At 38.0% G+C, this 115,343-nt stretch carries 119 protein-coding genes, 1 other RNA gene and 2 riboswitches (1 of these 122 running past the window's edge); of the genes, 32 read left to right on the top strand and 88 right to left on the bottom strand.

Annotated features, from left to right (window positions below; translation table 11 throughout):
• The 5 genes from ACMX9J_RS21990 to ACMX9J_RS21970 all read right to left on the bottom strand — a co-directional run.
• On the bottom strand, positions 1-218 hold the start of the coding sequence (locus ACMX9J_RS21990) for a PaaI family thioesterase (RefSeq protein ID WP_416226169.1). Its footprint begins 268 nt before the window's first position; 218 of the gene's 486 nt are visible here — the first part of the coding sequence; its start codon is at positions 216-218; the stop codon falls past the left edge of the window.
• 139 nt (positions 219-357) lie between these two features.
• Positions 358-1,200, bottom strand: coding sequence for an aldo/keto reductase (locus ACMX9J_RS21985; RefSeq protein ID WP_034266604.1), 843 nt, complete (start codon positions 1,198-1,200; stop codon positions 358-360).
• A 118-nt stretch (positions 1,201-1,318) separates the two neighbouring features.
• On the bottom strand, positions 1,319-2,563 hold the full coding sequence (locus ACMX9J_RS21980; RefSeq protein WP_416226168.1) for a Bcr/CflA family efflux MFS transporter: 1,245 nt from the start codon (positions 2,561-2,563) through the stop codon (positions 1,319-1,321).
• A gap of 199 nt (positions 2,564-2,762) precedes the next feature.
• Complete coding sequence (gene megL / locus ACMX9J_RS21975) at positions 2,763-3,950, bottom strand: methionine gamma-lyase (protein WP_416226167.1); 1,188 nt, start codon at positions 3,948-3,950, stop codon at positions 2,763-2,765.
• 154 nt (positions 3,951-4,104) lie between these two features.
• Positions 4,105-5,154, bottom strand: a complete 1,050-nt coding sequence (locus ACMX9J_RS21970; protein ID WP_028413977.1) for an NAD(P)/FAD-dependent oxidoreductase — start codon at positions 5,152-5,154, stop codon at positions 4,105-4,107.
• Positions 5,155-5,343: 189 nt separating this feature from the next.
• Between ACMX9J_RS21970 and ACMX9J_RS21965 the strand changes: the two genes are divergently transcribed.
• From ACMX9J_RS21965 to ACMX9J_RS21950, 4 genes are all read left to right on the top strand, one after another.
• The gene (locus tag ACMX9J_RS21965; protein WP_028413978.1) at positions 5,344-6,138 is read left to right on the top strand and encodes an ABC transporter ATP-binding protein; all 795 of its coding nucleotides are present in this window, start codon (positions 5,344-5,346) and stop codon (positions 6,136-6,138) included.
• Positions 6,139-7,059, top strand: a complete 921-nt coding sequence (locus ACMX9J_RS21960; protein ID WP_028413979.1) for an iron-hydroxamate ABC transporter substrate-binding protein — start codon at positions 6,139-6,141, stop codon at positions 7,057-7,059.
• An 81-nt stretch (positions 7,060-7,140) separates the two neighbouring features.
• Positions 7,141-8,151 (top strand): FecCD family ABC transporter permease, encoded by a 1,011-nt coding sequence (locus ACMX9J_RS21955; protein ID WP_416226166.1) that lies wholly within the window; start codon positions 7,141-7,143, stop codon positions 8,149-8,151.
• Positions 8,148-9,155 carry a FecCD family ABC transporter permease gene (locus tag ACMX9J_RS21950; protein ID WP_416226165.1) on the top strand — a complete coding sequence of 336 codons (1,008 nt, stop codon included), beginning with the start codon at positions 8,148-8,150 and terminating at the stop codon, positions 9,153-9,155. The genes ACMX9J_RS21955 and ACMX9J_RS21950 overlap by 4 nt, the downstream gene beginning before the upstream one ends.
• A 37-nt stretch (positions 9,156-9,192) precedes the next feature.
• Here the strand turns inward: ACMX9J_RS21950 and ACMX9J_RS21945 are convergent, their stop codons facing one another.
• Positions 9,193-9,354, bottom strand: coding sequence for a YfhD family protein (locus ACMX9J_RS21945; protein ID WP_074894520.1), 162 nt, complete (start codon positions 9,352-9,354; stop codon positions 9,193-9,195).
• 128 nt (positions 9,355-9,482) lie between these two features.
• On the opposite strand from ACMX9J_RS21945, the gene ytzI reads away from it, so the two are divergent.
• A complete protein-coding gene (gene ytzI, locus ACMX9J_RS21940) occupies positions 9,483-9,617 on the top strand; it encodes a YtzI protein (RefSeq protein WP_080754395.1) in 135 nt (44 codons plus the stop codon).
• Between the two features lie 29 nt (positions 9,618-9,646).
• Here the strand turns inward: ytzI and ACMX9J_RS21935 are convergent, their stop codons facing one another.
• The 4 genes from ACMX9J_RS21935 to ACMX9J_RS21920 all read right to left on the bottom strand — a co-directional run bounded on the left by ACMX9J_RS21935 (position 9,647) and on the right by ACMX9J_RS21920 (position 12,676).
• Positions 9,647-9,844: a helix-turn-helix domain-containing protein gene (locus tag ACMX9J_RS21935; protein WP_028413982.1), complete on the bottom strand. Its 198-nt coding sequence runs from the start codon at positions 9,842-9,844 to the stop codon at positions 9,647-9,649.
• Between the two features lie 44 nt (positions 9,845-9,888).
• On the bottom strand, positions 9,889-10,317 hold the full coding sequence (locus tag ACMX9J_RS21930) for a MarR family transcriptional regulator (protein ID WP_328171145.1): 429 nt from the start codon (positions 10,315-10,317) through the stop codon (positions 9,889-9,891).
• Between the two features lie 61 nt (positions 10,318-10,378).
• Positions 10,379-12,001: a DHA2 family efflux MFS transporter permease subunit gene (locus tag ACMX9J_RS21925; protein WP_028413984.1), complete on the bottom strand. Its 1,623-nt coding sequence runs from the start codon at positions 11,999-12,001 to the stop codon at positions 10,379-10,381.
• 36 nt (positions 12,002-12,037) lie between these two features.
• Positions 12,038-12,676: an HlyD family efflux transporter periplasmic adaptor subunit gene (locus ACMX9J_RS21920; RefSeq protein ID WP_028413985.1), complete on the bottom strand. Its 639-nt coding sequence runs from the start codon at positions 12,674-12,676 to the stop codon at positions 12,038-12,040.
• A 280-nt stretch (positions 12,677-12,956) separates the two neighbouring features.
• Here ACMX9J_RS21920 and ACMX9J_RS21915 point away from each other — a divergent pair, with 280 nt between their 5' ends.
• On the top strand, positions 12,957-13,418 hold the full coding sequence (locus ACMX9J_RS21915; protein ID WP_033578476.1) for a MarR family winged helix-turn-helix transcriptional regulator: 462 nt from the start codon (positions 12,957-12,959) through the stop codon (positions 13,416-13,418).
• A 50-nt stretch (positions 13,419-13,468) separates the two neighbouring features.
• Here the strand turns inward: ACMX9J_RS21915 and ACMX9J_RS21910 are convergent, their stop codons facing one another.
• The 6 genes from ACMX9J_RS21910 to ACMX9J_RS21885 form a co-directional block, all read right to left on the bottom strand.
• Entirely contained in the window at positions 13,469-14,272 is an 804-nt protein-coding gene (locus ACMX9J_RS21910) for an endonuclease I family protein (RefSeq protein WP_028413987.1), read from the bottom strand.
• Positions 14,269-15,228: a S8 family peptidase gene (locus ACMX9J_RS21905; protein WP_033578474.1), complete on the bottom strand. Its 960-nt coding sequence runs from the start codon at positions 15,226-15,228 to the stop codon at positions 14,269-14,271. Before ACMX9J_RS21905 ends, ACMX9J_RS21910 begins: the two co-directional genes overlap by 4 nt.
• A gap of 201 nt (positions 15,229-15,429) precedes the next feature.
• Positions 15,430-16,170, bottom strand: a complete 741-nt coding sequence (locus ACMX9J_RS21900) for a DsbA family oxidoreductase (RefSeq protein ID WP_028413989.1) — start codon at positions 16,168-16,170, stop codon at positions 15,430-15,432.
• 201 nt (positions 16,171-16,371) lie between these two features.
• On the bottom strand, positions 16,372-17,352 hold the full coding sequence (locus tag ACMX9J_RS21895) for a DUF3231 family protein (protein WP_098113442.1): 981 nt from the start codon (positions 17,350-17,352) through the stop codon (positions 16,372-16,374).
• A gap of 180 nt (positions 17,353-17,532) precedes the next feature.
• Positions 17,533-18,453 (bottom strand): oxidoreductase, encoded by a 921-nt coding sequence (locus ACMX9J_RS21890; RefSeq protein ID WP_034266589.1) that lies wholly within the window; start codon positions 18,451-18,453, stop codon positions 17,533-17,535.
• Positions 18,454-18,600: 147 nt separating this feature from the next.
• Positions 18,601-18,972, bottom strand: a complete 372-nt coding sequence (locus ACMX9J_RS21885; RefSeq protein ID WP_028413991.1) for a thiol-disulfide oxidoreductase DCC family protein — start codon at positions 18,970-18,972, stop codon at positions 18,601-18,603.
• A 419-nt stretch (positions 18,973-19,391) separates the two neighbouring features.
• Between ACMX9J_RS21885 and ACMX9J_RS21880 the strand changes: the two genes are divergently transcribed.
• Positions 19,392-20,615, top strand: a complete 1,224-nt coding sequence (locus ACMX9J_RS21880) for an MFS transporter (protein WP_028413992.1) — start codon at positions 19,392-19,394, stop codon at positions 20,613-20,615.
• A gap of 246 nt (positions 20,616-20,861) precedes the next feature.
• Here ACMX9J_RS21880 and ACMX9J_RS21875 read toward each other — a convergent pair whose 3' ends face one another.
• The 9 genes from ACMX9J_RS21875 to ACMX9J_RS21835 form a co-directional block, all read right to left on the bottom strand.
• Positions 20,862-22,073 carry an MFS transporter gene (locus ACMX9J_RS21875; protein WP_033578470.1) on the bottom strand — a complete coding sequence of 404 codons (1,212 nt, stop codon included), beginning with the start codon at positions 22,071-22,073 and terminating at the stop codon, positions 20,862-20,864.
• Positions 22,074-22,176: 103 nt separating this feature from the next.
• A complete protein-coding gene (gene galU, locus ACMX9J_RS21870; RefSeq protein WP_416226164.1) occupies positions 22,177-23,085 on the bottom strand; it encodes a UTP--glucose-1-phosphate uridylyltransferase GalU in 909 nt (302 codons plus the stop codon).
• A gap of 44 nt (positions 23,086-23,129) precedes the next feature.
• Complete coding sequence (locus ACMX9J_RS21865) at positions 23,130-24,332, bottom strand: macrolide family glycosyltransferase (RefSeq protein WP_416226163.1); 1,203 nt, start codon at positions 24,330-24,332, stop codon at positions 23,130-23,132.
• Positions 24,333-24,619: 287 nt separating this feature from the next.
• On the bottom strand, positions 24,620-26,125 hold the full coding sequence (locus ACMX9J_RS21860; RefSeq protein ID WP_230683538.1) for a LysM peptidoglycan-binding domain-containing protein: 1,506 nt from the start codon (positions 26,123-26,125) through the stop codon (positions 24,620-24,622).
• A 157-nt stretch (positions 26,126-26,282) separates the two neighbouring features.
• Entirely contained in the window at positions 26,283-26,504 is a 222-nt protein-coding gene (locus tag ACMX9J_RS21855) for a spore germination protein (protein ID WP_028413997.1), read from the bottom strand.
• 84 nt (positions 26,505-26,588) lie between these two features.
• Positions 26,589-27,443 (bottom strand): DUF1206 domain-containing protein, encoded by an 855-nt coding sequence (locus ACMX9J_RS21850; protein ID WP_033578468.1) that lies wholly within the window; start codon positions 27,441-27,443, stop codon positions 26,589-26,591.
• 35 nt (positions 27,444-27,478) lie between these two features.
• The gene (gene cls / locus ACMX9J_RS21845) at positions 27,479-28,981 is read right to left on the bottom strand and encodes a cardiolipin synthase (RefSeq protein ID WP_033578467.1); all 1,503 of its coding nucleotides are present in this window, start codon (positions 28,979-28,981) and stop codon (positions 27,479-27,481) included.
• Between the two features lie 260 nt (positions 28,982-29,241).
• Positions 29,242-29,796 (bottom strand): hypothetical protein, encoded by a 555-nt coding sequence (locus ACMX9J_RS21840; protein ID WP_251439043.1) that lies wholly within the window; start codon positions 29,794-29,796, stop codon positions 29,242-29,244.
• Between the two features lie 157 nt (positions 29,797-29,953).
• Positions 29,954-30,349, bottom strand: a complete 396-nt coding sequence (locus tag ACMX9J_RS21835) for a DUF2809 domain-containing protein (protein WP_251439045.1) — start codon at positions 30,347-30,349, stop codon at positions 29,954-29,956.
• A gap of 222 nt (positions 30,350-30,571) precedes the next feature.
• Between ACMX9J_RS21835 and ACMX9J_RS21830 the strand changes: the two genes are divergently transcribed.
• The 3 genes from ACMX9J_RS21830 to ACMX9J_RS21820 all read left to right on the top strand — a co-directional run bounded on the left by ACMX9J_RS21830 (position 30,572) and on the right by ACMX9J_RS21820 (position 33,469).
• Positions 30,572-31,615: a fatty acid desaturase gene (locus ACMX9J_RS21830; RefSeq protein ID WP_251439047.1), complete on the top strand. Its 1,044-nt coding sequence runs from the start codon at positions 30,572-30,574 to the stop codon at positions 31,613-31,615.
• Positions 31,616-31,727: 112 nt separating this feature from the next.
• Complete coding sequence (locus ACMX9J_RS21825) at positions 31,728-32,870, top strand: sensor histidine kinase (protein ID WP_028414003.1); 1,143 nt, start codon at positions 31,728-31,730, stop codon at positions 32,868-32,870.
• A complete protein-coding gene (locus ACMX9J_RS21820; RefSeq protein ID WP_013056197.1) occupies positions 32,867-33,469 on the top strand; it encodes a response regulator transcription factor in 603 nt (200 codons plus the stop codon). The genes ACMX9J_RS21825 and ACMX9J_RS21820 overlap by 4 nt, the downstream gene beginning before the upstream one ends.
• 33 nt (positions 33,470-33,502) lie before the next feature.
• On the opposite strand, the gene ACMX9J_RS21815 is transcribed toward ACMX9J_RS21820, so the two are convergent.
• The 3 genes from ACMX9J_RS21815 to ACMX9J_RS21805 form a co-directional block, all read right to left on the bottom strand.
• Positions 33,503-34,027 carry a cupin domain-containing protein gene (locus tag ACMX9J_RS21815; protein WP_028414004.1) on the bottom strand — a complete coding sequence of 175 codons (525 nt, stop codon included), beginning with the start codon at positions 34,025-34,027 and terminating at the stop codon, positions 33,503-33,505.
• A 127-nt stretch (positions 34,028-34,154) separates the two neighbouring features.
• Positions 34,155-34,337, bottom strand: coding sequence for a hypothetical protein (locus tag ACMX9J_RS21810; RefSeq protein ID WP_047751346.1), 183 nt, complete (start codon positions 34,335-34,337; stop codon positions 34,155-34,157).
• A gap of 29 nt (positions 34,338-34,366) precedes the next feature.
• On the bottom strand, positions 34,367-34,684 hold the full coding sequence (locus tag ACMX9J_RS21805) for a hypothetical protein (RefSeq protein ID WP_221779519.1): 318 nt from the start codon (positions 34,682-34,684) through the stop codon (positions 34,367-34,369).
• Between the two features lie 493 nt (positions 34,685-35,177).
• Here ACMX9J_RS21805 and ACMX9J_RS21800 point away from each other — a divergent pair, with 493 nt between their 5' ends.
• Positions 35,178-35,729: a TVP38/TMEM64 family protein gene (locus ACMX9J_RS21800; RefSeq protein ID WP_099000087.1), complete on the top strand. Its 552-nt coding sequence runs from the start codon at positions 35,178-35,180 to the stop codon at positions 35,727-35,729.
• An 88-nt stretch (positions 35,730-35,817) separates the two neighbouring features.
• A complete protein-coding gene (locus ACMX9J_RS21795) occupies positions 35,818-36,117 on the top strand; it encodes a hypothetical protein (protein WP_028414008.1) in 300 nt (99 codons plus the stop codon).
• 29 nt (positions 36,118-36,146) lie between these two features.
• On the opposite strand, the gene ACMX9J_RS21790 is transcribed toward ACMX9J_RS21795, so the two are convergent.
• The 4 genes from ACMX9J_RS21790 to ACMX9J_RS21775 form a co-directional block, all read right to left on the bottom strand.
• Positions 36,147-36,932, bottom strand: coding sequence for an ABC transporter ATP-binding protein (locus ACMX9J_RS21790; RefSeq protein ID WP_028414009.1), 786 nt, complete (start codon positions 36,930-36,932; stop codon positions 36,147-36,149).
• 18 nt (positions 36,933-36,950) lie between these two features.
• A complete protein-coding gene (locus ACMX9J_RS21785; RefSeq protein WP_028414010.1) occupies positions 36,951-37,931 on the bottom strand; it encodes a FecCD family ABC transporter permease in 981 nt (326 codons plus the stop codon).
• Positions 37,928-38,935: a FecCD family ABC transporter permease gene (locus ACMX9J_RS21780; protein WP_047751347.1), complete on the bottom strand. Its 1,008-nt coding sequence runs from the start codon at positions 38,933-38,935 to the stop codon at positions 37,928-37,930. The genes ACMX9J_RS21785 and ACMX9J_RS21780 overlap by 4 nt, the downstream gene beginning before the upstream one ends.
• A gap of 90 nt (positions 38,936-39,025) precedes the next feature.
• The gene (locus ACMX9J_RS21775; RefSeq protein ID WP_028414012.1) at positions 39,026-39,976 is read right to left on the bottom strand and encodes an ABC transporter substrate-binding protein; all 951 of its coding nucleotides are present in this window, start codon (positions 39,974-39,976) and stop codon (positions 39,026-39,028) included.
• 259 nt (positions 39,977-40,235) lie between these two features.
• Here ACMX9J_RS21775 and ACMX9J_RS21770 point away from each other — a divergent pair, with 259 nt between their 5' ends.
• Positions 40,236-41,105: a permease gene (locus ACMX9J_RS21770; RefSeq protein WP_047751348.1), complete on the top strand. Its 870-nt coding sequence runs from the start codon at positions 40,236-40,238 to the stop codon at positions 41,103-41,105.
• 16 nt (positions 41,106-41,121) lie between these two features.
• Entirely contained in the window at positions 41,122-41,949 is an 828-nt protein-coding gene (locus tag ACMX9J_RS21765; protein ID WP_416226162.1) for a TIGR03943 family putative permease subunit, read from the top strand.
• A gap of 38 nt (positions 41,950-41,987) precedes the next feature.
• On the opposite strand, the gene ACMX9J_RS21760 is transcribed toward ACMX9J_RS21765, so the two are convergent.
• The 12 genes from ACMX9J_RS21760 to ACMX9J_RS21705 form a co-directional block, all read right to left on the bottom strand.
• Positions 41,988-44,756, bottom strand: a complete 2,769-nt coding sequence (locus ACMX9J_RS21760) for an EAL domain-containing protein (protein ID WP_416226161.1) — start codon at positions 44,754-44,756, stop codon at positions 41,988-41,990.
• 86 nt (positions 44,757-44,842) lie between these two features.
• Positions 44,843-45,370 carry a GNAT family N-acetyltransferase gene (locus tag ACMX9J_RS21755; protein ID WP_028414016.1) on the bottom strand — a complete coding sequence of 176 codons (528 nt, stop codon included), beginning with the start codon at positions 45,368-45,370 and terminating at the stop codon, positions 44,843-44,845.
• A gap of 109 nt (positions 45,371-45,479) precedes the next feature.
• Entirely contained in the window at positions 45,480-46,031 is a 552-nt protein-coding gene (locus ACMX9J_RS21750) for a hypothetical protein (RefSeq protein ID WP_013056190.1), read from the bottom strand.
• A gap of 338 nt (positions 46,032-46,369) precedes the next feature.
• Positions 46,370-47,149, bottom strand: a complete 780-nt coding sequence (locus ACMX9J_RS21745; protein ID WP_098113449.1) for a serine hydrolase — start codon at positions 47,147-47,149, stop codon at positions 46,370-46,372.
• Entirely contained in the window at positions 47,146-48,153 is a 1,008-nt protein-coding gene (locus tag ACMX9J_RS21740) for an ABC transporter ATP-binding protein (protein ID WP_034266569.1), read from the bottom strand. The genes ACMX9J_RS21745 and ACMX9J_RS21740 overlap by 4 nt, the downstream gene beginning before the upstream one ends.
• Positions 48,154-48,165: 12 nt before the next feature.
• On the bottom strand, positions 48,166-49,074 hold the full coding sequence (locus tag ACMX9J_RS21735; RefSeq protein WP_416226160.1) for an NlpC/P60 family protein: 909 nt from the start codon (positions 49,072-49,074) through the stop codon (positions 48,166-48,168).
• A 31-nt stretch (positions 49,075-49,105) separates the two neighbouring features.
• Positions 49,106-50,050, bottom strand: a complete 945-nt coding sequence (locus ACMX9J_RS21730; protein WP_028414020.1) for a S66 peptidase family protein — start codon at positions 50,048-50,050, stop codon at positions 49,106-49,108.
• A gap of 88 nt (positions 50,051-50,138) precedes the next feature.
• Positions 50,139-51,782, bottom strand: a complete 1,644-nt coding sequence (locus ACMX9J_RS21725) for a peptide ABC transporter substrate-binding protein (protein ID WP_033578457.1) — start codon at positions 51,780-51,782, stop codon at positions 50,139-50,141.
• A gap of 23 nt (positions 51,783-51,805) precedes the next feature.
• Positions 51,806-52,804, bottom strand: coding sequence for an ABC transporter ATP-binding protein (locus ACMX9J_RS21720; protein WP_028414022.1), 999 nt, complete (start codon positions 52,802-52,804; stop codon positions 51,806-51,808).
• Between the two features lie 4 nt (positions 52,805-52,808).
• On the bottom strand, positions 52,809-53,765 hold the full coding sequence (locus tag ACMX9J_RS21715; protein ID WP_176344786.1) for an ABC transporter permease: 957 nt from the start codon (positions 53,763-53,765) through the stop codon (positions 52,809-52,811).
• Positions 53,749-54,678 carry an ABC transporter permease gene (locus ACMX9J_RS21710; RefSeq protein ID WP_028414024.1) on the bottom strand — a complete coding sequence of 310 codons (930 nt, stop codon included), beginning with the start codon at positions 54,676-54,678 and terminating at the stop codon, positions 53,749-53,751. The genes ACMX9J_RS21715 and ACMX9J_RS21710 overlap by 17 nt, the downstream gene beginning before the upstream one ends.
• Positions 54,679-54,692: 14 nt before the next feature.
• A complete protein-coding gene (locus ACMX9J_RS21705; RefSeq protein WP_048018508.1) occupies positions 54,693-55,517 on the bottom strand; it encodes a M55 family metallopeptidase in 825 nt (274 codons plus the stop codon).
• Positions 55,518-55,769: 252 nt separating this feature from the next.
• On the opposite strand from ACMX9J_RS21705, the gene ACMX9J_RS21700 reads away from it, so the two are divergent.
• On the top strand, positions 55,770-57,065 hold the full coding sequence (locus ACMX9J_RS21700) for a purine/pyrimidine permease (protein WP_335706786.1): 1,296 nt from the start codon (positions 55,770-55,772) through the stop codon (positions 57,063-57,065).
• Between the two features lie 30 nt (positions 57,066-57,095).
• Here ACMX9J_RS21700 and ACMX9J_RS21695 read toward each other — a convergent pair whose 3' ends face one another.
• The 3 genes from ACMX9J_RS21695 to ACMX9J_RS21685 form a co-directional block, all read right to left on the bottom strand.
• Positions 57,096-61,301 (bottom strand): tetratricopeptide repeat protein, encoded by a 4,206-nt coding sequence (locus tag ACMX9J_RS21695; protein ID WP_416226159.1) that lies wholly within the window; start codon positions 61,299-61,301, stop codon positions 57,096-57,098.
• 167 nt (positions 61,302-61,468) lie between these two features.
• A complete protein-coding gene (locus ACMX9J_RS21690) occupies positions 61,469-62,710 on the bottom strand; it encodes an MFS transporter (RefSeq protein WP_028414028.1) in 1,242 nt (413 codons plus the stop codon).
• Between the two features lie 302 nt (positions 62,711-63,012).
• Positions 63,013-63,300, bottom strand: coding sequence for a hypothetical protein (locus ACMX9J_RS21685; RefSeq protein ID WP_028414029.1), 288 nt, complete (start codon positions 63,298-63,300; stop codon positions 63,013-63,015).
• 275 nt (positions 63,301-63,575) lie between these two features.
• On the opposite strand from ACMX9J_RS21685, the gene cspD reads away from it, so the two are divergent.
• Positions 63,576-63,779 carry a cold-shock protein CspD gene (gene cspD, locus ACMX9J_RS21680; RefSeq protein WP_013056175.1) on the top strand — a complete coding sequence of 68 codons (204 nt, stop codon included), beginning with the start codon at positions 63,576-63,578 and terminating at the stop codon, positions 63,777-63,779.
• A gap of 59 nt (positions 63,780-63,838) precedes the next feature.
• Here the strand turns inward: cspD and ACMX9J_RS21675 are convergent, their stop codons facing one another.
• Genes ACMX9J_RS21675 through ACMX9J_RS21665 form a run of 3 tightly spaced genes read right to left on the bottom strand, consistent with a single transcriptional unit; the run spans position 63,839 to position 65,033 of the window.
• Positions 63,839-64,111: a DUF2564 family protein gene (locus ACMX9J_RS21675; RefSeq protein ID WP_028414030.1), complete on the bottom strand. Its 273-nt coding sequence runs from the start codon at positions 64,109-64,111 to the stop codon at positions 63,839-63,841.
• A gap of 56 nt (positions 64,112-64,167) precedes the next feature.
• Complete coding sequence (locus ACMX9J_RS21670; RefSeq protein ID WP_013056173.1) at positions 64,168-64,350, bottom strand: zinc-finger domain-containing protein; 183 nt, start codon at positions 64,348-64,350, stop codon at positions 64,168-64,170.
• Positions 64,351-64,379: 29 nt separating this feature from the next.
• Complete coding sequence (locus ACMX9J_RS21665) at positions 64,380-65,033, bottom strand: ribonuclease H family protein (RefSeq protein WP_034266558.1); 654 nt, start codon at positions 65,031-65,033, stop codon at positions 64,380-64,382.
• A 219-nt stretch (positions 65,034-65,252) separates the two neighbouring features.
• Here ACMX9J_RS21665 and ACMX9J_RS21660 point away from each other — a divergent pair, with 219 nt between their 5' ends.
• A complete protein-coding gene (locus ACMX9J_RS21660; protein WP_033578453.1) occupies positions 65,253-65,651 on the top strand; it encodes a reverse transcriptase-like protein in 399 nt (132 codons plus the stop codon).
• A 6-nt stretch (positions 65,652-65,657) separates the two neighbouring features.
• Here ACMX9J_RS21660 and ACMX9J_RS21655 read toward each other — a convergent pair whose 3' ends face one another.
• The 11 genes from ACMX9J_RS21655 to ACMX9J_RS21605 all read right to left on the bottom strand — a co-directional run bounded on the left by ACMX9J_RS21655 (position 65,658) and on the right by ACMX9J_RS21605 (position 76,324).
• Positions 65,658-65,933: a DUF6123 family protein gene (locus tag ACMX9J_RS21655; protein WP_013082383.1), complete on the bottom strand. Its 276-nt coding sequence runs from the start codon at positions 65,931-65,933 to the stop codon at positions 65,658-65,660.
• 61 nt (positions 65,934-65,994) lie between these two features.
• Entirely contained in the window at positions 65,995-66,456 is a 462-nt protein-coding gene (locus tag ACMX9J_RS21650) for a divergent PAP2 family protein (RefSeq protein WP_013056169.1), read from the bottom strand.
• A gap of 130 nt (positions 66,457-66,586) precedes the next feature.
• Positions 66,587-66,901: a hypothetical protein gene (locus ACMX9J_RS21645; protein ID WP_013056168.1), complete on the bottom strand. Its 315-nt coding sequence runs from the start codon at positions 66,899-66,901 to the stop codon at positions 66,587-66,589.
• Between the two features lie 105 nt (positions 66,902-67,006).
• The gene (locus ACMX9J_RS21640) at positions 67,007-67,264 is read right to left on the bottom strand and encodes a DUF2533 family protein (RefSeq protein ID WP_013082381.1); all 258 of its coding nucleotides are present in this window, start codon (positions 67,262-67,264) and stop codon (positions 67,007-67,009) included.
• Positions 67,261-68,034: a DNA polymerase beta superfamily protein gene (locus ACMX9J_RS21635; protein ID WP_033578452.1), complete on the bottom strand. Its 774-nt coding sequence runs from the start codon at positions 68,032-68,034 to the stop codon at positions 67,261-67,263. The genes ACMX9J_RS21640 and ACMX9J_RS21635 overlap by 4 nt, the downstream gene beginning before the upstream one ends.
• Positions 68,035-68,039: 5 nt before the next feature.
• The gene (locus ACMX9J_RS21630) at positions 68,040-71,657 is read right to left on the bottom strand and encodes a dynamin family protein (RefSeq protein ID WP_416226158.1); all 3,618 of its coding nucleotides are present in this window, start codon (positions 71,655-71,657) and stop codon (positions 68,040-68,042) included.
• A gap of 199 nt (positions 71,658-71,856) precedes the next feature.
• Positions 71,857-72,006 (bottom strand): hypothetical protein, encoded by a 150-nt coding sequence (locus tag ACMX9J_RS21625; RefSeq protein ID WP_156830705.1) that lies wholly within the window; start codon positions 72,004-72,006, stop codon positions 71,857-71,859.
• A gap of 27 nt (positions 72,007-72,033) precedes the next feature.
• A complete protein-coding gene (locus ACMX9J_RS21620) occupies positions 72,034-72,597 on the bottom strand; it encodes an isoprenylcysteine carboxyl methyltransferase family protein (protein ID WP_028414036.1) in 564 nt (187 codons plus the stop codon).
• A 5-nt stretch (positions 72,598-72,602) separates the two neighbouring features.
• A complete protein-coding gene (locus ACMX9J_RS21615; protein ID WP_028414037.1) occupies positions 72,603-73,688 on the bottom strand; it encodes a type III polyketide synthase in 1,086 nt (361 codons plus the stop codon).
• 224 nt (positions 73,689-73,912) lie between these two features.
• A complete protein-coding gene (locus ACMX9J_RS21610) occupies positions 73,913-74,455 on the bottom strand; it encodes a GNAT family N-acetyltransferase (RefSeq protein WP_028414038.1) in 543 nt (180 codons plus the stop codon).
• A 444-nt stretch (positions 74,456-74,899) separates the two neighbouring features.
• Positions 74,900-76,324 carry an NAD-dependent succinate-semialdehyde dehydrogenase gene (locus ACMX9J_RS21605; protein ID WP_416226189.1) on the bottom strand — a complete coding sequence of 475 codons (1,425 nt, stop codon included), beginning with the start codon at positions 76,322-76,324 and terminating at the stop codon, positions 74,900-74,902.
• Between the two features lie 130 nt (positions 76,325-76,454).
• Here ACMX9J_RS21605 and ACMX9J_RS21600 point away from each other — a divergent pair, with 130 nt between their 5' ends.
• On the top strand, positions 76,455-77,315 hold the full coding sequence (locus ACMX9J_RS21600) for a LysR family transcriptional regulator (RefSeq protein ID WP_034266540.1): 861 nt from the start codon (positions 76,455-76,457) through the stop codon (positions 77,313-77,315).
• A gap of 108 nt (positions 77,316-77,423) precedes the next feature.
• Here ACMX9J_RS21600 and ACMX9J_RS21595 read toward each other — a convergent pair whose 3' ends face one another.
• From ACMX9J_RS21595 to ACMX9J_RS21575, 5 genes are all read right to left on the bottom strand, one after another.
• A complete protein-coding gene (locus ACMX9J_RS21595) occupies positions 77,424-78,734 on the bottom strand; it encodes a nucleobase:cation symporter-2 family protein (protein WP_416226157.1) in 1,311 nt (436 codons plus the stop codon).
• A gap of 1 nt (position 78,735) precedes the next feature.
• Positions 78,736-79,329: a xanthine phosphoribosyltransferase gene (locus ACMX9J_RS21590; protein ID WP_028414042.1), complete on the bottom strand. Its 594-nt coding sequence runs from the start codon at positions 79,327-79,329 to the stop codon at positions 78,736-78,738.
• Between the two features lie 103 nt (positions 79,330-79,432).
• Positions 79,433-79,534, bottom strand: a riboswitch (purine riboswitch).
• Positions 79,535-79,631: 97 nt separating this feature from the next.
• On the bottom strand, positions 79,632-81,149 hold the full coding sequence (locus ACMX9J_RS21585; protein ID WP_028414043.1) for a carboxypeptidase M32: 1,518 nt from the start codon (positions 81,147-81,149) through the stop codon (positions 79,632-79,634).
• Between the two features lie 125 nt (positions 81,150-81,274).
• On the bottom strand, positions 81,275-83,212 hold the full coding sequence (locus ACMX9J_RS21580) for an ATP-dependent DNA helicase (protein ID WP_013056155.1): 1,938 nt from the start codon (positions 83,210-83,212) through the stop codon (positions 81,275-81,277).
• Between the two features lie 224 nt (positions 83,213-83,436).
• Positions 83,437-83,616 carry a hypothetical protein gene (locus tag ACMX9J_RS21575; protein ID WP_013056154.1) on the bottom strand — a complete coding sequence of 60 codons (180 nt, stop codon included), beginning with the start codon at positions 83,614-83,616 and terminating at the stop codon, positions 83,437-83,439.
• A 332-nt stretch (positions 83,617-83,948) separates the two neighbouring features.
• Between ACMX9J_RS21575 and ACMX9J_RS21570 the strand changes: the two genes are divergently transcribed.
• From ACMX9J_RS21570 to ACMX9J_RS21555, 4 genes are read left to right on the top strand one after another with little or no spacing between them, the layout of a single operon-like run.
• Positions 83,949-85,040, top strand: coding sequence for an ABC transporter ATP-binding protein (locus ACMX9J_RS21570; protein ID WP_033578445.1), 1,092 nt, complete (start codon positions 83,949-83,951; stop codon positions 85,038-85,040).
• A gap of 36 nt (positions 85,041-85,076) precedes the next feature.
• A complete protein-coding gene (locus ACMX9J_RS21565; protein ID WP_416226156.1) occupies positions 85,077-86,324 on the top strand; it encodes an ABC transporter substrate-binding protein in 1,248 nt (415 codons plus the stop codon).
• Entirely contained in the window at positions 86,308-87,261 is a 954-nt protein-coding gene (locus ACMX9J_RS21560; RefSeq protein WP_028414047.1) for a carbohydrate ABC transporter permease, read from the top strand. The genes ACMX9J_RS21565 and ACMX9J_RS21560 overlap by 17 nt, the downstream gene beginning before the upstream one ends.
• A gap of 14 nt (positions 87,262-87,275) precedes the next feature.
• On the top strand, positions 87,276-88,088 hold the full coding sequence (locus ACMX9J_RS21555; RefSeq protein ID WP_033578442.1) for a carbohydrate ABC transporter permease: 813 nt from the start codon (positions 87,276-87,278) through the stop codon (positions 88,086-88,088).
• Between the two features lie 34 nt (positions 88,089-88,122).
• Here the strand turns inward: ACMX9J_RS21555 and ACMX9J_RS21550 are convergent, their stop codons facing one another.
• Positions 88,123-88,617 (bottom strand): hypothetical protein, encoded by a 495-nt coding sequence (locus tag ACMX9J_RS21550; RefSeq protein ID WP_028414049.1) that lies wholly within the window; start codon positions 88,615-88,617, stop codon positions 88,123-88,125.
• A 159-nt stretch (positions 88,618-88,776) separates the two neighbouring features.
• Between ACMX9J_RS21550 and ACMX9J_RS21545 the strand changes: the two genes are divergently transcribed.
• Entirely contained in the window at positions 88,777-88,905 is a 129-nt protein-coding gene (locus ACMX9J_RS21545) for a hypothetical protein (protein WP_013056148.1), read from the top strand.
• Between the two features lie 44 nt (positions 88,906-88,949).
• On the opposite strand, the gene ACMX9J_RS21540 is transcribed toward ACMX9J_RS21545, so the two are convergent.
• From ACMX9J_RS21540 to ACMX9J_RS21480, 13 genes are all read right to left on the bottom strand, one after another.
• The gene (locus ACMX9J_RS21540; RefSeq protein WP_028414050.1) at positions 88,950-90,095 is read right to left on the bottom strand and encodes a THUMP domain-containing class I SAM-dependent RNA methyltransferase; all 1,146 of its coding nucleotides are present in this window, start codon (positions 90,093-90,095) and stop codon (positions 88,950-88,952) included.
• A 209-nt stretch (positions 90,096-90,304) separates the two neighbouring features.
• Complete coding sequence (locus ACMX9J_RS21535) at positions 90,305-91,972, bottom strand: glycoside hydrolase family 13 protein (RefSeq protein WP_028414051.1); 1,668 nt, start codon at positions 91,970-91,972, stop codon at positions 90,305-90,307.
• Positions 91,973-92,104: 132 nt separating this feature from the next.
• On the bottom strand, positions 92,105-92,731 hold the full coding sequence (locus ACMX9J_RS21530; protein ID WP_028414052.1) for a response regulator: 627 nt from the start codon (positions 92,729-92,731) through the stop codon (positions 92,105-92,107).
• Positions 92,724-93,770, bottom strand: coding sequence for a sensor histidine kinase (locus ACMX9J_RS21525; RefSeq protein WP_165635696.1), 1,047 nt, complete (start codon positions 93,768-93,770; stop codon positions 92,724-92,726). The genes ACMX9J_RS21530 and ACMX9J_RS21525 overlap by 8 nt, the downstream gene beginning before the upstream one ends.
• A complete protein-coding gene (gene liaF, locus ACMX9J_RS21520) occupies positions 93,767-94,495 on the bottom strand; it encodes a cell wall-active antibiotics response protein LiaF (RefSeq protein ID WP_028414054.1) in 729 nt (242 codons plus the stop codon). Before liaF ends, ACMX9J_RS21525 begins: the two co-directional genes overlap by 4 nt.
• A 135-nt stretch (positions 94,496-94,630) precedes the next feature.
• On the bottom strand, positions 94,631-95,257 hold the full coding sequence (locus ACMX9J_RS21515) for a PspA/IM30 family protein (RefSeq protein ID WP_048018491.1): 627 nt from the start codon (positions 95,255-95,257) through the stop codon (positions 94,631-94,633).
• Between the two features lie 36 nt (positions 95,258-95,293).
• On the bottom strand, positions 95,294-95,638 hold the full coding sequence (locus ACMX9J_RS21510) for a hypothetical protein (RefSeq protein ID WP_028414056.1): 345 nt from the start codon (positions 95,636-95,638) through the stop codon (positions 95,294-95,296).
• Between the two features lie 247 nt (positions 95,639-95,885).
• Positions 95,886-96,274: RNase P RNA component class B (gene rnpB, locus ACMX9J_RS21505), an RNA gene on the bottom strand.
• Between the two features lie 63 nt (positions 96,275-96,337).
• Complete coding sequence (gpsB, locus tag ACMX9J_RS21500) at positions 96,338-96,670, bottom strand: cell division regulator GpsB (RefSeq protein ID WP_013056140.1); 333 nt, start codon at positions 96,668-96,670, stop codon at positions 96,338-96,340.
• Positions 96,671-96,774: 104 nt separating this feature from the next.
• Positions 96,775-97,326: a DUF1273 domain-containing protein gene (locus tag ACMX9J_RS21495; RefSeq protein ID WP_028414057.1), complete on the bottom strand. Its 552-nt coding sequence runs from the start codon at positions 97,324-97,326 to the stop codon at positions 96,775-96,777.
• Between the two features lie 63 nt (positions 97,327-97,389).
• A complete protein-coding gene (locus ACMX9J_RS21490; protein ID WP_034266527.1) occupies positions 97,390-97,899 on the bottom strand; it encodes a spore coat protein in 510 nt (169 codons plus the stop codon).
• 346 nt (positions 97,900-98,245) lie between these two features.
• Positions 98,246-99,496, bottom strand: coding sequence for a ribonuclease H-like domain-containing protein (locus tag ACMX9J_RS21485; RefSeq protein ID WP_047751361.1), 1,251 nt, complete (start codon positions 99,494-99,496; stop codon positions 98,246-98,248).
• Between the two features lie 4 nt (positions 99,497-99,500).
• The gene (locus tag ACMX9J_RS21480) at positions 99,501-101,771 is read right to left on the bottom strand and encodes a DEAD/DEAH box helicase (protein WP_416226155.1); all 2,271 of its coding nucleotides are present in this window, start codon (positions 101,769-101,771) and stop codon (positions 99,501-99,503) included.
• 121 nt (positions 101,772-101,892) lie between these two features.
• On the opposite strand from ACMX9J_RS21480, the gene ACMX9J_RS21475 reads away from it, so the two are divergent.
• From ACMX9J_RS21475 to ACMX9J_RS21460, 4 genes are all read left to right on the top strand, one after another.
• Positions 101,893-102,144 carry a hypothetical protein gene (locus ACMX9J_RS21475; protein ID WP_013056134.1) on the top strand — a complete coding sequence of 84 codons (252 nt, stop codon included), beginning with the start codon at positions 101,893-101,895 and terminating at the stop codon, positions 102,142-102,144.
• Positions 102,145-102,295: 151 nt separating this feature from the next.
• Positions 102,296-103,807, top strand: coding sequence for a diguanylate cyclase domain-containing protein (locus ACMX9J_RS21470; RefSeq protein WP_311265140.1), 1,512 nt, complete (start codon positions 102,296-102,298; stop codon positions 103,805-103,807).
• A gap of 160 nt (positions 103,808-103,967) precedes the next feature.
• Positions 103,968-104,279 carry a DUF6509 family protein gene (locus ACMX9J_RS21465; protein ID WP_028414061.1) on the top strand — a complete coding sequence of 104 codons (312 nt, stop codon included), beginning with the start codon at positions 103,968-103,970 and terminating at the stop codon, positions 104,277-104,279.
• A gap of 138 nt (positions 104,280-104,417) precedes the next feature.
• On the top strand, positions 104,418-104,543 hold the full coding sequence (locus ACMX9J_RS21460; protein WP_255219829.1) for a hypothetical protein: 126 nt from the start codon (positions 104,418-104,420) through the stop codon (positions 104,541-104,543).
• A 15-nt stretch (positions 104,544-104,558) separates the two neighbouring features.
• Here the strand turns inward: ACMX9J_RS21460 and ACMX9J_RS21455 are convergent, their stop codons facing one another.
• From ACMX9J_RS21455 to ACMX9J_RS21445, 3 genes are all read right to left on the bottom strand, one after another.
• The gene (locus ACMX9J_RS21455; RefSeq protein ID WP_416226154.1) at positions 104,559-104,747 is read right to left on the bottom strand and encodes a hypothetical protein; all 189 of its coding nucleotides are present in this window, start codon (positions 104,745-104,747) and stop codon (positions 104,559-104,561) included.
• Positions 104,748-104,851: 104 nt separating this feature from the next.
• Positions 104,852-105,055, bottom strand: coding sequence for a cold-shock protein (locus ACMX9J_RS21450; RefSeq protein WP_013056130.1), 204 nt, complete (start codon positions 105,053-105,055; stop codon positions 104,852-104,854).
• Between the two features lie 279 nt (positions 105,056-105,334).
• Positions 105,335-105,502, bottom strand: coding sequence for a hypothetical protein (locus ACMX9J_RS21445; protein WP_165573336.1), 168 nt, complete (start codon positions 105,500-105,502; stop codon positions 105,335-105,337).
• 111 nt (positions 105,503-105,613) lie between these two features.
• Between ACMX9J_RS21445 and ACMX9J_RS21440 the strand changes: the two genes are divergently transcribed.
• The 4 genes from ACMX9J_RS21440 (at position 105,614) to ACMX9J_RS21425 (ending at position 109,019) form a co-directional block, all read left to right on the top strand.
• Positions 105,614-106,159 (top strand): YhcN/YlaJ family sporulation lipoprotein, encoded by a 546-nt coding sequence (locus tag ACMX9J_RS21440; protein ID WP_033578433.1) that lies wholly within the window; start codon positions 105,614-105,616, stop codon positions 106,157-106,159.
• A gap of 292 nt (positions 106,160-106,451) precedes the next feature.
• Positions 106,452-107,930 carry a sodium/proline symporter PutP gene (gene putP, locus ACMX9J_RS21435; RefSeq protein WP_028414064.1) on the top strand — a complete coding sequence of 493 codons (1,479 nt, stop codon included), beginning with the start codon at positions 106,452-106,454 and terminating at the stop codon, positions 107,928-107,930.
• A gap of 100 nt (positions 107,931-108,030) precedes the next feature.
• Entirely contained in the window at positions 108,031-108,690 is a 660-nt protein-coding gene (locus ACMX9J_RS21430) for an SIMPL domain-containing protein (RefSeq protein ID WP_416226153.1), read from the top strand.
• 62 nt (positions 108,691-108,752) lie between these two features.
• A complete protein-coding gene (locus tag ACMX9J_RS21425) occupies positions 108,753-109,019 on the top strand; it encodes a hypothetical protein (protein WP_028414066.1) in 267 nt (88 codons plus the stop codon).
• Positions 109,020-109,053: 34 nt separating this feature from the next.
• Here ACMX9J_RS21425 and ACMX9J_RS21420 read toward each other — a convergent pair whose 3' ends face one another.
• The 5 genes from ACMX9J_RS21420 to ACMX9J_RS21400 all read right to left on the bottom strand — a co-directional run bounded on the left by ACMX9J_RS21420 (position 109,054) and on the right by ACMX9J_RS21400 (position 114,846).
• Complete coding sequence (locus ACMX9J_RS21420) at positions 109,054-110,235, bottom strand: trans-sulfuration enzyme family protein (protein ID WP_028414067.1); 1,182 nt, start codon at positions 110,233-110,235, stop codon at positions 109,054-109,056.
• The gene (locus tag ACMX9J_RS21415; RefSeq protein WP_416226152.1) at positions 110,219-111,364 is read right to left on the bottom strand and encodes a trans-sulfuration enzyme family protein; all 1,146 of its coding nucleotides are present in this window, start codon (positions 111,362-111,364) and stop codon (positions 110,219-110,221) included. The genes ACMX9J_RS21420 and ACMX9J_RS21415 overlap by 17 nt, the downstream gene beginning before the upstream one ends.
• Positions 111,365-111,435: 71 nt before the next feature.
• A riboswitch (SAM riboswitch) is annotated at positions 111,436-111,553 on the bottom strand.
• 166 nt (positions 111,554-111,719) lie between these two features.
• Positions 111,720-112,382, bottom strand: coding sequence for a hypothetical protein (locus ACMX9J_RS21410; RefSeq protein WP_034266519.1), 663 nt, complete (start codon positions 112,380-112,382; stop codon positions 111,720-111,722).
• A gap of 69 nt (positions 112,383-112,451) precedes the next feature.
• Entirely contained in the window at positions 112,452-113,618 is a 1,167-nt protein-coding gene (locus ACMX9J_RS21405; protein WP_047751368.1) for a hypothetical protein, read from the bottom strand.
• Positions 113,619-113,760: 142 nt separating this feature from the next.
• The gene (locus ACMX9J_RS21400; protein ID WP_047751369.1) at positions 113,761-114,846 is read right to left on the bottom strand and encodes a CotH kinase family protein; all 1,086 of its coding nucleotides are present in this window, start codon (positions 114,844-114,846) and stop codon (positions 113,761-113,763) included.
• 171 nt (positions 114,847-115,017) lie between these two features.
• Here ACMX9J_RS21400 and ACMX9J_RS21395 point away from each other — a divergent pair.
• Positions 115,018-115,343: CotG/ExsB N-terminal domain-containing protein (locus tag ACMX9J_RS21395; RefSeq protein WP_416226151.1), on the top strand; the 326-nt coding region annotated here is incomplete at its 3' end.

Here is a 115,343-nt window from a genome sequence, read left to right as displayed (position 1 = left end):
CCTGTTCCATGACAATCAATCAGTGATGCAAGAAGTCCGCCATATACAAATCCTGGTATAGCTGTATGTTCAGGCTTAGGTGTATAAAGGGTAATTGTTTTTTCTCCTAGCCATCCTGTCCGAAAATGATAGCCGTCTTGATTTAATCGGCCGCAGCCGTAACACCATGCAAAATCATCCGGATATTCGTCTTGAATCGCTTTTACTACTTTTTCCATGGCTCACCACTCCTTTTTTCGGAATATTTTAACACATTTTCTCTTACAATCGTTAGAACTAAACGGACTATTTTCAAGCTTACATAACTAAAAATCTTAGAAGAAAAGCCTCACTTAAAAAATAAGTGAGGCCTTATCGTTAAAATTCTTCATAGGCAGCGGGGTCTTGATTATTAAGTCTTCCATCTTCGCGGTTCAATTCTGAAAGAATATTCATCTCCGTTTCATCTAAAGAAAATGAAAAAATCGATATGTTTTCAAGCTGCCGCTTGCGAGATGACGATTTTGGGATTGAAATGGCGCCTAGCTGATAATGCCATCGCAAAATCACTTGTGAAACTGTCTTATTATGACGGTCTGCAATTTGTTTAATTGTTTCATTTTCTAAAACAGCACTCGCTCGTCCTAGTGGACTCCAAGATTCAATTTGAATGTTTTTCTCTTGATACCAATTTCGATATTGATGTTGATTAAAAAAAGGATGCAGTTCTATTTGATTGATGCTTGGTAAAATGCCGGTCTCTTTTTCCAAGCGCTCAATATGCTCGGGAAGAAAATTACAAACACCAATTGAACGAATCAAGCCCCAGCGCTTCGCATCAATCAGTGCTTGCCAAGCTTCTACATAATGATCTTGTTTAGGATTAGGCCAATGAATAAGATACAAATCGTAATAGTCTAAATTCGCCCGATATAAAGATTCTTGAATGGTAGGAATTGCTTTGTCATACGTATGGTATCGCCCTGGGAGTTTAGAGGTAACAAATAGTTCTTGTCTAGAAACCGGTGTTTTTCGGAGAGCTTGCCCCACAGTGCCTTCATTTTCGTAATTATAAGCAGTATCGATTAAACGATACCCTACATCAATCGCACTCGTTATAGCGTTGACTCCTTCATTTCCGTTAAGCTTGTATGTACCAAAACCTATAGCAGGCAAGGTTACCCCGTCATTAAGGGTTATTTCAGGAATTACTTTACTCATTATTATCCACTCCTTTCGATCATGCCCTAAGGTTAGCATATATTATCCAATACTTGAATAAATTTGCATCACTCCTTTTCACAAAGGAGTGATGCTTTTAAAACAATCCAAAAAGCGATTACGGAGAAACCTCCGTTTTAAACTCGTTAACTTCGCACTTTTCTGCTTCTTTCTTGTTTTTAGTTAACGTAAAGAAAGCTACAAAACCTAAAAGCGCCGTACTAAATAAGATAGCAGCCATCGGAATCGCTGTTGTTTCGTTAATCCCTACTAAAGGAGAAACAATTGATCCTAAAGTTAATGGAAGCATACCTAACACGGCACTCGCACTCCCTGCTCTATGTCCTTGATTTTTCATTGCCAATGTCACCGAGCCTGTGATCGTCATTCCTATAGAGATCATGTAAATAAAAATGGGAATAACAATCGTAGCAAGCGGTCCTTTAAGCATACTCATGATAAGAAGTACGCTAGTAGCACTTACAGCCGTAATCACGGCAATGCGAAGCAGGCTTCTTTCATGGATAATTCCGCTAAAGCGCCCAATAATAAAGCTTCCAGTCACAATAGCCAAGCCGTTAATACCAAACAAAATGCTAAAAACTTGCGGAGAAACATGGTATATCCCTTGATAGACAAATGGAGTGCCTGATACATAAGCAAAGCTTCCTCCATGGACCAGTCCGATAATTAGGGCATATCCAATAAAAGAACGGTCTTGTAATAAACTGCCCATTGTGCGAACAGAATGACCAATTGAACTTGGTGTTCTATTTTCAATGGGCAAAGTTTCTTTTAAACGCATTGAGATTGTTAAAACAATTAAAAGACCTATTAAACTTAAAAACAAGAAAATAGTATGCCAGCTTGCAAAAGGAAGAAGTAAAATAGCACCTCCGGCCATTGGTGCTATCATTGGTGCAAAGGCATTGATAACCATTAACAGAGCAAAAAACTTCGTAAGTTCTCTTCCGCTAAAAACGTCTCTGACAATGGCGCGAGAAAGAACAACTCCTGCCGAAGCCGTAAACCCCTGCAAAAAGCGTGCGATAACTAAAGCCGTGATAGTAGGAGCCAGTGCACAGAGCAATGACGATAACATAAATAAAGAGATGGAGATGAGTAAAGGTCCTTTTCGTCCCTTTGCATCACTGATTGGACCAATCACGATTTGACCAACGGCAAGTCCTAGTAGACACGATGTTAAGCTAAGCTGTACAAGTGAAGCTCGCGCATCTAAATGATCAGCAATAGCAGGAAAACTTGGCAAATACATATCGATATTAAGCGGACCTAATATCGCAAGCGTGCTGAGAAGAAACGCTAATCCTAGACGTTTTTTTCCAGTTGGATTATGAAGCATAATAGCAGAGCACCTTCCTTACCTAAATATTGTATTTTCACAGATAACCTCTAGTCTATTGAAAGGCACCCCTTCTGTCTAGGACATTTGTCTAGAGATGCAGATAAAGTTCCACTGGCAAAGAAGGAGGTATGAGTAACTACAACTACATACGGTTAACATAAAAAACAGCGCTTGAAATTCCTCCAAGCGCTGTTTTTTATATACTATCTAATGCCTGCTGTAAATCTCTCATAATATCTTCCCAAGCTTCCAGCCCAACTGATAAACGAAGAAGTTCATTTGAGATGCCCATTTCTTTTCGAGCTTCTTGCGGCACAACTGCATGCGTCATCGAGGCAGGATGCTGAATAAGTGTTTCAGCATCGCCAAGACTCACCGCGATGGAAATGAGCTTAAGCTGATTCACCACTTTTACGGTTTCTTTATAACCGCCTTCCACTTCAAAAGAGAGAAGCCCCCCTCCTTTTTTCATTTGCTTTTTCATGAGAGAATAAGCAGTGCTGTTTTTATCCCCTGGATAATAAACGGCTTTTACCTTGGGATGGAGACTTAATTGTTTTGCGATATGTTCAGCATTCTCACAGTGGCGATCCATTCGAACGGCCAGCGTTTTTAAGCCTCGGAGTAACAGCCACGCATCAAATGGTGAAAGAATACCTCCAATATCTTTTTGCGTTGTTTTGCGCAGTACGGAAATAACCTCTTTGTCCCCTACTACAATTCCTGCCACAACATCTCCGTGTCCACCAATAAATTTAGTTGCGCTATGAATAACTAAGTCGCATCCAAGCTTCAGCGGCTGCTGCAAATAAGGAGTTGAAAAGGTATTGTCTACTACCACGGGAATTCCTTTTTGTTTGGCGATACAAGTAACTAACTCTAAATCTACTAAAGTCATAGTCGGGTTAATCGGTGTTTCAATATAAATACATGCTGTATCTTCTTTGATAGCAGCAAGAATTTCTTCCTCAGTTTCCAAGTTGGAAAAAGAATGATGGATTTGATATTTTTCCTCAAGCATTTCCAGTAAACCAAACGTGCATCCATACACTCCTTTAGAACATAAAATATGATCGCCTGCTTTTGTAAGTCCAATCAATACAGCCGATACTGCAGCCATTCCTGATCCAAATGCCAAAGCGGCTTCGCCTTCTTCAAGCTGTGCCATACGCTCTTCTAAAATGGTGACCGTTGGATTAGATAAACGAGAATATACATAACCATTTTCTTCTCCGCTAAATCGGTTTGCACCTTGTTCTAGAGATGAAAATGTAAATGTAGACGTTTGATAAATAGGTGGAGCTAAACTATCAAAATGATGTTTTGATTCGTACCCTGCGTGAATGGCTTTTGTTTCAAACTGATATTTCTTTTTTTCGTTCATACAGCTTCCCCCTTATGCAAACAAGCGCTGTGTCATTTTTAAAAATGTAAGCGTTTTCTTTTATTATATTTCTCTTTTCTTTTTTCGTTCCCTGCCTATCTATGTAGATAATTCCACCGTAGAGAAGGAAGCGACATGCACACTGCACCTCGCTTTACTTCATCATTTGTTTAATTAGTATTGAATTACGCTTTTTAAATACTTCATTATGAGAAGAAACCATAGCTGTCTTAGCAGCAGAGGGCTGAACGAATTGTTTTGCTTTGTTTACGGCATTAGCAGCATCTTGAAAAGCGCCGGTAATCAAATGGACTTTTCCTTCGTGCATGAGAATATCTCCAGCTGCATATACACCTTCTACAGACGTTTCGCTTGCTGCATTACCTGCAACGTAATAGTCATCAATGGTTTTGATATGTAGTTCGCTGTTTTTTAACAGCTCTGTATCTCTTTTATAACCGTGATTAATGATAACTTCGTCAATCGATAAATAAGAAACCTCACCGGTTTGATGATTAGTCAGCTCAACTTTTTCAATAAATTCATGCGTCGCATCAGCCACTAATTTTGTAATAGATGTGTTAAGCAGACACCGAGCCGAACTGTTTATTAATTGTCTTACTTGTGCTTCATGACCGTTTAGTTCACTGTTTCGGTACGTAATATATACCTTTTTAGCAACGGGCTCTAGCTCATTTGCCCAATCAATGGCTGAATTGCCTCCCCCGGAAACAATCACCGTTTTATTTTTAAAATGCTGCAGAGATTTAACCGTATAGTTTAAGTTTGATATTTCAAATCGTTCTGCTCCTTCAATTTTGAGCTTTTGCGGATTTAAAATACCTCCTCCAACAGCAAGGATAATGGTTTTAGAGTAATGATGTTCACCTGAAGAACCCGTCAGCTGGAAAATACCATCTTTCAAGCGAGAAATGGATTCAATCTTCTCATCTAAAACAACAGTCGGATCAAACGTCAGTCCTTGTTCCACAAGCTGTTCAATAAGCTTCGCACCGGAAATAGGCGTTTGGCCCCCTACATCCCAAATCATTTTTTCAGGATAAACGTGAAGTTTTCCGCCTAGTTTTGGCTGATATTCAATCAGCTTTGTTTTCATTTCCCTTAGCCCGCTATAAAAGGCAGAATAAAGGCCAGCCGGTCCCCCGCCTATAATTGTCACATCAAAAAGTTCATTGTGTATCATGCACGTTCACTCCTCGTAATCAATTGTCATTGATTATCATTCTCATTTAAATATACATCTTCTTCAACGTTTTGACAATAAAAATAACTATTGACATCCGGAAACGTTCGAATTATAGTATGTAAAGTAAACGATACTGATAATCATTATCAAGTATTTGTTGTATTAAATGTAAACGGAGGGTCAGATATGGTTCGCCTATATACAGAGAAATTACATATTAGTTATGGTGAACGTCTAATAGTAAAGAATTTAAGCGTTAACATTCCAGACAAAAAGATTACTACAATTATTGGTTCAAACGGATGCGGCAAATCAACGCTTTTGAAAGCCATTACCCGCATTATTTCTCATCAATCCGGTTCCGTTATTTTAGACGGCGAAAACATTTCAACAGAACATACAAAAGCACTCGCTAAAAAAATGGCTATTCTCCCTCAAACCCCTGAAAGTGCTAAAGGCTTAACGGTGGGAGAACTTGTATCTTATGGGCGATTTCCCTATCAAAAGGGGTTTGGGCGTCTATCAAAAGAAGATTATCAAACGATTGACTGGGCGCTTGAAGTAACCGGAACAAAAGATTACAAGTTTCGTCCTGTAGATTCTCTTTCAGGCGGTCAGCGCCAGCGAGTGTGGATTGCGATGGCTTTAGCTCAAGAAACCGATATTATATTTCTTGATGAGCCGACTACCTACTTGGATATGGCTCATCAGTTAGAAGTGCTTGAGCTGCTTCAAAAATTAAACAAAGAGCAAGGGCGTACAGTTGTAATGGTGCTTCATGATCTAAATCAAGCCGCTCGCTTTGCGGATTATATTATCGCTTTAAAAAATGGTGAAATTGTCAAAGCCGGAAAATGTGAAGAAGTCATTACGCAGGACGTTCTAAAAAAAGTGTTTCATATCGACGCTGAAATTGGACGAGATCCGAGAACAAATAAACCAATGTGCATCACGTATAACTTATTAAGAGGAGATAACTAAATGAAAAAATTATTGCTTCCATTCATGCTTATATTCGTACTACTTATTAGTGCCTGCAGCAGCGGTTCAACTGAAAGCAAAAATGATTCTAGCAAAAACAGCGAATCCAAGACGATCACATATCAATCTGAAGACGGCCCTGTAAAAGTTCCGGCTAATCCGAAACGTGTTGTTGTGTTAGGTTCCTATGCAGGTAACGTACTTTCTTTAGGTGTTAACATTGTCGGAGTAGACTCATGGTCTAAAATGAATCCCCGCTTTGAAAAGAAATTAAAAGGCGTGGAAGAAGTATCAGACGAAAATTTAGAAAAGATCATTGAATTAAAGCCTGACTTAATTATTGGCTTATCTACTACAAAAAATATTGATAAATTGAAAAAAATTGCCCCTACTGTCACGTATACATACGATAAAGTAGATTACCTTACTCAGCATGTAGAAATTGGAAAGCTATTAAATAAAGAAAAAGAAGCACAATCATGGGTAGACGACTTTAAAAAGCGTGCGGCAAAAGCTGGTTCTGATATCAAAGCTAAAATTGGCGAAGATAGCACGGTTTCAGTTATTGAGAACTTTGACAAGCAGCTTTATGTGTTTGGGGATAACTGGGGACGCGGAACGGAGATTCTTTATCAAGAAATGAAATTAAAAATGCCGGAGAAAGTAAAGAAAATGGCTTTGAAAGATGGATACTATGCGATTTCGCCAGAAGTTCTTCCTGAATATGCCGGAGATTATTTAATCTTTAGCAAAAACCAAGATGGAGATACATCATTTGAGAAAACAGATACGTACAAAAATATTCCTGCTGTAAAGAATAATCACGTATTTGAAGCAAATGCAAAAGAATTTTATTTTAATGATCCAATCACATTAGATTATCAACTAGATTTCTTTACTCAAAAATTTCTTGGCAAGTAATTCATTCAAGAGGAATTCTTTTTAGAATTCCTCTTACTTTGTTTTATTAAATTTATTCTTACATGAAAAGATGGGTGTGTTATGAAAAAAGACAATCAGCGTTTCATTCCTTTTTTATACAAATTAATAGGTATGCTGCTCGTATTCATCATAATGTTTGTTTCTTCAATGGTTTTTGGCTCTGCTGACATATCGATAAAAGATGTATGGCTAGCACTTTCATCAAGCAGTGTAAACGAACAGATTTCGATCATCAGAGATATTCGTTTACCTCGTGAAATCGCCGCTGTTTTTGTGGGGGCTGCTTTATCAGTATCAGGGGCTATTATGCAAGGTATGACAAGAAACCCTCTTGCAGATCCAGGGCTTTTAGGCTTAACTTCTGGCGCAAATGCAGCTTTAGCTGTAACAATTGCCTTTATCCCTTCTGTAAATTATTTAGGTATTACGATTGCTTGCTTTATCGGAGCTGCGGTTGGCGCAATTTTGGTGTTTGGAATTGCTGCTATAAAAAGAGGCGGTTTCTCTCCGCTTCGAATTGTACTCGCCGGAGCTGCCGTTTCAGCATTTCTTTATGCGATTGGAGAAGGAGTCGGTATTTATTTTAAAATTTCAAAAGATGTATCGATGTGGACTGCTGGCGGAATGGTAGGCACTTCTTGGGAACAGCTTCAAATCATTGTTCCTTTTATCCTCGGCGGTATATTCATTGCCCTTTTGCTTTCTCGGCAGCTTACTATTCTGAGTTTAAATGAAGAAGTGGCTGTAGGATTGGGCCAGCAAACGACAAAAGTCAAAACCATTTTATTTGTTGTCATGGTTCTTCTTGCAGGTGCTTCTGTTGCGCTAGTGGGAAACATGGTGTTTATCGGCTTGATGATTCCTCATATTGTACGAGGAATTGTAGGAACCGACTATCGTTATATTATCCCTATGTCCGCTGTCACTGGCGCAGCGTTTATGCTTCTCGCTGATACGTTGGGCCGAACCGTAAGTGCGCCTTATGAAACACCGATAGCAGCAGTTGTATCGATGATTGGTTTACCTTTCTTTTTAGTCGTTGTTCGTAAAGGAGGAAAAGCATTCTCATGATTCACCCAGCGCTTATTAGAAAACAACGAATAATTATGATGCTGCTCACTGTTTTGATTCTTGGAACGGTTGTGATAGGAATGGGGCTCGGTGATGCACCCCTTCTTTATAATAAAGTGTTTCCTACTCTTTTTGGCAAAGGGAATTTTACAGATGAGTTCGTTCTTTTTTCAATTCGACTTCCGCGAATTATCATTACGCTTCTAGCAGGAATGGCTCTAGCTTTATCAGGAGCTATCTTACAAGGTGTTACGCGCAATGATTTAGCGGAACCTGGGATTATAGGAATTAATTCAGGAGCAGGAGCCGCAATTGCTGTGTTCTTTTTATTTTTCCCAATTGAAGCGGGCTCTTTCGTTTATGCCCTTCCGTTAGTAGGGTTCATCGGCGCCTTGTTGACAGCTGGTCTTATCTATCTTTGTGCATATAGTAAAAGCCAAGGACTGCAGCCTGTAAAGTTGATTTTAACAGGCGTAGGTTTTTCAATGGCTCTTTCTGGAATGATGGTGGTGATTATGTCATCAGCTGATCGTGCTAAAGTTGATTTTATTGCTAAATGGATCGCAGGGAGCATCTGGGGGACAGACTGGCCTTTTATATGGGCTCTTCTACCTTGGCTTCTTGTCTTGATTCCTTTTATATTGTACAAAGCAAACTCATTAAACATTTTTAATTTAAATGAAGCTGCAGCTATTGGAGTCGGAATTTCTCTGGAGAAAGAACGTGTAACATTGCTTTTAGCCGCGGTGGCATTAGCGGCAGCCGCGGTTTCAGTGACGGGCGGCGTGGCTTTTATTGGACTTCTTGCTCCTCATATTGCTAAAGGCTTAGTAGGACCGAGAAGTCAGCTTTTTATTCCCGTTGCTATTCTACTTGGCGGCTGGCTTTTGCTGATTGCAGATACGATAGGACATAACATTGCAAATCCTAACGGCGTGCCAGCAGGAATTATCGCGGCCGTAATAGGTGCTCCTTATTTTGTTTATTTGCTTTTGAAAAAATAATAAGCAGACGCGCTTTTTCAGAAAGCGCGTCTAGTTATTATTTTTTTTGTCTTTCATCTGCAGCGTTCGCTCTAGCCTGTGCTTCTAAATCGTCTTGGTCTGCTAATTCACGCGAAAACTCTTCGTCCACTCCATCTGCTTTAGATGCAGGATAATCTGCTACCTTTTTTAATTGTTTCTTCAACTCTTTTTCATTCATAATGAACACTCCTTTATTCTAGACTGTTATTAGTATGCGTTTGTCGTTTCTGCACTATGTGGAGAAAGAAGGAATTTTACCAATAAGACCGAAAGCATACGTAATAAGAAAAAGAAAGGACGTTTTATATGATCATCATTATTACGCTCTCTATTATCATTGTATTTGTTATTTTACTGCTGTGCGTAGTTACCACCTCAAAAGCTTATGATTATAAACATACCGTAGATCCGCTTACAAAAAAACAACACGAAAAAAAGTAGGTGCGCTCGTTTCACACCTACTTTTTTTATTAGCCCTGCAGTGATTTTAAATCATGATCGTTCAATTGAAATGCTTGCTTAATTTTGTCTTCTAAGTTTTTTGTTACTCTTCTCTTCCCAACTTCAACCAGGGCGATTAAAGAAAAACTGCAGTTCACTGCTTGAGCGAAGTTTCGCTGATTCATATTGTAGTTTTTTCGAATGTTTTTTACCATCTCTTTATCCATTTACACTCACTCCGCATAACTCAATATACTTTTTTTATTCCTCTTCAAGTCACATGTTCATCTAGCTGCCGACAGAGCGTAAGAAATTGCTGCTGCTCTTCTTCTTTATAGCATGCAAACAGTTTTTCAACCCTTTGCTGCATGTCTTTCTCAGCCGCTTGAATCACTTGTTTTCCCTTGTTTGTAAGCTCAACCATAACTTTACGCCGATCTTCTTTTGAATGGTAGCGCTCCACAAGATTCAGTTCATACAAACGTGTAATTGATGCTGTGATAACGCTTGGGCTCGCCTTCATTTCGTCTGCCACTTTGGTCACAGGCATTGTATGTGCACGTTCAACAATCAGTAAAATATGATATTGAAAAGGGGTAATTCTGTAATGCTGTAAAAGGCTTTTTACATTTGTCATTACTTTTTTGTTTAAAGATATTGAAATTCTTTGAATTTCTTCACCAAATATCAATGGATCCATCCACCTCACCGCCCCTTTCTCTCCAACATGTTTTATGATGAACTTTTGATTCTATAGCACTTTATGAATTTATACTTTTTGGAGCTGGAAGCATACGAATATCTTCCTCTTGAGCTTTTGATTTCTTTTCTTCGACTACTTTATCTTTACGTACGTCACGAAGGAAGAAACTTAAAATTAAACCGATAACAGAAATCGCTGTTGCCCAATAAAAAGCATCGTTAATACCTTGAATCGTACCTTGCTGCGTCATTTTTCCAGATAAAATCGTCAGCGCTTGCTGCTGAGCTTGATCTTGTGATAAATGCAAGGTAGCAGCTACTTTTTGTACAAATAAATGAAAGCTATTCATAAAGAATGGATCAGACGTATTCATGGAACTGCTGATTTCATTTACATGATACGTTGTACGGTTTGTAAAAATGGTCGTCATTAAACTAATACCAATTGAACCACTTACTTGACGAAGCGTATTAGACATTGACGTTCCGTGACTGCTTAGTCTCTGCGGAAGCTGATTCAAACCGGCTGTCATAATTGGCATCATTAAAAGTGACATACCAAACGAGCGGATAATATAAATCGCTAAAATATGATTAAACGGTGTATCCATCGTCAGCTTCGTAAATTCAAACGTTGAAATAGATGTAATGAACATACCAACGATTGCTAGCGGACGAGGTCCCACTTTATCAAACAATGTACCTGAAATCGGCGACATAACCAGCATAACAAGTGCGCCAGGAAGCAACAGCAGTCCTGAATCAAAAGCAGAATATCCGCGGATATTTTGCAAGTAAATTGGAAGCAAGAACATACCTGCGTACATACTGATTGTAATCGCAATACTAATAATATTTGATAGTGAAAAAATATTATATTTAAACACGCGCATATCCAATAGCGGCTTTTCAGATTTAATTTGTTGAAGAACAAATATAATTAAAAGAACTGCCCCGCCAATGATTGTAGAAAGAACAACTGAATCCGTCCAGCCGTCATTTCCAGCTTCACTAAATCCGTAAAGCAATAATCCCATACCTGCAAGTGATGTCACAACCGAAGGCATGTGAACTTTTACATCCTTTGGAGGCTGAATGTCTTTTAATTGAAAGAAAGCAATAATTAATACAATCGCACCTAATGGCACCATGCCGTTAAAAAGGATGTGCCAATCATAGTTTTGAATAACCCATCCAGATAATGTTGGGCCAATAGCCGGTGCGAACATCATGGCTAATCCAAAAATACCCATCCCTTTTCCTCGCATGTGAGGAGGGAAAATAAACACAATAATGGTCATAACAAGAGGCGATAAGACACCTCCGCCAATAGCTTGAATTAAACGGCCGGTAAGCATAATCGAAAATGTAGGTGCAATTCCGCAAATCAATGACCCTACTGTAAAACAAACCATTGCAAATAAGAACAAGCGACGCACACCAAATCGTTCAATTAAAAAAGCTGAAAGCGGAATTAACGCCCCGTTCACAAGCATATATCCAGTTAACAACCACTGAGCTGTATTTGCGGTTACGCCAAACTCAGTAATTAAATGCGGGATGGCTACGTTTAGTAACGTTTGATTTAATATTGCAAGAAACAAACCAAGCATTAAAACAATCAATAGCGGAATATGCTTTTTGATGGATCCATCACTTGTGTTTTCTATACTGGCTGTCATTATATTTCCTCCCTTCTTGAACTGTTGTAGTAAGAATTAGTCTTTTGAAATTTTTACTTCAGCGTTCATTCCTGGTAGCACATGCTCTGAATAATTAGAAATAGAGATTTTTACAGGAACCGTTTGAGATACTTTTGTGTAGTTTCCATCTGAGCTTGAGTTCGATGTTAAAGATGAAAGTGAATTAGTTGCATATCCCACTTCTTCAACTTTACCGTCAATTTTTGTACTACTGTCTCCATCTACTGTTACATCTACATCGTCGCCCTCTTTAATATCCTTAAGCTGATCCTCTTTGATATTCGCTACGATAAATAGATCTTTCATATCTACTTCGGTTGCAATTTGCTGTCCAGCTTGAACCATTTGATTTTCTTTTACATTTGTTTGAATAATTTTTCCATCTGCTGGTACTGTAGCAGCTACAGAGCCTTTTTCAGCTTGAATCTTAGCAATTTCAGCATCTTTTGATACATCATTTCCTTCTTCCACTGTCCAGCTTGCTACCTTACCTGCTGCAGGTGCAACTACGTTGTATACATCTCCAGATACTTTAGCGTTATCCGTTGTAATATAGTTGGATTTTTGAACGTAATAATATCCTCCTCCAATTAATAAAGCTAAAATAACGATGATTCCAATAAAATTTGTTACCATTAAGCGACTTCTAGACATTCATTACTCCTCCTTAATACTTCACTAATGAAACTACTTTTCTATATAGCTTTTTCATAAAGATATTATCTCCATCTATTAGGAGATATGTTTCTTTATAATCATCCATTTGGTTAACTACCTAAATAACTTTATCATAAAGATATTTTTTCGTAAAGATATTAATTTAAAAATAATAATGGGGGGTTAAAGATAATCGTTTCCATCCTTTACAATTGTTTCATTTTATTTTAGAGTTAGTTTATATATGTCCGTAGTGTACAAGGAGATGGAAGCTAGCATGGATAACAATGTAGAATCAAAAATTGAACACCTTTATCAAATTAACACATCTTTTTTTCAATATATGCGACATTTAGTCGAAGAAACATTAAAAACGCAGCCTTATCACTTAACACCCACTAAATTTTATATCTTAAACTACATTGCCAGCGGTACAAAGTATATGGTGGCAGATATTTCAAATAAACTTCACTTAACCTCGGGCGCTACAACTAGCTTATTAAATCAATTGGAAGAAGAATCTCTCATTCAGCGCGTGCGAGACGAAAAAGACCGGAGAGTCGTGTGGGTTTCATTGACCGATGAATCCAAACAGCTTGTTTCAATGATTACAGAGAAGCGAAATGTATTTTTAAAAGATATGCTAGCAGCTCTAACTGTAGAAGAACAAGAAGAATATTTTCGCTTGTTAAATAAAATGGATGCCCTTTTGAGCGATAAATATGGATTTTCTTATTAGGATACCTAAAGGAGCTCCGTTTCGAATAGAAACGGAGCTCCTTTTTTATTTTAGAAAGCCGAATTCATTAATGTAGCTGCTTTGTCAGGAAAATCGATAAAAGGATTTCGGTTGCCTTGCAATTCAAAAATTGCTGCATTGCGATGTTTTTCATAAAGTGAAACGGTAAATTCTTCATGCCATTTTAGTAAAAGAGGAAGATCTACTCGTGAAGAGTCAATTTTATTATGATAGCGAATTAAAAAATAAAGCGTAGCTCGAGCGACAATTCCTTTTCCATATTCGGGTTCAAACTTACCTTTTTCTGATTTGCCGCACCCTTCTTTCACATCTGATTGCTTAACTTCCGGTGTATAATCCGGGAAGTCAATATAAGAGGAATTACCTCTTCGGCTGTTACAAGAAGGTTCACACGCAAACAAATGATGCAAATCGCCTCTCATAGGCTCTTGTTTTCCAAACCAAGATTGCGGGACAACGTGCTCACAGTTTAGCAGTATATCATTGCTTGAAACAGATGAGTGACTAAGCGACTGAAGTGCATCAATATCTTGCTGTATCGCTTCTAACGGATCCATACCTTTCCCTGAATACAGACTCTTCAGCTCTCCATTCTCCTGTAGATCCACCCATGGATATACATATTTATGCGGCGAATAACTCAGCAAATGCTGATGCGTTTCCGTTAACAAAGCTTGCATGGCTTCTCTTTCAAAGAGAGTACCTCGATAATAAAGATTTTTACTCTCTTCATCCGTCTTTTCATCATAATAGCTTCGTTTGTTTACGTATTCGTGATAAAGGGCTTTTGCCTGCTGTTTTTCCACCATTAATATATCTAAACTGCTTTTCATCCCATCACCTCTGAAGTCATTTGACGTTGAATTTCACGCAATAGCTTTTCAACAATGGTCAAGTGCACAAACCCGTTTCCTACTTCTCTTGGTGATTCATTTAATGGAAGTGTTCTTCTGATTAACTGTGCGTAAAGCTCTGGTTCTGTAAGTTCTCTTCCAAACGTTTCATTTGAAAGAACTTTTATCAATGCCAAAGCTCCCGCCACGTGAGGCGTGGCCATAGAAGTTCCGCTCAGTGCGGCATACTTTCCATTCAAGTAGGTTGATATGATCTTCTCCCCCGGAGCCACTACGTCCACTTCATTGTTTGAGTTGGAAAATATCGAAGAACGTTTCTTTAGATCAACCGCTCCTACGCTAATCACTTCATTATATGAGCCTGGGTATGCAAACTCATCTGTGGAGCTTTCTCCATCTCCTTCATTTCCCGCTGCGCAGACAACTAAAATATTCTGATCAACAGCATCCTGAATCGCTTCATGCAGTTCAGGTACATCGGCCGGACCTCCAAGTGACATTGAAATGATATCTACTTTTTGCTGGATGGCGTAGGTAATACCTTGAATAATCCATTCATATTGACCTGAACCATTCCCATCAAGTACTTTCAGAATAAGTAAATTCACCTCAGGAGCCACTCCTACAACGCCCGCTCCATTATGAGCTGCTGCAATTGTGCCTGCTACGTGAGTACCGTGACCATTATAGTCTTGATAAACATCAGGATTTTGCTGATCATCGTGCGTAAAATTTCTTCCTCCAATAATTCGCTCCTGCAAATCTGGGTGTGTAACCTCACAGCCAGTATCCAAAACCGCTACGGTTATTCCCTGTCCTTTTGTTTGCTTCCATACTTCCTCTGCTCCAATTAGAGCCACTCCTTGTGGGACTTCATTAAATTGACTTAATTGTTCAACTACTTGAAATGGGATAATGCGCACTTTGTTCTTCATTTAGATTCCCCCTGCAGGATTAAATGGAAGCTAGTTCATGGTGGGATCACTTTTAATCGCTTATTTTTGGAGTTCACTCATCGAGGTTTGTTGCTTCTAAACTTATTATAACACAAAAACAGAACACACGTTTGTGTTTTTGTGATTTTTTTTAAAAAAATAAACAAAAAGCAGAAGCGAAATTTCCGCCTCTGCTTTCTTTTATTGTTGGTCTTTAGAAGAATCAGGCACGGCACATTGACCATCTGCACAAAAGGCATCATCTGCGCCTTCTGGAGACAAACTCTTCAAAGCGGGAGTCGGATTTTCTTCTTCCCATACTTGTTGGAGAGCTCCTACAAATGTTTCGACTGGCTGTGCACCTGAAATCGCATATTTTTGATTAATAACAAAATACGGAACGCCGCTAATGCCATATTGCTGAGCCGTTGCTTCATCACTGCGCACTTCATTTGCATATGCGTTTTTATCTGCAAGAATTTGACGTGCTTCTTCTCGATCAAGACCTGCATCTTCAGCAAGAGCAATCAGCGTCGCTTCTTCACCTAGATGTTTTGATTCAGTAAAATATGCATATAAGAGTTTTTCTGTAATAGCTGCTTCTTTTCCTTGAGCTTTTGCAAATTTTGCTAAACGATGAGCGTCAAACGTATTAGTTGGCTTCATATCGTCAAAATTAAAGGATAATCCCACACCAGCTGCCTGCTGTCCGATCCCTTCATTTGCTTGCTTCGCTTGTTCAATGGTCATTCCATATTTAGCAGCAAGAGCTTCATTAATCGTTTTACCAGTATTAACTGAAGCATTTGGATCTAGCTCAAAGCTTTTAAATTCAACCTGCACGTCATCTTTGTGTGCAAACTGCTGAAGCGCTTGCTCTAATCGACGCTTTCCAATATAACAAAAAGGACAGACAAAATCTGACCAAACTTCTATTTTCATCGTGACACCTCTTCAATTCAAGATAATTCTTATCGTAGCATACCTTTGAATAATTTCCATCATAACTTGCTCAAACAAAGCAAAAAACACGGTGTTGATTTACATACTAAGTGTATTGAATCAGCACCGTGTTTTTATCTCACTTATTTTAAATTCATTGCTTTTAAAAGATCATCATGTAAATACGTATTTTCATATTAGCTAATCAATACTTGGTGGAACTTCAAGCCAGCCTTTTTTAATCATAATTTCCGTCGCTTCGCTTGCATATTGAAACGCATCTTCTCCTATCAGCATCATTTTAGCCACAATATCTCTTCGAAAACTAAATGCTGCTCCAAATGCCTGACTTCCAATACTAAAATTACTTAGTAAAATATCGCATGTCAGCATCAAACGATCAGAAAAAGCAGGCGTTTCAGAAGTCGTGATGCTTCCTGTTGAGGCAACAGAAGGTGAAATATCGTCTTGTATAATTATTTCTTCTAGACGCGTAATAATCTTTTTACTGAGCTCTTTTCCTTTCAAAAAATGCTTTTTGACTTCGGTATCTTTAGCCGTTTGAGAAAAAGCCTTCATTAACTTCATCCCCACAATGTTTGTTTCGACCCCGTGATAAAGCTGAGCTAGCTCTATCGTATTTAATACTCTTTTATCCGCAAATACATTTAAGCCGCTCAAATATTTTCTGTCAGAAACAAACTCAACGGTGGTTGGCATCGGAATATAGGGTGGACGTGATAAAATCCCTTTTTTCAGTAAATACTGCGTACAGGAATCATAACAATGTTGCGTAATCTTTGTTAAATCTTGATAAAATTTCACCACATCTTCTCTGTAGGCCTTACCTAAACTTAATGTATACATCCCCATACTAATTTCTTTAATAACACGAAGAAACATAATATCAAATCCATTAGTAAATAGTTTTGGAGCCTGTATGTTTACGTCTTGAGATGAAAGCCCGGTTGGCACTACGGCTCCTTCTTTTTCAAATATTGTTTTTATCTTTCGTATGTATATAATAAGCTGCTCACGCAAATCTGTCATAATTGTTTTAGCATCTTCATCGTCTGCATGTTCAATCATATAATCCAACAAGCAAATGATTAACGTTTTCTGCTGATATGTCATCCACAGCGTTCCAATTTCACTTGAGGTAATACTAGGTTTGTCAGGCACTGTTACTTTCCTCCGCTTCTTGAGCTTTGTTGAGTGCTTTTATCGCTCAAAAGAGAACATACTCATTGTACGTTTACTTACCATTATGCTATCCAACATTCTTTTTTTTATTTAACCCGCTGATCTATAGTTTTTGAGCAACAAAAAAACAGCTCCGCACTTACAGAACTGTTTTTTATCTTAAGCACGAAACGAGTACTCAACACCTGTTAAGTCCTCAGATACGCTCCATAGTTTTTCCGCTACGTCCGGTTTAAATAAAACATCTCCCATCATATCTTTTACAGGATATCCTTTTTTAGCATCTTTTCCGTCTGGCCCAATATATGTACCGCCTTCTATTGATTCAGTGGCTGCATAAAGAGTAGGCAGCGCGCCCATTTCTGCAGATTGACTAAATAGCTTGACTAAAAATTTCAACAAGCCGTTTGGTTCTTTTCCTGAACCGCGTGATAATAGGTTTGTATTTGAAATACCCGGATGTACAGCGGCACTAATTGTCGTTGATCCGGCTGCTTCTAAGCGAATTTGCAATTCTTTGGCAAACAATAGGTTGGCGAGTTTGCTTTGTCTATAGAACTTCATTGGACTGTAGCCTTTTTCTCCGTCGAGATTATCAAAATAGATTTCTCCAGAATTAGCGGCTATACTGCTTACCGTTACGACACGTGAATGTGGAGTGGCCGTTAGTAAAGGAAGCAGCAAGCCCGTAAGTGCAAAATGTCCTAAATGATTACAGCCAAACTGCAGTTCAAATCCGTCTTTCGTTTTGCTGTGAGGCGGCACCATCACGCCTGCATTATTAATGAGAAGATCCAAAGACGAGTATTGTTGAAGAAATTGATTGGCAAAATGCCGAATAGAGCTCAAGTCACTAAGATCTAATGACATAATAGTCACTTTAGCATTTCCGTTATCCGCTTTAATTCTTTTCTTAGCTTCTTTCCCTTTTGCTTCATTACGCACAGCAAGAATGATTTCTGCTCCGCGAGCTGCTAGAGCCTTTGCAGCTTCAAACCCAATACCGCTGTTTCCTCCCGTTATAAGGGCAGTTTTCCCCGTTAGATCAGGCATTCGTTCAGCTGTCCATTTTGTTTTCATATAAAGTTCTCCCTTTCAGCTATAGCTGCTTTTCTAGAATTTACGCGTCTCGGTCACATACGTTTTTAGAAATTAAAGTATGTATAAATTATAATGTTTTCAAAACAAAAGGGACAAGCTTTTTAAAAGCTTGTCCTTTTTATATGTTTATGTGGTTCGCGGCGAATCGTAGCGCCCAAACCAGTCGTACCTGTTTGTGGATATCCATTTGTATAGCGGACTAAACGCTTTTTTCATTAATGGTAAATGCAGAAGCACGCCGATTGGACATGTAAGAGGCAAAACAGCTAAAAGCCGTCTGACCGTTTCAAATCCTGCTAATACTTCCCCTTTTTTGGTGACCATATGAATTTGATCATATAAGTCTCTTCCTTCTTCTTTTAAGTAGCTATACTCCGTTCGCTCAATGTATTGAACTGGAATCCACTGGATTTGGTTCGTCCAGTCCAGCGCTTTAATTATTTTTTTTACGTTGTAACATAAAGGACATTCCGCATCAAAAAATACTTTGTGCTTCATTGTTTCCACCTTTCTTCCCTTATTTCTTTTTCCTTAGTTTATAAATACCCTTTTCTCATTTTTAATAACCATCATTAAGAGGTACTTCTTGTGCAGCCTGGCTTTAAAGCGAACATTTTTTGTGGAGTTTCTTTTGTGAAGCCGCGAAAGAAGATAGGATTTTTTTATAAAATATCACTTTTTTGGTTTAAAGCGCTAAAAACATGTTAGAATAGATTTCATATTGATTTGAAGCACTAGATGCACGCATTTAGTCGCATACTAAAAAGAACTGAATAAATCCAATGATAAAAGGTAAAGGTAATGTCTTCATAAACTTATCATGGAAGTAGGTTTATAAATAACGATGAAAAAAGGAGGGCTGGGTGATTGCTTTTATCCATTTCATATAAGCTTTTTTACGTAAGGATGTGTAAACGATGAAAAATAAGTACATGCTGTCAGCTTCAGGTATGTATATTAACTATTTTCTACTTGGCATGGTCAATATCATGCTTGCATCAAATATGTCATTTTTGACAAAACAATTAAATACCGACGGTGCTGGAATCAGCTATATCATTTCTGCTATCGGAATTGGAAAATTGCTTTCATATTCTCTATCAGGCATCTTGTCTGATAAAGTCGGACGAAAACCTTTGATTATTGTTTCGTCTCTGACGATGGCTATTTTCTTAATTGGCATTCCATTATCGCCAAATTATCAAACAGCCTTTATCTTTGCCATTATTGCTGGTATTGCAAACTCTGCTATGGACGCTGGAACATACCCTGCTTTGATTGAAGTTTTTCCTAAATCTTCAGGTTCAGCCAGTGTTCTTGTAAAAGCATTTATATCAGCTGGAGCAGCGCTTCTGCCGTTTATGATTGCCTTTTTTGCGGATCGTGATTTGTTTTATGGGTATGCTTTTTTCCTTCCCGCTCTTATTTATTTACTAAATATGATCTTTATGTTCAAACTGCCTTTTCCCAATCATAAACGCGAACAGAATACAGTTCAACAGCAAAGTACAGAAGAGAATAAATTTATCTCTCCTCCTAACATGAAACAAGAAGGAATCGCTCTTATTGTGATTGGATTTACTTCTACAGCTCTGTTTACAGTGGCTCAAATTTGGCTTCCTACTTATGGTCAACAAGTATTAGGTATGGCTGAAAGCAGCTCGGTTCGCCTTTTAAGCTACTACAGCATCGGAGCTTTAATCTCTGTTTTAGTATTAGCCGTATTATTAAGCAAAGTGCTTCGTCCTGTAACGGTTATTCTCGTTTACCCGATGATTACCCTTATCGCTGTACTTACGCTTCTATTTGTTAAAGTACCTGCTATTGCAATTGCAGCTGCTTTTTTCATGGGATTTTCTACGGCTGGGGTCTTTCAATTAGCGATTACCGTTATGACCGAGCTTTTCTGGAACAAAAAAGGAACGGTTACAGGAATTGTAGCGACCGCTGCTGGATTAGCTGCAATTTTATTGCCTTTAGCAACAGGGCTCATGTCTAAAACGGGACATATTTCAATTATCTTTATCTTTGATGCGATGCTTTCAGTAGTAGGTATGGCGGCGGCGGCTTTTGTTAATTACCGCTACCGCAAAATTTTAAATAAAAAGCCCCGCGAACAAATTCAAGAAACAGCCTCATAAAAAAGAGGCTGGGGCAAAAGTATTTTAGAGAAAGTAAAAAAAACGAACCATTAATGAATGGTTCGTTTTTTGTTATGGTGAACGTATGTGTCATTTCTTTAGGTCCTTCTAGCAGTTGATTGGAGGGCAAGGCGAAGACTTGCACGGAAATCAACTGCTGTGTCACAAGCAGTGCAGCTCATGCATACTATTTGTTTGTCTTTAGATTAGATTAATTTGGTAATATCTCAACCTCTTCTTAACTTTTCAGCTCACTTCCTCAGCTGATTTTTGCTTCATCAATAGAAACATTACACCTGAAATAACCGCAAAAACAGCTAAAATGTAAAAAGTAGAAGGCAACGGAATCACACTAACTAGTGACCCCATAGCTAAGCTGCTGACAACTGCTGAAGTTTGTATAGCTGTCATATATGCCGTCGTGGCTAGTCCAATTTGACGCGGGGCCAGTGACTGAGCATACACCATGCCAACTCCCATTGTAGCGGATAGAATGAAAGCATAAAATACTTGAAGCGCAATCAATCCACTCAGCGGTAAATGAAGGCTTGTTAAAACAAAATAAAGCACTTGGCAAGCTATGCCGATAACAAAGAAGCGTTTGACTCCGATTTTATCAGAAAAATAGCCTCCTAACGGCATAAATATTAGTTCAAAAACAGACGTAACGGTAAAAAGAATTCCTACAATCGAAACGGATTGCTTTAACGTATCCGTTATATACAGCGGCAAATACATAGAACGTCCGGAATCACCCGCAAAAATGAAAAGAGCCGCTACGAATACAGCTATTAATACAGAAGGTATACCAGCTGGCGCTTTTGAAGATGCATGTGCTGAAGGTTGAGGCATACTGTCTTCTTTAAGCGCAAAAAGAACCCACACTAAAGTTGCCAGCGATAACAACCCTGATAGTAAAAATAAAAGAGTATACCCTCCGTGGTCAATGATTAAAGCTCCGAGCATCGGTCCAAAAATATAGCCTTGTGAAAATGCCATTCGCACAGTACCGGTAATCGTACCTGCCTGCGATTTACTTTCTTCCTTTTTAACAATAAAATCATTCAGCAGAGCAAAGAAAAAAGAAAACGCATTAAACCCTCCTATAGCAAGTAAAATGAGTGCTATTGTATAAGAATGCGTAAACGCTAAGGGAACTCTTGAAATGGTTCCAATCAGTAAGGCCCAAATAATAAATGGCTTTCGTTTTCCCCATTTGTCTGATAAAGAAGCCAAATAAAACGAGACGATTAAACCAAGAATGCTCATTGGGACAAATAAAAATCCTGCTTGAAACGAAGTGGCGTGCAATGTATTTGTTGCCCAAACCGTTAAATAAGGCATAAAGCCGCCAACAGACAACCCAATAATAAATAATGAAATAAAAATCGTTCGAAAATCCCGGTCTGTAAATACAATCTTTATGCCTGATACAAACGAATTTTCTGCTTTCGACATAAACTCATTTCAACCCTTTCTATCCAGCTGTCAAACGTTCCATTTTCGCAAAAAAACGCACCTTTCTTCAAGAAACAGTAGAAGAAAGGTGTGTAAATGAAGGTTATTTTCCAATTTGTACAGCAATTTTTTCTTTTTGTTCTTCCTTGTTGATCAGCTCTTTGAATTTAGTTAAAAGAGGTGCTTTTAATTCTTCATCTTTTAACGCAAAAGCAAGGGTCGTAAAAATAAAATCTAATTTTTCCCCTGCATCATAACGTTCGCCTTCGAATTCGTAAGCATAAATAGAACGGTCTATATTCATACGCTGAATAGCATCCGTTAGCTGAATCTCCCCACCTTTTCCAGCTTCCTGCGTTTCAAGATAATCAAAAATGTCAGGTGTAAATACATAGCGTCCAATAATTCCTAAATTAGACGGAGCTTCTTCGACTGATGGTTTTTCTACAAAACCATTCACTTCGTATAATCGGTTTTTATTTGCTTTTGGATTTATAATCCCGTAACGATGAACGGCTTCTTCCTCTACGCGCTGCACGCCGATAACCGACGATCCCGTTTGGGTATACTGGTCAATCAGCTGTTTTAAACAAGGCTGATCTGGGTCTGTTAAGTCATCTCCAAGTAAAACTGCAAACGGTTCGTTTCCAATAAATTGTCGAGCACAGCCAATCGCATGGCCAAGGCCCTTCATTTCTTTTTGACGAACGTAATGAATATTCGCTAGTTCAGAGATATGCTCCATTTCCTCTAATAGTTCGGTCTTTCCTTTTTGATGAAGCAAGTGTTCTAATTGAATATTATGGTCAAAATGATTTTCAATCGCTTGTTTTCCGTTTCCTGTAACAATTAAAATATCTTCGATGCCTGATTTTAAGGCTTCTTCCACAATAAATTGAATGACGGGCTTATTTACAATTGGAAGCATTTCTTTTGGGATAGATTTTGTAACGGGTAAAAAACGAGTACCTAACCCTGCTGCTGGTATAACTGCTTTTTTTATAGTCTGCATATGATTTACTCCTCTCTGTTAGTTATCTAGCTGTCTTACATCTATTACGCTTTAACAGGCACCATCTTGAAAATTTCTTTCACACCTTGCTTGTATCCTCCCGCTGAGCGAAGTGATTCTCCGATTTGTTGTGCATGCTGTTTATATGTGTGAGTAGTTAAAACGTCGTTAACTGTACTTTTGATGAGCTCAGCAGATACATTATTTTTATCTAATTTCACGCCTGCTCCTAACTCCTGCACGCGATCGCCCACCATAAATTGATCCACTGCCATTGGAATAACGACAAGCGGTGTATCGTAGTATAATCCTTCACTGCTGCTGTTCATTCCGCCGTGAGTAATAAATAAATCCGCACGTTTTAAAATTTCTAGCTGCGGTACGTATTGTTTTACAACGAAGTTTTCTGGAATGTGTGCTAATTCTTCAGGTTTTGTATTTTTACCAATAGATAAAATAACTTTACCCTCAAAATCTTTTAATGCTTCTATACATAAGTTATAGATTTCTAGCTGCTGATTAAAAATAGTTCCCATAGAAACAAAAATAATTTTTTCATTTTCATTTTGTAAGTAAGAAGGATCTTCAATATCTAGTCGTTTAACAATTGAAGGACCAATAAACTTGTACTCACTCGTAAATTCAGATACGTGCGGCTGAAAGAATTCTGACGTAAATACTAACGTAATATCCCCTGGATTTGACATAATGTCCATGGAGTCTTTTAACTCCGTATTATATTGGCTGTTGAACTTATTTAATGATTTTTCGAATTGAGGATAAAAGGAAGATTGGTCAGGTTCTGTTTGACCACTTGGCATCATACAAGTTGCTAACTCCTTATTTAACGCAAACGTCGTACAAAGAGAAACCTTTGGAAGCTGAAGAAGGTCGGCCACAGCGGAACCTGCTAAAAGGTGATAATCATAAAGTACATAATCATATGTTTCATGTTTCGTTTCACTCATAATTTTAGTAATAATATTTTCAGATTCATTTAAAAACAAATTCATTATTTCATAGCGGTCATAAGACTCTTCTTTGGTCATACGGTTGCTCATATCAAGACTTGGACGAAAATCTTCGTATTCACGAAATTCCGCTCCTGCTTTTCGGATTTTTTCAGCATAGTCTTCAATGCCGTAATAGACGACCTTCTCCCCTTGAGCCATTAATTCTTTTACAATTCCTAAAGAAGGGTTCACATGTCCTTCACCTGGAAAGCCTATTACTAATACATTTCCCATAACATCCATTCCTTTCACTTAGTTAATAATTAAATAACTTAATTATTCATTTGGTAAATTTATTGTATAGAAACTGAATTTACTATAAATTATCTTTATCGTAAAGTCATTAAGCGTTTTCAACTAAAAAAAGGTTAAATAGGCTCATTTTGGAATATAGTTATAAATTAACTCAAGAAAAACAAATATTGTAAAATTTATCTTGTTTGTAAATAGATGTATGCGCTTCAATATGATGAAAATAAAAAACACACCTAGCTACATTAAGCATAAGGTGTGTTTTTTATTTAGAAGTTATATAACTCCCATATATCTGATGTTTCTGAACCAATATACCAAGCTGCCGCCCCGCCTAAATGATAGTCATTAATTAATTTAACCCGGCGCTGCATAGATGCTTTGTCTTCGAGCCATATTTGATGCTTCGTACCATTTTCGGTGTATTCTACATAGTACTGAGAGGCTTGGCTGTCCCATTTTTTAGTTAACTTTTTAGAAGAGATAATTGCTTCGGCTTCTTTCATCGTTAAGTCTTTTGTGACAACTTTTTTGGTCGATAGATCCGTTTTCCATTCTCGCGTATAAAAAGGAACTCCCAGCAGGATTTTGTGTGCAGGTACATCTTTCATAAGAAGTTCTGTTCCTTCTTTCACCCAAGGCAGCGAAGCCACAGACCCTGGAACCTGACTTCCTCCCCAGTGTTCTTCATAACCCATCATAATGACGTAATCTGCCACTTGACCAATCTGTTTTCGATCAAAGCTTCCTGACCAAAACGGATCATTATTCTCTCGTGTTACGTCTACTGAAACGGTCATACCATGAGGCTTTAACGCTGCTTTTAATTCTTTAATAAATAAAACAAAATCTTGTTTGTTTTTGATATTAATATTTTCAAAGTCAACGTTAATACCGTCACTGTTTGTTTTCACAAGCGAACTTTCGACTGACGATACAAGCTTTTGCCTCTTTGCTTTATTGCCTAGGACGTCACTTGTCAGCACATCATCGAAATTGTTACCGATGAGCGGCCAGACTTTTTTGCCGTTTTTGTGAGCCGTTTGAACATACGATGGATTTATAGAAGATGAAACAACTTTGTCACTCCGCGTTAGCGTAAACCAGCGTGGTGAAACAACGTCTAAGTTCTTTTGTTTCATCGATTCTGCATAGCCTGCTGTTTTTTCATTAAAGCTCCAGCCCATAACTACTGGCTGATGCTTCTTTTGTGCTAAATCAGATTTTTTGATCCAGCCCTTTTTCCCTTCCAAAAGCTGTACTTGTACATAGTAATCAGGAATAATAAGCATTTGTCCAGGCTTAATATTTGTTGATGATAGCTGATTTAACTTTGTTAATTCAGTCGCTTTTACACCGTACTTTACAGAGATTTTCCAAAGCGTATCTCCTGATACTACTTTATGTAACAAGCCTTTTGGTGGTATTTTCAGCGTTTGCCCCGGAGTTAGCTCCGTCGTTTTTAGCTGATTTTGTTTTATTAGCTCGCTGACTGTTACACCATATTGTTTAGCTAGTAGCCATAGTGTATTTCCTGGCACTACTTTATGGGTGATAACTTGAGCTGCATCTCCCGCTTCAGATGAAATAGCAGGAAATTCTTCTCCTTTTTTCACTGTCTGAACAACCGAAGAATGCAAAGATGGAGAACGATACACATTTACATTATCACCTTTGACAGTGCCTACTGAAGAAGCAGCGTCTCCTTTACTTATTGGGGCAAATCCTCCACTGAAAAGACAGAGAATAAGTAGGCTCATACATATTTTCTTCATTTGATAATCTCGCCTCCCCACTTTTTGACATCACCTGTCTAGTTTACTACTCCTATAAGATAGAATCCTAGAGGTACATTGTGGTAAAGAAACGTTTGGGTATACGTCAAACTCAAATAAAAAAGCTTACCGTCCGATGACGATAAGCTTTCGTTTCTTATGCATTTCCCACTACATTTTGATCGTTAATATCCATATCAATTGTATTGGCGGTACTGGCACTGCTTGTAATATTCATAAAGTTTCCTGTGTTCCCGCTACCAGAACCGACTGTTGTAAAAGCTGTACTCTTTGGCTTAATAGCCAGACAATCACCAAACTCCACTGAAGATGAAACCAATACATTCGAGATATTTACGGCTCCTACTACCGATGGCATCTGCCTCTCCTCCTGTTCACTATCTATCTGCTATATGATATGAGCAGAAGGCTAAAAAGTAGCTTTTTCATCTTTTAAATTTTATTAAGGATCAATTCGTTTATACCTTGATTCTGCAAACATATATACTCCGTATGCCATAAGCCCGATTGATACGATAGCCAGCAGTACAGACCCAAAAGGACGCTGCGCTACTTCAGCAAGGGCTCCATCTAACCCTTTCGTTTCATCTGGATCCGCTTGAAGAGCCGTGCGAATAAGAAAGAAGCCAATAATCCCAAAGACGATACTTCGAGCAATAATACCCGCTTTTCCAATATGCCCGCTCCATCGCCACTCTTCTTTTGACATTTCGTTTTTCTTTAGTTTTTTTAGGAAGCGTCCTGAAAGAGCCCAATATACTTGTCCAATCCCAAAGATAATAACGCCGATACCTGTAAGCGCAATGATGGTTTGCCCAAAGGGATAAGATAACAGCTTGGCTGATACCGTTTGATAATGCTTACCTGACGTATGAACGTGAGCATGAAGCAAAATTTTTATCGAACTCACACAAAGACTAATATAAAACGTGGCTACAACTAAATAGCCTAAACGAGTAAAAGCGCCTTTTACACCATGCCCAACGTGGTGAGGGTCAAAAATAGCAGAAATGATTTGCCAAAACGCATATCCACTTAAACCTACTGCCAAAACGATTAAAATTAAAAATCCAAACGGCTGCTTTGCAATTGTGTGTAGGGCTCCTTGAGAAGTAACTAAATCGCCTTTTAATCCGAAAGCTGTCTGAATCGCTAATATACCGATGACAAAATAGACCACACCTTGAGCTACATGACCAAACCGTGAAAAACGCACGACAAACGGCTTAGTGCGTTCTTTTAAGCGATGTAACTTTCGACCAAACGTATCTTTTTTAACAAATGGAGATTCACCCATACGTTTCCTCCTGCTTTTTGAAAACAAACTTTATTTTATAAAACACCTGAAAATAAGCGAGCAAATGACTCTTTCGAACGTTCTACTAAGCTTCGCTTGTAAAATGCTACTGGTTTGATCAAATGACTGTCTTCCATATCTTCTTCGTAATTTTTAATGAGCGTTTGAATCGTCTCTCCCTCAATTAAAAATGCATTCACTTCAAAGTTCAGATGAAAACTTCTCATATCCATATTTGCGGTACCGACCGAAGCCATATCTCCGTCGATAATCACAATTTTTTGATGCAAAAATCCTTTTCTATACGAATATACTTCAATTCCACATCGAAGAAGTTCGGCAAAATATGATCTTGTTCCATATTGAGTCAGAAAGCCATCATTAATTTCCGGCACCATAATTCGTACTTCTACACCTTTTCTAGCCGCAATACGAAGAGCAGTTCTTATAGCTTCGTTTGGAACAAAATAGGGGGTAGAAATCCAAATTGACTTCGTCGCGCTTGTAATCATTGTATAATAATAGTCGCTCATATTTTCCTGCGTATCTGGCCCCGTCGCCACTACCTGAACGAACCCTTCTCCTTCAACACGATGAGGTTTTGTATACGCTTCATTATGAATTAAGCATTCTCCAGAAACGTATTCCCAGTCAAACATAAAAATTGAGTGCAGCGTTTGAACAGATTCACCTCTTAACATCAGGTGGGTATCTCGCCAAAAACCGATTTTTTTATTTTTCCCTAAGTACTCATCTCCTACATTTAGTCCTCCTACAAAACCTACTTCCCCATCAATTACAACTATTTTACGGTGGTTTCGAAAGTTAAATTTTTGATTAAAAAATCCATACTTAATAGGTAAGAAAGGATGCACTTTAACATTCGCTTTCTTCATTCGCTTAATATCTGAACCCGATAATGTAAAGCTTCCCATTGTATCAAACGTAAAGCGCACTTCTACACCTTCGCTTGCTTTTTTAATTAAAATATCAATGATTTCTTTTCCTAACGAATCTGAGTGAAACATGTAGTATTCCATATGAATAAAATGTTTGGCTGACTGCAAATGCTTTTTGATTTCGTTAAACGTTTCTTGCCCGTTCTTAAGGACGTAGGTTTTTGTATGAACATTCATCTTTGTCAAAGATACACATTGAAGATACTGAGCAAAGTAACGCTGATGAGATTGAAGCGTTGATAAATCAGGCGTCGTTTCTTTATCTGCCATCTTTCTAAGCATCTCTCGGTTATGCATACGCTTTTTTTTGAACATATGCCCCTTTAAATAGAGCTGTCCTGAATACAAATAAAAGAAAAAGCCTGCAACAGGGAAGAAAAAGAGGACATACATCCAAACCAACGTACTTTCAGGCGTTCGATTTTCAAGCATAAGTGAATACATACAAATGAAAATGATGACACCATATAATCCAACTAAGGCATACTTCCAATGAATATCAATAGAGGTAAAAAAGAAAGCATAAATTGAAAGTAAAATAATAAATAAAAAAATAAAGTCCAACCGGCGTTTTTTCATAAAAGCTCTCCTAAAAACAAACTGTATTGTATCACTTGCCTACCTTTCATATGAGGTAGTATATGGAATACACAGAATTCTTATCATGCATGCTACATAAAATGTACATATATTTGCACAAAAAGCAGTTTAGCCGCTTAAGCAACTAAACTGAACTACCTCAGACAAGCATCATTCATATACCTATACCCTGGATGGTAAAACAAAAAACCTCCTTACAGGGAGGTTTTTTCACTGGCTTTTCAAGCATCGATGCCTTTTTATGAGTTAGTATAACCAGACTCTTTTTCTTTTTTAGGCCAAACGAAATTAGAAAGAGATAATAAGAAATCAATTCCTACAATAACTGTCCAAACTTCCACTACATTTTGCAGCACGTTAGTTTTTCCATTTGGTACTATATACATCATCGCCGCTAAAAGAGCTGCCCCAATAGCGTAAGCAAGAAGATGCTGTATCCATGATTTAAAATAATGCTTTGCATATTCTTTTCCATAGCGCTTACGAGGTTTTTCTCCGCTTTTCATCACATAATATTGAAAGCGTTCATCTGCCCATTGAATCATACTTTTTCCAAAAGCGATCGAAATTCCAATATACACGGCTGCAATAGCGTGAGCATAAGTCGCTGTAGCACCTCCGTAAAGGTCTACGCCCGTCACAATCAGAAGAAAAAAATCAACAACAGGTGTTAAAGCTAAAATAAAAAAACTGAGCTTTTGTTTTTTAAACATATACCTTGTTGCTAATCCTAAAATGATGACTATCCAAAAAGCGATTTCACATGCAATAATCATCCAGGCTATTAAATTCAAATAATCCCCTCTCTTCCTCTCGTTCAACGAATAGATAATAGGTTTTAAATAAAAAATTTTATGCATAAGCTTATTTTTATGTATATACATCCTGCTTCATAACCCTACGGCTTATTCCATCCTCAGCTGAGTTCTAAGATTCATTGAAACGTATTTGCTAGGCGGGTCTTTTAAATCGATATCTATAATACTCCCAGCTCATTCCTACCGCGACTCCAATCGAATAGGCTAGTATATCGCTCCATAAGAAGCCATACCCCAAAATGAGCCCTCCTAGCGCAGTCTTTCTTATGTCATCAATCCACGGAGCGTGATACAGCTGTGTAAATTCAATGAAGTAACAAAACACTATAGCAAACATACCAATCATTTTTGTCTTCCATGTAGGAAACAAAAAACCCGCACTGACAAAAATCATTAAGGCCCATAACGAATCTCCCGCATATATATTTACGATGTGAGGAAGATACGCAGTAAGTTTTCTTGATAAAAGACCTGCTCCCATGATAACAATAGCTAGAAGCAGGTATACCCATCTATTTCTTTTATTCATTTCAAACTCCTTTTTCTTCTTAAATGCTCCGTAACAATAAGCCTTCACTGTATAATTTTATCAGAACCGCAAACTGTTAAATACCGCTTTTTTTCATTTTTTACAGCTTCCCCCTACGTATATATGACAAGTGTCATAGTTTCTATATGACACGTATGTCTTAAATAGTCAGAAAAATCCCTTTATACTGAGGATAATATACGGTGATGAAAGGAATTTCATATGACTATACAAAAACAAAAGAATTTACGAAAACAAGTTGCACCCTTTGAAAAAGCAGTAATGAAAGACAGCATAAGACAATTGATTAATACTTTTTTACCTTTTTTCACACTATGGTTTCTCGCTTATGAGAGCCTTTCAATTTCTTATTTTTTAGCATTTCCGCTAACTGTTATCGCAGCAGGGTTTTTAGTAAGAATATTCATTATTTTTCATGACTGTTGTCACTACTCTTTCTTTAAGAGTAGACAACACAATAAAATTCTCGGAACAATTACCGGTGTGTTAACGATGTTTCCTTACAGTCAATGGGGACATAGCCATGCCATTCACCATGCAACAAGCAGCAACTTAGATAAAAGAGGTACGGGTGACATTTGGGTGTTAACCGTAACGGAATATAAAGAAGCTTCTATTTGGAAAAAAATCGCTTACCGTATCTATCGCAACCCGTTCGTTATGTTCGGCGTGGGACCTATATATGTATTTTTGATTACAAACCGATTCAATCGAAAAAATGCGAAGAAAAAAGAGAGAATGAACACGTATCTTACAAATGTATTGATTGTTGCATTAGCAGCAGCGACCTGCTGGTTGGTAGGTTGGCAGGCGTTTGTATTAATTCAAGGACCGATTTTCTTCATTTCAGGTTCAATTGGAATTTGGCTGTTTTATGTACAGCATCAGTTTGAAGATTCTTATTTTGAAGAAGATGAGCACTGGGATTATGTAAAAGCAGCCGTTGAAGGAAGTTCATTTTACAAGCTTCCAAAACTTTTGCAATGGCTAACAGGCAATATCGGGTTTCACCACGTACATCATTTAAGCCCAAGAGTGCCCAACTATAAGCTTGAAGCTGTTCATCAACACACACAGCCTCTTCAAAATGTACCAACCATTACACTCGCAACAAGCCTTCGCTCTCTTCGATTCCGTTTATGGGATGAAGAAAACAAAATGTTTGTGAGCTTTAAAGAAATAAAAAAACGCTCAGCTGCACTAAAAGCAAGCAGAATTTCTTCTCAAACAAAAGCAGAACTTTAATAAAACAGTCAAGCTTTCAAAAGCTTGACTGTTTTATCTATTCGCCTAAACTTATTTCATTCTACTTTGTGGTAAACTAATAGTGTATTTTAACAAACAAATGAGGTTCTTTATGAAAAAATATACGTTTTTCCAAAAAATCACTGGGCTATCTCCTTACATATGGACGGTATTTGCCATTTTACCATTTTATTTTATCTTACAGTCTTCATCCATGAATCACATTATTCTTGGCTCTTTACTAACCATCTTATTTTTTATTTTCTATCGTTTTGCATTTGTTTCAACAGACAAGTCCGTTTACGTATGGACGGCTTTATTAATCGTCATTTCCTTAGCACTAACAACGATTTTTAATTATATTTACTTTGCCTTTTACTTCGCTTTTTTTATCGCTTATTTTATTGGAAATATCCAAAAACGGCTCGCTTTCTTCACTTTGTATGCTGTTCATTTGATCAGCACCGTTATTTCGGTAAACTTTAACGTTGTTATGCAAGAAGAGATCTTTTTAAAACAGCTGCCTTTCATTTTTGTAATTTCCATTAGTGTAATTGTACTGCCATTTAGCATTTATAACCGGAAGAAGCGAGACCGGCTGGAAGAACAGCTGGAAGATGCCAATAAACGTATTTCTGAGCTTGTAAAACAGGAAGAGCGCCAGCGTATAGCTCGCGACCTGCACGATACGTTAGGACAAAAGCTGTCTCTTATCGGTCTAAAAAGTGATTTAGCAAGAAAACTTATTGCAAAAGATCCTGAAAAAGCAAAATCTGAATTAAAAGATGTCCAGCAAACAGCGCGCACGGCTCTTAATGAAGTGAGAAAAATGGTTTCTCAAATGCGTGGAATTCGCCTTAGCGAAGAACTAAAACGCGTTCAAGAGCTTTTAGAAGCTGCCGAAATTACGTTTGTAGGAGAAAAGGATATTTCATTAGAGAATGTGTCTTTGCTAATTGAAAATATTCTGAGCATGTGCTTAAAAGAAGCCGTAACCAATGTGGTCAAACATAGTCAAGCCACCGTTTGCACGATTACTTTACATCAGTCTGCAAAAGAAGTAGGCATAACGGTAGAAGACAATGGAGTGGGTATTAATACGAAAAAAACCTGCTGGGAAGGAAACGGGCTTTTAGGAATGAAAGAGCGGTTGGAGTTTGTAAACGGCCATCTTGATATCTCCAGTCAAGGGGGGACGATTATTCATATTACAGTTCCAAACATCGTCAAACATATTAAGGAGGAACAATTATGATTCGAATTGTCATTGCCGAAGATCAGCAAATGATGTTAGGAGCTTTAGGCTCTTTGTTAAATTTAGAAGATGACATGGAAGTTGTCGGAAAAGCTTCAAATGGGGAACAAGCGGTATCACTTGCTAAGCAGCACCAGCCAGACATATGCGTAATGGACATCGAGATGCCACTTAAAACTGGGCTTGAAGCTGCAGAGGAACTGAAAGATTTAAACTGCAAAGTCATCATTTTAACAACGTTCGCTCGCTCCGGCTATTTTCAAAGAGCTTTGAAAGCAGGCGTAAGTGGCTACTTGCTAAAAGATAGTCCAAGTGAAGAACTCGCAAATTCAATTCGAAGCGTGATGGCAGGCAGACGCCTCTATGCTCCAGAATTAGTGGATGACTTATATAGTGAATCTACCAGTCCTCTTACTGCTAGAGAGAAAGAAGTATTAGCTCTAGTAGCTGATGGAAAAAACACAAAAGAAATTGCTGACGAACTATCTATTAAGACCGGAACAGTGCGCAACTATATTTCTACCATTCTGGACAAACTCGAAGTAAAGAATCGCATTGAAGCCATTACTCGCTTTAAGGAAAAAGGATGGTTCAAATGAAAAAAGCATGCATCAAACCGAGATGCATGCTTTTTAATCATTTGGGAGTTTATCGTACCCTAATTTGTCGATGATCACGACATGCTCGGGGAATTCATCAAGCAGCTGCTGTTTTGTGAATAATTCAAAGTCACGGAAATCAAAGCCTGGTGCGACCATACACCCTACCAGGGAAAACGTATTCTCATTTGCGACAGAGGAACCGAAAATGGTATCTCTTGGAACTAAAAATTGAGGAACTTCTCCATTTTCTAAGTTTGTACCTAGTTTTACTTCTTGATAGGTTCCGTCGCGGTAGATAATATGAATGGTTAAAGAACTTCCCCCATGATAATACCATAATTCATCTGATTGCAGCCGGTGGAAATGCGATACATCGTGAGACCTTAATAAAAAGTAAATACTCGTATATAGAAATCGTTTGTCATCAAACTGAGATGACACTTCTTTATCAGAAATTTCATCATTAGAACGATAGGTTTGTTTATAAAACCCTCCTTCTGGATGAGGCTGCAGCTCAAGCTTTGAAATCCAATATTCCCAATTATGTAAATCCATTACGTTCCTTCCCTTCCTTTTTTCTTTTATCATTAACTACATCATAGTAAATCATTCTTTCTAACACAACAAACGGCTTCATTATTCCATTAGGAAAATGAAGCCGCTTACCACCGATATCTTATCATTACATCCTACCCTTTCTGTTAGCACGGCTATATCTATACCTGCTAGAATGACAGCGATGAAATAAATACGTCATATACAAATCTAACTGAAATCGATCTCCCTCAATGAAACATTGAAACGGCTGTTCTTTATCTTGATAAATTTCCGCAGATGAACGCTGCTTAAACGGGACAATATTCATCTCTTTTCCCCCTCAGACAGATGTGCTTTTTAGTGTAAATGCTGATGACAAACGTAATATTTTTTGATAAAAGTGAGGGCTGCCTGTGCATCTTGAATGCCAAGCTTTTTACAAACGCCCGCTAACATGAGCAGTTTGTACATAACCAGCTTTTGATTATTGGTTGCCAGTACGTAATAAACAATCGTATTAGCAACTGCCCGCGGTAATCTTATTTTTTTCAACTCATATAACGCAACAGACGAAGACATGCCTGCTTCGTTTAAAATTTGCTCGGTTGTGTACGTCTCCAAATAGCGAGCAAGCTTTCTTTCTTTATTGTTAAATATACCTTTAGAATCGTTCATTTTCTCTCCCTCTGTTATTTTAATAATCCATTAAACGCTGCATTAATTAGCCATAATGCGATAGCTCCCCCTGATAAATAAGTGCTGAGATAGAATATTAGCTCCATATACCTCCCTCCCATTTCTATCTTACCCCTTCATTTCTCTAGCTGCAGTGATATTCATCACAGTAAAAAGTGTATTGTAGAGCTGCCGAATAGCTCCGCAAAAGAGCTCGTGAGAAAGGTCTCACGAGCTGCTTAGTTAGCATTTTTATTTTCGGATAATGCGTTTAAAAATCATAATAATTAATAATACAACCACAATAACAAGCAAAAATTTCAACATGAGTTGTCCATCCCTTCAAATCAGTAAATCGTCTTTCATTAGTAAGTAGTTACCCTGTTTCGTTTTTTATAAACTGCTGACTGCTTATTTCATGCCAAAAATTATATAATAGTAGAAAATGAGCTTAAATTAGCCCTACATATAAAACATAAACGGGAGTATAACCATGACTGACTATCTTCAAACATTTCTGCTTGAACATTTAGAAGCAGCAGAGCTTATTAGTGTTCTCTTGAACATCCTTATTAGCATTACGGGCGTATTTCCAAGCGCGCCCCTTACGTTCGTAAACGTAAAATTATTTGGTTTTTGGAATGGATTTTTACTTTCTTTTATTGGAGAAGTTTTAGGTGTAGCTCTCTCTTTTTGGCTGTACCGAAAAGGTTTCCGTACACTTGTTCATACCAAAACACCTTCTCACTCCAAGTGGCTAAAGCTGCTGCGCGTACAAGGGAAAGAGAGTTTTATATTCATTCTTTCTTTGCGATTACTTCCCTTTGTTCCATCAGGCCTCATTACATTCTTCAGTGCTGTAGGAAAAGGCTCCTTTGCGGTATTCATTTCTGCTAGCGCACTTGGAAAAATTCCAGCGCTTTTTATTGAAGTTTATTCGGTTTATCATATTTCACGAGGATCTATGCAAGGAAAAATCATCTTGGTGGTTTTATCCATTATTTTACTTTTTTATATAAGTAAAAAATGGAAGAAAAAAGCTTAACAGATTATAAAAAGGGAAGACTATCTAAAAATAAGTAAAAACATTATCCTATGTAACTGTAATAAGATAACGTATTGGAGATGGTCCATTGATTTTCCTGTTGGTTTCTGCAAGTATTATTGTTCCTATTATCATGCTTTTTTTCTCACTAAAGTGGAAAGGAGCAGAACTAGTTTTTAATACGCTAGCCCTTCTTTCAGCGCTAGTATTTGGAAATATAGCCGCTGCTTCTATCTATCGTATCTTAAAAAATCATACTGTTTTTATGACGAGCATTCATGCAATCTTTTTAAATTCAGCTTTTTTATTAACCGGTGCATACCTTGGAATCTATGTATTGTATAAACTGTTAGCTCTGACCTTAAATGTAAAACAGCGTACTATGTGAAAATAGTACGCTGTTTTTTTAAGTGCAGTTTATTTTATGATTCCAGTTGGTATACATAGAGGTGAACCATCAACCGGATTTTGAATGATAGTTGATGATAAATTAAACACATCCCTTATCATTTCTTCTGTAAATACTTGAGCAGGAGAACCTTCTTTGTAAATCTGACCGTTTGAAATACTGATTAAATGATCTGCATAGCGAGCTGCTTGGTTTAAATCGTGCAAGACCATCACAATTGTACAATTTCTCTTTTGGTTTAAGAAACGAAGAAGTTCAAGCACTTCAATCTGATGAGCTAAATCTAAATATGTGGTAGGCTCGTCCAAAAGCAGAAGCTCCGTACCCTGTGCTAATGCCATTGCAATCCAGGCCCTTTGACGCTGTCCTCCAGAGAGCGCATCCAGTGTGCGATGACTTAAATTAGACAGTTTAGTTGCCTGTAAAGCCTCCTCTACAATTTGATGATCTTCAGCAGAATAGCGAGCAAATAAGCCTTTATGAGGGTGACGACCATAATAGCATAGCTCTTTTACTGTTAAATCTTCAGGAGCTTCAGGAGCTTGAGGCAAAATAGCCAGTTTTTTTGCTACTTCTTTTGATGAATGTTGATGAATATCTTTTCCGTTTAAATAAATATTTCCTTCTGTCGGCTTTAATAAACGCGCCAATGAACGAAGGATTGTTGATTTTCCGCAGCCATTTGATCCAATGATTATGCTTATCTTTCCTTCTGGAATGTGAAGGTCAATATCGCGAATAACTGAAGTTGAATCATATGATAGCGAAAGTTTTTCCGCAGTTAACTTTGTCATTACTCTTCCTCCTTTCTCCTATTTTTTCTGTTCACGCCGCAGTAAATATAGAAAATAAGGGGCACCAATAACGGATGTTACGATTCCAGCGGGAATCTCAATGGGCGGCACAACCCCTCTTCCGAGACTGTCAGCAATTATCAGGAATAAAGCACCTACTGCTGCTGAAACTGGTAACAAGAACTTCGACCGACTCCCTACTAACCTCCTACTAATATGAGGAGCAATTAAACCAATAAATCCAATTGACCCAACTACAGCTACAGATAAACCGGTTAATATCACAGCCATACTCAATAGTGTATAACGAACGTACTTTGTTCGCTCTCCTAGGCCAACTGCAATCTCATCTCCTAAGTTTAAAATATCGAGCTTAGATGCAAATATAATAATAAAAGGAACAAGTACGACGCAAGGAATTAACATCAAAAGCTCACTCCAGCCTCTTCCCCATAAACTTCCTGTAAGCCAAAGAAGAGTTGTATTCACGTCATCTGGAAACTTAATCATAAAATACTGAATTCCAGCCTGGCAAATAGCTCCTAAAGCTACACCCACTAAAGCCAGCGTATGAGTTTTAGCTCCTTGAGAATAAGAAAACACCATGAGTATAACGGCGATGACCGATGCTCCTAAAAAAGCTGAAAGCGGCAGCAGAAGCATAGAAGCAGCTGGAAATACAATTAAGATAAAAACGGCGAACAGCCCTGCTCCTTTTGTTACACCGATAACATCAGGAGAAGCAAGCGGGTTTTTTAATATCCCTTGCAAAATAGCTCCTGCTACCGCTAAAGCCGCACCGACCACAATAGCAATGAGGGTACGTGGAATGCGATAATTTGTTAAAATAAAGGAACTACCTTGGGAACTACCTACTATTTGCTGAAAGATTTCTGCAGGGGAAATATAAACGGCTCCTACTCCTAAGCTAATTACAACCGTGATGATTAAACATAGCAATAAGATACTTAATATTTGATAAGGGTGTTTTCTTTTCATTGCTTAATATTCCTCCCTTTTCTAGCAAGATATAAAAAGAAAGGAGCTCCGATAAGAGCTGTTACAATCCCTACTGGCGACTCAAAAGGATAGGCAATGAAACGAGAAAGTACATCGGCATAGACAAGCAAAATGGCTCCTAATAGAGCTGAAAATGGCAGGATTCGCTGGTAGTCTCCTCCTACTAATTTTCTAGCTATGTGAGGTACAATGAGACCTACGAACCCAATTGGCCCCGCAACGGCAACAGATGCACCTGCAAGCATAATGACTAGTATACCTGCAAAAAAGCGAATCCATTTTACCTTTTCGCCTAAACCTGTTGCCATATTCTCTCCTAACACTAGAATCGATATAGAACGAGATGATACAAAAGCTAGAAGAAGACCTAGAGATGACCAAGGTAACAAAATTTTTACATGAGTCCAGTCTTTCCCGTTAATAGAACCTACAAGCCAATACAAAACGTCCGTAGCTTGTTCATTTAACACAATCACTCCTTGAGTAAGCGACGATAAAAATAAATGCACGGCCATTCCGGCAAGTGCTAGTTTCACATGAGTTGTCTTTCCGCCCGATGCGAACAAATAAACCGTTATTCCTCCTAAAGCTGCTCCCAAAAAGGCAATATAAACAGTTGATTGAGAGGTAAAATCAGGAAATAGAATAAAAGCTATTACAATCGCTAATGAAGCACCTGCATTTACCCCAAACACTTGGGGTGAAGCAAGCGAATTTCGTGTAATAGCTTGCATCAATGCTCCAGCAGCTGCCAAGCTGGCTCCAATAAGAGCTGCCAGCACGGCTCTTGGCAACCTGAGCGTCTGTACGATCGTTGTCTGCTTAGAGTCATCAGGAGCAAAAATTGCTTTAATTACTTCTGTAAAACTAACTGCAGAGGATCCCACAGCGACATGTAAAATCATTCCGATGATTAACAAGCAAACACTAGCTACCAACACAATGTATTTATTTATTTTTTGCTTTTGGACAAGATTTGTCATTTCCAACACACTTTCTACAGTTTTCTTTTCTAAACAAATAGAAGCAAGAATAGAATAACTATTCTCGCCTCTTTGTCAGATTCCGTTATATTACTGCTGCTTATTGTTTAGTAACTTAACCGTATCTTTTCCAATTGCCTCAGCTGAAATTACCCCTCGGAATCTTGTCCATAAATCACGGTCTACTACAAACACTTTATCATTTTTAACAGCTTTTAAATTTTCCCAAAGAGGATTTGTTTTCCATTCATCCGTTACAAGTTTGCCTTCATTATTTGCTAGGATTAAAATATCTGGATTAATGTCTGACAACTGTTCTAAATTCATTTCAGCATATGCTTCTTTGTTCTGCACAGCGTTCTTCAACCCTAGCTTTTCAAGAAACTCTCCGTCATAAGAAGAAGACGTATGCGCTTGGAAAGAAGTATCTCTCACAACTGCTGGTAAGACTGTCTGACCACTTTCTTCTTTTAACTCATTTTTTAATTTTGAAATCGTTTCTTCATGCTCATTTAATCGCTGCTCTGCTTTTTTTTCTTTTCCTACTGCTTTTGCAATTGTTTTAAATGAGTCTATATTTTCTTCATATGTAGATTCACGACTTTTTAATTCGATTGTAGGTGCAATTTTGTTTAATTCTTTATAAATTGCTTTATGACGCTGCACATCGGCGATGATTAAGTCCGGCTGCAGGGAACTAATTACTTCTAAATTCGGCTGTTGACGTGTTCCTACTGAAGTATAGTCAATCTTTCCACCTACAAGTTTTTTAATCATATCTTTTTTGTTGTCGTCTGCAATCCCTATTGGCTTCATTCCTAAACCTTGCAGAGCATCCACAAAGGATAGTTCAAGAACAACTACTTTTTTAGGATTTTTAGGAACTTTCGTTTTTCCAAGCTCATGCTGAACAGACACCTTTTGGTTATTATCTGAATTTTCTTTTGAAGAATTTTGATTTGACCCGCATCCTGCTAGAACAAATAAAATAGCAACAATAGTAGCTATACTGAGAAGTCTAATCTTTTTAACTTGCTTCATTTTAATGCTTCCTCCTATGTATATACTCTTGATGACGCTGATAATCATTATCATCAATGTTATCTGTTAATTCAAGATGAGTCAATAGTTTTCTCATAATACGGGACATATTTTGAATAAATAACAAAAAAATCCTTTCACTTCTTTTTGAAAAAGCTTTATTCCCTTCCCTTTTTACGATACACTATGTATAAGTTGACCAAATACAACTTTATTGCACTAATACATTTTAGATAAACTTAATTTTGGAGTGAAAATAATGAATTCGTCTCTATTACAAATGAATACTATATTTATTAGTATTCTTATTGAAGCTCTTCCTTTTGTATTATTAGGCGTGATCATTTCAGGAATTATTCAAATTTTTGTAACGGATGAAATGATGGCTCGAGTTATTCCTCAAAATAAGATAGGTGCTGTCATATTAGCTAGTGTGATTGGAGCTCTTTTTCCAGCCTGTGAATGTGGAATTGTTCCTATTACTAGGCGCTTAATGGCAAAAGGGGTTCCCCTTTATGCTGCCATTCCTTTTATGTTAACAGGCCCTATTATTAATCCTGTTGTTTTATTTTCTACCTTTGTAGCTTTCGGAAATGATTGGAAAATAGTATTTTATCGGGCAGGAGTAGCTTTTATTGTTTCCTTACTTGTAGGTCTTATTTTAAGTGTTCAATTCAAAGCACCTCAGACAAAACGTGAGGTTCATTTGCATACTGCCCCCAAGAAAATGAGTGAGAAAGTTTCACAATCGATTCGTCATACTATTGATGAGTTTTTTTCTGTTGGGAAATTTTTAATTATTGGCGGATTAATTGCAGCCGGCATGCAAACGTTCGTGAAGACCTCTACTTTACTTTCATTGGGACAAGGAAATGTTTCATCAAATGCGGTAATGATGGGACTTGCCTATGTATTATCGCTTTGTTCCTCTGCAGATGCGTTTATCGCTTCCTCGTTTCGCAGTACGTTTACAGATAGTGCTATTGTTTCATTCTTGGTATTCGGTCCAATGTTTGATATCAAGAATACGCTGATGATGCTAAGCCAGTTTAAGACTAAATTTGTCTTTACGCTTTTGGCGTATGTCTTCATTTTAGTACTTATTGTTTCGATTTTAATTGTTCATTAGTAAGGAGGGATTTGGCATGATTCGTATTTTAATTTTAATAGGGTTTACATTTATCTTCATGCACCTTCATGCAACTGGGGATATCTCAAAATATATCAATATGAAATATTCCTGGATTTCATTTTGCACCATCTTTGTCCTTTGGTTCTTGACCATTGCAGAATTAATCTTTTACATGATAGGCCCTAAAAAACATGATGATGATTGTAGCGTCCATAATCATCAAGATGGCAAATGGAAACGAAGAGTATGGTACCCAATTTATATTTTACCTGTACTCACGGTCTTATTTTTACCTGTCGCAACCCTTGATTCTAATATTGTTGAAGCTAAAGGGTTTCATTTTCCTATTTATGACAAAAAGGATCCTTATTCTTCTCATCAATTTTTACAGCCTGACACAAGTTCTTTTTACGGAGAAGAAGCCTATGACAAAATGATTCATCGTGATCTTAAAAAGTTTTCTAAAGGAGAAAATATCAACTTAGAAGACGAGGAATTTTTAAATGCAATGGAGACTATTTACCGATATCCTGGTGAATTCACTGACAAAACCATTTCTTTTAAAGGATTTATGTATCAAACGAAAGAATTAAAAAAGAATCAATATTTTCTCTTTCGCTTTGGTATCATTCATTGTATTGCAGATTCAGGGGTGTTTGGAATGCTTATTGAGTTTCCAGATGATGTTACTTTTAAAAATGATGACTGGGCAACGGTTACAGGAAAAATTAGTACAATGTATTACCAGCCGTTCAAAAAAACCATCCCTGTTGTGAAAGTAACAAAAGTAAAGCGTGAGCAGTCTCCAAAAGACCCTTATGTATATCGAAATAACCAATAATAAAAAGCCGTTCTTATTTAGAAGAACGGCTTTTTACATTAATGAACAAATTCCATTTTTTCTTCGATTTTATGAAATTTCTCATAAAATTCCTGCGCTGAAATCGGTTTGGAGAAATAGTATCCCTGCACTTCATCACATTTTTCTTTATGAAGAAGTTCTACTTGTTCAACTTCTTCTACACCTTCTGCTACGACGGATAGCTGCAAACTTTTGGCTAGTGTAATAATGGCTCTGACAATCGATACTTCCGTTGTATTAGGATCTAAATCTTTAATAAAAGACCGGTCAATTTTCAGCGTATGAATAGGCAGCTTCTGAATATAGCTGAATGAGGAATATCCTGAGCCAAAATCATCAATCGAAATAAATACTCCTGCATCTTTTAAAATTTGTAGCTTTTCGATTGTTTGCTCAACATGCTTCATCGTTACACTTTCCGTAATTTCAAGTTCTAAATATCGTGATTCTAACTCTACTTCACGCAAGACATCTAACACGTAATCAACAAAATCAGTTGTACCAAAATCCACGCTTGATATGTTCACACTCATTTTTAAGGGAGGAAGTCCTTTCAGCTGCCAATACTTATTTTGATGGCACGCTTTTTTTAATACCCATTTCGTCAATGTAACAATAACGCCTGTTTCTTCAGCAATCGGAATAAATTCTGCGGGAGAAATAACGCCCATCTCGGCGTGAGTCCACCGGATCAAAGCCTCCACTCCAACAATATGGCCACTTTGAATATTGACTTTCGGCTGATAGTGAAGCTCCATTTCGCCCAGCTCAAAAGCCTTTCGTAAACCATCTTCAATTCTCATTCGTCGCGTAGTATGAACCTGCATTTCTTTTTGATAAAACAGATAATGATTACGCCCTTGTTTTTTGACTTCGTACATCGCTAAATCAGCATGGCGAACTAGCACCTCAAGCGCCTTTCCATCTTTAGGAAATAAACTAACTCCGATGCTTACCCCTAAATAAACATCTCTCGACAGCACTACAAAAGGAGTGGATAAGCAGTCATTTAATGATTGACAGATTTTTCTTACTTCTTCATCCGTCCTATCATGCAGTAAAACTAAAAACTCATCTCCTCCAAAACGTGAAAGAACATCTTGGTTTCTTAGGCAACTCTTCATTCGATCGACCACCTGAAGCATAAGCTGATCTCCAGCATGATGACCAAGCGTGTCATTTACCTGTTTGAAACGATCGAGGTCTAAAAATAAGAAATGAAGCTTTTTTCCTGAAGCAGCTGCTGAATCAATGGATTTCTCTACAATGTTTGAAAACATACTTCGATTTGGTAAATCTGTTAGCATATCGTGAAAAGCCATATATTGAAGCGATTCTTGAGCTTTTTTCTGCTCCGTTACATCTCTAGTTACTGTCTGAAAAAGGGTCTCTCCATTAATTTGAATGAGCGTAGATTTTACTTCTAAAAAGAGTTCCTTACCTAACGCATTAAACATTTTCAACTGAGCTAATGGAGGTCTTGGCTCATCTTTTCTATCTCTTACTGCCTTCAATCCTTTTTTAATATCAGGAACTTGTTCAGATGAAAAGAAATCATATAACGATTTCCCAACGAGCTGGTCTTCGGTTACTCCTAAAAGCTGAATCATAGCATCATTCACGGACACGACCTCTTCTTCTCGATGGACCATAATTGCCAATGGAGAAGAGTAAAACAAGTTTTCATAACGATTTTTTGCTTCAATCAACGTTTTTTCCGCTTCACGCTCTTGCGTCATATTGCGTATATACAGCATATACTCAACCGTCTCTTCAATCGCTACCGCCATCACCGTTATCTCAACCGTAACTTCTCTATTACTTATCAAAAGGGAGTGCTCAGTCCGTCCGTCTTGTAGAGAAGAAAATTTATAGAAGGGCAGCAGCTTAACAACATCACTCCCGATTACATCTGATGCTTTAAGAGAGAAAAGCGTTTCTGCTGCATAATTGAGCGATAAAACATGTCTTTTTTCATCAATCACCAAAATAGCATCCAGGGCAGATTCAAAAAAAGCCCATTTTAAAACTTCTTGTTTTTGTACGCGTCGATCCATAAAAATGGTTAAAAACACAGCCGTAAATAGGCAGACAACAAAAAAAATAATAACGGCGGATAAATATAGTGGATTTAAAGCAAAACCGTTTGATTGTTCAGGCATTCGCATTCCTGAAAAAGAAGCTGCCTGCATACCCGTATAGTGCATACCAGCAATAGCAATGCCCATAATAGTAGAACAAATAAGCTTAGCAAAAACGGTAAGCTTCCCTTCATTTAGCTTTGAGTAAAAACCAAGCCACAAAGCTGTATTAGAAGCAGCAACAGCAATAAGAATAGAGAGAAAAACGACAAATGGATCATATGAAATCATAATGGGCTCCATTGCCATCATGCCGGAATAATGCATAAAAACAATTCCAGCTCCCATAAAGCTCCCCGCAATGGTGAGTGCCTTCATGCTTTTCTTTTGTTTGTGAATGAGGTAAAGGCCTATATAACATCCTGTTATCGCTCCCAAGATTGAGAGAAGAACAAACCATAAATTGTATGAAACATCTACGGGCAAGTGAAAAGCAAGCATGGCAATAAAATGCATGGACCAAATGCCTACTCCCAATGTAAATGCCCCGCTGATTAACCAAAACTGAATAAATTTTGCCCGGGAAATTTTCACACGATTAGCTAACCCAAAAGAAGCGTACGCCGCAGTAATAGCGATAAGGAAAGAAAGTGTAACGAGTAACTCATTGTACGTCCCTTCTAGTAAATGTGTATGATGATTCATTCATGACCTTCCTTCAATTCGTTCTTTTCTTTGTTATCGGTTAAGGCCTAAAAATATTTACTATTTCAAAAGAACTTCTGTTGGATTTACTTCTTACTTTTTGAGCGTCCTGACAATATCGCGCTCACTTTTTCTTTATTGACGGTGTATAAACACGTACAATCATCTGACTTATACGCCTCTTTTAATTGAAACGAGAATTTTTTTAAAAGCGTAATTGAATCTTTATTATTAGGATCGACCTTTGCTTCAATCTCCCGTATATGAAACTCTTCAAAAGCTTTTTCTAGCAAAAGGCAGAGCGCTTCTGTCATGAGGCCTTTTTTCCAAAAAGGTCTGCCTAAATCATACCCAATCTCTGCTTGCTTTTTACCATAATCAATACGGTTTAGACCGCAGGTTCCAATGATCTCATCGGAAGTCTTTAATCGAATAGCATAGCGTATTGCTTTTCCTTCTTTCGTCAAACTTTGAAGAAGTGCAATCATGCTTTCCGCTTGATAAAGCGTCGTAAAGGGCTCAATATTCATATATCTCGTAACCTCTTCATCCGACCAATATGCAAAAACTTTAGAAGCATCTTTTTCTTGAAGAGGAGATAAATATACCCTCATCTATGTTCTCCCTCCTTTTGATGAATGATGGAGCAAGACATTTTCATCTGCGCCTCTTTCACATCTTAAAAAATCTCACATGGTGCACGGAACATGTGAGATTTGACATTTAACTATTTTTTGATTGTGCATCGCGCAGCTGCGTATATAAACGATTAATTGCTACAGTCATTGACTGTTCATAGGAATGATGATCATAATAAACCGCTATATTTTTTAACATTTCATATGTTTGATGATCAAGCTGCACCTCAAGCGTAATTTTTTCGTCAATTGTTGCTGTTTGCAAATGATGAGGCAAGTCCTCTTTTGTAGACACTTGCTCTGCAATATGAATTGCTTCTTCTACTGTTTCAATTCGGCCGTACTGATGCACCCATCTTCTGCCCATTTCAATCGTATCTTTTACAAACTGACGATTGGTAATGGTATCTTTAATATTAAATTGATGATCCGCCACATATACAGATTGATACAAGATTACACTGATCACTTCGTCTTTTAAATTTAATTTTCTCAGCTCATCAATTAAATCCGCTATATATTTAGGTAAAGGACTAAATGTCCCTCGCACTTCCTTAATTAAATCCATGGCAATGGATTCAGTTGAATTGCGTTTAAATGCTTTTATAATATCTATCATTACATGTTCGTTTGCCATACATACACCACCATTTATGAATCGAATAATTTCATGCTCCTTGCTAATTGGCATAGACATTCACTATTCGTTTAAAATATATACTATTATTCTATTATATAAAAAATATGAATAAGTTGGTATAGGATGAATGATTTATCATTATTTTTTCATAAAATTTTATGAAAAAGAACATGTTTATCTATTACTAGCACAAATCCAGCACTGCAAACAACGGTCTCGCCAAAATCTGAGAAGACAAGCATTTATTATTATTACATGTGAGTTTTTCTTTGATGGAAGACATTAAATAAAAAGAGACCAAACTACCCCCGCTTATTGAAATGGTCAAAAGATTTTTAGATGTTAGATGACAGAAGGTATCCAATATCAGTAATCAATCTCCTTCCCTGTTCATTGTCACTTAGTCCATCTATCAAAACAACGGCATAATACGTTTCGTTACCTCGCATGAGAATAGCACTATCATGTTCCGCTCCCTGTAGTTCTCCAGTCTTATTCGCAGCTTGAAACGCTGATCCTATACGTGCTGGAAGCTTATGCCGAAACTGCTGCATTTCTAGCATTCTCATTATTTTTTCGCAACTAGATTTTCGCAAAAAGTTTCCTTCACATATTTCCTTTAGGCACTTTACTACGTCAGAGGCACACGTATAATTATCAATCCCTTGTTTAACAGCTGTTTCGTCCATCATATAGCGGTTTAAAACGGTTTTCTTTAATCCTAGATTTTTAGCACATTCGTTAATTTTTTCAAATCCTACTAAAGAAATGAGCTCATTTGTAGCTGTGTTGTCAGAAACCATTATCATAAGGGCAAGCAGCTCTTCCACTTTAATATGTGTTAACCGCGGAAGAGCTCTAAGTACACCTGCTCCGCCAACCGTGTTTTTTTCCATTCTTTGAATGACAGATGTTAAAGCCAAGATGCCCTCATCAATTTGACGAAACGCTTCTATTGCAAGCAGCAGCTTGATTGTACTTGCTGCTCGTTGTTGGATAAAAGAATTAATCTGTATGGATTCTTTCCCTTCAATATGAATCCGTATAAGTCCATTATTACTCCGTTTCCATTTCGTAACTGCATCTTCTATTTTCACTCTTGCTTTTTCCATCATTTTGTCGCAGCTGTTTCAATATAGTTGGTACTCATTATCTTTTGATTGTATAAGTGGCAGGCCACAAAATGATTTTCTTCAACTTCCTGCCACTCTGGTTTTTGAGTCTTACAGGCTGCTACTGCAAGAGGACAGCGCGTATTAAACACGCAGCCAGAGGGAGGGTTAATGGGGCTTGGCAATTCTCCTTTAAGAACAATCCGCTTCCGATTATCCTCAACGTCAGGATCAGGAATAGGAATAGCTGACAGTAGAGCTTGAGTGTATGGGTGAAGCGGTTTTTGATATAGCTCCGAACTTGTTGTTAATTCTACTAAATGCCCTAAATACATAACTCCAATACGACTGCTTATATGCTTTACCATCGACAAGTCATGTGCAATAAATAAATAAGTTAACCCTTTTTCTTTTTGGAGTTTTTTTAATAAATTAACTACTTGAGCCTGTACAGATACATCTAAAGCAGAAATAGGTTCGTCTGCAATAATGCATTCTGGATTTAACGCTAAAGCTCTCGCAATCCCTATGCGCTGGCGCTGCCCGCCGCTGAACTCATGAGGATAGCGGTTGGCATGATCACGATTTAGCCCCACATCTTCTAGCAGCTCATACACCCGGTTCAGCATTTCTTTTTTATTGGAATAAAGTCCGTGAACCTCCATTGGTTCTGAGATAATCTCCTTTACGGTAGAACGAGGATTCAGTGAAGCATATGGATCTTGAAAAATCATTTGCATATTACGATGAAAAGCAAATTTCTCTTTCTCTGATAGCTCATGCACGTTTTTCCCTTTATAAAGCACCTCTCCTGATGTACGGTTATACAATCCAATGATTGTTCGCCCGGCAGTGGATTTTCCGCAGCCGGATTCACCAACAAGTCCAAAGGTTTCTCCTTTTGAAATATAAAAAGACACGCCGTCTACTGCTTTCAAAACCTGCTTGTTCGTAATTGAAAAATATTTGCTCAGCTGCTTTACTTCTAACAAATGCTTCGCTGTCATAACTGCCACCTCCTAATAATAGCGCCGGGCTGCGCACAGCTCTTCTTCATAAAACGTTCCTTTTAATTCAATCAGTTCGACGGTTTTACCCGTTTTAGGTGAATGAAGCATTTTTCCTCTGCCATAACAAATACCAACATGGTGGATAGACCCCTTCCCTTTTTCATAAGCGAAAAACAATAAATCTCCGGGTTGAATAGAGTCTAATCCTACTTCTTTGCCTTTCCTTGCTTGATCGGTGGCATCTCTTGGAATAAGATAGCCGTTTGCTTTATGAGTAGCATAGGCAAACCCGGAACAATCATATCCCCAAGCACTCATACCCCCCCATAAATATGGAAGATTCAAAAACTGTTCTCCTGCTGCAATAATCATATCTCCAGTTCCTTTTGTTGTTTTACGGTTTCTATCCTCTATTACAACAGCATCTTGACGTTTTATTCTCCCAGTGCCAACCGGTGTTTGAACCTCTAGCCATTCTTTATCTTCTTTTAAAAGAGGCAGCTGCGTTTGATAACTAATTTGCAAGGTTTCTTCCGCTAGCTGCAGTGTCGCAATCGCTGCTGATACCACTGCCGTTGGTTTATTCAATGGAGAATATTCAGCTTGGGAAATCAGTTGGTGGAAAGGAACCCACCCGGGATATCCTCTTTCATCTTTAGAAGAAAACTGAGAAGGAATAACGATTTTTGCCCATTTACCTTTCAGTTCCGTTACATATACTTCTTCTCCTAGTAACAGCTGCGTTTGAACTAAATTTTTCTCACAAAGCTCCAACCGACGTGTATACGTTAATTGCTCCAGCCATTTATCTAGTTTTACTGGGACACTTGTTGCATTGTCATCTATTTCTCTGCAAGAGTCACAGGAAGTCCACACAGTCGCCACAGCCACACAAACGTAATACGCTTTTTTATCCATCACTTATTTCTCCTCCCTGCAGGTTTAACCTTCAGCGTTCGACTTTATCTTTTGGTAATGTAATACCGGATTCAAATTCCACCATTTGTTCATAAGTCGACATCGTGGCATAACTTCCAATTCCCACAGCTGTTTGAGGCGAGCAATGCCCGATGCGAAACCCTCTCATAACAGGCTTTTTTAAAGAAGTCAGGTAACTTGTTAATGCCTCTTCTAGTGAAAGCGACTCTGTACGTTTTTTAGGATAGCAGTTATGGAAATCTCCGATAAGAATTCCCGCTGCATCCTGCAGTTTATTGGCCATATACAGCTGTGTCATCATGCGGTCAATTTCATACGGCTCTTCGTCAATATCTTCAATAAATAAAATTTTATTTTTCGTATCTAGTTCAAATGGAGTGCCAAGCGTGCTCACGAGCAAAGTCAGATTTCCTCCTATCAGCTGACCAGTTGCTTCTCCTTCACAAATAGTGTCGAGCGGGCTAATTTGATCCGTATAGTAAAAAGAACGGTGAGAAAATAATTGATAAAAAGCTTGCTTCGTCTCTATATGAACATCTTCTTTTCCGATATCCGACGAAAGCATTGGCCCGTGAAAGGTAACCAAACCTGTGCGCTGATGAATAGCGGTATGTAAAAACGTAATATCGCTATATCCCCAAAAAATCTTTGGGTTTTGCTTAATTAAATTGTAGTTTAATTGCGAGGCAAGCCTAGCAGTCCCGTACCCTCCGCATGCACAGATAATTGCCTTTACTTCCTTATTGGCAAACATCGCATGTATATCGGCTGCTCGCTGTTCATCAGTCCCTGCCAAGTACCCGTTTTTTTTATATAAATGCGCACCCGTTACTACGTTTAATCCTATTTCCTTCAAATATTCTAGTCCTTTTTTTAGATTGTGCTGATTAGGCGGACTAGCAGGTGCAATAACAGCTACTGTATCACCTTTTTTTAATCGTTTTGGTTTGATCATTTGCTACACTCCTTTTGTGTAAAGAAATGAAGAAAGTGAAACTTGGGTCAGAAGGGAATTGAAATCCCCTCTGACGAAAAGTTCCACTTTACTGTTTATCTGCCCACTTCAAATCTAAATAGCCAACAGGATGACGAACAATTCCAGATACGTTATCTTTTATTAAAAACACATAGTTGTAGAAATGAATAGGAATGATCGGCATCTCATCAAATAAAATACCTTCTGCTTTATACATAAGCTCAAAACGTTTTTTATTATCAGTTTCATTCATAGCTTGTTTAATTAACTTATCATATTCTTTATTGCTCCAAGCTGTACGGTTCATTGAATGACCCGTCTGGAAGCTCTCTAAAAAGTTGATTGGATCTGCATAATCAGCTAAAAACGAACTTCGTGACAGCTGAAACTTTAACGCTTTTTGTTCTTCTTGGAAAACATTCCATTCCATATTGGCAAGCTTCACATCTACACCTAGATTTTCTTTGAACATTTGCTGAAGTGCTTCTGCTATTTTTTTATGTGTATCGTCTGTACTGTATGTTAGCGTAATAGCTGGCAGCTTTTTATATCCTTCTTCTTTCATTCCTTTTTTCAGAAGTGCTTTTGCTTCTTTGCCATCTGTTTTTAGTAAGTCGCCGCCTGTTTTACGGAAATCCTTTCCATCTGCATCTTTAAATCCGTATGATACAAACCCGCGAGCTGGTTTTTCTTTATTTTTTGTAACAAAATTAACAATTTGATCTTGATCTACAGCCATTGCGAATGCTTTACGGATATTTTTGTTTTGAAAGGGCTCTTTATCTAAGTTAAAGCGATAGAAGTAAGTTCCCGCTTGGTCTTCGATATGAACATCTCCATCTTTCAACAGCTTTTCACTTAAATCCGATGGAATTTCAGAAACATCTAGTTCTCCATTTTGATACATTTGGTATTCTGTGTTTGTATTTTCAACAATTGCCCATTTTACCTTATCGAGCTTTACATTTTTAGCATCCCAGTACTGATCGTTTCTTTCCATTACTAGATTACTGTTATGCTTCCATTGAGTTAATTTGAAAGGACCATTAGCAACAAACGAATCTGCTTCTGCAAACCATTTCGGATTTTTTGTTGCTACTTTTTCATTAATTGGAAAAAACGCTGGATTGGAAACTACGCTTAAGAAATAGGCTTGCGGACTTTTAAGCGTAACTTCAAAAGTTTTGTCATCTAGCGCTTTGACTCCTACTTGATCAGCACTGCCTTTACCCGTATTAAATTCTTCTCCACCTTGAATGAAATAGCCTAAAAACGCCGCTGGAGAACCAGTCTTAGGATCTAACAGCCTCTTCCATGCAAACACAAAATCACTTGCTTTTACGTCATCTCCATTTGACCATTTAGCATCTTTTCGCAAATGAAATGTATAGACTTTTTTATCGTCAGAAATATCCCATTTCTCGGCCATTGCTCCTTCAGGCTCATCGCTTTTTCCTAAACGAGTCAGCCCCTCCATTAAGTTATTAAGCATATTCCATGAATATGAATCAAACCCAATAGGCGGATCAAAAGACGTAGGTTCTGCGCCATTATTCATATAAAGGACCTTACCGTCTTCTTTTGCTGTACTGCTTTTCTTTTCTGGCTCCGCGCCTGAATCTTTTGTGGCCGTACAGGCAGCAAGTGCAAATATAAGTACACACATCATTAGTAAAGACCCTATTTTTTTCATCATTTTCCCCTCTTTCATAAGTTCGCTATTCATCTATAAATCTAGCTTATAGTTGTTACAAATTTTTGGGCTCTCTCATCTTGAAGCCAGCAGTGCACTTGGTGACTTTCTTTCAGCTTTGTCGACGTAGGATACATGCGATCACACACTTCCATTACGTAAGGACAGCGAGGTGCGAACGAACATCCAGATGGAGGTGCAAATAAATCGGGAGGTGAGCCTGCAATAGGCACAAGCTCACTTTCGTATAGATCTAACCGAGGAACTGAACGCAGCAATCCTTTTGTATACGGATGCTGCGGCGTATAAAAGATGTCTCTTCTTGTTCCAATTTCTACAATCTTTCCTGCATACATTACGGCAACACGGTCAGCTACCTGAGCAACTACACCTAAATCATGGGTAATTAAAACAATGGAGACATCCGTTTTCTGCTGAATATCCTTAAATAATTCTAAAATCTGCGCCTGTATCGTGACGTCAAGGGCTGTGGTAGGTTCATCAGCAATTAGCACTTCGGGGTTGCATACAAGGGCCATTGCAATGACAATACGCTGTCTCATTCCCCCGCTAAATTCATGAGGATATTGCTTTAGGCGTTCTTTAGGATTTGGAATTCCGACTAGCTCCAGCATTTCAAATGCTTTTTCTTTGGCTTTTTCTTTTGAAATGTTTTCATGTTGCATAATATTTTCTGCAATTTGCTCACCTACGCGAAGAGTTGGATTAAGCGCAGTCATAGGATCCTGAAAAATCATCGAAATATCAGCGCCTCGAATGTCTCGCATTTTCTTTTCTGATAGTTTTGTTAAATCCTGGTCTTTAAATAAAATAGAGCCGCTTGTGATCCTGCCCGGAGGTGTTGGAATTAACCTCATGATACTTTGAGATGTTACGCTTTTTCCGCAACCTGACTCTCCTACAATCGCTAGGGTTTCTCCTTTATGTAAATCAAAACTAACGCCTCTTACAGCTTGAACTTGCCCTCCGTAAGTTGAAAACTGTACGTGTAAGTTTTTGATTCGGATTATTTTTTCCATTTGCTTACCTCCTTAATTTCGGATCAAGTGCATCTTGCAGTCCGTCTCCAAGGACATTAAAAGCAAACATGGTAAGAGAAATAAAAAACGCGGGAAAAAACAAACGCCACCAATAGCCTGATAGAATCGTTGATAAACCATCGTTTGCCATTACTCCCCAGCTCGCATAAGGAGCCTGTACACCCAGCCCTAAAAAGCTTAAGAAAGCTTCAGCAAAAATGGCAGTTGGTACGGTTAGTGTCATTTGAACGATAATCGGTCCCATCGTATTTGGAAGCAGGTTTCGCTTAATGATACGGCTTGTTTTTGTTCCAAACGTTTTGGATGCAAGCACGTATTCATAGTTTTTTATTTGCAATACTTGCCCCCGTACAATTCTCGCCATCCCGATCCAACCTGTAACGGAAAGTGCCACAATAATCGTAGAAAGCCCGGGTCCCATGACTACCATTAGTAAAATTACCACTAATAAATAAGGAAGACCGTATAAAATTTCAATTACGCGCATCATGACATTATCTGTTTTTCCTCCTTTATAGCCTGAGAAGCCCCCGTAAATGACACCGATGATAAAATCAATAAGCGCTGCCATCAGCCCTACAAATAAAGAGATTCTAGCCCCGTACCATGTCCGAGTGTACATATCTCTGCCTAAGTCATCCGTTCCAAACCAATGACTAGCTGAAGGAGGAAGGTTTTGCTCTGTAAAAGAGGCTTTCGTTACGCTGTAGGGTGAAAACATAGGACCGAATATAGCCATCACAACGAGGATGACTAAAAAAAAGAGACCCAGCATGGCCAACTTGTTTTTTACAAGCCTGCGCCATGCATCATGCCAATAAGAAAGACTCGGCCTTACAACTGCTTCGGCTTCAGATTTCTTTTTTTTCTTTGGCGTAAACCACTCATCAGGAATTTGCTTATACTCCTGTTTTTCCAGCACGTTATCCCTCCTTCTTATACAGTTTGATTCGTGGATCAAGTATTCCGTAAGCAATGTCTACTAAAAAAAGCATAATGATGAGAATCGAACTGTAAAAGACCGTAGTGCCCATAATTACGGGGTAGTCTCTCGTATTAATACTGTCCACAAAATATTTCCCCATGCCAGGAATAGCAAAGACTTGTTCAATAACAAATGTGCCAGTTAATACGCTGGCTGCAATCGTTCCAAGAACTGTTATAACAGGCATTAAAGCATTTCTAAGCGCGTGTTTAAATACAATTTTCATTGGCGAAAGCCCTTTTGCACGCGCTGTTCGAATATAATCTTGAGTCAGTACTTCTATCATGCTTGAGCGAGTCAAACGTGCAATAATAGCCATAGGACCTGTGGCAAGAGCTAGAGTCGGAAGAATCATATGTAAAGGGCTCGTCCACGTAGCAGCGGGTAAAATTTTTAAATTGACAGAAAGCTGTTGAATTAACAAGGTGGCCATAACAAAATTTGGAACCGACAATCCGATAACTGCTATGCTCATCGCAATGTAATCAATTATTCCGTTTCTTCTAAGAGCAGCGATAATGCCTAGTGTAATACCGGAAATCACCGCAAGAATTAACGTCACCATTCCAAGTTCAAATGACACGGGAAACCCTCTTCCTAAAAGGTCGTTAACCGTTTGAGACGGCTGTTTAATAGAAGGACCAAAGTCAAAGGTAACAATGGATTTCAAATAAAGAACATATTGCACAGCTAGCGGCTCATCTAAGTGATAAAATGATTCCAGGTTTTTTTGAACTGCATCGCTTGTCGCTCGTTCTTCATTAAATGGAGATCCAGGAATCGAATGCATTAAAAAGAAGGTTAAGGTCACAATTACCCACAGCGTAACAAGCATGGATAAAAATCGCTTTAAAATATAACTTTTCACCTTTATCCCACCTTCTAACAGAATGTTGTGCGCGTAGCTAATTCAGTCATAACAAGCATGGCCTGATAAGCTTCTAAAATATCTTTTGCTTGAAACCGAACGGTCGTCGTTCCAGGTTCAATTTCTGTGCCCGGCATTAAATGCGCCCACTCTGCTTGACCATAATTTGCAAATTCTATTCGTAAGGTTGGGTGTTTAGGTGGAATTAAAGGTTTAACAAGGTGTTTGTGCTGAATAGCTGCGGCTGTTTTTTCTTGAAGTAATTGTTCTGCTTTCTTAGGGGTTAATGTTTTGGCTGCAGAACGTGAAATGGCCTGTTTGACGATAGCAGTCGTCACGTTTGGAATAAGCTGCTGTGCTTCCAGCGCCGTTTGGTCATCACCAGCTACCATTAAAACTGGCACGCCGTAATAGCCTGCGACGTATGCGTTGAAGCCTAACTCTCCAATATTCATATCGTCTATGTACATATTGCGAGCACCAAATATCATTGAATGAGACATGACACCAGGCATGGATGCTTTAGCATGATACCCTAGAAATATAGCACCATCAAAAGTCTGATCTAATCCCTGTACCATTGAATATGGTTTTACGCTTCCTGAAATAAGCTGAGTTTCTGGATGAAGCCGTTCAACAAGGAGATTATTCATACTCGAATGACTGTCATTTACCACAACTTCTGAGCACTTTTCTCTAAACCCTGCATAAATGACTGCATTCGCTTCATCCGTCATTATTTGGCGGCTTCTTTCATAATTCTCTTTCTCTCGCAGAACATTTGTGTGATCGACGAGTCCCGTAATTCCTTCCATATCAACCGACAGGTATAGTTTCATTTGTCTTATCCCTCCTCCTTCCTTGACTGTTAGTCAGTTCATTATAAATTATTCTTATGTTTATAATTTATAATTGTAAGAAAATTATAAATTATCTTTCTTCTTTTTACAACAATATATTGAATCTTTTGACATTTTACTCGTCATCCTTTTAACAAGATATCGCTTACAAATTGGAAATCCCATGGTAAAATAATAGAGCAACCTGTTGGTTCATTCAGCCGCTCGTCGGCATTAATTGAGGTGTTAAGAATGTTTCGAGTTTCCATTGCTTCGCTACAATGGTTTTTATTTATGATTTCTAATAGTATGATTGTTCCTATTGTAATTGCTTCTCAGTTTCATTTAAACGCAGCAGATTCTATTCAATTTTTACAGCGAACGTTATTTATTTTGGCTTTATCCGGGCTCTTGCAGGTATTTATAGGGCATAAATACCCAATCATGGAAGGGCCAGCTGGCGTTTGGTGGGGCGTCTTTTCTCTGTATGCGAGTCTTGGAACCGTTCTGTTTGGTTCTCACTCCGAAACGCTTCGCGTGCTGCAGTTCACCCTTCTTATAAGCGGGATAATTGCTATTTTAATGAGCCTGTTTGGTCTCATTGATAAACTAGCAAAATACTTTACTCCAACGGTTACCGGTACATATTTAATTTTATTAGTGACGCAGCTCAGCGGTTCCTTTTTAAAAGGAATGTTTGGCATTACAGAAACGAATTCAGCTATTAAACTTCCAATTGCGCTGACTTCAGCTGCGATTTTGCTGCTGACTTTTTATTTATTATCACACCGGACGTTAAATAAACTCAGCATTATTATTAGTATTGGTGTAGGCTGGGGAGTATTTGCAATGTTAGGGTTAGCTAAACCTATCGAATTTCAGGCGCAGTTATTTTACATACCTAAAGTGTTTGTATTCGGAGCTCCTCGCGTTGAATGGAATATGGTTGTTACTGCTTTTTTTGTAACACTCATTTTAATTACAAACATGCTCGCTTCTATTCGTGTTGTTGAGTCTGTTTATAAACACAAAGGAGAAAAAATTGAAAAAGACAATATTAAACGTTCCGGGATGGTTTCGGGTATAAGCCAGCTGCTTGGAGGATTGTTTTCAGGTGTCGGTGCCGTTCCTATTTCAGGTTCCGGTGGATTTATTTCAGCTACAAATATTTATAGCCGAGTTCCTTTTATTGTAGCATCGTGTCTTTTGCTTTTTCTGAGTATCTTTACCCCTTTAACATCCATTATGTCCGCTCTTCCTCCTGCCGTCGGATACGCGGCAATCTTTCCTGTTTTTACAGGTATGATGGCTCTTGGAATTGGAGAATTCAAGCATGCCAAACAGCCCGAAAAAGCAATGAAAAAAGCAGGTATTGCGCTGCTGTCGGGGATAGGGGTTATGTTTTTGCCTTCTCAAGCTTTTTCAACACTTCCTCCTTTAGTTACTACGTTTTTAAGCAATGGATTAGTTCTTGGTACCATTATCATTCTTGCACTGGAAATTTCCGAATCACTTTCGTTGAAAAGACAAGATGCAAAAGAGGGATAAAAAAAAGAAGCTGAAACTCAGCTTCTTTTTTTACCTTTTTACCGTTAATCCTTTTAGTTCATCGTCTTCCATAGCCATTTCATAAAATTCTCCCGTTTCATCGTGCGCTAAAACATAATCCAACTCTTCCTGAGCAGAGGCAGTTTTTCCAAGAACAGCTAGGTAGCATGCCAAGTTATAGCGAATAAAAAGATCTTCGTCTCCGCTTTCTACTCTGGTTATCATAAGCGAAGCTGCTGCTTCTGTTTCACCTTCTAAATGATACGCGATACCTAAATCGGTATACATTCCTTCATACTCTTGACGCTGTTCAATTGCTTTTTGAAGAAGCTGAACAGTTTCATGATAACGTTCCGTTTTATTATACAGTTTTGCTAGTCCTGCATATATATCAGGCTGATAAATCTCCTGCTGAAGTAATTCTTGAAAAGCAGCCTCTGATTTTTCTACCTCTTCAAGGTTACTCAAAATAAATGCTCGGTATATCTGCAGATCTATATGATTTGGCTGCTGTTTGAGAAGTTTTTGAACTAAGTTTAGCGCTTCATGTGCAGCCTGTTCATTTTCTTGGATATTAACGAGTATATTGGCTAAATGATAGGCAACATCAAAATCCCAGCTTTGATGCAGCGATTTTTTCAGCACGGTGATGCTATCTTCAATCAACCCTTTCTCTTCGTAAAAAGCCGCAAATGCATGCACAGCCTCTTTATTATTTCGATCCGTTTTTATGGCAAGTTCATACAATTCAATCGTTAAGCCAAGCAGCGTAACCGTTTTTGCTTTTGCTTTGAATTTTGCTAAGCTTCGTTTGAAGATAGATCCTTGCTGCTCTTCTACGACCGAATCGGCATACTCATTTAAAGCCTCGGCTGCGTTTTTAAATAACAAACTTTTGCTTTGTTTTTCCATTTTTATCTTTTTTAAATCTGCCGTAAGCCCGGACAGTTTTTTTCCATTTGGAAAGCTAGACATGAACGTTTGAAATAGAGCGTAATCTTCCGGATCCTCACTTAGCAACTCTGTAAGAACTTTTCTAGCTTCTTCATATCTCTGTTCCATGATGAGCCATTTTGCCTGATGATGGCGAATAGCAGGATTCTGTGGATCTAGTTCAAGAGCCTTCTCTAGATACGCTTCAGCCTGTGAAATGTCTCCTTTTAGACGATACACATGAGCCTGGCTGTCAGCGAGCCATTGAGGTAGCACAATTTCCTCTACGCTCTTTAATACCTCTAACAGCTCTTCATACTCTTTCTCTGTTTCACAAAGTGAAACTACGTGCTCAACGTTTACTTCCATAGGATTCAGCTGTATCCATTGAAGCAGCCAATTTCTTTCAGCCGTTCGATTTTGTTCTTCACAAGCCATTTCGGCAAGCTTCATACAAGCGGCTTCAAATGTTTTATCAAGAGTTAAGCACTTTTGGAAGGCCTCTTTTGCTTCAGTGATGCGATTCATTGATTGATATATTTCACCTAACCGATAATATGGCAAAGCATCTTGCTTGATACGAAGCGCTTGATGATAAAGCTTCTCACTTTTTGTTAGCTGCTTGACCTGTTCGTATAATATGCCTAAATAGCACATGTACAAAATCTCATTAGGGTGCTCTTGATGTTCTGCAGTTAAAAACTTAATTCCACGAGTCAATAACGTCGTGTCTTCTAAATAACCCGTATATGCTTCTAACACTTCATCTAACGCTGTTTGAGCAAAATGAATTCCTTCTTCATAAAGAGCAAATCCAAACTCTAACGTTTGATTGTCTAGCTCCTTTTGTTTTGCTGCATCTAAAAGCATGCTGCCTGCATCCAACATGACGTCGCTGTTCGATGAAAACTTCTGCGCAATAAGCGTGAGCGTATCAACGGCCGTTAAATGTTCACCTGTTTCTAAATACGCATAAGATAACCCCAAATACATAAGGGCATCTTCCTCTATTTTTAAGCCTTCTTTATACAGAGCAATAGCTTCTTCGTACCTTTGATTCGCGACGTATAAATCGCCTAGTCTTCCTCGAATTGTCATGTCGCCCGGTAGATGCTTCATGCCTTCTTTGAGATAGCTTTCAGCTTCGTCCGTTTTTTCTAGTTGATATTGTAGCAAATCAGCTATCGAAAGATATGGATAAGGAACAGTCGGCAAAAGCTGTTTAGCTACTTGAAACCCCCGGTAAGCTTTACGAAACTTTTTTAAATGTTCATCACAACGGGCTCTTTCAAACCAGCTGTGCGCATCTTTTGGGTTTTCCTTTAATAACGCGTCGAAAAGATTTCTGGCTTCTGCGTATCTTTCTTTCTCCATTAAAATAAGTCCGTGATTGATTTGTGTATAAGATTCATCACTATACATATTTAAGGAAATAGTCGAGCATTCAAAAGCCTTTTCGAGGTTTCCCTGGTACATGTATGCAAGTGCTAGATAGCTCCAGTTCAAATGCTGCTCTACGTCTAATTGCAGCGAGCTGCGCAGTGCTTCAACAGCCTCATCATATTTCTCTTCATCCAGCGCAATTCTTCCTTTAAGATAGTGATAAAAAGAGCTATGCTTTTTGTTATCTATGTGGTGTAACAAGGAAGATGCTCCCTTACTGTCGTCAAGTTTAAAAAAGGCATATGCGGCGTGAAGCTTAAGATAATCATGATTGCTATATTTCTCTAACACATGATTAATACACGTACGAATATAGGCTTCATGCTCTTTTCTGTACAAATGCTTCATACTGTAAATAGCGGAAAATGGAACATGCTCATTTGCTTTTAATAAAGAAACGAGATCGTTAATGTGGGCCTCTTCATCCGCTTCAACTAGTTCGATTAAGTCATACAGCTGACGGATAAACTCATCTTGCTCTTTAGAAAGTGAAGCGAGATCCGCTGCCGCTTTAGAAGCAACAATTGATAAAAACCCCGAATTAGCGTAATGCTGATCAAAATTTTTATATTCTACATATGTTGGACTTAGAAAATTAGCATCTTGTACATGGAAAAGTTCAAGTTCATCATCGTAGCCAAATACAACTTGAACGTGGGAAGCTTGTTCAAATTCTAGACTGGCCAAAATAGGCAGCCCTTTGTCTAATAGTTCTTTAAACTGTTCAACTGTGCCTGTGAAAAACATCGCTGCAAAGCCAAGAGATTCAAAGTAGCTCACCGCAGTTGATAATTTGGATCCTAAGCCGCCGTAAATACGCGTTCCAATCTCATCCTGTGTTTTTTCGGTATGTAAAAGCCTTAACATCATACTCATACTGGCTGGCACGCAATAATTATCTTTTTGAACGATGGGTACAATCGGAAGCTTGATTGTACTGAATTTATCGTCTGTATGCTTTCCGATTAATTTTTGATAAGGTGAATCTTTTAAACATCGCTTGGTCGAGAGCAGATGCATAAGCTGAGATTGCTGCTGCTGTTCAAAATAAATGTCGGCGCGCAGCAGCGTAAAAAAATCTTGATAATCGTGATAGGGTAACTTTGAGTCGATAAATTCAATCGTTTCAAGCAAGAGAGAATACTCTTTTAAATCTTTTAATCGCTTGACTTTATCCATATATAAAGACGGAAGCTGTGGATAGCGAACAATAGCCTCGTTAATTGTTTCAAGCGCTTGTTCATGCTTCCCTTCGTACGCATATAAGTCCGCTAGCATTGCATAGCAAAAATCTCCATTCTCCTTATATGCCGTTCCTTCTTTTAAGCAGGCTTCAGCTTTCATTCTGTCGTTGAGCTGCAAATAAAAATAGCCCCATCTGTCAGCCATACCCTTTTGGTTATGTGACGTTACTTGTTTCATCCACTTAGAAGCTTCATCCACTTGTTTCATTTCTAAAAGAATTCTTACCTTTAAAAAATAGATTTTCTCAAGCTGTTCCTTTTTAACTGATTCCGTATCCAGCTGAGAAATTAATAAAGAAAGTCTATCATCAGCGTCAAGTATCTTGCCTTCGCGCAGGAGATCATCGCAATAAAGAGTCACCATTCGAATCGAGCCAAATCGACGATAGCCATATGTCGTTAACATTCGGCTTAAACGATTTAATAAAGCCTCATCACAAAAGCGGATAAGCTCGTACAGCTCTTCTTCCGTTTGTAAGTGTGTCAACCATTCTTTCACAATCCCCGCAAGGCTCTTTGGTTGAAGGCTTTGTACTTCTTCTGTTATATACGCTACAAGATCAAATATTTGATAATGATCCACCATGCTTTTTAATTTCTGATAATTTATACTCAATTCAAAACCACCTTATTCAATAAAATAAGAACTATTACATCTGCTGTCTATAAATTGAAGTATAAGAAATTTCAAGGATTTTTTCTAGACACAATATAAATTTAAGCATATTGACGGGTCTTTAAATAGCAAAGAGCTGTCTTTTATCATAAGACAGCTCCGTAAAATCACACTTCAGCTTTCTTCAGTTTTACGCCGCCTTCAGGTTTTGGTTTGATAGCTTTTAAAACTAAAATGGCACCTACTGCACTAACCCCTAGAGACGTTTGGAACACAGCCATGTCCGACCACTTCATAAGCAATGTATAAAGAGGAGGCCCAGCTGCTACTCCGACAAAGCGCATCGAACTGTAAAGAGACGTAATGGTTCCTCTCTCTTCCTTTTCAATTCCTTCTGTAATAAGTGCATCAAGACTGGGAAGAGCTGCTCCAATTCCAATTCCACCAAGCACTAAAGTGAGTAAAATACTAAAAAGAGACGTATTAAAAAATAAAATGATGAAAGAACATGTTAACAATAAAAAGCCAAAAAAAGCAGACCACTTCATAACGATTTTATTGTTGCCAACTTTTTTCCCCGCCACAAAAGAAGAAATAGATAAAGCGAGCAAAGGAATAGCCATTACCAAGCCTTTTTTCGTATTCACAATATGATAACGCTCCTCTAGTATGGTCGATAGGTAAAATAAAACCCCGAATAATACAAGCATAATAATGGCGCCTAAAATAAAAATAGCCATAAGCCATCCAATATTTTCTTTGAGCGTCTTCTTCAAATCCTTCAAAAACTGCGTGATACTTTTCTTTTTTTGTTCAGATTCAGAAGAACTATCATTTTTCGGAACTTTTACTAAAAAGATAACTAAAAGAATCGAAATAAGGCAAAGAATAGGAATGAACCAAAAAGGAAGAAACCAAATCATAGCCGCTAAAAAAGCTCCCAGTATTGGGCTTAGTACTTTCCCAAACGTATTGGCTGTTTCAATTAAACCTAGTCCTTTTGTAATTTCTTGCTCGTCTTTGAACATATCTCCTACACAAGGCATCACAACAGGCATAGCCCCTGCTGAACCTATTCCTTGAATCGCGCGGCCAATTAAAATAACCCAGAATGGATTGGCCATTTGCCATGAAGCCCAGCCTGTTAAAGCCCCTCCTACTGCAGCAAGCAGCAAACTAGGAATAATAATTTTCTTGCGGCCAAATCGATCTGATAAATAACCAGCAATCGGGATTAAAAAAATAGCGAAAATTGAGTAGACCGTGATAATCATGGATACCTGCAGCGAGCTTATCTGTAGACGTTTTTCAATCACCGGCAACACCGGAATTAACATTGAATTTCCGAGGGTCATGATAAGTGGCACAGAAGCAAGAGCAAGTAAATCCAATTTTTTTCTACTTTCCATAGCGTCCTCCAAACCTTACTTCTAATTAACGTCACAATCACACGTTTTTCAATTTAAGCTTTATAAAACTTCTCGTGTTCATTGATTTCAAAGCTTAACTATCTCATTACATAAGATGATGTGTATCTATATTTTTTAGCTAAAAAGGTAATTGCTATTCATGGTTTCACTGTTCTTCTTTAATTTATTGAACTTTGTTATTTATTCTTGTTAATACTTGTAAAAACACATGTTTTTAATCCCATATATGAAGAAGCGTACGAGTATCTCCGTACGCTTCTTCATATATAGGCGTCATCTTATTACACTACTTCACCTCGATGACCATCTCCATCATACATAAACTGTTTATCAATAATATGTTCGATATATATGGTTGTCAAATCGCTTTTTTTTACTTGAGCTACAATTAATCCTAACGGATCACCAATGGTGAAGCTTGTTCCATTTTGAAACATTAACAGCTGCTCATTTAAATGCAATACGCGCTTATAAATTTGTTCTTTCTCTAGGCTGCTGCGGCTCTTTGCTGCTTCGAGCGTTGAAAATAACAAAATGATTTCTTTTCCATTTATTTGTGTACGATACATACACGACCCACTCCTTATCACCGCGTTAAAATTATGCTGACTATACTTTTATTATAAACTAAATTTTCAGTTATTTTTCATCTCACGAGAAATTTTTTTATTAAAAATAGACTATGTCCACGTTAAATAAAATTTAATTTTCAGAAAAGTTAAATTTTAATATTGAAATTTTATTTCTTCTTATTATATAATATAAACAATCATTTACCTCTATTGGAAATGATAATTCGAGTTTCAGCAGCATGATGCTGCACAGTACTAGGGGGATTCAAGTTATGCAAAATGGTAAAGTAAAATGGTTCAACAATGAAAAAGGCTATGGCTTTATTGAAGTTGAAGGCGGAAGCGACGTATTTGTACATTTTTCTGCCATCCAAAGCGAAGGTTATAAATCCTTGGAAGAAGGACAAGAGGTATCTTTTGAAATTGTAGAAGGCAATAGAGGCCCACAAGCCGCTAATGTCACTAAGCTATCATAAATAGATCTTTTTATTTTATAGTAAAAGAGACTCTTTTCTGAGTCTCTTTTTTGTTATACCTAGCGTTTGGCCTCAGTAAGCTGCTGGTCACATGTTTGAATAGACTGCATGCACTGCTGAAGAAATTGCTCGTCTACTCCTGTGCCATGAGCTTTGGCAGATTGAAGCTGTGCTTTTGCATCATTAAGCGCATTCGTTGCCTCTTCAAGCTGCTGAGGACTCATACTCATCGTAGCTGTCCCAATCATCTTTTGAGCAGATTGAATGGACACTTCTACTTGCTTTAAATCATTATATCCTGTTGTTACTTCTTCATTTGAAAACTTATCCATTGAAAGAACACCTCCATATGGATAGAATGAAGCTGCTGCCGACAAATTATACACGCTTACTTTTTAGTCAGCAAATCTCCATACTGCTTAATCTTTTCTCCTACGGTACACTCTTTAATACAAAACGTCTGAGCGTATGTTTTGCCCTTTTCTTTGTTAAACGTTTTTTTTACAAAACAATCACTACAGTAGTAATCCAATAACTCCGTTACTTCTTCTAATAATTGTTTACGTTCCACTCTCGTTCATCTCCATTTCGTTCTGTGTGTTACACTTGCTTCCTGCTAGCAATTGGTATCCCTTGAAGAGCTTGAGTCGCAAGCTGGTCGGCCTCTTCATTTTCCTTCCTTGAAATAGGCTCATATACCGGTCGGATACCAAGTTCCTGCATTTTATCTTCTATTCGATCTAAGTACCGATTAAACTCTTCTTCGAAACAGGGCCACTCCCCTGCAAGCTGATTTAATACAACCTGAGAGTCACCTCTAAACGTTACCGGTATATGATGAACACCAAGTTCCTCAAGCTCTTGTATTAAATAATAAAAAGCAGCATACTCTGCCTCATTATTTGATTCTATCTCTTGCAGTCTTGAGTTTCGTCGTATTCGGTAAGACTGGTTGTTCTGTTTAAAATAAATCACAGCCCCAAGCCCCGCTAAAAGCGTATCATGCTCATAGCCTCCGTCAAAATATGCCACAATATCGTGAGGCTCTGTCTGTACTTCCTGTAAGAGCTTTTTCGCTTCTTTTACAGTCCATTTTTGCTGCTGCTCATCAAGTAGAAAAATTTCCTTCGTTCGACCTGTTTTTTCTAAATCACCCACAATCATTAGCGCCTCATTCGCATCTGTGAAATCGGATGTGAAAATTAACTGTTTATGTTTCGAGGATTTATAATGCCATTCAATTTGGAAATTCATAACGAGCATTCCTTTCATCAGCAATTTTGAATTCAACACTTTTTCTGCTTTTTTGTATTTTATCTTCTATTATGTCTTTTCATGACAGTTTTCTTACCTAATAAGCGGATTTTAGCGTTTATACGTGCTAATATAAAATAGCTGAAGTACTTATGATACAATACTATTGATGAAAAAACATGGTTTAAGCTTATATTGTTTTAACAAGGAGGCTGTATGATGATTGAAGTTTATATAGACGGAGCCACTGCTGGCAATCCTGGTCCTTCTGGAGCTGGTATTTTAATTAAAGGAAATGGTGAACATCATCGTTACGCTATTGCTCTTGGGACAATGACGAATCATGAAGCAGAGTACCATGCACTTCTTCATGCATTAAAAATTTGTTTAGAAAAAAAGTATACGAGCGTATCTTTTCGAACAGACTCTCAGCTAGTAGACCGCGCAATGAACCAAGAATACGTTAAAAATAAAGCGTTTGCTCCTTTACTGGAAGAAGCCCTCAAATTGTCCAGTCAATTTGATTTATTTTTTATAAAGTGGATCCCTAGCTCTCAAAATGCAGGTGCTGATCAGCTGGCCAGACAAGCCATTAATCAAAAAGAAGCAGGAATGTAATCCTGCTTAAATCATACCTGATGACTTTAAATATTGAATGGCTTGTTTTTGATTGCTAATACGATTTGATGTCAAATTCTCGAGGAGCGATACAAAAAAACTGCCGTCAAATTCTTTTTGTACTTTTAGTGTCCATTCAATTGTAAATATGACCATCTCGTCAGCTGCACGCGTATACTGCTGACCAAATGAAATAAATCCACGTGCATCTTCTGCTAAATGAAAGCCTTTTTCTTCAAGATAAAGAAGATACTCTTCAACGGTTTGAGCTGTTTTTGTCACTTTTTCGTCCCATCCTTTTGCAAAGGTTCTTCTTTATCTTAGCTTACTTTTGGCTATTTGACTATGATTTCCCTTCTAAAAAATAGCCAATTGCTCCAAGTGCTACTCCTAAAATGGCTCCGCCAATCACTTCTTCTGGCTGATGACCAAGCATTTCTTTCAAGCGCTGTTCCGTCAAATCGTGAAAGCCTCCGTCTGGAAGACCCGCAAGCTTTTCAATTTCTTCATCTAACGTATTCACTTTAATAGTAATTTCGCCAGTCTGCCTTCGAATTCCTTGTGCATCGTACATCACAATAATTCCAAAAACAGATGCTAACGCAAAGTCAATCGTAGAAACACCTCTTTTTAATGCTACATAGGTAGCCAAAGAAGATACGCCGGCTGAATGAGAGCTTGGCATTCCACCCGACGCAGCAATCATCCGCATATCCCATTTTCCTGTTTGATACTTTTTAATTGGGATTTTTAAAGCTTGTGCTAAACCGATTGATGAAAGAGCAATGACAATTCCTTTATTCATATTGCTTCACCTCATCTATAGTTTGCGATGGATTGACATCTTGTACCCAAGCAAATATTGCCCAACAAAAAACGCCGGGCTAATCTGCTGACAGAGCAGACTAATCCCGGCGTTTTTGGAAACAGTTCTGTTATTTTTTACGCTTTTTTTGTGCAGCATTATTCATTTTGGCAGATTCAACTTCAGCATAAGAGCCGAATTCTTGTCCATATTGATTATTTGCACTTTTATTAGCTTCTAACTTCTTGTTAACAGAATTATTTTGGTTTTGTTGCACGTTGAACTCAGAAGCAAACTCCCCAGCATAAGTGTCATTTGCACTTTTTGCACGCTTTGCTTTTTGAGCCTGATTTGCTTTAAACTCAGAAGAGAACTCTTGGTTATAATTATGCTTTGCATTGTTATTCGCTTGCGCATTTTTATTACCTAATTTTTGACGACCCATCGCTATCTCCTCCTATTTGTACCTCGTTGGTACACTATTAGTATGGATCAAGCGGCACGTCATATCCTGTTCAAATTAAGGTAAAAACACCAGAGCTTAGCACGTTTATATTCTTGCTACGTACTCTTTAACCATTTCTTCCGTCACTACTTTACGGCCTGGAATGATGGTATATTTTTGAGACAGCTCATTAATTTCTGCTGTTACAGCGTTAATACCGTCTACAGAAAAGGGCTTCCCTTCTTTGCAGAGAAGCACAGCTGCTTCAATAGCTTGCTCACGTCGAGCTTCTAAGCTGGCAAAAGCACGTACTAATTCGTGCTGTTTTTTAGAATGGGCTGAAATTTCTTTATGTACACTCATGTTCGTTCCTCCATTATATTATGCTGAGTTAGTAAAAATAAGTTAATGTCCTCATAACTGATTTGCTTTTCCGGTAATTCTTTTAAGTTTTTTTCTATCGCTGCAGATTCTTTCTTAATGCTATCCAAAAAGTTTTTCATCTTTTCATTAAAAGCGACTTTCCCGCTTATCTTGCATTGTACAAATTGCTCAATGATGGATTGCTGCCTATCGTCGAGATTTGCCTGCTTACATAAATCGGCAAATAAAATGACAGGGAAACTGCGCTGCTTTACTACTACTTTCAGTGATAAAAATGCACGAATCAGTTGGAGCATCACTTTTATATCCTCTATTGTAACAGAAGATGTCAGATTTCTTTTACTATTTATCGTTAAAATTTTAAAATAATGATATCCCAATGCTTTTAAGGAATATGATTGAGCCATCATTTGCCGGAGTGGCTCAGCAAACGATGACTTTTGATAATAAACAAAAGGCGACCATAGCCACTCATAAAGCGAAGGGTTTGATTTTGTAAACAAATAAATGGTTTTGTACAAATCCCACCCTTGCATATCATAATTGCCTTCTGCTACATTAATGACCTCTTGAGGTCTATTGAGATGAAGATAGCGTGATGCTTTATATTTATATATAAAGCGGACGTCAAAATCACTCGCTAACGTGTCGAGTCCGTAAGCACGGCTCCCTGATTCACATGCAAACAAAATTTCTACATTATATTCTTTTTCAATTTCCTGTAAACGTTTATTTATGTGTGTAGACATAAAAATTAATGACCCTTTCTTTCCTCCAATACATGTTCTAGCACCGTCATTGTACTTACCAATTCTTGAATTGGAAATTCTTCAGACACGGCCGCTTGCAGCTGTTTGTAATAATCATACCATTCTTCAGATACAGACTGTTTATGCGCTAAAACGTACTGATTCACTAAATAGGTATAGTGTGAATGAAGAGCAGCTTCTTCTTTCGCAATGTAGTGATTAACATCCGGCTTAATACGTTCTAATAAAGCAGCGTGGAGCTTTGCTTTCTCATTTTTTTCAAAAAAGCTTTTATTGTTTTTATACAGTGAAAGCTCTTTTTGATACGATTCATTCTTATCGAATTGATGACTTGTCACAACTTCGCTACCATTTGGAGGCTCTAACGAGTTCAACGTTGGAGTAAACGTCGGTTCATAGCGCTGTAGCTTTGTGATGATCATTCGATGCCAGTCTTCGATTAATTTTACGATGTATTTTTCGATTCGCAAAGTGGTCGCACGCACTTCTTGCGTTGCGTCGAAGGAAATAGACGTTAACAACTCCTGCAAACACAGGCGCAGCTGCTTTTGCTTTTCACCTCGATCATCTCTTAAGTTTGCCGGACTGAATGCTTCTTTAAAGAAGTCATCGTACCTCACAAACAGACGTTTTTTCACATAAAATAAAAGCTCTTCTAATTCTCGGTCAAACTGCTGTTGTTCATATTCAAAATGAATTTCATGCAGTTTTGCTGCTACCTGCTCATTTTTTATGTGAAGAGATTGAATGTATCGCTTTTTATCGACTTCTGATTTTGTCTGCACCTGTTTCATTTCATTGGCAACTGCTAAAATTTGTTCGAAATCTGCATAGACACTTTGGATAGCAAGCTCTGGTAATTCATAATTTATGAAGCGGTAAAACGCATTTTTGAATGGCAGAAACATTTTATCCTCGTGGTTTTGCAAAGCCTGCAAGCTTGATACCGGGTATAAGCGAGGAAAGCGTATACCATACTGTTCAAGCTGCTCTTTTACGTACGTCTGAACTAACTGCAGCTCTGTATCTGAGCTGGCTAAGTCCGCTGCATTTACTAAGAAAAACATTTTATCAAGCGCAAATACATCTTTTACACGGCCAAGCTGAATAAGAAATTCTCGGTCAGCTTTTGAAAATGCATGATTATAATACGTTACAAATAAAATGGCATCTGCATTTTTGATATACTCAAACGCTACTCCCGTGTGTCTCGCATTGATTGAATCAGCTCCAGGTGTATCAACAAGCGTAATGCCTAAGCGAGTAAATTCACAGTCATAATACAGGTTAATAAATTGAACAAAACACGCTTTTTCTTCCTTGGCTACATAATCATGAAATCCTTCTGTATCCACTACTACTTCTGAACCGATATGATGCTTGACTTCGCCGTAGCCTTTTTCTACTGCCTGTAAAAACGACAAATGCAGGTGCAGCTCTTCTGTTGCCTGCAGGGTCGGAATAATCGCTAGCGCTTCGTCAATTGTTTCTACTTCATGATGAAACAGCTTAAGTGCACCATTTAAATCTTGGATCATCTGCTCGTTTGTTTTCATTTGCACAACAGCTGTTTTATGCGGCCGTTTTTCTGTTGGAGGCATAATTTTATTGATGGTTGCTGTTGTTGGATTCGGAGATACAGGAAGTAATCTTTCTCCAATCAACGCATTAGCAAAAGATGACTTACCGGCACTGAATGCTCCGAATAAAGCTACGGTAAACGTTTGATTTGATAGCTTTTTACGTTTTTCTTGAAGCCTATTAATAAAGCGGTCTAATTTTCCAAATGAACGGAGCTGTTCGAGAACAGCTGATACATCTTGAAGAACCTTTTCTGTTCCTGTTTCATGCACAGCTTCCTCAGGCTGTGAAACTAACTGCTGCTCACTCGCAGCTTCATGCTTTTCTTCAGCTTTCATGATGCCCGTTTCATATTCTTCTTGTAACATATATGACAACTCGTTTGTATCTTCTAGCGTTAGGTCGTCATCAGTTTGCTGTAAAGATTGAAGCAACGCTTTTGTACGTGCCAGTTTTGCTTTCATTTCCTGAAGAGATGTATACGCTTCTTCAAATGCCTCACATTCCTGCAAGTGTTGAGAAATATTCTCACGCTTTACTTCATCTTGCTCCATTTTGCTCTGTTCGATTTGCGCATAGAGCTCGTATAACAATCGCGTGGCTTTTTTCTTAATGTGATCAGCTACATCTTTTGCGTACGTTAAAACATAATCACCATTAATCGTAGCTCCTGCTTTTACCGTTTCAATTAAGTCATGAGGTTCTAACGGAATTTCAAACTGCTGAACCTGGCGTATAAGATCCGGGTCAGTAAGATTTTGATTTTTCACCAGATCTTGCACATATTGCTGCAAGTGCCACTGCAGCTGAGAGGCTGTTCTTTCTTTCATATCGTCAAAAAATAACGTCAGCCGCTCTTTTTTTACTTCCTCGGTCTTTTTCTTAGCAAATAAAAGACCCACTTTGAAATCAGGCTTTGTCGTTTCTAAAAACAGCCTAGCTTTTTCTCTCATTTCATATGGTGTTAAATTGGCGTTGCTTAGTATCTTGCCTGTTTCTTGTTGGTACGTTTCTGCTAACTGCTTTTCAGCACGCTTTATTTCCGCTTCTTTTTCGAGAAGCTGCTCTTTTTGCTGCTTATTTATTTCATGGTTCTCAAGCGTCAGCTTATGGCGCAGCTCGTCATGAATCGTTAACTTTTCTTCTTCTTGGTCTTCAATAAAGGCAAGGTGATCGTCAATTAACATTTGCATCGCATGTTGAATATGCTGATGTCGGTTTTCTTTTTCCGTCATCATAGCAAGTAATAGAGATTTTACGTACGAAAGGTCATTATGACGGTTGGCTGGCTCTTTTAACGACGTATAGAAGATTCCTTCTGGTCTAACATTCCACTTTAAAAATGACGTTTCTACAGATTCTTTAAATGCTTGAAATGTTAGCTGATCTTCTTGATGTTTATCGATTTGATTTACAATTAAATAAAGCGTTTTATTAGCTTCTTGCAGCTGTTTTGCAAATTGAAGATTTAATTCTGCCTGCACATGATTATAATCCATCACGTAGAAAATAACGTCCGCTAAGTGAAGAGCTGACTCGGTCGATACACGATGCGCATCATCTGTTGAATCAATCCCCGGTGTGTCCATCACCACAACATTTTTAGGAATAGCGTTTGTCTCGATTGATAAATGAATGGACTCTACTTCATCTCCGTCGACAGCAAACTGTTTAATTTGTTCATACTGATAAGGCGCTTCATAACGCACCGGCGGCTGTTTGCGGTAATAAACGGTTGCATGCTCATCCCCCGCCTTTACTGATACTAAGTTTGCGCTTGTCGGAATAGGACTTGCAGGCAAAATTGCTTGCCCCATTAATTCGTTAATCATACTCGATTTCCCCGCCGAAAAATGTCCGCAAAATGCTACAACAAATTCACCGTTCACCCACTTTTTTAACAGCTGTATTGCTTTTGCTGCCTGCTGTTCATCTCCAGCTGCTTGAAATTGCTTATGTAAATGAAAAAGAGATGCTTCCAATTGGAGATTTTCTTGATGTTTCACACTCACTTTACCCATTATTACTCTACCCCTTTTGCCTCATTCAAGACTGTATTTAAATGTTCTCTATCCATCTTTGTTTCTGCTTATTCTTTCTCTATTTTACTTGATTCACCTACGTTTTCCCATAAAAAACTGAATTTTTAGTTACAAAAACAATAAAAAAAGCTGTCAATAATTTGACAGCTTTGCATTGTATTTATTTACCGTGTATATATTACGCCTTTTGGGCTTTTTCAATATTTTTCATTACATACGTTGTGACGCCAACATATGTAGCAAGTGCTCCGATCACAAAAAGACTAACCATTACGTCCACCACCGTTTCTACTTGATGAAATTGATAATCTTTATCATTTGATTTCATCTTATCATGAAAGATAATCATTTTCAATTAGTTTTGAGATTTTTTTGCAGGAAAGAAACGTCCCGTATTTTGCATGACCTCGCCATAATTTGTTTCATTCGTTAGCGCTTGCTCTTCTAAAGGAATTCTAACGGCTAATATACACAAATTGAAAACAGAAAAAATAGCTAACGTCCAGTATGCCTGAAACATAAGCGGAACTAACACCAATTCTGCCGCTACAACTGTATAATTTGGGTGCTTCATAAACCGATAAGGACCTCTTAGCACAACCTTCGCGTTAGGCAAGACGATAATTTTTGTATTCCAATACTTTCCTAATGAAGAAATAGCCCATACTCTTGCAAGTTGCACAAGCACAAAAAAGCTAAACAACAAAAAAGAAAAGTGATACATTCCACCGTTTAACACATACACTTCCGTAAAAAGAGCAGCAAAAAAAGCGGCGTGCATGCTTACCATCCATTTGTAGTGACTTTGACCAGCTTCGTATGCTCCCTGCTTCTTCATCCAAGCTTCATTTCTTTTGGCAATCACCAATTCACATAGACGCTGTAAGATAATAAATACAAAAAAACTATAAAAAAACAATCGCTTTACCTCCACTCTAATAGAAGCATTTCAGAACTAAATCCAGGACCAAGAGCTGTTAATAAACCGTATTCTTTACTCGGAATTTCTTTCTTCATAAAGCGGTCTAGCACATATAAAACGGTTGCCGAAGACATGTTTCCATGGTTTTTAAGTACATCTAGTGAATCAGCAATCATATTTTCGTTTAGCGATAGCGTTGATACATATGCTTCAAGCACTTTTTTCCCTCCAGGATGAGCAACAAAATGTTTTAAATCCCGACTGGTCAAATTCTGAGTTTGTAAAAAAGACTCCACTTCTCCGCCTAACCACGAATCGATAATAGTGGGAATATCTTTTGAAAAGACAACAAATAACCCATCATTTTTAATCTCCCATCCCATTACGTCTTCGGAATTTGGCATAAGCGTCGATTGTGTATGTAAAATGTAAGGAAAGCTTTTTGAACGGGAAAAAGTGATATCTGCTTCGTCACCTGCGACTAAAGCAGCTGCTACTCCATCAGCAAATAAAGATGTACCGATTAAGTTGCTTTTTGAACGATCATTCCGCTGAAAAGTCAAACTGCACAGCTCAACGGATAATACAAGAACTTTAGCGCGCGGAAAGGCTTTGCAATATTCGTAAGCCCTTGAAAGTCCAGATGCTCCTCCGGCACACCCTAATCCCCATATAGGGATTCTTTTTGTATGGTCTGAAAACGCAAGCTTATTCATAATTCGAGCTTCAATGCTAGGCGTAGCTACACCGCTTGTTGAAACGTAAAAAATAGCATCAATTTCTCCACACGGCAAAGGGGTACTTACATAGTCTTTATTTGTTAAGCATTCTTCAATGGCTTTTGTACCTAATTCAACAGCACATTCTATAAAAGCATCATTTTTTTCTTCGAATGTATGATCTTCTTGAAACCAAGATAAGTCTTTGGCAAAATTACGTTTTTCAATTTGACCATTTTGAAAAACGGTCAGCAGACGATTAATATCTTTAAACGACTCGGAAAAAAGTTCTTTTGCAAATAGCAGCGTGTCTTGCTGAGTTAATTCATAGGGGGGAACTCCAAATCCAACTGAGATAATTTTTGGCATACACTTCACCTCTTTGATTGCGTTACATTTAACATTTGTAATAGCTGGGGATTTATTCAATTCTTTTTTAGTGGAATGGAGGTGAAACATAAAAAAACTTTCCTGTAACTCAGGAAAGTCTACGTTTTGAAGAAGTGTATGTTTGTTGTGCACTTTTATTATAGCGCAAATAATCTGAATGTACAGATACAATTTATGGATTGACGAAAATAAGTGCTTATTTTTTATGAAAAGAAAATGGACATATAGATTTCATCTACATATTCATTGTTAAAATAAGCTTGTTCTTTCATAACACCTTCTTGTTCAAATCCTACCTTTTTATACAATTCGTATGCCACTTTATTAGAAGCAAACACAGTTAAAGAAAGTTTATGAAGATTATTTTCTTTGCACCAGTTTAGCGTATAATTCATAAATTGTTTTCCTATTCCCATTCCCTGTGCTTTTGAAATAAGCCATGTACGGAAGAGCCCCGTGTGGCGCTTCATTTTAATTTCGCCTCTCAGAACACGTGCGATTCCAAGCACTTCACCTTCGACTTCAGCTACAACGTACATGTGATTGTTCTTTTCTACTGATGCAATAAAATCTTGCTCTTCTTGGACTGTGCGCGGCTCATCTTTTTGAATAAATTCCCCGGCTTCAATAATTTCTCTTACCGCTGTTGTAATATGCTCTGCATCACTTGCCTTTGCAGGGCGTATAGTGACTTCACGTCCGTCTTTTGCTTTAAATTTCACTATGTTTTTCTCTGCTGTAATCATCTATATCAACTCCTATATTTTTCACCATTCAGTACTACTATTTTGGTTCTAGCTTGCGTAATTTATCAGTGGTAAAGTTCTGCTTTTCATTTCATCTAACAAGCAATCATGTGCATTTGTTGTATTACCCACGCTTTAAACAAAGCTAAACTATTTTTGAAATATTTATTCTTGCACAGACATCCTAGAAATGCAATTAATTGCGTTAAAGAACTATTATTTCAAATTTTCTTTACAAAAGTGCATAAAAAAGAGGCTGGGACACAACGAAATCACTCCGACCTAAAGACGAACAAATGGGGTTAATCCGCTAGAAGCAACGAAACGCATGAAAGCTACGTCCATCTTAACAATAAAAAAATACGAACTAACAACCAATAATTTTGATTATTAGTTGCTAGTTTGTATTTCACTTCGACTAAACTATTTTTGTCCTTCTTTTTATTAAAGTCCCATTGAGATATATTTTACTTCTAAATAATCTTCAATGCCGTAATGACTTCCTTCACGTCCAAGACCACTTTCTTTAAAGCCGCCGAATGGAGCTTGAGCTGCAGATGGAGAGCCATCATTTACTCCTACAATGCCGTATTCTAATTCTTCAGATACAAACGTTGCTTCTTTAATGTTTTCTGTAAATACGTAAGCTGCTAAACCATAAGGGCTATTGTTTGCTCGTTCTACGGCTTCTTCTACTGTTTTGAATGTTGCTACAGGTGCCAATGGTCCAAACGTTTCTTCAAACATGCAATTCATGTCATCAGTTACATTTGTGATAATTGTCGGCTCCATAAAGAAACCGTTTTTAGTTGTTATAGCTTGTCCGCCAACTACAACTTTAGCTCCTTTACTTTTTGCATCCGCAATTTGTGCTTTTACTTTCTCAACCGCTTTGTCGTTAATTAACGGTCCAACTTGTGTACCTTCTTCTAATCCGTTTCCTACTGTTAATTCCGCCGCTTTTGCTGCAAATTTTTCAACGAAAGCATCTGCAATGGATTCTTGTACGTATACGCGGTTTGTGCAGATGCACGTTTGACCTGCGTTGACAAACTTAGAAGCAATTACGCCGTTTACAGCAGCGTCTAAATCTGCATTTTCTGTTACGATAAACGGTGCATGACCGCCTAATTCCAGCGATAATTTTTTCACAGTATCAGCAGCACCGCGCATTAGATGCTTACCAACCGCTGTTGAACCAGTAAATGTTAATTTTCGGATGCGTCCGTCTTTTTGCCACGTGTCGCCAATAGCTGCTGCATCTCCAGTAACAACATTGATCACACCTTTTGGAACGCCCGCTTCTTCTGCGAGTTCTACTAAACGAAATGCTGTAAATGGTGTTTCTTCAGATGGTTTTAAAACAATTGTACATCCTGCTGCAAGAGCTGGGGCCACTTTACGCGTAATCATGGCTGCAGGGAAGTTCCATGGCGTAATAGCTGCTACAACGCCAACAGGCTGTTTTTTAACCGTAATACGCTTATGCGTATGATGAGCTGGAATCGTTTCACCATATACACGCTTTCCTTCTTCAGCAAACCAAGCAATATAATCATTGCCATACTGCACTTCACCTTTTGCTTCTGCAAATGGTTTGCCTTGTTCCGTTGTCATAATTTCTGCTAGTTCATCTTTATGATTTTCAATAAGTTGATGCCATCTCATTAAAATAGCACTGCGCTCTTGAGCGGTTTTTTTCGACCATGTTTTAAAAGCTGTCGCTGCTGCATCAGCGGCAAGTGCTGCTTCCTTTGCGCCTCCCTTGGGAATTTGTCCTATAACTTCTTTTGTTGCTGGATTAATCACATCAATTTTCTCTTTTGTTGTTGTCCATTCACCGTTAATATATAGTTTGTTTGGATACATCATTCATCCTCCTAGTTGTGTGAATTTCTTTGCGCTGTGTTAACTACACTATATACACTAGCATCTTCGTTGATTTATGAGAACTTCCCTTCTATACTATGGGTATAACAAAAGGTTATAGGTGATAAATATGAAAACAGAATGGCTTGAGTCTTTTATTGAAACAGCCAAAACAAAAAGCTTAAGCAAAGCAAGCGAACAGCTGCATATGACGCAGCCCGCGCTCAGTAAGCAAATGAGAAAACTAGAAGAAGATTTAGGAGTAACATTATTTATTCGCTCCGCTACAGGAGTAGAATTAACCTCAGCAGGTGAAATTCTTTTACAAGAAGGTGAATCCATACTATCAAGCGTTCATGCTCTTCAAAAAAAATTAGTGTCTACGCAAGAAGCTTGTGATTTAACTATCGGAACGTGGCAAAGTATGGCTGCTTTTTACTTACCTTATCAACTGGCTTCTGCTAAAGACCACAATCGCCATATTGATATAAAAACCTCGCATCACTATTATGATTTGTTAGAGCAGTTAGAAAGCAATCAAATTGATGGAGCTTTATTTGATGATCGAGAGATTCAACATACTTACTGGTCAAAATTATTATTCAAAGAAGACTTTTATTTATTTGTGAATGATCAGCACCCGTTAGCCGAAAAAGAAAGCGTATCATTTGAAGATTTCAAAGAAGAACCTATTGTAGTTCTCCCTCCAGGGTGCGATGTTCGGACACTAGTAGAAAAAGCGTACAATCGTCATAACTTAAAAATTTCCATTGCCAATGAAATTGAATTTGCTCAAAGTATTATGGGATTTATTTCAGCTAATTTAGGTATTTCAATTCTCCCTGAAATTTTTATGCGCCATTTACAAAGCTCAAACATTAAAGCATTGCCTATTACAGACTTCAAATTCAAAAGAGAAATTTCATTAGTGGCAAAAAATCCTGACGTGGGGAAAATGCTTTATACACTGTTTTTCAAAACACGGTCTTAATAGGAAAGACGACCAAATTAGGCCTAAGTTCCCCATAACAATGAAAAGATCCGAACGATTAATCGTTCGGATCTTCTTCAACTAACATACTTTTGTGCCAGCCTCTTTTTATTTCGATATTGCTTCATTTGTTAACTTTGTTTCCGCAACTTGCGCACGTGGTGATTTCATCATATTAAAGACAATATTTAAAAAGATTGCTGTAAAACTCCCCATCACAATACCGCTTCCAGTGAGAACTTGAAGACTTTCTGGTAAGTTTTTGAAGAGTTCAGGTACAACCGTCACCCCTAGACCCATACCAACCGAACATGCAATTACAAGAAGGTTTTCTTGTTTTGCTAAATCAACTTGACTAAGGATTTTTATACCTGAAGAGATGACCATCCCAAACATGGCTACCATAGCTCCTCCAAGTACAGAGCTCGGGATAACTGTCGTCACGGCTGCGATTTTAGGTAGAAAGCCCAAAATGATTAAAATTCCACTCGCTGCAAATACAACATTTCTTGTGCGAACACCTGACAACTGTAAAAGTCCTACATTTTGAGAATACGCTGTATAAGGAAATGCGTTAAAAAATCCGCCTAATAAAATCGCCAATCCTTCTGCACGATAGCCTTTAGATAAATCTTTTTCATCCACTTCTTTTTTACAAATATCACTAACGGCAAAATAAACGCCTGTGGACTCGACAATGCCAACAAGTAAAACAAGGAACATTGTCAGGATGGCCATAATATTAAACGTTGGCATCCCAAAGTAAAACACGTGCGGCATATGAATCCACGCTTCTTCTTTTACGCCGGAAAAATCGACTTTCCCCATAAAAGACGCTGCAATTGTTCCAACAACCAATCCTAATAACACAGAGACGGAGCGCATAAATCCTTTTGTAAATCGATACAGAACAATAATTAATAGCAAAACGCCAAAACCTAAACCTAAATTGCTCAAGCTGCCAAAATCTTTACTTCCTTCTCCTCCAGCTAAATCTTTAATCGCTACAGGAATTAACGTAATTCCAATAATCGTTACAACCGAACCCGTAACTAAAGGAGGGAAAAACTTAACCAATTTACCTAGAAAAGCAGAAAGAAGGACAATGAGTAAACCGGCGACGATAATAGAACCATATATGGAGGAAACGCCGTAAGAACCTCCAATTGAAATCATAGGCCCTACGGCAGTAAACGTACACCCTAATACAACTGGAAGACCAATACCGAAAAAACGATTTTTCCATACTTGCAGTAACGTTGCCACACCGCACATAAATAAGTCAATCGCCACTAAATACGTAAGCTGCTGCTGAGTCAAGCCAATGGCTCCTCCAACAATAAGCGGGACAACAATCGCACCTCCGTACATAGCTAAAACATGCTGTAAACCAAGTGAAAAGACTTTTCCTTTATTCATATTAAACCTCCACTGTCGGTTTATCTTCAGCAAATGTAACTTTACCATTTGATAAAGACTGAATGCGCGCTAATGATTCTACTTTAACGCCTGATTTACGAATTTGTTTTCCTCCATCTTGGAACGCTTTTTCAATAACAATACCAATGCCGCCTACTTTAGCACCTGCTTTTTGCACGATATCCATCAAGCCGAATGCAGCTTGGCCGTTTGCTAAAAAGTCATCAATAATTAAAATCACGTCATCTTCTCGAATAAATTTATCAGCAACTGAAATTTCATTTTCTTCTTTTTTTGTAAATGAATATACTTTTGATGTAATGAGTCCGTCTTGAAGTGTTAAAGATTTTCTTTTTCTGGCAAACACCATCTCAACGTTTAGCTTCAATGCGGTCATAATCGCTGGAGCAATTCCTGATGATTCAATCGTTAAAATCTTCGTAATTCCTGCATTTTCAAAGCGCGAAGCAAATTCTTCTCCAATTTCTTTCATCAGTACAGGATCCATTTGGTGGTTTAAAAATGTGTCTACTTTTAAAACCGTGTCCGATAATACGATTCCATCTGTTAAAATTTTGTTTTGCAAAGCTTTCATAGTTCGTTCCTCCAACGTTTGTATTAAAAAAGCTCAAAAACATAGCTGCACTCGTATATGAGTAGAGCAATGTTTTTGAGCTTTTACGCACAAAAGTGAAAAACAAACTTCATCGCTCACCCATAGTCAAACTATTTACGGTAGTTTGGTAGATACTTACGAGCCTTATTCTCGTCATTATATGAGTGCGTTATTGAGTTACTTGTATTATATCAGCAAATCTTTTATTTGAAAATATCTAAAAAAGATATTTTCGAACATTTACTTGCAATACAAAACATAATATTCGGTTATAGCACTTTTTATACGTGATAAATTTGTCCGTATTTCTCTTCTAGATATTGAATTAAATAATCTACATTTAGCCCTTCACCCGTCACATCGTTTAAAATTTCAAGAGGTTTTTTCATTTTTCCGTACTGGTGAATATGTTCTGTTAACCAATTTGTAATCGGCGAAATTTCTCCTTTTTCCAAGAGTTCATCGTAATTAGGCAAGTCTTTTAACATGGTATGCTTAAACTGCGCTGCGTACATATAGCCCAGAGCATAGGAAGGGAAGTACCCAAAGCTTCCTCCGGCCCAGTGTACGTCCTGAAGCACGCCTTCTCCATCGTGACTTGGACGAACCCCTAAATATTCTTCGTATTTCTCATTCCAAATTTCCGGTAAATCCTCAACTTTATACTCCCCGTTTATTAATCCTTTTTCAATTTCGTAACGAATCATAATATGAAGAGGATACGTTAACTCATCTGCTTCAATACGAATAAGAGACGGTTTTGCTTCATTTACTCCTCGGTAAAAATCTTCTAAACCTACATCGTCAAATTGTTCCGGCGCATGCTTTTTTAGTACGTCGTAATGATGCTGCCAAAATGCTTTATTTTTCCCGACAAACTGCTCAAAAAACAGCGACTGTGATTCATGAATTCCCATTGAAGTACCTTCACATAGAACCGTGCCAACAAGATCCTTTGAAATATTCTGCTCATATAAAGCATGGCCACATTCGTGAATCGTGCCAAAAATAGCCGTTCGGAAATCGTTCTCGGCATATTTAGTGGTGATGCGCACATCTCCCGGGTTTAAGCCAGTAGCAAAAGGATGGACGGTTTCATCAAGTCTCCCCGCTTCAAAATCATAGCCGAGTGTTTTTAACACGTCTAGACTAAATTGCTTTTGCGCTTCTTTTGGGAAAGTACGGAATAAAAATTCCGTATTGGGCTTTGTATTTGACCCGGCGATTCGCTGAACAAGAGGCACAATATGCTCCCGCAGCTTTCCAAATACCTCGTCTAAAATTTCAACCGTCATTCCCGGTTCAAAAAGGTCTAATAAACGGTTATATTTGTTTCCTTCATACCCCCAATACTCCACAAACTTCTGATTAAACGCTACAATTTTTTCAAGGTACGGTTGAAATAAAGCAAAATCTGCTTTTTCTTTTGCTTCTTCCCAAATTGACTCCGCTTTTGAAGTTAACGTAACGTATTCTTTATATTCGTGCGGAGGAATCTTTTTATTTAAGTCATATTCTTTTTTACATTCTTCCACTGCTTTTTTCGTAATATCGTTTATGTAAGGCTGTGACTCAGGGTTCGTTAATTTCTCAATAAAACCTGCCATTTCATTAGAAACGGAAAGATTGAACGCTTCTGATGACATCATGCCAATCACTTCAGAACGCTGATCCGCCCCTTTTTTTGGAGCACCCGTTCTCAAATCCCAGTACATCACTCCGATTGCCTCGTGATAACTTTTGATTTTATTCATGTATTCATAAAACTGTTTCTCAATTTTCTGTATGTCTTCTCTCATTGTTTTTTCCTCCTTACTTTCCTTATTTCACCATAAATTATTTTATCATAATAGTAACGGTGTGTATATAACTGAAAATTCAATCTATTGCGCATATAAAAAAGCGCGGCTGCCACCGCGCTTTTTTATACGTTTTCTATTTTGGTTGGAACATTTTGTTCAATGATTGAACGCACTTTTGAATCTGTGCTTTTTGGCATAAAGATCGTGATTAGACCCTTATCATTATGAGAGCGAATCAGCCTTCCAACTCCTTGCTTTAAGCGAAGAAGCATATACGGCATATCTGCATCCCAAAATGGATCGACTACTTGATTGCGCTTTGCTTCAAAGACCGGATCATTTGGCGGATACGGCAGAGACCAAATAATTACATTCGATAACGAAGGTCCAGGAATATCCAACCCTTCCCACAAATGAACAGCGCATAAAATCGTTTCTTCTTCTCTTTGGAACTGAGACACTAATTTACTGATTTCTTGATCGCCTTCAAATAAAAATGTGTACTGATTTAACTCTTTGGAAACTTCTTTGAACATCTCTAGTTCTTCTTTACTGTTAAACAATAAAAGTGCTCGTCCGTTCGTTTTTTCGAGCTGAGCAACAGCAAAGGCAAATTTTTCAGCAAACGCTTCTTCTTGATCATCCGAAACATTTTTCACCGCAATTTTCATTTGCTCATCATAATCAAATGGCGATTCAACTGAAAAAGAAAGCGGCTTTGCAATTCCTAAGCTATATGCTAAATAATCGAACGATTGGTTATCTGAAAGAGTGGCAGAAGTGAAAATGTATGGTATTTTCTTCGCAAATACTCGTTCTTTTAAGACGTCTTTTACTGCTTGCGGCATAATAACCAACGTCAGCTGCCAGTTGTTTTCTTCCACCCAGTAGATGGCATTTTCGTTGTCCATAAATAAGCGCAGCGAATAATCAATTTGATCTAGGTACTCATCTACAATTCGCAGCGTATATTCGTCTACTGTATAGGTCTCACTCTCAAACACAAGCTCGTTTCCGATATGTTCAAGCAGCGATAAAAGTTCTTTTCCTACACTTTGTAATCCGTTTGTTCGGGCTACTTCTTTACGGCTAGAACCAACGATTTCTGTGCTTGCTTCACTTAAACGGTCAAAGAACATTGCATACACATCGATAGCGTGCTCGATCTTCACAGCAAATTCTTCTCGCACGTCATTTTCTAATAGACGCGTTAACAAGTTTTCTAACGTATCTTCTTGAATGCGATACGTTAAAGCCTTTTGTGCAGCAAATTCCAGCAGGTGACCTTCATCAAATACAACACAGCTGCTTTCAGGAAGAAGCGGAAGCTGTCCTTCACGCTTGCGGGCTTCATATGTCCAAATGTGTTCCATGTAAAAATCGTGAGAGCAAATAATTAAGTCATGTGCTTTTCTATAGTGCTCGCGTGAAAGCGTTAAGCCACATCTATGACGCTGCTCACAGGAAGAGCAATCTTGAAACGTATCCCAGTTAATTTGATTCCATTCCTCATCCGTTAAATGAGGATATTCTTTACGGTCTCCGTAGTGATAGAACGACTGCATACCACTATGATCATGAACAAAATCAGGAAGCGTATCGTAAATTTCTTCAATGTTTTCATTATCTGTTCGTGCTGTCACAGCATCTAATTTCTTTAAACACAGATACTGATCTTGAGATTTTGCTAGGCGAACATCCATGTTAATATCTAAAATACCAGAGAGCTTGGCAATGTCTCCTTCGGCTTTTACTAACTGTTCAATTAATGTTTCATCCGCACAGGCAATAATAGCCGGCTTGCCAATATACCTTGCATAACAAATAGCGTACAGTAAATACACAATGGTTTTCCCTGTTCCTACACCTGCTTCTGCAAAGATTACATTTTTTTCTTTAAAAGCTCGTTCGATTTGAAAAGCCATAAAAATTTGTTCATCCCGAAGTTCTAATCCTGCGTCTGGAAGATGATCATAAAAAACATCACCTATCCATTCATTTAATTTGTCAAAAAAGTTTTCATCCCGCTCAATTGTAAAAGGCAACCGCTCTCTCATCATCGATACTGACTCCTTTATTTATGTAAATATCTATCAATAAAAATTAGCTTCACTTCTTTTTATCTAGTAAATTTCTCATGTAAGCAAAACTTAATTATTGACTACTTTATCTAAAATGTCAATAAAAAGAGCTGAACATAAAAAAGTTCTGCCTGTAAGGACAGAACCTTTTTGTATAAAAGCTGGGTGTATAGAACGCAAACGGAATAAGTGCTATTAAAAAATTAATTACAGCGGAATTTGGAATCCGTGGACTGAGACAATAAAAAGGCCGCTTCATACTCGGCTTTTGCTTGTTCCAGCTGAGTAAGCGTCTCTCCGCTAACTTCTATTCCCTGCTGCATTAAATGATAGCTGTTTTCCAACGCTTGCCGAATCATAGTGAACTGCGTGTTTCTATCCATTTATAAACATCCTCTCTCTGTAGTGCTTACTATAAAAGTGAATACTATCATTCTATACATCAGCTGTTTATTTTATTCTCAAAACCAGTATCTCTGGCTTAATAAATGGATTCTTTCATTTAAGAAAATAATCGAACTTATTAAAATACTTTAATTCTCACTTGACATATAGGAATAATATATTTTAAAATTACTTACAGATTTAATCACTCAAAACTACATACTACAGGCTTACCGGTCAACCGATAGCCTCTAATTGCCAGATACACGTACAATCCGTCTGTGCAATTAGAGGCTTTTATTTTTTAAAAGCCTGCTGAGAGGAGAAAAAAATGGCAGAACTGCAGTTGCAGCATGTGTATAAAAAATACGGAAAAGATAGTCTTGCAGTTGATAATTTTAATCTTCATATTCAAGACAAAGAATTTATTGTATTTGTAGGACCTTCAGGGTGCGGCAAATCCACTACCCTTCGAATGATCGCCGGCCTTGAATCGATAACAGAAGGAGAATTGCTTATTAATGGAGATCGTGCAAACGATTTACCTTCTAAGGACCGGGATATTGCAATGGTGTTTCAAAACTACGCGCTTTACCCTCATTTAACGGTTTACGACAACATGGCATTTGGCTTGCAGCTCCGCAAAGTCCCAAAACAAGAAATTGATGAGCGCGTTCGTGAAGCGGCTCGTATTTTGGACTTAGAACCCTATTTAAAACGCAAGCCAAAAGCATTATCAGGAGGTCAGCGTCAGCGAGTGGCTTTAGGAAGAGCCATTGTACGGAATGCCCAAATTTTTTTAATGGATGAGCCTTTGTCTAACCTTGATGCGAAGCTTCGCGTACAAATGCGTGCTGAAATCAGTAAGCTTCATCAGAGGCTGCAGACGACCATTATTTATGTAACCCACGATCAAACAGAAGCCATGACGATGGCAAGCAGAATCGTAGTTATGAAAGACGGAAAAATTCAGCAAATAGGTTCACCTATGCAAGTGTATAATGCTCCAGAGAATACGTTTGTAGCCAGTTTTATAGGCTCACCGGGAATGAACTTTTTCACAGGAAAAGTAGTGAACAGCAAACTGTACATCAGTGAACATGAGTTTCAACTGACAGAAAATCAAATGCATTCGTTACATGAAAAAGGCTACAATAATCAATTCATTACTGTAGGAATTCGACCCGAGCATATTACGCGTGCCTTTTCTGATGCTCCTCATATTTCATTACCGGTAGATGTGTCTGAGTTATTAGGAGCAGAGTACATACTATACAGCAGTTTAGGAGAGCAGCTCTTTGTGGCTAAAATCCCTGGGGATGAACATATTCAAGTTCATCAGCACTTTCCGTTTCATTTTCAAATGAATCATGCTCATTTCTTTGACCAAGCATCTACCAATCGTATCAAAATTGACCAATAACTATCTAAAAAGAATTCTATAAATGGGGGAACTAAAATGAAAAAATTATTAATTCTGTTAGCAATGCTCACCGTGATCATCGCCGGCTGCGGCAAAAACAGTTCAACAAGCGGCGACAGCAGCGATTCTTCAAAAAAAGTAACCATTAACTTTACGCATTGGCGAGGAGAAGATACGAAAGCCTTTGATTCTATCATTGAGCAATTTGAAAAGAAAAACCCAAATATTCATGTAGAGATGACCGTCTTTCCTTCGGATTCATATCAATCACAAATTCAAGGATCTCTACTATCTGGAGAAGGCATCGATGTATTTGCTAGTTTTCCAGGAAGTCAATTTGAAACGATTCGCAAAGCAAACGGTTTTGCAAAGCTGGACGACCAAAACTTACTCAGCAAATTTGACGAAAAGCTAATCCAAGCGGGTAAAGCGGATAATACGCAATATGCTCTTCCTTATCAGCTAGTCTATAACATCCCTGTCTATAACAAAGGCATTTTTGAAAAACTAAATTTAGATGTTCCTAAAGACTGGAATAGCTTTTTAAAAACAGCTGAAACATTAAAGAAAAATGGTTACACGCCGATTTTATTTTCAGGAGACGTAAGTCCTTCTCAATTTATTAACCCAATGATTATGAATAACGAACCTACAAATAACGCCCTTCACGAAGTAGAAACGGGCAAGCGCAAGCTAACTGATGAATGGTTTATCAAAACCCTATCTCAAATTAAAGAATTAAATGATAAAGGTTACTTCCAAAAAGATGCTCTTGGTACGAAAAAAGAAAGTGCTGCAGCACTTTTCGCTCAGGAAAAAGGCGCAATGCTTGCTCAAGGTTCTTATATGATGGCTACAGTCAAACAGCAAAATCCAAAGATTGATCAAGGTTTGCTTGCACCGATTACAGTGGATCAAGATAAAGCCGAATACGAAGGTGTTCATACCACAACATTCTTATTAGGTGTTGCTGAAAAATCAAAACACAAAGAAGCTGCTAAGAAATTTTTAACTTTCCTTGCAGATCCAAAGATTTCTTCTGAGTATGCAAATGCTACTGGCCAGTTATTAACGGTCAAAGACGTGAAATATGATTCACCTGAACTCAAAGAAAGCGCAAAGTGGAAAGACAAAAAAACGGTCTTCCAACCTCGATTTACCATTTTAAATGAGCGCGTATCAAAAGCTGTTGAAACATCTGTACAGGACGTACTATCCGGTATGTCAGCGAAAAAAGCTGCTGAAAAAGCACAAGGAGAGGTAGAACGTGTCGCTAAAAACTAATACGTCTATTCAAGAGGAAGAAAAGAGAACCCCTTCGTTCTCTTTTCCTCTCTTTTCATTTAAAAATATCTCTAAAAGCAGGCATCTATGGTTGTTTTTGCTTCCTGGTTTTGTCATATATACGGTTTTCTTTGCATTGCCAACGCTTTCTGCTTTATTTTTAAGTACAACTGATTGGAATGGATTGTCTTCTCAGTTCTCATTTGTAGGGTTTCAAAACTTCAAAGAAATTTTAACAAACGATGCTATTTTCACACAGTCGCTTACAAACAACTTAAAGTTCACAATTGGCGTGCTGATCTTTCAAACGTTATTGAGCTTAGGCTTTGCACTCTTACTTTATAGAAATTCTGCATGGAATACATTTTATCGCTCACTCTTTTTTGTACCGACGATTATTTCGTCCGTGTCGATTGCGTTCACGTGGAACTTTATGTATGACCCCAACATTGGAGGAGTTAACCTATTTTTAAGTAAAATAGGCCTTGAGCATTGGACACAGTCTTGGATTGGAAATGGACATATCGCCATTTACAGCTTGGCTTTTGTACAATTTTGGGCACATACTGGTCAAATGCTTATTATTTTTGTAGCTGGAATTCAAGCTATTCCCAGTGAGTTATATGAAGCTGCTAGTATTGATGGAGCAACACGATGGCAAAAATTCAAGCGCATTACGTGGCCTCTTTTAGCTCCAGCTACGACAATGGTTGTGGCTTATACGACCATACAAAGCTTTAAAGCATTTGATTTAATCATTGCAATGACAAATGGAGGTCCCTCCAACTCAACTGAAATTCTTTCGACACTTCTTTATCACGAAGCTTTTATTAATTTTCGTTTTGGCTATGCCTCTGCCATTTCCGTTGTATTTATGATTGTGATTGCTCTTTTAACGTTTCTTCAATTTCGCGTACTTCGCCTGACCAAAATGTAAAAGGAGATTCTTTTATGAAACAAAATCCATTCAGACATCTGATTTTAGGGATATACGGTTTAATCATTCTGTTGCCCTTAAGCTTGGTTTTATTAACAACCTTTAAAACAACGCCTGAACTTTACAGCAACCCAATTGGATTACCAGCAGGCTGGAATATTGAAAATTATAAACAGCTGCTCGTCAATGAACCCATCTTTGGCTATATTAAAAACAGCGTGATTGTTACCGTCTTTAGCACGTTTTTTATTCTATGGTTTTCAAGCATGATTGCTTACGCTATTATTCAGCTACCTCAAAAGCTTGGATGGATTGTATACGGCTTTTTTGTTTGCGGAATGATTGTCCCTACTCAAGTCAATATGATTCCTGTCTTTTTGCTGATGAATAAGCTTGGACTGGTCAATACGCTAACAGGGGTCATTATCGTCTCCATAAGTTTTTTGCTTCCTATCGGTGTGTTTATTATAACGGGGTTTATGAAAACTTTGCCAAAGGAACTATTCGAAGCCGCTCGCATGGACGGGGCGTCAGAGTGGAAAATATATTCAAAAATCGCTCTTCGACTCTCCATACCTTCAATGGCTACAGTAGGAATTTTTTCGTTTGTGATCGTGTGGAATGATCTGTTATTCCCTTTGCTATTATTAAAATCTAAAGAAGTAAAAACGCTGCCTATTGCATTATTGGACTTTCAAGGGGAATTTCTAACCAATTACCCTATGCTGTTTTCAGCAGTCGTTCTTTCTTCTATTCCATTATTGATTGCGTACGTGTTTTTGCAAAAGCATTTCATTTCAGGAATGACCTCTGGGGCATTAAAATAGCAGGCAAGAAAATCACGCTTCCCTGCCTGCCCCTTTATTCTATAGGATTATTTTTTAAAGCACGCTGAGGTTTCGGTTTCTCTACTATTAGGTGTTGGTAAACGTACATTAAAGCAGCTTTTAACAGAAAGATACCTAGCAAATGGTACTCTTTAAATGTGCCTACCCTAAAAAGCTTTGCACGGCTCATAGCTCGTTGAAAAGGATAAACAAAAAATGTATCTACGATTGCATTTAATAACATATACCTTCCAAAATGGCCATATGTGAACTTTTTAATCCATAAAGAACCTGCTAAAAATGGACCTAAAAGTAAAGCAGCTTCACCTGTTAAATATGGATGAGGAGGATTAGGGAATATCCACCACTTCTTTTTTTCAGCAATATAGCTTTCAACCATAATTAAAAAGGAAATAAACATAGTAGATGATAAATAGCGCTTAATATGCTGTCGTCCTATAAAAGGGATGGTTAACCATGAAAGAAGCATCATCCCGCCAAAAACCCGTGCTGATCGATTTTTTCTCATTTTATCACCTCTTAGTTTTTAGTATGAGATTTCCCTTTCGTAAATATGTTAGAAATAAGCTAATCATTTCTCGTTTTAAGCCTGCTATTGAAAAGAAATGAATACATATATTGCCCTGCTACTCGCCCATACTATAAAAAAACATAATGGGGTGAGTACATGCATGATTATTATGACGGACTATATAAATACCTGCTTAATGCTACGTTTTGGTTTATTTTATTAATTGTCGTGCTCGGGATAGGCATGTTTGGAATGCTAGCTTATCGCGGTTTAAAAAAGAAATAACGTAAAAAAGCCAAGCTGTTTTTACACCGCTTGGCTTTTTGTATTTATTGATCGTTGCGTGGAGGACGAGGTCCCCAGTACTGATAGTAGTCTGTTTTAATAAATCCGTTAAACAATTTGCGTTTTTTCGTCGCTTTTTTACCGTAGTACTGTTCAAACTGTTCATGAGATGTAAGCATATAAATCGACCACGTATCAAGCTTAGAAAACGCTTCGCCCATTTCAGCGTACATTTTTTCAACAGAAGGACGATCGCTTAAACGTTCGCCGTACGGAGGGTTACCAATAATGATTCCATATTCTTTCGGCGTCGTAAAATCGCGCACTTGCATTTGCTTAAATTGAATTAAATCTCCAAGTCCAGCTTCAAATGCATTTTGCTCCGCTACTTTTACCATACGATGGTCAATATCATGACCAGCAATATCTAGCACTTGGTCATAGTTCGCTAAGTCTTCTGCTTCTTCGCGCGCTTTGTCCCAAATGCTTGCTGACATCCACGGCCACTCTTCTGATAAGAAGTCACGATTAAATCCTGGTGCAATATTTTGACCGATAAGCGCTGCTTCGATAGCAATTGTACCAGAACCGCAGAAAACATCGACAAACGGACGATTCGCATTCCACGGCGTTAGCATAATTAAAGCAGCTGCCAGCGTTTCTTTTAAAGGAGCTTCCCCTTGTCCTACGCGGTAACCGCGCTTATGAAGTCCTGCACCGCTTGCGTCAATTGTTAATGTAGCAACATCTTTTAATAACGCTACTTCAATTTTAAACGTTGACCCCGTTTCTTCGAGCCAGCCTGTTGTTTTGTTATAATGTTTTTTCATGCTGTCAACAATTGCTTTTTTTACAATGCTTTGACAATCTGATACGCTGAACAATTTAGATTTAACTGATTTTCCCGATACAGGAAACTGTGCATCTACGGGCAAATAATCTCCCCAATTTAATGCTTTTGTTTGTTCAAAAAGCTCATCAAACGTACGAGCTTTGAACTGTCCAACCTGTACTTTAATTCGATCTGCTGTACGAAGCCATAAATTGCATCGAGCAATTGCAAGCTCGTCTCCTTCAAAGATAACCTTGCCATTATCTACTTCACATTCATATCCTAAAGCACGCACTTCTTTAGCGACTAGTGCTTCAATTCCCATTGCTGCTGTTGCAATAATTTTATATTTCGCCATTTTTCAACCTCATTTTGTTTCTAATTATCTACACTAAGTGTAAAAGTACCATATACATGCGCCGTAGTCAAAGCTTTCTCCGTCTTTTTATCAAAATGCAGAAACTGCTCGCTCTTGGTAGAGCCAGCAGTTTCTTTACATATGTCGCATATAGATTTGTTTTTAAAAGCTTTCCATTTTAAAATTGCGCAATCGGTTGCTCAACTTGTTTATGAAAGTAAGTATACACGTGTTTCATATGGGTGCAGCGTACATTGTTCAAGCGTTTCGTTTTTATCCAACGGATAATTATGAATCAGCACTTCTATGTTTGTAAATGAGCTCTCTGAAGGAAACTCGAACGTTTGATTATTCGGTGACATATTACAAATAACAACAGCGGTTTTACCTTCTAATGTTCGCGTATACGCGTAAATAGCGGAATCTTCTTCTGCCAACAGCTTATAAGTTCCATACACCAGCACATCATGCTGTTTTCTAATTTTAATGAGCTGTTTGTAAAAATTCAGTACCGAATTCTTATCACTTTTCTGCTCTTCTACGTTAATGTCTACGTAATTTGGGTTCACTTTCATCCAAGGGTTTCCGGTAGAAAACCCTGCATTTTTTTCTGTATTCCACTGCATTGGCGTCCTTGAGTTATCGCGGCCTGTTTCCCAAATAACTTTCATAATCTCGTCATGTGAATCGCCTTTTTCACGCTGAATACGGTAGTAGTTAATCATCCCAACATCATCATAATCATCAATAGAATCAAATTTAACATTGGTCATTCCAAGTTCTTGTCCTTGATAAATAAACGGTGTTCCTTTCATTAAAAAGTATAGTGCAGCTAAGCACTTTGCACTTTCCACTCGGTAAGCTGTGCTGCCGAATTTATTTACAGAACGAATTTGGTCATGATTTTCTAAATATAAAGCGTTCCAGCCGTTAATTTTTTCTAAACCATTTTGCCAATTAGTTAAGATTGTTTTTAACTCGATTAAATCAAGCGGTTTTTCTTCTCCTTTATCCCACAGTCCCATATGCTCGAACTGAAAAATCATATTGAAGTTTCCGCCATCTTCAGCTACCCACTCATCTGCGCTGTCCGATGTTACACCATTTGCCTCTCCAACCGTCATAATATCGTATTTGGCAAACGTTTTTTCTTTTAGCTCTTTTAAATGTTCTTGAATTCCCGGTCGATTCATATGCCCTTCAAACGATGGCACATAATCTAGCTTTTCAGGGTTCGGCAGATCTGGGAAGCCGGCCACTTTCTTAATATGCGAAATAGCATCTACACGAAAGCCGTCAATTCCTTTATCTAACCACCAGTTAACCATTTCATAAAGCTCATGACGTACTTTTTCGTTTTCCCAGTTTAAATCGGGCTGTTTTTTAGAAAATACGTGCATGTAATATTCTTTTGTCTTTTCGTCGAACTCCCAAGCTGATCCGCTAAAAATAGATTCCCAGTTGTTTGGCTCTTTTCCATCTTTACCTTCGTGCCAGATATAATAATCACGATATGGATTCTCTTTAGCAGACCTAGATTCTAAAAACCAAGGATGTTCATCTGAAGTATGGTTAATAACTAAATCCATAATCAGCTTCATTCCGCGATGGTGAACTTCATCTAACAGCTCATCAAAGTCTTCCATTGTTCCAAAATCTTTCATAATATCTTTATAATCACTGATATCGTAGCCATTATCGTCGTTAGGAGACTGATAAATCGGGCAAATCCAAATGACATCAATTCCAAGATCAGATAAATAGTCTAATTTTGAAATAACCCCTTGAATGTCACCAATTCCGTCGCCGTTTGAATCCATGAAGCTTCGCGGATAGATTTGATACGCAACAGCTTCTTTCCACCATTTCTTTTCCATGTGCTCAACCCCTCAAAATAGTGCTTTTACGTAAGCGTTCGCCTTTACGCATATCGCTATTTTATAATGAATACATGCAAAAAAATAGGTTTTTCACAAAAAAAATCGTTATTCTCTTTTGAATAACGATTCTCACTGCGCTAATTTGTGTTTAAAGGCATAAATGACGGCTTGAGTTCGGTCCTGCACATCCAGCTTACTTAATAAATTGCTCACATGTGTTTTTACCGTCTTTAGCGCAATAAATAATTCGTCTGCAATCTCTTGATTTGTTTTACCCTGTGTCATTAAAAGTAAAATTTCCATTTCACGAGCTGTGAGTTCTTCATGAGGTAAAGACGGCTTTCTCATTTTAGACATCATTTTACCGGTTACTTCAGGCTCTAATACAGATTCCCCCTCATATGTACGGCGAATAGCAGCTGCAATTTCTCCTGCTTTAGACGTTTTTAATAAGTAGCTTGTTGCCCCTGCCTCTAGAGCGGGATATACTTTTTCGTCATCTAGAAAGCTAGTGACAATAATTACTTTTGCTTCCGGCCACTGCTTAATGAGCTGTTTTGTTGCTTCAATCCCGTCCATTTCTTCCATGACTAAATCCATTAAAATAATATCCGGGCGCAGCTGAAGCCCTAATTCAACGGCCTGTTGGCCATTGGCTGCTTCAGCTATTACATGAATGTCTGTTTGAGCCGACAAATACGCTCCTACGCCAATACGAACCATTTCATGGTCATCTACTAACAGTACATTAATCATTTTGCTTCTCCTCTCTTTCTACTAACGGTACTTTTACTTCTAGCTTTGTTCCTTTGTCGGGCAAACTAATAATTTTTAATAGGCCTCCAATTTCAACTGCGCGTTCATACATATTTTGCAGACCGTACGATCCGACTTTCTCCTTTTCTACATCAAAACCAACTCCGTTATCCACAATACGTAAAATAATGGAAAAGTCACGTTTGATCAGCAGCACGTCTAAAGCTGTTGCATTTGCATGACGCAGCGTATTTGATACGGATTCTTGCAAAATTCTAAACAAGTGGTCTTCAATGCCTTTATCAAGTTCAAACCCTTCTATTTTCCAATTTAATTCAAGCGGTACTTTTTGAGCAAGCTCATTCATCAGTTCTTTCATTCCAGCCTGTAGCGATTTTCCTTTTAATGCTGCAGGACGAAGATGAAGAAGCAAAGCCCTCATTTCAAGCTGTGATTGATTAATCATTTTTTCAACCATCTTTAATTGCTTAGCTTCAGAGTCTTGTAGCGTAAGATTGGATTCCGTAATAGCAGACATAAGCATCGAAGCGGCAAATAGCTGCTGACTAACGGAGTCATGCAGTTCTCTAGCAAGCCGATTTCGTTCTTGAGAAACAATTTCTTGCACTTGCTTTTGCTGATTTTCCACTTTTTCCGTTGCCATCTTTTGAGATTGCTGCGCTTGAAAAATCATTTTATGATCTACTTTGTTTAAACGGCTTATAATTCGAGACGTTTCTTGAATAAGCGGTTCATTTGCCGACATATGCCGGTGGCCATTTTCTATTTCATATAATCGGTTTTCAACATATGTCCACTGCTGTCTCCACATAAACCCCATGATTCCTCCAATCACGCTTCCAATCGTAAGGCTTAAACTGAAGGAAAACAGCACAAAAGGCATGCCAAATACGCTCGTTTTCCATAAGTCGCTAAGTTGAAAAACAGGATATGCCAAAAACACGGTAAGGAGCACGGATACAAATACAAAAAAACTTAAGAAAATCCCCCACAATAACTGCCGTTGAAGAATACTCATATCCTTTGCACCTCTAAATCTCCAATCACAACAGTTGTAACAATCTTCACCCTATGAGCAGATTGATCAAATTCCTCTGTTTTGATAGACAAATTTTCATTGAACGAAAAGCCGCGCTGATGGCCAAAAACCGTTACGTTTCCTGCTAGTTTAGAATGATTCACAGATACTTCTGTTTCGTAAGGAATGAGCACTTTAATATTTCCAAACACTTGACGAATAAAGATAACCGCATCGCCTTTTGGCAGAACAGTATTGCTTAAATCAATCACAATGTCTCCCCATACGCTTTGAATATTAATATCATCCCATTCGTATACGGAGTCTTCGGTTCTTTGACTACCAAGAAGTTTATTCGTCAAAACCGGCCGGACCTGCACCAAACTTTGGTTTGGCTGCTGTGTCAACTCGTCAGTTGGTCTAAATTCAACCGGATGCTTTCGTAATTGAATAAATCTAAGTAAAAAGTACAGGAAAAGAGCAATAACTAAAAACTTAAAGGCAACCGTATTAAATATATTCAACACAAGCCCAATAACGCCAATCCAAAATAACATACGCCCTAATTTTCTTCTCATTTTTTTTCGCCCAATATACATGAACGCACCGGCAATTAATACAGAAAAGATCAAGCCGCTGTGAAAAAACATAATTTCAATAAACAGGACAAATAAGCTGCAAATAAAAATGAACATAAGAGATTCTGTTTTGTTTACGCTTTGCACAGCTCCCTCTCCTTTCTCCTCGTAGATGACATAGCGTTCTTTGGATGCTGCAGATATCTATTCTCTCACCTTAAAAAGACGCAGAAACCTACGCCTTTTTTAGAATACCATGTTTTATGCAGAAACACTGATTTTTTACGATGATTTTACTCTTTTTTCTAATTCAGCAATCTTGCTGTCTACCGTTTGTCTGTAGTAATTTGTATTAATTTGATTTTCAAGCTGGTCAATATAGGTTTCCATTTCGTCAAACTGACTGTAGGACGCATAAGATGCTTCCGTTTTCATTACTGAATTCATACGATGGTGCGCACGGGCAATATTTTCGCGCCCCATTAGTTCCATACGGCGAATATGCATATCTTTTACCTTATGCTTCATTTCTTCATACTTTTGTTCAAGCTCTTCTAACTGCTTGGATGCATCTTCATAAGATTCTTTTACACGCTTTGCTCTCTCTTCGTAGTGAGCATGCTCTTTTACAATAAATTCATGTAATTCTGCTTCTTCAGCTGCTTGCGCCACTTGTGCTTGCTCATGACGTTTTTTCATCATGTCAAGTGCCAGATGGTATTCGCGATTAAACTGCTCTTTTAACGTGTGCTGCCGCTCAACAAGCTGCCTTACCTTTTCAGTCTCCTGCTCGCATTGGCGCAAATAGTGATTTAACGCAGCAATTGGATTTTTTTGTTCTTTGTGATCAAGTAATTGATGAAGGTCTGCAGAAATCGTTTCTTTCATTCGAGTAAATAAGTTTCTCATTTTGTTCATCTCCTTAGATAATAAAGTGAAATTTTATTATTTTTGATTTAAGTCAGCCCACTGACGTTCAAAGTGCTTAAACGGATCTTCTTTTTCCATTTTTATAGGCCTGCTGCTGTTCCACTTTTTATATACAATGTAAAGTACTACTGCTGCGATGATACCAGCAAGAGCCGGAAGGTTTGAAACGGTTGTTAAGAGTACGACGACACCAATAAACCCCCAGAACCATTTTTTAAAGGGGGTCTCTGCTTTAACAAACCCTTTAAATGCTACGTACAAAATAACCAAGCCAAGCGCAAGTCCTACCATGGGGCCAGCATTTGCAAGAAGAACGATAGCAGCTACCGCTCCAATCAAAAACAAACCAACTTTTTTCATTTTGTTTCCTCCTTTCGCTTCTCTATATACTTAGTTTAAGGATGATAACGTTTTTTCAAAACGAGCTAGAGCTTTATTTTCTCCTAAGACCTGAGGCTGACAACAAGCTCAGCCTGATTGTACAAAAAAATGACAGCTTATGATAAGCTGTCATTTTGACATAAAAAAAGCTCTTCCGTTATATGAAGAGCTGGGTTGGATTAAAATATAGTGTATAACAACTATTGTCGATTGCTTTTCAATAACGTTCTGTAAGCCATGTTTTGTACCATTGTACTGCAAGCGGCTAGCTACCTCGTACTCCGGTGGCAATTATCTATCTACAAAATGTAACCATTTTGTCCTTCCTTCCGTTCAGTTCCTTCCAGAAAGTTCCCCTACCATTATTTGGGTTTCTCGCTCGAGGGGTTTACCTCGTTCCACTCTTATCATTTCTGATAAGACTTCGTCACTGTGGCACTTTCAGAGTAGTCAAGCCATATCTTAAAAAGACTTAGGCTTTTTCCCCGCCGTTAGCTTTTAACAGCTACCCTAGCTTATGACTTCGCTAGGCACGAACACTACAGACATCGCAGTCTGTGCGAGCATGGACTTTCCTCTACATCCTCATATGTGATGCAGCAATTACCCGAACGTTATTGATAACGACTTTCCTTAGTATAATAAAAATAGGAGTTGAATGCAACTCCTATTTTTAGGTTATTCGTATAATTTACTTCCAAACACATGTTTTTCTAAGTTTGACAAACGTTTTAAAATATCAAAGTTTGTCGTACCCGCTTGCTGCTGCTGTTGAGCCGGCGGCGGGGTAAACGAAGGTTGTTGCGGCTTTTTGGATAACTCTTCTACTTGCTTTTTTAAGCGTAAATTTTCAGTTTGTAATGCTTCAATTTCTTCATGAAATGCTTCATAATCTTTAATAACAGAATCTAGATACTTATCTACTTCCTCTTGATTATAGCCTCTCATGCCTGTTTTAAATTCTTTTTCTAAAATTTCTTTGGCCGTTAAACGAATTTTATCAGCTAACATCTCTATCACCTCGAATACGATAAACCTTATCTTTATTATAATTCATTTTTTCAAAAATAGCTTCAAATGTCAATTTATCTTTTAAAATGTTTCGTCAAGTGGCGTTAAAAAGACGAAAATTTTTCTTCATCCACGATATCTTGTAAGTCGTGAGACGTCACCATTATAATAGGGTATTCTTCTCGTTCAGCACGCTTTTTAGCCGTTTCTAACATATATTTAGGACTTCCTTCGTGCTCTTCGTCGTAAACTAAACAAATACCTTCACTTTTTTCTACTAAAAATTGATTTTTCAACCGAAACTGTGCTGGACTTTCATATTTCTTTTTTGTGATGCTATCTACATAATCTGCTTGACTTAAGACGAATTCATACAATTCTTTATTGACGTCATTCCATTTTTCTTCCTGCTCCAAAAATGGTGTTAAAACAGCTAACTGAAGCTCGGGATAATCGAGCTGCAGATCAAATACCACTTCTGCTGCCCAAATCTCTACTCCTAGCTGGCCACTAATCAATACCCATTCTAATCCATCTTCTACTAATTCCTGTAATTTTTTATAGAGCGCTTTTTTTATGTATGTAATGCCTTGATGTTTTTCATTAAAAATTCCAAGTTCGAATGGCTTATAACCAGTAACCGTTAGCACCTTCATTATATAACTCCTTTGTAACAAAATAGAATAGGAACTGATGTAATCAGCTCCTATTAACGTACATTATCTAAAATACCCTGAATTAGGTCCTTGATGCGCGCCTTTTGTATGACAGCTTCCTTGGCCGCAACCTTTGTGTCCAGGATAACTAGCGCCTGCTACTTGACCTGGGTAACCTCCTTGGCCTGGAAAACCAGCTCCACCTACTTGACCTGGGTAGCCTCCTTGGCCTGGATAACTAGCACCTGCTACTTGACCTGGGTAACCTCCTTGACCTGGGTAACCAGCACCTGCTACTTGACCTGGGTAGCCTCCCATTTGACCTGGATAGCCTGCTCCACCTACTTGAGTTGGATATTGCTGCGCACCGCCAAAAAACTGTTGATTTGAAGTTTCATTTACAACAGATTGTGTTTGCGGGAAGTAATGCACGTGCTTCACATTTGTATGATTCACCAATGTATTATGACTTGGATGAATGTGAGGTACAACTACCTCCTGAGAAGTAAACTGTGTGCAGCATTTTGTTGGATGCACAATTGGTGGCATACATTTTGTTGGTCTTGGATACATATCCTTTTTCCCCTTTCACTGTTTAGTTATTACACTATTACAATATGTGAAGGGTAATGTACATGTACTAAGACAAACACCTATTTTTGACCTACATAAAGGAGTTATACGAATTTTTCAAACTGCTTAAGACAATTACTGTTAAACAAATTAATGCGAAAAATGATACTAAAATCACATTTTTCATGAGGCCTCTCTCCATCTCACCAAAGTTCTGTTTTTAAGCTGTAAGAATCAGTCTTACATTGACTAATTTTATCAATGACTGAAAAATAGAACAATATAAAACGTCTACAAAAACAAAAGAATAATAATTCTGAATATTTTAAAATAAATCAGCTGAAGCCTATCCTTTAGCTGATTTATTTTTTAATCTAAGAAGTCTTTTTTCAAGCGCTTCCTTCGACGTTTTTTTCGTCATTCCCCTGAGTTGATTCCACTTCTCCGAGGCTAGCTCAGTATATAGAAGTGCTTGATGAACATCTTTGAGACGATGCTCATAAATTTTAGCTAACTCAACCAGTGCTTCTATAGCGACGTCACCTTCACATGTTTGAACCAAGGGTTCAAACATGTCCACTGCCTCTTTCCAACTCTTCTCTTTTTTATAATGATAAGCCATCGCTAGCTGAGCTTTTTTATGCTCTTCTTTTTCTTTTTCCGCTACGCCTTGATAAAGAGAGAAAGCGTGCTTGTTCTCCCCCAACTGCTCATACCACCTTGCCACTTCATATGTTTCTTTTTCTGTAAACTCCTCACTAGTAAGGAGATGTTTTGATAAATGAATGTATAAGGTAATAAGCGATAAAATATCATGTTCATTATGTTTCATAATGTCGAATAAGCCTCTTGGATTTTTCGTTTCAATAAAATCAAAATAAATCATGGGAGCTAAGAAACCGGGAATATCATCAACTCGTTCAATTCCAAGTATTTCTTTTTCGACATTCGCAAGCTTAACCGAACCCATTTTATGTTTCCACAGCCTTCTTGACGCATGCAGTAAATCAAAGTGACCGAACTTAGGCAGCTTGGGCAAATGATCTCTCAATAGCGTATGGCGAGTCTTGACGTGAGGCCAATCGAAAGATTTACCATTATAAGTCACAAGCGTCGTGTAGTCTACTTCTTTTAAAAAACTTTCATAAAATGCTACTTCTCCACTTGGCTCGGTTAATATATGCTGACGAAAAACGACGGAATCTTTTAACACCCTTGCGTATCCTAGCAAAAAGATAGTCGTTCCCGTACCTGTACTAAGCCCCGTCGTTTCCGTATCAAAGAAAAACAAATCTGAATATGTGTGGCCTTTTGATGAAAGCGGATGAGCAACTGTAGACTGATTCCATACTTCCACTACTTTTTTCAGCTCATTAAATTCATAATGTCCATGCTTGTAGTCGAGCGGGTAAACCACTTCTCTGATCATACAGTAGCTGTCTTCGGCAAAGTAAGGCGCAGCATGATTTCCCTTCCATTCCTGCTCATAGGGAATAGACGCGCCCTTAGATCGCTGGGGGGTACTTTCAACCGGAGGCTTCGCTTCTGTAACATGAAGATGCTTTTTCATACGGTTTAATTTATTTTTAAAAGACACGAGTTCACCTACTTTGCAGTTGTTGTAGCAGTACGAGCGCATCGCTTTTCGCGTGTTCTCCCTGTGCTTCCATACCAATACAGGACGGACAGCCGCTTTCGCAAGAACAATTTACAATTAATTGATTAGTTTGACTTAGCACATCATTCATTTGTTCGTATACTTTATCGCTTAGGCCAATGCCTCCCGGGTATCGGTCATATAAGAAGATAGTGGGCTGTTCATTGTGCACCGCTTTTATCTGAGGCACTACATGTAAATCAGAAGGATCGCACATCACCATAAGCGGTGCAATTGACTGAATGGCATTTGCCACGGAAATAAGAGCTTGTTCCAATCGTTCTTCAGATTCGTGAAACTGTTCTTTTTCAAAGCTTAGCCACACGGCATTTGTATGAAGCTCTTCTTCCGGAAGTGAAATGGGCCCTGACCCTATGTTTTCATGCGTCTCAAACTTTATTTTTTTAAATATCGTCGCCATGGCGCTGACCATTACATCGCCATAACTGATTGAATATGTCCCTTCCAGTCGTTCTTTATCAGCTTCTAGAACCTTCAAGTTAACCGCCAAGTTTGCATCGGTAAAATAATCTACATCAACTTCACGAACATACGCTTTTTTCTCATCCCAGTCCAAGTATTCTACTTGATACTGAATGCCTTGATGCAAGTAAATCGCCTCATCATGAAGAAGCGTCATAGCACTAAAGCGATCCATTTCTCCAATTACTTTCACATTTGCAACGTCCGATTGATCAATGATGACAACATTTTCTTGGGATGCAGAGCGCAGACTGATATTATGAGCTGGGAAGGAATCATTCATCCAGTACCATTTATCTCCGCTAAAATGAATCACTCGTTCTTCTTGCAAAAACTCCAGCACGTCTTCAATTTCTACCCCATCAAATGTTTCTCCCTGCTTAAACGGCAGCTCATAGGACGCACATTTTAAATGATCGACTAAAATAACAAGATTATCAGGATTAATTCGAGCTGTTTCTGGATTTCTGCTAAAAAAGTAATCCGGATGCTGAATCATATACTGATCAAGCGGACTTGAACTTGCGACCATCACAATGACGGCTTCTCCATGACGTCTTCCTGCTCGTCCTGCTTGCTGCCAAGCGCTTGCAACCGTGCCTGGATAACCTGTCATTACACACACCTGCAGCTGCCCGATATCCACTCCTAGCTCTAAAGCATTCGTACTGACTACCCCGTAAATACTTCCCTCTCGAAGTCCTCTTTCTATTTCGCGTCGCTGCTTCGGCAAATATCCTCCTCGATACCCTTGAATAGACTTATGTTGAAGCTGGTTTTTTACGAGCTCCTGCAGATACGTTAAAATAATTTCCACTCGTACTCGGCTTCGTGCAAATACAATCGTTTGAATTTTATTTTCCAAAAACTCTCCTGCAATATTTCGCACTTCAAGCGTAGCACTTCTTCTAATGTTTAAAGGTTTATTCACAATAGGTGGGTTATAAAAAATAAAATGTTTGCGGCCGCTAGGCGCTCCGTTGTTATCTACTAACATAACATGAGCTCCCGTTAAATGTTCAGCGAGTTCTTTTGGATTAGCGATGGTCGCTGATGTACAAATAAAGATAGGATCGCTTCCATAGTAGCGGCAAATTCGCTTTAACCGGCGGATAACGTTGGCTACGTGGCTTCCAAAAACACCGCGGTACGTATGAAGTTCATCAATCACAATGTATTTCAGATTCTCAAACAGTGATACCCATTTTGTATGATGAGGTAAAATAGCTGAATGAAGCATATCCGGATTCGTAATAACGATATGCCCTGCTTTTCTCACCTTTTGGCGGATATTTGCCGGAGTATCTCCATCATACGTGTAGCTATTGATTGGCACTTCCATTTCTTCAATGATTTCATTTAATTCACTTTTTTGATCTTGGGCAAGCGCTTTTGTTGGGAACAAATAAAGAGCTCGAGCTTGATCGTTTTCCATAATACTTTGCAGTACCGGCAAGTTGTAGCACAGTGTTTTCCCCGAGGCTGTTGGCGTAACGGCCACAACATTCTTCTTAGCTGCCGCCAAATCAAACGCTGTTTTTTGATGCGTATAAAGCGAACCAATTCCTCGTTTTTCAAGTGCTTCCCGCAGTTTCGTATGCAAAGAAGCTGGAAATGGCGCAGTTTTAGCTTCTTTCTCTTCGATTGTATGCCAATGAACAATATTTTGCTGATACGATGGATTCGTTTGCAAAATATCCATTACTTCTTGTAAATTTTTTCGTATTCTCATTTTCATCACCTGCTTCTATTTTAACGAATGAACGTTCGATAGAAAACCATAAGTTTTTGTATGTTTTTGGTGGAATCGGACATGGTATTAATACAGTAAATTTTTCAAGGAGATGTTAAAAATGGGAAGCCCTTATCTTTGCCCTAGCTGCAAAACAAATCGAACGCGCTTTAATATCATTGAACAAAATGCAAAACCTGTAAAAATGGACCCAAGAAGCGGAGACGTCGTAGAAGAATACACAAACGATACGCTCGATGCCTTTCACGCTGCTTATAACGGACCCCAAAAACGCATTCAGTGTGGAGCTTGCGGCTTAGTAGAAGATGAAACCATGTTTGTACGGCATGCTGAATCAAATAAACTTCAATAAAAAAAGGTGGGGCCCTTTGGTCTCACCTTTACTCCTATAACTCTTAGTGCTTTTTCTTGATGGAAAAGCAGACATTTTCATCTAAAAAATTCATGTCTTTTCTTATACAAACATGCTAAAATACCTAAAAAAAGATATGGAGATGATGGTCATGTCATTTCTTCTTTCGCTTTTACCTTTCTCCTTTCTGAAGAAATTTCGTTCCCCTTCAGGAAGAGAAGTTAATGAAGATAAAATGTTCGATAAAACGAATGCAGAAATGCTTCAACAAAGAGTCAAGCTAGTTTCACTTGCTCTTGTCATTTCCTACCCTCTTTATATTTATATAGGGTTTTCTTTACTTCAACATGCGGGGACATCTCAGTTTAGACATACACTAATTGGTATTCATTTCACTAGTTTCGCTCTCTCTTCTCTTTATTTATTCTTCTATTATTTTAGTAAAAGAAAAGAGCGATTTGCTAACTACTTAAGCACCATGGTATATGGCTATATATTTTATTACGTATTTGCTGCAGCACTTTCTACTATTAACAGTCAGCTTTTCACAGGTCGCGTAGACGTCTATATGATGCTTTTGATTTCCACAGCTGTTTTATGTCCTATGAAATTAAAACATCTGTGCATTATTTTTATTCCTAACCATCTTTTTTTACTATATGGCTTATCACGATATGTACCGGATTCTTTTTCTCTTATTTCAAAGCAGATCAATACAACTGCAGCAGTTGCTATCGCTTTGCTTATCTCATATATTCTCTATACATACCGTCACAAAGAATATATGAATCATTTACAGCTAAAAGAAAGCGAACATAATTTTTTTACGCTGTTCAAAATTAATCCCTATCCTTTACTATTAACGAGATTATCCGACCACAAAGTGCTGCTCATTAACAATAAAGCTATTCATTTTTACAATCTTGCTTCTCAAGATCTTGATCAACTAGACGGATTTATAATCTACCCTACTGATGAAGATCGAGAGGAGATTTTAAAACGTCTTCAACAAGAAAAGCATGTAAAAAACTACATCCTAGAAGCACGTGAACATGGAGATTCTAAGTGGGTTATGATCAATTATGAATTACTAGAGTATCAAAGCGAAAGCTGCATACTCGCAGGTATTACCGATATAACCGATTTAAAAGCGGTTGAGCATGAATTGAACTTGCACGCTTCAACTGATATGCTAACCGGAATTTTAAATCGAAGAAGCGGAATGGAAAAACTGCAGCTGGAACTGCTGAGAGCTAAAACCAATGATACATCTTTTGTATTATGTTTTATCGATATTAATTCCTTAAAACTAGTAAATGATCAATACGGTCATAGAGAAGGCGACTGGCTTATTAAAACAATAGCAGAATCAATTAGTGGTTATATTAGCAAGGATGATACGCTCTTCCGCTACGGAGGTGATGAGTTTTTATTAATTGCTCCTGAACAAACGGAAGAATACGTACACGAGCTGTGGCAAAATATTAATAATCAGCTAGAAGATAAAAAGAAAGAATGTAAGAAGCCATATGCACTGTCTGCGAGTTACGGGTTTATTATATGTGCGCCTTCAGACGACACCAATCTAGATACATTAATTCAAAAAGCAGATGCTGCCATGTATAAGCAAAAACATACGCGCGTTTCTTCTATCTTTAAGTAAATCATCGAAGTCCTTGCGCCATCGCATCAAGTAGATTCGCTAAATAGAATGACCAAGGAATAAATCCGTACATGAATTACGCATGCACTTTCTTTCTTTGCAAAGAAAAACTATAATAGATGATGCAAGTATTTTACTGATATATGGAAAGGACGTACATATGTTTACAATTAAAGAATATACAGCTGAACAATTGCAGGATCCATTTGGTCTCCTTCTAGGTGAACGCTATGAATTTCATTTATACATTGAGGTAGAAGAAGAGGATGAATTATATACCGGCAGCGACCTAGCACTACGCGTAGTGTATATTAAAGGCGAAGATAACACTTCTATTGCCCAGACTCATTTCTACGAAGTTTCAACAAATAAAGTATTAGACTTCGACCTAGAAGAAGAGGAAGAAGCAGCTGTCAAAGAGTTTTGCGGGAAGCATTTACCTTCAGAGGAAGGGACAGATAAAGAGGAATAATTAAAAGCGGCTGGAACAAAAGTAGTTTAGTAAAAATCCGAACGATGAATTGAGATTCCTGATGGAGAATCCAACTCGTTCGGATTTTTTCGTAGTGATGATGAACGTAGGTTTCATGTATGTAGGTGCTTATAGCTGTTGATTGGAGGGCAAGGCTCAGCGCCCGCCCGCGGAAAGCGCAGTCTTGCACGGAAACCAACAGCGATGTATAACAAGCAATTCATACTAGAGAATCCATTCCATTTGTTCTTTGTTCGTCTTTAGATGGGATCGATTTCGTTATGTATCAATATCTTTTTGATTTCGTTTTTCCATTAGCTTTTTAACTACTTCTTTTGGTTCCCAGCATGTAAACTGATAAGTAGGACGAGTTTCATAGCCTAGTCTCTTGCATTGATACTTCATTCCCTTATCCAATTTAATGCTTTGAAAATGTTGACATGTGGCACAGCAATGAAATGAACTCACGCCTTCCCTTCTCCCCTACTTTAATCTATTTTCTTAATCATACAAATAAAACAAATTTGCACAAAAAAAGCTGCCGATCGGCAGCTTTCATATGTAGCGTTGAATTATAATTTTACAACATTCTCCGCTTGAGGTCCACGTTGGCCTTCAACGATTTCAAATTCAACTTTTTGGCCTTCTTCTAATGTTTTGAAGCCTTCAGATTGGATAGCTGAAAAATGAACAAATACATCATTTTCGCCTGGTACTTCGATAAAACCGAAGCCTTTTTCACTGTTAAACCATTTTACTGTACCTGTAGTAGCCATGTAAAAAAACCTCCAAAAAATGTAAAAATTTTAATATGTTACTCTATATTTACATTTATACCGTAAATAAAAAATTCACATATTATAAAAGAGACCTACGCGAAGTAGATCTCCTTTATAACAAGTGAATTTTCACTAAATCTAATTCGAGTATATGGTCAAAACATAGTATTAATTATATTTGGTTGCGTTTACATTATACTATACCTATATGTAGAATGCAAATATTTGGCCACCTTTAACATATGGCTCATCTGTTTTACAAGATATTTACCTTCCTTACGTCAACATGTTATCAATATGGGCGTCGATAATTTCTTTTCGTTTATTTTGCAGGGTTTCAAATAATAGCTTAGCTTCTTCTGAAGTTAACGCAAACGTTGTTGTTTCTTCATGGTTTTCTTCTTTTGTATGAAGCACAAATATGCTTTGTCGGATTTCACTCATACATATTCCTCCTTTTTCGATAGTATAGGCTTTTTTATATTTTTCATGTATGCTTCACACGTTTTTAACAAATTATAAGAAAGGTTAAAACTTATAAGGAGTGATACTATCATGAAGAAATCGTTTTTGTTTGTTGTAGGCTGCATGACGACCCTTTCTTTATTCGGCTGTAGCACAGCAGATCAAGGTAAAGATGGCGTCATTGACGATAATACAGTCCGCAACGTCACATATGAAAATGGAAACAATAAAACGAAAATGAATGACGTAAATAATACGCAAGACGTACAGCGTAATGAGAAAGAACAGTACAATCAGTCCGGCGGAATGAGAGTAGCCGATGTGGCAGCTGATCGTATCGTAGCGTTAAAAAATGTAAAAGATGCTAACGTAATCGTAACCGACCATACAGCTTATGTAGCAGCTGTATTAGACGATAACAAAGAAGGCAATCTCACAAAAGATATGGAGCATAAGATTGCACACGAAGTACGAAAAGCCGACGGCAGTGTTCATCGAGTGTTTGTATCAACAAACCCCGACTTTGTAAACCGTATGAATGGATATGTAGACAAGCTTCAAACGGGTAAACCAGTCTCTGGACTGTTTGACGAGTTTTCAGAAGTTGTTCGCCGCGTGTTTCCAAATTCACGCTAATATACATGAATGTCAAAAGAGCATTTTATAAAATGCTCTTTTTATTTTACCCATTGCATAAAATATTGCATAAAAAATGCACTTATAAGTTTCTGAATATTTTTATTTTATTTTATTTTGAAAACGTTTTCATTTCTTTGTTATAGGGGGATAGGGGATTTTCGCCTCATGTATTTTACGGTTTTGTGGGTTGATAGTAAGGGAAAAGTTTGTTAGTTTTAGAAACCATAAGATGTTTGCATGGCGAGTAGTGCTCGTTTCATGCATAAAAAATGCATAAAGGGGAGATTTGGTGGATATTGGTGTTTATATTTCACTGGGCATTTATTTTGTAGGAATGCTCGGAATAGGATGGTATGCCTACACAAAAACAACTCAAGACGTATCGGGTTACATGCTAGGCGGACGCGGACTAGGTCCGGCTGTTACTGCGCTTTCAGCAGGTGCTTCAGATATGAGCGGATGGATGTTAATGGGCCTTCCTGGATCCATGTACGTGACAGGTCTTTCAAGTTTATGGCTTGCAGTAGGTTTATCTATTGGTGCTTATTTAAATTATTTAATCCTCGCTCCGCGTCTTCGCACTTATACGGAAGTAGCGAATGACTCCATTACAATTCCGGACTTTTTTGAAAATCGCTTTGGGGACCATGCCAAGGTTCTTCGAACAGTATCAGCGATTGTTATCTTTATTTTCTTCACTCTTTACACTTCAGCTGGTATGGTATCAGGCGGAAGATTGTTCGAATCGGCATTTGGTTTAAATTACCAAATAGGACTATTTGTAACGGCTGCTGTCGTTATTGCCTATACTCTGTTCGGTGGTTTCTTAGCTGTTAGTTTAACAGATTTTGTGCAGGGCGTTATTATGTTCATTGCCCTTGTTTTAGTGCCTATTGTAGCCTTTACTGACTTAGGCGGCGTTGGAACAACAATGGATATTGTAAAAAATATCGATCCAACTTACCTTGATTTATTTAAAGGTACAACCGTAGTAGGGATTATTTCTTTTTTAGCCTGGGGACTTGGCTATTTTGGTCAACCTCATATTATCGTTCGCTTTATGGCGATCTCTTCTATTAAAGAATTAAAGCCTGCCCGTCGTATCGGTATGAGCTGGATGATCCTATCAATCATTGGCGCTATGTTAACGGGTCTTGTTGGAATTGCTTATGTGGATCAAACTGGGATGAAACTTGGGGATCCTGAAACAATCTTTATTAAATTTGCTGATGTTTTATTTAATCCATTAATTACTGGATTTTTATATGCAGCTTTATTGGCAGCGATTATGAGTACTATTTCTTCTCAGCTGCTTGTAACGGCAAGCTCTGTTACAGAAGATTTTTATAAAACATTTTTCCGACGTAAAGCCTCTGACAAAGAGCTTGTAACAGTCGGAAGAGCTGCGGTTTTAGGTGTTGCAATTATTGGTATTTTGCTTTCTTTAAAGCCTAGTGATACGATTTTAGGACTTGTCGGATACGCATGGGCTGGATTTGGTTCTGCATTTGGCCCGGCCATTTTACTAAGTCTTTACTGGAAGCGTATGACTAGATGGGGAGCCCTTGCAGGAATGATTGTAGGTGCAGCTACAGTATTAATTTGGGTAAATACTCCATTGAAAGATGCCCTTTACGAAATGATTCCTGGATTTTTCTTAAGCTTGCTGGCTGTTATTGTAGTAAGTCTGTTAACAAAAAAGCCTTCAGAAGCTGTAGAAGATCAATTTAGAAACATGGAAAGCGTATTAGAACAGCATACAAAATAGTAAAAAAAGTACACAAGTTACGACTTGTGTACTTTTTGCTTTTAATGCAAGCCCTGCAGTCATATATATGTACTAAAGACGGATTAAGGAGGGTTTTTACATGCAACATTCTTATTTCCCTTATGAACCTACACAGCAACTGCGCGCAGATACACAAAATAGAGAAATTAAAGTAACTGGTGAAGGAAGTGCTTCAGCCATTCCAAATGAAATTTCCATGACGATTGGAACGCGCACGGAAAACCGAGACGTTCAAGAAGCCTTAAAAGAAAATTCAGCTGTTTCAAATACTCTGCTGCAAGAGATACAAAAACTTGGAATCAATGACCAGCAAATTGAAACAGCTTCATTCACTATAAATCCTAAATATGATTACAGCGATGGAAAATCGACTCTTACAGGATACGAAGTACAGCATTTGTTTAGAGTAAGAGTACAAGATGTAAAACAAGCTGGCGATGTTTATAACGCTACGTTTTCAAGCGGAGCCAACGTAGCGCAAGATCTTCAATTTCACGTTACAAATGATGATAAATATGAACAAGAAGCGATAAGTAAAGCTTTGCTTAACGCTAAAGAAAAGGCCTTTACCATTGCCAACACGCTGCAGCTCCCTATTAACCAAATCCCCATTTTAATCGAAGAAGGCCCCGTCTATCAGTCATCTGGCTCCTCGCCTAAGTTATTAGCAGCCTCTCCCCCTATCCAAGCTCAGTCCTTGACTGTATCCGCTTCTGTAAAAATTACGTACACGTATTAATACTTATGATAAACTATAGATTATTATAATGAAGAAACTAATCTAAAGGAGCTCTTTGCACAATGACTTCTGAACATTTACTAGCAGCTTATCAGACTCTATGGTTGAACCGTTCTTTCGCTTCTAAACAAGCCCTGACAAGTGAAGATCAGCTTCACGAAGCCATTCTGAAAGATTTAAAAGATGAAATGACTCATCCACGCGTTCGGCAAACACCGTATGTAAAATATCATCTTGGCATAAAAAGAATTCTAAACAGCAGTCTTTCCTCTGATGAAAAAGTTGCGCTTACGTCCCTATACACAAACCTTTTAGATAGCTGTATATAACAAAAAAAGGACTTCCTTAATGGAAGTCCTTTTTTTATTTAATTAACGCTTTTTCTTCTAAGCTTTGAAAAACAGCGTTAAAGTCTTGCTTCAAATCCTCGAATTCCTCTAACCCTACTGAAAGGCGAAGAAGTGAATCAGTAATTCCTTTTTCTTCACGTACTTCTTTTGGGATACTTGCATGAGACATTGTTGCAGGATGCGTGAGAATGGATTCAACTGCACCTAGACTAACGCCAATTGAAGCTAATTTGACTCCTTGTAAAATATGTCGTGCTACTTTTTCATCCTGCACTTGGAAAGAAATCATAGCTCCGTATCCATTTGCTTGTTCTGAAATGAGTTTGTGGTCCGGATGACTTTTTAAGCCCGGGTAGTATACACGGCTCACTAGAGATTGTTCTTCAAGCCACTTTGCAAACTGCAGCGCTGTTTTTAACTGCTGATCTAAACGAACTTTTAATGTCTTAATGCCTCGAAGCAGTAAAAAACAATCCTGTGGTCCTAAGATAGCACCAAAAGCATTTTGTACAAACTTTACTTCTTCCGCTAGCTTTTCATCGCTTACCACAACTAGACCGCCAATGACGTCACTGTGACCGCTGATATATTTTGTAGCACTATGAATGACAATATTTACACCAAGGTCAATCGGCTGCTGTAGATAAGGTGTTAAAAACGTGTTATCCACAATTGTAAGGAGATTGTGCTCCTTCGCCAAACTTGCTACTGCTTTAATATCCGTTACCTGTAAAAATGGATTTGAAGGGCTTTCGATATAAATAGCCTTCGTATCTTTTGTGATAGCTTCTTCTACTTTCTCAACCTTCGTTGTATCAACAAAAGTTGTTTTGATACCAAACTTTGAAAATAATCGTGTTAATACACGATATGTCCCGCCGTACGTATCGTGTGAAACTAAAATTTCATCCCCTGATTCAAAAATAGATAACACCGATGAAATAGCAGCCATACCTGATGAAAAAGCAAAACCAGCGTATCCATTTTCTAGCTGAGCAATAGTGTTTTCTAAAGCCTCACGCGTTGGGTTTCCTGAACGAGAATAGTCATAGCGGCCGTTGTTCGTCTCATCTTCTTGGTTAAATGTAGATACTTGATAAATAGGTACGTTAACCGCTCCAAAATGACCGTCAATTCCTGTATTTGCATGAATTAAGTTCGTACCAAATCTATGTTTATTATTGTTGGTATGCATCAAATGCCTCCTTCAAATCTTTAATTAAATCATCTGCGTGCTCAATTCCAACTGATAATCGAAGTAAACAGTTTGTTACTCCGACACGATTTCGAATTTCCTCCGGAATGTCAGCGTGTGTTTGACGAGCTGGGAATGTCATTAAACTTTCCACGCCTCCTAAGCTTTCTGCAAATGTAATAACTTTAACATTTTCTAAAAGTACTGACACGATGTCAGGGTGTGAGACAGCAAAAGAAATCATGCCTCCAAATCCAGTTGCTTGTTTCTTTATGATTTCATAGCCCGGATGTGTTTCAAGACCAGGGTAATACACTTTTTCCACGAGATCATGAGCAGTAAGCCAATTTGCAATTTTCAGTGCGTTTTCGTTATGTTTTTCCATACGAAGCGCTAGCGTCTTAATACCGCGCAATAACAGCCAGCTATCTTGTGGACCTAAGATTGCCCCAGCTGCATTTTGATAAAAACGAATTTTTTCTCCTAAGCTACTACATCGAGCGACTACAAGACCAGCAACTACATCATTATGACCCCCAATGTATTTGCTTGCACTATGTATCACAATATCTGCTCCAAGCTCTAAAGGACGCTGATAGTAAGGGGACATGAATGTATTGTCAATGATAGTAAGCAAATCATGCTGTTTAGCTAACGCAATTGCTTCTGGCAAATCAGTCACGTGCATCATTGGATTTGTAGGTGTTTCAATGAATAAAGCTTTCGTGTTGGGACGAAGCGCATCTTTTACTTGCTCGAGATGGGCTGTGTTGACGTACGAAACAGTAATTCCTTGCTCTGAAAAGATTTCATTTAGTACTCGGTACGTTCCTCCGTATAAATCCTCTGATACAATTAAATGATCTCCGTTTTTAAATAGCGCTAAAACTGACATTACACCCGCCATTCCTGAAGCGAATGCTACTCCTACTTCGCCTTTTTCTAAAGCAGCAATTGCTTCTTCCAATGCCGTACGAGTAGGATTTGCCGTACGTGCATAGTCAAATCCTGTACTTTGCCCTAAAGCAGGATGAGCAAATGTTGATGCTTGGTAAATGGGTGTTGTAATAGAACCTGTTGAAGGGTCACGACCTACTCCTGAACGAACTAATAAAGTTTCAATTTTCATCTATTTCTCTCCTTAACTCAAAATAAAAAACACTCTTCACAGATGGAAGAGTGTTCGTTTATACACGATTTCTCTCATCTGTTAGAACAATACTGATGTTCCACAGGAATTAGCACCGTTCAAATGAATGTTTCATTTGATGGTTGCCGGGCATCGCAGGGCCAGTCCCTCCGCCACTCTTGATAAGAGTTCTATATAATTGTTGGTGGTTAACGTTTGTTGTTACTAACTTTAATAAAGATTTTCTTTATTGTCAACATAATTTTCTAAAAAATTTAAATCATCTCATTTGTTTATTCAATATACTTGTCCTGATAAGTACATAAAAAAAGAGACGACACCGAGGTCTCTTTTTCTAAGGCAAGTGCACAGATTTTACGTGTGCTAACTTCCAATACATACTTTCTCCATTTGCCGTAATTAGTTCAACAATATTATTAGAAACTTCTTTAAGTACGCCAATTTTTTCTGATTGATCCCCTAAATCTAATACGACCAGTTGATTTTCATATTTTTTAAGCTGCTCTTCAAAGTTTCTGACAAAAGGTGCAGAGGCAGGCCTTACTGGGAGCTCTTTGTCACTTAAAGAATAAGGAGTTAACTCATTACTATAAGGGGTAAGCCATTTCAAATGATGTAGAGAAACAAAGACATTTTTATACACTGGAGAATAAAACACAAGATAATCATTCAGCACGCTTGTAATATAGCCATGCAATGATTTTCCTCCTGTTACATAAATTTCAATAAATTTCCCTTTTGCCTGCTGTAAAATATTACGATAAGAAATCCGCTGACTTTCTTCTATTAAGTTCTCTTCTATTTCACGCAAAACCGTATAGTCTTCTTCCGATACTTCCCGCAAACGATGCATGTGTAAAAGAGGAATATACAAATAATCATGTCCATTATACAAAACCATAATATCTAATCCAAGATCAATAAGTCTGCCAACAAATGTCGTTTTACCTGAAATATCTAACTCCACAATTTTATCGATATAATGATTCATACTCATACTCATTCTCCTCCTTTTTCCTATATGATAGAAAAGGTGCTTTATAAGCACCTTTTATGTTCCATTTCATCATGCTTTCCAACGATAATTTTTCGTTTTGATAACTTTCTCGGCCGGTGCTGAAGAGCGTGAACTCGTACGGCGTCCTCCCGTGCGGCGTCCTCGAGAGCGATCGTCTGTGCGTCCTCCCGTGCGGCTTCCTGTACGTCCACCTGTGCGGCTTCCCGTACGTCCACCTGTGCGACTTCCCGTACGTCCTCCCGTGCGGCTTCCTGTACGTTCTTCTGTAGACTTTGCAGCTTCAGTCTCTCCATTTTCTTCTGTTTCTTCATTGTTTTGATTGTTATCGTTTTGCTTAAAAGCCCCTTTTGCTCCTACACAAATGGTTTTAACGTGTCTTGGCTGTAAGCGTAATACTTGATTATTCTGCACAAGTGTAAATGTACCATTTCGGCTTTGTACTAACACGCCCTCTACAGCTTCAGGTCCTCCATTATTGATTGATACCCATTTATGGGAAAGGTGAGCAAAAAGATCGTTGAAGGTTTTAGATTTCATATATTCTGGCTCTTGGCTCACTAAGAGTTCATTTGCAGATTGAGTAGTTTGATCTCCATTGTTGTTTTGATATTCACTCACACTCTTAACGTGTTCAGTATTAATATAGATGACACCGTCGTCTTCTGTGAGTAATACTATATAAGCAGATTCAAATGAACCTAAGACATCAAGAAGCTGACCTGCTTTTTTCTCAGGTCCACCTTGATTAACCTGCACATATTTAGTTTTCATTAATGATAAAGTTCCAGCAAAAGTTTTTCCTCGATATAATTCTAAGTCTGCACTAATTCCTGTAAACGTTTGTGCCGAATTTGACATAGTATCTTCAGTAATACTTTTTACATGCGCTAAGTGATAATATACAAGTGTATATTCTGGTTGATTATTATTTTGGTTGTTTTGGTTGTTTTGATTGTTATTTTCACCATTGTTGTTATTATTGTTATCATTGCTTTCCACTGCTAAGATTAAATAATCTGATTGCACGTCAACCAAATAACCTGTTTTAGATTCAGGACCTCCACGATAAACGGTCACCACTCTTCCTTTTAGGGGTTTGAAGTGAGAAGAATAGCCTTTATCAGGCGTTTGTATATTTCGGCTGCGTTTTTGGCTTGATTTTTGGCGTGGATTTTGATTTTGCTCTTGTTCTTGGCCATAGTAATAGTTACTCATTGTTTTTCCTCCTTATTAGTTATCCTTATTGGTCATTCATACTGTATATATACGTATCATGTACAGCTATTGATTTCCTGCATTTGCCTATTATTAACAAAATCCACTGTTGCCTATAAATTGCCTATAAATCTATCTCTTTTTAAAGAGTCAAAAGGTTATTTTGAATATACGCTGTTCGTTCTTTTATAAAAGACAGCATAAATTCGGGTTCTTTATAAAATTGCTCCAAGTTATCTTTTACGTAAGGATCTTTTAATACATATGGAGCAATATACTCATGCAGTTGATAAATGATTGGTTTCATGTATTCTATTGTAAATTGATTATTTAGAACATTGTTCATTTTTTGAATATATCGCTTTTTAATGCTGTTCACCGCCAGTAAGCGAGCTGTAAGCGTATTAAATCCTTGTGCACGGACATAGTCTCCTTCCATTACTTTTCCATTTACATCTCTTCCCCAAGTTGCATCATAATCCCATGGAATCAGTTCAAAGCGCCCGCTTTCATGATTTAGATAGAGCGCATAGTTATGGACAAAACCGTCGTAATTCTGCATACAAATAATACCGACTAACCAAGATAAGTAGCGGTCGACGTTCAGGTACTTCTCAATATTCTGTTCGAATTCCGTATTTGTCCATGTATTAAGATTAAATATAAACTTTTCTAATTTTTCCTCGTCTCCTTCTCTCACTGCTTTATCTTCATATCCAGATAACAAAGTTGTTTTTGGCTTTTTATCCAAATCGCTCATCAAAGAAAAATTAGCATCTCCGTCCACTGCATAAAATATGGATCCATCCGCTAAATTTCTTTTTTTCAAAAATAGTTCATCTACCGATTCGAGCTGAAGATATATTCCTTCATTTTTCCCATTAATCTTAAGAGTGACAAACTGAGAGTGGGGAGATAAAACATCTAAAGAAGAGAAAAAATCGAGGGACAATTTGTTGCGCATAAGCGATGGATCTTTGTATTCAGCGTTTAGGTGTATTTCTTTGGCGCGCTGAAATATTTTCGGAGAATAAAATTCAATATAATATGACTTTTTCTTCATCTTCCGAATATGGGAACCTCTTAGGAGCAAATCAATATCGTAGCGTTTTTTGTTAAACTTCATCGTTGCCTGAACCGCTTCTTCTGACCAAATATCTCTTTGCATTTCCTTTAAATCTTTTACATTCACAAACAGAGCGTATTGAGGGATTTCTTTTTGCTTCATGATTCGACCACCTTTCTTCAATTATTAAAGTATATGAAGGGTAAATTCTCCATGATACCCCGCAGCATCAACTATTTCCGCAAACTCCACTTTTGACTCATATCAAGGACAAGCATCATCGCGTATTCTATTAATGCAAGACCTAGTCCAATTGACAAGGAGGTTTTTGTATTGCATATTACAGCTGAAAAAATTAAAGAGGCTGCTGAAGCCCTAGAATGTACAGAACTGAAATCTTTTATGTTTCAAGAGCCAACTGCCGGTCCACTAACAAAGCCGCGTCGCTCTTCTCGTAGCTCTCGTCGTAGCTCTCGCCGTTCTACCCGCGGTACGCGTCACTCTTCTCGCGGCTCTCGTCGTTCTACTCGCCGCTCTCGCCGTTCTACTCGCGGCTCTCGTCGTTCTACTCGCCGTTCTCGTCGTTCTACTCGCCGCTCTCGTCGTTCTACTCGCCGCTCTCGTCGTTCTACTCGCCGCTCTCGCCGTTCTACTCGCCG

The sequence above is a fragment of the Priestia sp. RMT2NF4 genome (assembly GCF_047872835.1).
GTDB lineage: Bacteria > Bacillota > Bacilli > Bacillales > Bacillaceae_H > Priestia > Priestia zanthoxyli.
Note: the sequence above shows the minus strand (reverse complement) of the source record. Positions and strands in the feature narration are given on the sequence as shown.

What these genes read in the sequence shown, in the direction of transcription:
- ACMX9J_RS21985 (WP_034266604.1), bottom strand. Translation starts at nt 1,200, where the DNA reads ATGAGTAAAGTAATTCCTGAAATAACCCTTAATGACGGGGTAACCTTG.
- ACMX9J_RS21980 (WP_416226168.1), bottom strand. Translation starts at nt 2,563, where the DNA reads ATGCTTCATAATCCAACTGGAAAAAAACGTCTAGGATTAGCGTTTCTT.
- megL (WP_416226167.1), bottom strand. Translation starts at nt 3,950, where the DNA reads ATGAACGAAAAAAAGAAATATCAGTTTGAAACAAAAGCCATTCACGCA.
- ACMX9J_RS21970 (WP_028413977.1), bottom strand. Translation starts at nt 5,154, where the DNA reads ATGATACACAATGAACTTTTTGATGTGACAATTATAGGCGGGGGACCG.
- ACMX9J_RS21965 (WP_028413978.1), top strand. Translation starts at nt 5,344, where the DNA reads ATGGTTCGCCTATATACAGAGAAATTACATATTAGTTATGGTGAACGT.
- ACMX9J_RS21960 (WP_028413979.1), top strand. Translation starts at nt 6,139, where the DNA reads ATGAAAAAATTATTGCTTCCATTCATGCTTATATTCGTACTACTTATT.
- ACMX9J_RS21955 (WP_416226166.1), top strand. Translation starts at nt 7,141, where the DNA reads ATGAAAAAAGACAATCAGCGTTTCATTCCTTTTTTATACAAATTAATA.
- ACMX9J_RS21950 (WP_416226165.1), top strand. Translation starts at nt 8,148, where the DNA reads ATGATTCACCCAGCGCTTATTAGAAAACAACGAATAATTATGATGCTG.
- ACMX9J_RS21945 (WP_074894520.1), bottom strand. Translation starts at nt 9,354, where the DNA reads ATGAATGAAAAAGAGTTGAAGAAACAATTAAAAAAGGTAGCAGATTAT.
- ytzI (WP_080754395.1), top strand. Translation starts at nt 9,483, where the DNA reads ATGATCATCATTATTACGCTCTCTATTATCATTGTATTTGTTATTTTA.
- ACMX9J_RS21935 (WP_028413982.1), bottom strand. Translation starts at nt 9,844, where the DNA reads ATGGATAAAGAGATGGTAAAAAACATTCGAAAAAACTACAATATGAAT.
- ACMX9J_RS21930 (WP_328171145.1), bottom strand. Translation starts at nt 10,317, where the DNA reads ATGGATCCATTGATATTTGGTGAAGAAATTCAAAGAATTTCAATATCT.
- ACMX9J_RS21925 (WP_028413984.1), bottom strand. Translation starts at nt 12,001, where the DNA reads ATGACAGCCAGTATAGAAAACACAAGTGATGGATCCATCAAAAAGCAT.
- ACMX9J_RS21920 (WP_028413985.1), bottom strand. Translation starts at nt 12,676, where the DNA reads ATGTCTAGAAGTCGCTTAATGGTAACAAATTTTATTGGAATCATCGTT.
- ACMX9J_RS21915 (WP_033578476.1), top strand. Translation starts at nt 12,957, where the DNA reads ATGGATAACAATGTAGAATCAAAAATTGAACACCTTTATCAAATTAAC.
- ACMX9J_RS21910 (WP_028413987.1), bottom strand. Translation starts at nt 14,272, where the DNA reads ATGAAAAGCAGTTTAGATATATTAATGGTGGAAAAACAGCAGGCAAAA.
- ACMX9J_RS21905 (WP_033578474.1), bottom strand. Translation starts at nt 15,228, where the DNA reads ATGAAGAACAAAGTGCGCATTATCCCATTTCAAGTAGTTGAACAATTA.
- ACMX9J_RS21900 (WP_028413989.1), bottom strand. Translation starts at nt 16,170, where the DNA reads ATGAAAATAGAAGTTTGGTCAGATTTTGTCTGTCCTTTTTGTTATATT.
- ACMX9J_RS21890 (WP_034266589.1), bottom strand. Translation starts at nt 18,453, where the DNA reads ATGAAAACAAAATGGACAGCTGAACGAATGCCTGATCTAACGGGGAAA.
- ACMX9J_RS21885 (WP_028413991.1), bottom strand. Translation starts at nt 18,972, where the DNA reads ATGAAGCACAAAGTATTTTTTGATGCGGAATGTCCTTTATGTTACAAC.
- ACMX9J_RS21880 (WP_028413992.1), top strand. Translation starts at nt 19,392, where the DNA reads ATGAAAAATAAGTACATGCTGTCAGCTTCAGGTATGTATATTAACTAT.
- ACMX9J_RS21875 (WP_033578470.1), bottom strand. Translation starts at nt 22,073, where the DNA reads ATGTCGAAAGCAGAAAATTCGTTTGTATCAGGCATAAAGATTGTATTT.
- galU (WP_416226164.1), bottom strand. Translation starts at nt 23,085, where the DNA reads ATGCAGACTATAAAAAAAGCAGTTATACCAGCAGCAGGGTTAGGTACT.
- ACMX9J_RS21865 (WP_416226163.1), bottom strand. Translation starts at nt 24,332, where the DNA reads ATGGGAAATGTATTAGTAATAGGCTTTCCAGGTGAAGGACATGTGAAC.
- ACMX9J_RS21860 (WP_230683538.1), bottom strand. Translation starts at nt 26,125, where the DNA reads ATGAAGAAAATATGTATGAGCCTACTTATTCTCTGTCTTTTCAGTGGA.
- ACMX9J_RS21855 (WP_028413997.1), bottom strand. Translation starts at nt 26,504, where the DNA reads ATGCCATCGGTAGTAGGAGCCGTAAATATCTCGAATGTATTGGTTTCA.
- ACMX9J_RS21850 (WP_033578468.1), bottom strand. Translation starts at nt 27,443, where the DNA reads ATGGGTGAATCTCCATTTGTTAAAAAAGATACGTTTGGTCGAAAGTTA.
- cls (WP_033578467.1), bottom strand. Translation starts at nt 28,981, where the DNA reads ATGAAAAAACGCCGGTTGGACTTTATTTTTTTATTTATTATTTTACTT.
- ACMX9J_RS21835 (WP_251439045.1), bottom strand. Translation starts at nt 30,349, where the DNA reads ATGAATAAAAGAAATAGATGGGTATACCTGCTTCTAGCTATTGTTATC.
- ACMX9J_RS21830 (WP_251439047.1), top strand. Translation starts at nt 30,572, where the DNA reads ATGACTATACAAAAACAAAAGAATTTACGAAAACAAGTTGCACCCTTT.
- ACMX9J_RS21825 (WP_028414003.1), top strand. Translation starts at nt 31,728, where the DNA reads ATGAAAAAATATACGTTTTTCCAAAAAATCACTGGGCTATCTCCTTAC.
- ACMX9J_RS21820 (WP_013056197.1), top strand. Translation starts at nt 32,867, where the DNA reads ATGATTCGAATTGTCATTGCCGAAGATCAGCAAATGATGTTAGGAGCT.
- ACMX9J_RS21815 (WP_028414004.1), bottom strand. Translation starts at nt 34,027, where the DNA reads ATGGATTTACATAATTGGGAATATTGGATTTCAAAGCTTGAGCTGCAG.
- ACMX9J_RS21810 (WP_047751346.1), bottom strand. Translation starts at nt 34,337, where the DNA reads ATGAATATTGTCCCGTTTAAGCAGCGTTCATCTGCGGAAATTTATCAA.
- ACMX9J_RS21805 (WP_221779519.1), bottom strand. Translation starts at nt 34,684, where the DNA reads ATGAACGATTCTAAAGGTATATTTAACAATAAAGAAAGAAAGCTTGCT.
- ACMX9J_RS21800 (WP_099000087.1), top strand. Translation starts at nt 35,178, where the DNA reads ATGACTGACTATCTTCAAACATTTCTGCTTGAACATTTAGAAGCAGCA.
- ACMX9J_RS21790 (WP_028414009.1), bottom strand. Translation starts at nt 36,932, where the DNA reads ATGACAAAGTTAACTGCGGAAAAACTTTCGCTATCATATGATTCAACT.
- ACMX9J_RS21785 (WP_028414010.1), bottom strand. Translation starts at nt 37,931, where the DNA reads ATGAAAAGAAAACACCCTTATCAAATATTAAGTATCTTATTGCTATGT.
- ACMX9J_RS21780 (WP_047751347.1), bottom strand. Translation starts at nt 38,935, where the DNA reads ATGACAAATCTTGTCCAAAAGCAAAAAATAAATAAATACATTGTGTTG.
- ACMX9J_RS21775 (WP_028414012.1), bottom strand. Translation starts at nt 39,976, where the DNA reads ATGAAGCAAGTTAAAAAGATTAGACTTCTCAGTATAGCTACTATTGTT.
- ACMX9J_RS21770 (WP_047751348.1), top strand. Translation starts at nt 40,236, where the DNA reads ATGAATTCGTCTCTATTACAAATGAATACTATATTTATTAGTATTCTT.
- ACMX9J_RS21765 (WP_416226162.1), top strand. Translation starts at nt 41,122, where the DNA reads ATGATTCGTATTTTAATTTTAATAGGGTTTACATTTATCTTCATGCAC.
- ACMX9J_RS21760 (WP_416226161.1), bottom strand. Translation starts at nt 44,756, where the DNA reads ATGAATCATCATACACATTTACTAGAAGGGACGTACAATGAGTTACTC.
- ACMX9J_RS21755 (WP_028414016.1), bottom strand. Translation starts at nt 45,370, where the DNA reads ATGAGGGTATATTTATCTCCTCTTCAAGAAAAAGATGCTTCTAAAGTT.
- ACMX9J_RS21750 (WP_013056190.1), bottom strand. Translation starts at nt 46,031, where the DNA reads ATGGCAAACGAACATGTAATGATAGATATTATAAAAGCATTTAAACGC.
- ACMX9J_RS21745 (WP_098113449.1), bottom strand. Translation starts at nt 47,149, where the DNA reads ATGATGGAAAAAGCAAGAGTGAAAATAGAAGATGCAGTTACGAAATGG.
- ACMX9J_RS21740 (WP_034266569.1), bottom strand. Translation starts at nt 48,153, where the DNA reads ATGACAGCGAAGCATTTGTTAGAAGTAAAGCAGCTGAGCAAATATTTT.
- ACMX9J_RS21735 (WP_416226160.1), bottom strand. Translation starts at nt 49,074, where the DNA reads ATGGATAAAAAAGCGTATTACGTTTGTGTGGCTGTGGCGACTGTGTGG.
- ACMX9J_RS21730 (WP_028414020.1), bottom strand. Translation starts at nt 50,050, where the DNA reads ATGATCAAACCAAAACGATTAAAAAAAGGTGATACAGTAGCTGTTATT.
- ACMX9J_RS21725 (WP_033578457.1), bottom strand. Translation starts at nt 51,782, where the DNA reads ATGAAAGAGGGGAAAATGATGAAAAAAATAGGGTCTTTACTAATGATG.
- ACMX9J_RS21720 (WP_028414022.1), bottom strand. Translation starts at nt 52,804, where the DNA reads ATGGAAAAAATAATCCGAATCAAAAACTTACACGTACAGTTTTCAACT.
- ACMX9J_RS21705 (WP_048018508.1), bottom strand. Translation starts at nt 55,517, where the DNA reads ATGAAACTATACCTGTCGGTTGATATGGAAGGAATTACGGGACTCGTC.
- ACMX9J_RS21700 (WP_335706786.1), top strand. Translation starts at nt 55,770, where the DNA reads ATGTTTCGAGTTTCCATTGCTTCGCTACAATGGTTTTTATTTATGATT.
- ACMX9J_RS21690 (WP_028414028.1), bottom strand. Translation starts at nt 62,710, where the DNA reads ATGGAAAGTAGAAAAAAATTGGATTTACTTGCTCTTGCTTCTGTGCCA.
- ACMX9J_RS21685 (WP_028414029.1), bottom strand. Translation starts at nt 63,300, where the DNA reads ATGTATCGTACACAAATAAATGGAAAAGAAATCATTTTGTTATTTTCA.
- cspD (WP_013056175.1), top strand. Translation starts at nt 63,576, where the DNA reads ATGCAAAATGGTAAAGTAAAATGGTTCAACAATGAAAAAGGCTATGGC.
- ACMX9J_RS21675 (WP_028414030.1), bottom strand. Translation starts at nt 64,111, where the DNA reads ATGGATAAGTTTTCAAATGAAGAAGTAACAACAGGATATAATGATTTA.
- ACMX9J_RS21665 (WP_034266558.1), bottom strand. Translation starts at nt 65,033, where the DNA reads ATGAATTTCCAAATTGAATGGCATTATAAATCCTCGAAACATAAACAG.
- ACMX9J_RS21660 (WP_033578453.1), top strand. Translation starts at nt 65,253, where the DNA reads ATGATTGAAGTTTATATAGACGGAGCCACTGCTGGCAATCCTGGTCCT.
- ACMX9J_RS21650 (WP_013056169.1), bottom strand. Translation starts at nt 66,456, where the DNA reads ATGAATAAAGGAATTGTCATTGCTCTTTCATCAATCGGTTTAGCACAA.
- ACMX9J_RS21645 (WP_013056168.1), bottom strand. Translation starts at nt 66,901, where the DNA reads ATGGGTCGTCAAAAATTAGGTAATAAAAATGCGCAAGCGAATAACAAT.
- ACMX9J_RS21640 (WP_013082381.1), bottom strand. Translation starts at nt 67,264, where the DNA reads ATGAGTGTACATAAAGAAATTTCAGCCCATTCTAAAAAACAGCACGAA.
- ACMX9J_RS21635 (WP_033578452.1), bottom strand. Translation starts at nt 68,034, where the DNA reads ATGTCTACACACATAAATAAACGTTTACAGGAAATTGAAAAAGAATAT.
- ACMX9J_RS21630 (WP_416226158.1), bottom strand. Translation starts at nt 71,657, where the DNA reads ATGGGTAAAGTGAGTGTGAAACATCAAGAAAATCTCCAATTGGAAGCA.
- ACMX9J_RS21625 (WP_156830705.1), bottom strand. Translation starts at nt 72,006, where the DNA reads ATGAAATCAAATGATAAAGATTATCAATTTCATCAAGTAGAAACGGTG.
- ACMX9J_RS21615 (WP_028414037.1), bottom strand. Translation starts at nt 73,688, where the DNA reads ATGCCAAAAATTATCTCAGTTGGATTTGGAGTTCCCCCCTATGAATTA.
- ACMX9J_RS21610 (WP_028414038.1), bottom strand. Translation starts at nt 74,455, where the DNA reads ATGATTACAGCAGAGAAAAACATAGTGAAATTTAAAGCAAAAGACGGA.
- ACMX9J_RS21605 (WP_416226189.1), bottom strand. Translation starts at nt 76,324, where the DNA reads ATGTATCCAAACAAACTATATATTAACGGTGAATGGACAACAACAAAA.
- ACMX9J_RS21600 (WP_034266540.1), top strand. Translation starts at nt 76,455, where the DNA reads ATGAAAACAGAATGGCTTGAGTCTTTTATTGAAACAGCCAAAACAAAA.
- ACMX9J_RS21595 (WP_416226157.1), bottom strand. Translation starts at nt 78,734, where the DNA reads ATGAATAAAGGAAAAGTCTTTTCACTTGGTTTACAGCATGTTTTAGCT.
- ACMX9J_RS21590 (WP_028414042.1), bottom strand. Translation starts at nt 79,329, where the DNA reads ATGAAAGCTTTGCAAAACAAAATTTTAACAGATGGAATCGTATTATCG.
- ACMX9J_RS21585 (WP_028414043.1), bottom strand. Translation starts at nt 81,149, where the DNA reads ATGAGAGAAGACATACAGAAAATTGAGAAACAGTTTTATGAATACATG.
- ACMX9J_RS21580 (WP_013056155.1), bottom strand. Translation starts at nt 83,212, where the DNA reads ATGATGAGAGAGCGGTTGCCTTTTACAATTGAGCGGGATGAAAACTTT.
- ACMX9J_RS21575 (WP_013056154.1), bottom strand. Translation starts at nt 83,616, where the DNA reads ATGGATAGAAACACGCAGTTCACTATGATTCGGCAAGCGTTGGAAAAC.
- ACMX9J_RS21570 (WP_033578445.1), top strand. Translation starts at nt 83,949, where the DNA reads ATGGCAGAACTGCAGTTGCAGCATGTGTATAAAAAATACGGAAAAGAT.
- ACMX9J_RS21565 (WP_416226156.1), top strand. Translation starts at nt 85,077, where the DNA reads ATGAAAAAATTATTAATTCTGTTAGCAATGCTCACCGTGATCATCGCC.
- ACMX9J_RS21555 (WP_033578442.1), top strand. Translation starts at nt 87,276, where the DNA reads ATGAAACAAAATCCATTCAGACATCTGATTTTAGGGATATACGGTTTA.
- ACMX9J_RS21550 (WP_028414049.1), bottom strand. Translation starts at nt 88,617, where the DNA reads ATGAGAAAAAATCGATCAGCACGGGTTTTTGGCGGGATGATGCTTCTT.
- ACMX9J_RS21545 (WP_013056148.1), top strand. Translation starts at nt 88,777, where the DNA reads ATGCATGATTATTATGACGGACTATATAAATACCTGCTTAATGCTACG.
- ACMX9J_RS21540 (WP_028414050.1), bottom strand. Translation starts at nt 90,095, where the DNA reads ATGGCGAAATATAAAATTATTGCAACAGCAGCAATGGGAATTGAAGCA.
- ACMX9J_RS21535 (WP_028414051.1), bottom strand. Translation starts at nt 91,972, where the DNA reads ATGGAAAAGAAATGGTGGAAAGAAGCTGTTGCGTATCAAATCTATCCG.
- ACMX9J_RS21530 (WP_028414052.1), bottom strand. Translation starts at nt 92,731, where the DNA reads ATGATTAATGTACTGTTAGTAGATGACCATGAAATGGTTCGTATTGGC.
- ACMX9J_RS21525 (WP_165635696.1), bottom strand. Translation starts at nt 93,770, where the DNA reads ATGAGTATTCTTCAACGGCAGTTATTGTGGGGGATTTTCTTAAGTTTT.
- ACMX9J_RS21515 (WP_048018491.1), bottom strand. Translation starts at nt 95,257, where the DNA reads ATGAGAAACTTATTTACTCGAATGAAAGAAACGATTTCTGCAGACCTT.
- ACMX9J_RS21510 (WP_028414056.1), bottom strand. Translation starts at nt 95,638, where the DNA reads ATGAAAAAAGTTGGTTTGTTTTTGATTGGAGCGGTAGCTGCTATCGTT.
- gpsB (WP_013056140.1), bottom strand. Translation starts at nt 96,670, where the DNA reads ATGTTAGCTGATAAAATTCGTTTAACGGCCAAAGAAATTTTAGAAAAA.
- ACMX9J_RS21495 (WP_028414057.1), bottom strand. Translation starts at nt 97,326, where the DNA reads ATGAAGGTGCTAACGGTTACTGGTTATAAGCCATTCGAACTTGGAATT.
- ACMX9J_RS21490 (WP_034266527.1), bottom strand. Translation starts at nt 97,899, where the DNA reads ATGTATCCAAGACCAACAAAATGTATGCCACCAATTGTGCATCCAACA.
- ACMX9J_RS21480 (WP_416226155.1), bottom strand. Translation starts at nt 101,771, where the DNA reads ATGAGAATACGAAAAAATTTACAAGAAGTAATGGATATTTTGCAAACG.
- ACMX9J_RS21475 (WP_013056134.1), top strand. Translation starts at nt 101,893, where the DNA reads ATGGGAAGCCCTTATCTTTGCCCTAGCTGCAAAACAAATCGAACGCGC.
- ACMX9J_RS21470 (WP_311265140.1), top strand. Translation starts at nt 102,296, where the DNA reads ATGTCATTTCTTCTTTCGCTTTTACCTTTCTCCTTTCTGAAGAAATTT.
- ACMX9J_RS21465 (WP_028414061.1), top strand. Translation starts at nt 103,968, where the DNA reads ATGTTTACAATTAAAGAATATACAGCTGAACAATTGCAGGATCCATTT.
- ACMX9J_RS21450 (WP_013056130.1), bottom strand. Translation starts at nt 105,055, where the DNA reads ATGGCTACTACAGGTACAGTAAAATGGTTTAACAGTGAAAAAGGCTTC.
- ACMX9J_RS21445 (WP_165573336.1), bottom strand. Translation starts at nt 105,502, where the DNA reads ATGAGTGAAATCCGACAAAGCATATTTGTGCTTCATACAAAAGAAGAA.
- ACMX9J_RS21440 (WP_033578433.1), top strand. Translation starts at nt 105,614, where the DNA reads ATGAAGAAATCGTTTTTGTTTGTTGTAGGCTGCATGACGACCCTTTCT.
- ACMX9J_RS21430 (WP_416226153.1), top strand. Translation starts at nt 108,031, where the DNA reads ATGCAACATTCTTATTTCCCTTATGAACCTACACAGCAACTGCGCGCA.
- ACMX9J_RS21425 (WP_028414066.1), top strand. Translation starts at nt 108,753, where the DNA reads ATGACTTCTGAACATTTACTAGCAGCTTATCAGACTCTATGGTTGAAC.
- ACMX9J_RS21420 (WP_028414067.1), bottom strand. Translation starts at nt 110,235, where the DNA reads ATGCATACCAACAATAATAAACATAGATTTGGTACGAACTTAATTCAT.
- ACMX9J_RS21415 (WP_416226152.1), bottom strand. Translation starts at nt 111,364, where the DNA reads ATGAAAATTGAAACTTTATTAGTTCGTTCAGGAGTAGGTCGTGACCCT.
- ACMX9J_RS21410 (WP_034266519.1), bottom strand. Translation starts at nt 112,382, where the DNA reads ATGAGTATGAATCATTATATCGATAAAATTGTGGAGTTAGATATTTCA.
- ACMX9J_RS21405 (WP_047751368.1), bottom strand. Translation starts at nt 113,618, where the DNA reads ATGAGTAACTATTACTATGGCCAAGAACAAGAGCAAAATCAAAATCCA.
- ACMX9J_RS21400 (WP_047751369.1), bottom strand. Translation starts at nt 114,846, where the DNA reads ATGAAGCAAAAAGAAATCCCTCAATACGCTCTGTTTGTGAATGTAAAA.